This window comes from Streptomyces sp. NPDC060000 (assembly GCF_042737375.1).
Classification (GTDB): Bacteria; Actinomycetota; Actinomycetes; order Streptomycetales; family Streptomycetaceae; genus Streptomyces.
The window spans coordinates 1-115,343 of the sequence record NZ_JBHWUU010000008.1 but is presented as its reverse complement, the minus strand read 5'-3'; the positions used below and the strand labels follow the sequence as shown (position 1 = coordinate 115,343).

The window sequence follows — 115,343 nt, the reverse complement described above, 5'->3', positions numbered from 1 at the left end:
GGCCGATCTTCGAGGGCACGCTCGCCTTCCAGAGAGAGGCCGGGCTGCCCGTGGTCTTCGAGACGCTGGAGGACTTCGTCGAGCGCAGCTCCGCCCTGATCGGCAGCCCGCAGCAGATCATCGACAAGGTGTACCGCTACCACGAGCGGTTCGGCCACACGGTGCTGCATGTGCACGCCGACGCGAGCGGCCTCACCGACACCCGGCACCGCGACTCGCTGGAGCTGTTCCAGTCGGAGGTGGCGTCGGTGCTCCGCAAGGACATCCCGGACCCCCCGTTCGACTGGGGCCCGGTGCTTTTGACGCCGTCGACCACCGAGGAGCCGACCCGTGTCTGACATCCCCCTCGGCGTTCTCGACCTGGTCCCGATCTCCTCGGGATCGACGGCCGCGGACGCCCTGCGCAACTCCGTCGACCTGGCCCGGCACACCGAACGCCTCGGATACGCCCGCTACTGGTTCGCCGAGCACCACCTCAACCCCGGCGTCGCGGGCACGTCCCCGGCGGTCGTCCTGGCGCTGACCGCGGCCGCCACCTCCACCATCCGGCTCGGCTCCGGCGCCGTACAGCTCGGACACCGCACCGCCCTGTCCACGGTGGAGGAGTTCGGACTGATCGACGCGCTGCACCCCGGCCGCTTCGACCTGGGCCTGGGCCGCTCGGGCGGCCGTCAGCCCGGCGAGCGGGGGAGTCCGCCGCCCGTGGCCACCCCGGTCGTCGACGGCCGGGCCCCGAACGGTCTGCTGATCCCGCCCCGCTTCTCCTTCGAACGGCTCCTCGGCTCGCCCCGGATCGCCCTGCAACGCAGGCTGCTCCTCCTGCCGAACGCCGAGTCGCAGGACTACGCCGAGCAGATCGACGACATCCTCGCCCTGCTGGCCGGTACCTACCGCTCCCCGGAGGGCGTCGAGGCGCATGTCGTACCCGGCGAGGGCGCCGATGTCGACGTGTGGATCCTGGGCAGCAGCGGTGGCCAGAGCGCGGAGGTCGCGGGCGCCCGGGGCCTGCGCTTCGCCGCGAACTACCACGTCAGCCCGGCCACCGTCCTGGAGGCGGTGGACGGATACCGGGCCCGCTTCAAGCCCTCCGCGTCCCTCGACGCGCCCTATGTCAGCGTCTCCGCCGATGTCGTCGTGGCCGAGGACGACGCACGCGCCGCGAACTCGCCACCGGCTACGGCCTGTGGGTGCGCAGCATCCGCACCGCCGAGGGCGCGATCCAGTACCCGACACCGCAGGAAGCACGCGCCCACGTCTGGACCGACGAGGACCGGGTGCTCGTCCAGGACCGGATCGACACGCAGTTCGTCGGTTCCCCGGCCCGGGTCGCCGACCTCCTGGAGCAGCTGCGGGAAGCCACCGGCGCCGACGAACTGCTCGTCACCACCATCACCCACGACCACGCGGACCGCGTCCGCTCCTACGAACTCCTCGCCGAGGAGTGGCGCCGCAGAGGTCACTCGTCCCAGTCGAGTTGATGCACCGGCGTCCCCAAGGACCGCCCGTACGCGACCGCCTCGGCGCGGCCGGCCTCGTCGCCGCGCCGACGGCGGAACACCTTCCCGGCGACTTCGTGCTCCGGGACAACCAGGCCACCCGGCACTACGCCGTGGACGACTACGGCGACGGTGCCCGCGTCCACCGCAAGGTGCTCGCCGTGGAGCCCCTGCGCTCCGCCCCGGCCGCACAGGCCACGACGTCCAGCAGGCGTCGGCCGGCGTCGCCGGCGAACCACTCGGCGTGGCCGACGTAGTACTCGTAGGCCAGCCGCGTGTTCTCCGCCGACCGGGTGACGCCGTGGAAGTAGCCCAGCTCGGACAGCGCGAACTCGGCGTGCACCAGCGGCAGAAGCTCCGGGAGTGCCGCCGATTCGGCGGAGGTGAGCGGTCGTACGGACTGGTAGCCCTCGACGAGCGCCGTCACGTCCGCCTCGCGTACCGGGTAGCCGGGCCGCAGCCACTGCACGGTGTTGCGTTCGATCGCCGTGGCCAGATCGTGCACGGCGGTCGTGCGGTCGCTCATGCCGAAGTCCAGGACGGTGCGGACCTGTCCGTCCCCGCCCCACAGCAGGTTGGAGGCGTGCCAGTCGTTGTGAGTCCACAGGGGTTCCAGACCGGACAGATGCGGTGCGAGCCGTTCGTGCAGCGGCAGCAGCGCCCGCCGGGTGTCCTCGCGCCATGGGAAGCGCCTTATTCCTGAAGCGAGTTGTGGCCGCTCGTCCAGGTAGCGTTCCAGCGCCTCCCAGGGATCCCGGGCGGCGAACACCGTGAACGAGGCGACGAGCGGCTGCACCCGCCGCCGTGGCGCGTCGAACCCCCGCGCCGCCAGGTGCAGTCGGGCCAGCGCCGCACCCGCCGCCGTGGCGTGCGTGGCGGAGCGGAAGGGCGACCAGGACAGCGCGTCCCGGTACAGGTCCTCCCCGGCACCGGCCGAGTGCACCTCGTACGTCCACGGCCCGCGCCCCGCCGCGTCCAGGACCTCCACCACCGGCGCGCCGTGCTCCCGCAGATGGCGCAGGAAGGCGTGCTCCTCGGCCAGCCCTTCCGGTGAACGCACACCGACGTGGTGCCGCTTCACGAACAGCCGCCGTCCGTCCCGCTCGACGACGGCCGCCGCGGACAGCGGGCGAGGACTGCGCCAGACCACCCGGGCACCCGCCCCGACGACGTCCGTCACCTCGTCGTCGGTCAGCGGCGCCCAGTCGGGCTCCACCGGATCGGTGCCGAGACCGTGAGCCAGATGTGAACTCACGGTGTCTTCACCGCCGTTGTGCCGCGCAGCGCCTCCAGGAGCCGGCGCTCGGTGGCCGCGAACCCGGGCGCGGTGAAGTCCTCCGCCCCGCGCGGGCGGGCCAGCGGCACCTCCACGCGCTCGACGACGGTGGCCGGGCGCGAAGACAGGACGTGCACGGTGTCCGCGAGCAGGACCGCCTCGCGGATGTCGTGGGTGACCAGCAACACCGTCCACCGGTGGCGCTGCCACATCTGCGCCAGCCACAGCTGCATCTCGGTGCGGGTCAGCGAGTCCAGCGCCCCGAACGGCTCGTCGAGCAGCAGCACCGGACGCTCCAGGACGACCGTGCGCAGCAGCGCGGCCCGCTGCCGCATGCCTCCGCTGAGCTGCGAGGGGTACGCCTTCTGGAACCCGTCGAGCCCGAAGTCGGAGAACAGCGCGTCGGCCCGGGCCCGGGCCTCCCTCCTGCGCACGCCCTGCGCCTCCAGGCCGAGCGCGGTGTTGTCCAGCACGGTCCGCCAGGGGAACAGCAGGTCCTTCTGCGGCATGTAGGCGACCTTGCCGGACTCCACCCCGGCCGGTTCGCCCTCCACCAGCACCTGGCCCGCCGTCGGACGGTCGAGCCCGGAGACGAGGTTGAACAGCGTGCTCTTGCCACTGCCGCTCGGCCCGATGACGGCCGCGAACTCGCCCGGTTCCACCGACAGTTCGAGCCCTCGCAGGACCTCAAGCGAGCCGAAGGACTTTGCGACCCCGTCGATACGCAGACTGCTCATGACCTCTCCTCCCGCTGCGCCCGCTCCCACGGCAGCACCAGCCGTTGCAGCAGACAGGCCGCCCCGAACAGCGCGACGCTCAGGGCCGCCGTCACTCCCACCGCCGCGAACACCAGGTCCGTCCGGAACGCGCTCTTCTGCGCCTGCATGTAGATCCCGAGCCCGGCCTCCGCGCCCGCGTACTCCGCGAACACCGCGCCGACGACGGCGTAGGTGATGCTCACCCGCAGCCCGGCGAAGAAGTAGGGCATCGCGCTCGGCACCCGCACCAGCCGGAAGGTCCGCAGCCGTCCCGCGCCCAGCGAGCGCAGCAGCCGCATCGCCTCACGGTCGGTCGAGGCGAACCCGGCGGCCAGGTTCGCGGCCAGCGGGAAGAACGTCGTCAGCGTCACCACCAGCATCTTCGGCAGCAGCCCGAAACCGAACCAGATGATGAGCAGGGGAGCCACGGCCACGATCGGGATCGTCTGCGAGGCGACCAGGAGCGGGTACAGGCCCCGGCGGGCCGCCGCCGAGAAGTCCAGCACCACGGCGACCAGCCAGGCCGCCGTGAACGACAGCGCGAAACCGAGCAGGGTCTCCTGGAGCGTGGGCACGGTCTGCGTCCACAGGTCCGCGCGGCTGGCCCAGCCCTGCTCCAGCACCCGCGCCGGCGACGGCAGCATCGCCGGATCGACGCCCGCGCCCGTCACGTACAGCTGCCAGCCGCCTACCACGACGGCCAGCACCAGCAACGGCGGCCACAACGACCGCAGCAGCGAACTCACTTGGCGGCCCCGGTGCCGTCCGAGGCCGGCAGGTAGGCGTTGGTGAAGTAGGACGCGGCATCCGGGGCCTCGGTCAGCTTCCTGCCGTTCGCGTCGCTCAGCAGCCCCGCCCGGTACTCGAAGTCGGCGAAGGCCTGCCAGCGCTCCGCGCTCTGGACGCCGATCGTGCCGTCGGCGGCCCGGTAGTACTCCTTCGCGAGCAACTGCTCGCTCTTCTTCACGAGTCCGGTGTTGGTGAGCACGCTCTTGTTGGCGTCGACGAGGAGATCCGCGGCCTGGTCGGGGTGGTCGGCCGCGTACCGGTACCCCTTGTCGACGGCGGCCAGGAACTTCTTCGCGAGCTCCGGGTTCTTCTTCAGGAAGCGGTCGGAGGAGGCGAGGAGGGTCGAGTAGATCGCCGGGAAACCGTAATCGGACAGCTGGAAGTTCTTCAGCGGCTTACCGCTCAGCTCCGCCTCCAGCCCCTCCCAGGTCGGCATCGGCATCGCGAAGTCCGCCTTCCCCGCGTAGAGCGCCGCGTACGCCGAGGTGCTGAGGGTCACCTGCCTGAAGTCGCCCTTGCCGCCCGCGTTCTGGATCACCTTCTGCAGGAGCGGCTTCTCGTAGGGCGCGCCGAAACCGGCGTACGTCTCGCCGTCCAGGTCCTTCGGGGACGCGATGTCCGTACGGCCGGCGCGCACCGCGATGGTGACGTTCGTCTTCTGGGTGACCGCGTAGACGGAGGTGATGTCCTGCCCGGCGGCGCGCGCCGTGGTGACGCCCTCCTGGTAGGACACGCCGAAGTCGGCCTTGTGGCTCGCGATCAGCGTCTCGGGCGCGGTCGAACCGTAGGGCACGATCTTCAGATCGATGCCGGCGGCCTTGAACCAGCCCTTCTGGCGGGCGACGTAGATGCCGGTGTGGTTGGTGTTCGGCGTCCAGTCCAGGGCGAGGGTGACGGTCGTGGTGCCGTTTCCGGCGGTGGCGTCGGCCGAGGGGTCCGCCGAGCAGCCGGTGGCGGCGAGGACGGCCGACGCGGCTATGACGGACAGGGCGGTACGGCGGTGCATGAGGTTTCCTTGGGGGCGAGGGGAGTGGGAGCGGTGCCGGCACGGTCACACCCGGCGACACAGCGCGCTGTCCACCCGCTTGAAGTCGACGGCCAGTCGCCGGGTCAGCCCCCGCGCCTGGCAGGACAGGACACTCATGCGGCCACGGCCGGCAGCAGCGCGTTGGTGAAGGAGCGGTCCCAGTCCCGGTCGTGCGCGAGCGCGCCGTGTTCCGCGAGCCAGTGCGCGTAGGGGCCCGTCCGCCCCGGATCGATCACTCCCCAACGGCCTTCCGGATCCGTCCAGGTGGGCGCGATCAGGGCGAGGGACCGGGCTATCAGCGGGCGCGGGAAGTAGGGGATGACCCCCTCGAGCAGCTCCAGCGTGCGCTCGGGGTCCTGCGCGGCGGCCGCGTAGCCCCGTGCCGTGACGGCGAGGAAGTCCCGTACGAGAGACGGCCGTTCGGTGAGGAGGTGTTCGTTCGTGCCCAGCAGGTAGCTGTGGTAGCGGGGTGCGCCGATCTCGTCGACCGGCCAGGTCACGCGCTGCTCCTCGGGGAGGTCGCCGCGCAGCGCGTCCCAGGACCAGTAGGTGCCGAAGGTGGCGTCTGCCTCGCCCGCCTCGATGTCGTCCACGGTGAGCTCGCGCGTGCCGGCGTCGATCATGACCACCGCGTCCGGGTCGCCGCCGTCGGCCGCCACCAGATGGCGGACCATGGCCAGGCCGCGCGGGGTCGGGTTCAGGGCGACGCGGTGGCCCGCGAGTTCGCGGGGGCGGGTGATACCGGTGGACGCGGTGGTCTGGATCGCCTCCAGACCCCGGTGGTTGACGGCTGCCACGGCGATCAGCGGCTGGCCGTGCGCGGCACGCCGGGCCAGCAGCCGGTTGGGCGGGAAGACACCGAAGTCCACCTCGCCGCGTGCCAGGTACTCCAGGGTGTCACCCCGTCCCGGATCCTGGACCACGAGTTCCACGTCCAGCCCTGCCTCCGAGAACCAGCGGTGGGCACGGGCCACGTAGAAGCCGGAGGAATTGGGCCAGGGGTGGAAATAGTCGAGCATGACCCGGATGTGCGGCATGAGGGAACTCCGAAGGCGGCGCGTGAGGACACGGAAGGGTGGCGGAGGAGGGGGAGAAGCGGGGTGACGTGCGGCGGACGCCCGTCGGGTCAGACGGACCGGCGACAGCCGCACGTGCGACAGGGGCACGCGGTACAGGGCCACATGCGACAACAACAGGAGCTGCCCGCCGGGGTGGAGACCACCGGAGGCTTCGGCTCTACTGCTGCGGACACGTGTACTCCTACGCGGGGCGCCTGGGCGCGTTTCGTGCGGTCGGCGTCCCCATGGGGACCGCGTTCGACGAACGGATCCCAGACGCCCTCTCAGCCCGTCCGGGGAGGGGCTCCCGCGTAGATGGCCGAAACCATAACGGCAGTCGACGGTCCTTGCGCAACCTTGATCCGTAATGTGAGACGGTCCTGATCAATGGGTAAGACGCCCAGCTCGCGGGCGTACCATCGGCCGCCATGACCACCTCCCCGCTGCCCGGCCCCCTTGTCGACGACACCTGGCTGGCCGCCCGGCTCGACGACCCGCGGCTGGTCGTCCTCGACGCGACGGTGCTGCTTCCCTCACCCCGCCACGACGGTGACCACCGTTGCGCCGGCGGCCGCGAGGGGTGGCTCGAACGACGCCTCCCGGGTTCCCGGCACGCCGACCTGACCGGCGACTTCTCCGACCAGGAGGCGCCCTACCACTTCGCCGTGCCGAGCCCGCGGGCGCTGGCCGACGCGCTCGCCCGGGTCGGCGTGGGGGAGGGGAGCACGGTGGTCGCGTACGACACCGGGGGCGGTATCTGGGCGGCCCGGCTGTGGTGGATGCTGCGGGCGATCTCCGTGCCGGCGGCCGTGCTCGACGGGGGCCTGACGGCATGGGAGTCGGCGGGACGGCCGATCGCGTCCGGCGACGACGAGGTGCCGGTACCCGAGGTGACGCCCGTCACCCCCGTCCCACGTCCCGGACTGTGGACAGACGTCCACCAGGTGGGCGCCATCAGCCGGGGCGAACAGCCGGGCACCCTGGTCTGTGCGCTGCCCGCGGACGGCTTCGACGGGTCGGTCCCCACCCGGTACAGCCGACGCGGGCACATACCCGGGAGCCGCAGTCTTCCGGGTCGCGAACTCCTGGACGCCGAAGGGCGCGTGCTGCCTCCGGCCGATCTCGCCGCGCGCGTCGGCGCCGGTCTCGACGCCGCCGACACGCCGCTCGTCCTGTACTGCGGTGGCGGTGTCTCGGCCGCCGGGGTGGCCCTCGCCCTCACCCTGCTCGGGCGCGAGGACGTGTCCCTCTACGACGGTTCCCTGGAGGAGTGGTCGAAGGATCCGGCACGACCGCTGGAGCTGGGCGGCCCGGCCCGACCGCGGCCGGGTGGGGCGACCGGCCCGTGACGGGCGGCGGCGCCCGTTCGGCGTCACCGCGAAGCCGTCCGCGGCACGCCCTCCGCCACGGCCGAACTTCGAAGGTAGATCCCGGAGACCGCGCTGAGGCACACGGCCGCCGCGTTCCGTCGGGTCATCCGAAGGATGCCGCCCGCCACCCCGGCCGCCTCGGCAGGGACATGCTGCAGGACGCGCGCCCGGTTGGGGGAGACGGTCAGGCCGGACGCGGCCAGGCAGACCGTCAGTACCCGCCGGGCCGCGCGATCCTCTCCACCGGGCATGCCGTCCTGCTCACCCCGGCTGGACGCTCCTGTCCCCGTCCCGGCAGGCCTGTTCGCATGATCGAAACACGCCGGTCGGCCCCGCCCGCGAACGGCGAGCCGGTGTGGCCGGGGACACGCCTCCCTCCCCCGAAGGTGACGTGTCCCCGGCGCTTCCCCCGGCGCAGGACTGCGGTCTCTACGCGGCCCGTCGGCTCACCAGCACATGATCGCCGTCTCGCCGGAACCCCAGCCGGAGTACAGGCGTACGCGGACGAAGTAGCGGCGTCCCTTCACGAGCCGGGCCCGGATCGTGGCGTTGTGCGGAGTGCCTCCGTCGTCGTGCCCCGCCAGGAAGCGGGGCTCGCCGTCCCGCTCCTCGAAGACCACGGCCAGCGCGTCGCCCTCGCCGAAGGTGGCGACGGTGTACTCGCGGGTCTCACGGGGTTCGACGGTGAAGTCGACCTGCTCGCCAGGCCCCAGCGACAGCGCCACCGAACGGTACGGCACCAGCGCGGGCGGACGCGGCGCGTCGGGCGGTGGATACCAGCCGAGGACGAACTCCTTGTCCAGCGGGGACAGTCCGCCGGACGGATGCACACCTCCGCGGAACTGCTCCGGCTCCAGGATCAGACCGGCCGGGAAGGGATACTCCATGACGGACTGCGAGTCCCACACCGACCCGTTCACCTCGGCCGGGTCCAGCTTGCGCAGCACGTTGAAGTGGGTCCTGGCCCGGCTCCAGTAGTTGGGCGGGCCCGCCAGATCGGCGTACACGGCCTCGTCGTCCCAGTGGAGACCGGCGAACGGGCTCTGGTGCTCGTGCTGCATGCCGAGCGCGTGCCCGATCTCGTGCAGCGCCGTCGCACGCTCCCCGGGCGCGGCCAGATCCCAGCCGAAGTTCATGGTGCGCTCGTTGAGACCGGCTGACAGCGCGTCCCGGCCCACCGCCGACCAGGAGCCGTCACCCGCCTGGAAGCCGATGCGCAACTCCGCCTCCGAGCGGTCCGCGACCTCGGTGAAGACCACCCCGATGCCCAGGTCCCGCCACTCGCGGAAGCAGTCCCGCACGACCATCCGCTGGCTTTCGCCGCCGGCCCACGACACCCAGCGGGTCTCCCCGGTGCCCGGCACCGGAATGACCGACCCGTCTCCCTCGTCGTCGAAGAAGCAGTAGTGCAGCACGGTGCCGTTGACCCACATCCGCCGCCCGCCCATGAGCGCGCCGAGCCGCTCGGCGGCCAGCCCCGGGGGAAACGCGGGAGCCGACTGCTGGGCGAGCGAGCAGTAACGGGCGGTCATGGGCTCCAGGTTGCCGTGCGGGGCCACCGCCGGGCCTGAGTCGGGGGCTACTCAAGTCGCCCTGTATCAGGCGTGAGTATGCCGACTCCTGTTGAGGTGACGACGATCGAGAACCGAACCGGAACCCTGCGACTGCCGTGGCCGTTCACGGGCCGCGACGAGGAACTGGGGCTTGTCCGGAGCGCCTTGACGGTGGGCAGGCCCGGCATCGTGGTCACGGGGCCGGCGGGCTGCGGCCGCACCCGCCTGGCCATGGAGGCGGTCCGCGGTACCGACTGTGCCCGGGTGGCCGGCACCCCCGGAACCCGCGACCTGCCCTTCGCCGCCTTCGCCCATCTGCTCCCGGAAGGCGTCACGCTGCACCGCGCGCTGCAACTCCTCTCCGGGGTGCGGCTGTTGCTGGTCGATGACGCGCAACTGCTGGACGACGCCTCGGCCGCCCTGCTGCACCAACTGGCGGTCCGGGGCCGCACTCGGCTGCTGGTCCTCGTCACGGACGGTGTCCTGGCGCCCGGCGCGGTCTCCCGGCTGTGGACCGGCGGACTCCTGCCCCGCCTGGTCCTGGAACAGTTGCCCCGCGAGGCGACCGTCCCGCTCCTCACCGCCGGCGCGGGTGGTCCCCTTGAGCCCCTCACCGCCAACCGTCTGCACCGCCTGTGCGGGGGCGACCTGGGTCTCCTGCGGGACCTGCTGGACGCGTTGCGCGAGCAGGGCCTGCTCACCAGGGGCGCGGACACCGACGTGCGGACGTGGCGCGGCCGGGTCCCGGTGACCCCGGCCCTGCGGGAACGCACCGCCGCCGTCCTCGCCCGTTCCCGCCCCGACGAACGCGAGACCCTGGACCGTCTCGCCTTCGCGGAACCCCTGCCGCTGGCGGCGGACACCCTGGATCTGCGGATCCTCGAACACCTGGAGGCGGACGGCCTCCTCGACGTCGATGACGACGGCACGACCGTCCGCCTGGCCCACCCCCTGCACGGACCGGTCCTGCGCGCCGCGGCCGGCCGACTGCGGGCCAGGCGGCTCTCCGGCCGACGACACTCCACCGCCCCCGCCCTCGAGGCGGAGGCGGCCGGACTGACCCGCCGCATCGAGCGGGCCGACGTCCGTACGACGCCCACGCCCGTTGGGGAGTGGCTGGTCGCGGAGGGGAAACCGGTACCAGCGCGGTACGCCGCCGTCCGCGCGCGGTTCTCACGGCTGCGGGGAGAACTGCGCGAGGCGGCGGCCTGGGCGGGGGAGGGCCTGGCCGTCGCCCCGCAGGACCGCGCCTGCCGCACCGAACTCGCCCTGGCCGCCGCCCAGTCGGGAGAGACGGGCGCACCGATCGACCTTCTCGCCGAACACCCGGGCACTGCCGCCTGGCACCCGGCCGCCCGCGGAGACCTCGACACGGCCCTGAAGACACTCGAACAGTCGTCGGTCGACGTCGGCGCGGTGGGCGCCGCTATCGGAACCGGCGCGGTGGGCGCCGGCACCGGCACGAGGGGCTCCCGCAGTGCCGCCAGCACGGCCGGTGGCGGCACGGACGTCGCCACCGTCACGACCGGCACCGTCAAGACCAGCGCCGGCACGGGTGCCTGCACCGGCGCCGGCACCGGTATGGGTATCGACACGGCCTCCACCGGCACTGTCACGACCGGCATCGGCACCGGCACCGGCACCGGCACGACCGGCATCGGCACCGGCACCGGTATGGGTGTCGACACGGCCGACACCGGCACGATCATCGCCGGCACGGGTGCCTGCATCGGCGCCGGCGCTGGTGCAGACGCGGGCATCCGCGGCGCCCGCGCGATCCAGGTACTGCCCGCCGCAGGCCACGCACGGACCACCCACGACCCCGACGCTGTCGACGACCCCAGCGCGGTTCGCGGCCCCGACGCGGTTCAGGGTCCCCACGCGATTCACGGCCCCGACGCGATCCCCGCCCCTCACGCGGCACACGACCCTTACACCCTCTACGACGCCGTCCGCCTGGGCGTGCCCGAGCGGGCCGTCCCGCTACTCCCGTCCGACGGCCTCTTCGCCCGTCACGCCCGCGCGCTCGCCCGGGCTGACGGGCCCGCGCTGGACCTGGTGGCCGCCGAGTTGCAGGAGCGCGGTTTCCTCCTCTTCGCGGCCGAGGCGTATGCCCAGGCGGTACGGGTCCACCGGGACGCCGGCGCGGCCCGCACCGCCCGTACCCGCGCCGTCGCCCTGGCCCGGCGCTGTCAGGGCGCCCGTACCCCGGCCCTGTCCGGCCTGGTCCTCGGCGAACTCACCGCCCGCCAGCGGCAGATCGTCACCCTCGCCGCGGCCGGCCTCAGCAACCGGCAGATCGCCGAACGCCTCACCCTGTCCGTCCGGACCGTCGGCAACCACCTCTACAGCGCCTACACCCGGCTTGGCGCGGGCGACCGCGGCGCCCTTGCGTGGCTGGTGGAGCAGCCTGCGTGAACAGGCCGGGCCGGCGGACGGCTCACGCCGCGCCGAACGCCGTGAAGGCCCACCCCGTCGCCTGGTGCAGCGCGTCGTCCGGCAGGGCGGCCCGGGCGTCCCGCAGGGCCTCGGCCAGCGGGAGACCGGCGCTGATGCCCTTGTGCAGGGCCAGCATCAGCGGGACGACCGCCTCGTCGTTGACGGGCGCGCTGCTCGCCACCACGCCCGCCGTGCCCAGCGGCAGCAACGCCGCGACCAGGCCCAGGAGTTCGTCCGCGCCGACCGAGGCGAGCCGGGCGGTGTCGCAGCTGGAGAGGATGATCCGGTAGGGACTGCGGGCGAGCCGCTCGAAGTCGTGGACGATCAGCGGCCCGTCCGCCATCCCCAGCGAGGAGAACATCGGGCTGTCGGCGCGGAACGTGCCGTGCGCGGCGATGTGCGCGAGCGCCGCCCCGTCCAGTTCCTCCAGCACGCGCGGCACACGGGCGTCGTCCTGCTCCAGCACGACCGGCCTGCCGTACCGCCCGGCCACCTCCGGCACCTCCGCCCCGCAGGACGCCAGCCCCGGCCCCCGCACCAGGACGTGCCGGCCGCCGGGGGGCGGTTCGGTCTCCCGCGCGCGCAGCCAGCCGCCGGCCGACGGCGAGACGCTCACCACCCGCTCCCGCAACGACGGCAGCAGCGCCCACGGCACCCGGTGCAGCCGGGCCGGCGGCACCACCACGAGCGGCCCCTGGCCCAGCTGCCCCGCCGCGTCGCCCAGCAGCAGCTCCTCCAGCTTCCGCCCCGCCGCCTCCACCACCGGCAGCCGGCCCTCCGCACCGGGATGGGCAAGCCGCCGCAGCCCGGCCTGGACGTGTTCGGCCTCCCGCTCCGCCTCGGCCAGCAGCCCGCCCGCGAACCGGCGCACCCGCCCGCCCCCGCACAGCAGCACCTGAACCCGCCCGTCCAGTACGGCCAGTTCGACCAACCGCCCGTCCCCGAGCCGCTCCAGCAGCCGCCCCGCGTCGAACCGGTCCCCGCCGAACCGGTCGCCGCCCCAGGGCGTGATCCCCCGGATGTGCAGGGTCCGGGACCGGATCTCCCGCTCCAGGCGCCGCTGTTCACGCTCCAGCGTGGGCACCGGCCGGCCGTCCATCCGGGCGGCCTCCGCGCGGGCGGCGATCACCCGGAAGGCGGTCAGTCCGCTCAGCAGCGCCGGGTCGGCCGGCGGCCGGGTGGGCGGTGTCGACAGCGCCGTGGCCCGCCACCGCTCGCTCCACACCAGCAACTGCCGCGGCCCGCCCCGCTCCAGACTGACCTCCTGGGCCAGCGCGGCGAGTTCCGCGCCCTGCGCGGTGGCCCGGGCCCGCAGCTCCGAGGCGCCCAGCGTCGTGCGGTGGTCGTCGAGGACGTCGAGCCCGCGCCTGCAGGCCTCGAGAACGCCCCGGCCCGAGCCGGTGGCCCGTGCCCACAGCGCCTGCGCCGCCCAGCCCGTCATCCGGGCCAGCGGCGGCCCGCTGCGCCGGCTGCGCGCCGCGATCTGCAGATACCGTTCGGCGTCGGTCGTCCAGTTCAGGTCCAGCGCGATCCGGCCCGCCAGCAGCCAGGCCTCCGGCGCGGCCGGTGCCTGGAAGGCGGCCAGCCGCTCGGCGAGCCTGGCGGCGTCCGCGACCAGCCGCCCCGAGGCACGCCCGGTGGCGACCCGCGCCTCGATCAGCACCAGCCGGGCGTGCGCCTCCCACCAGGTGCGCCGCTGCGCCGCGAAGAGCCTCTCGGCCACCGCCGCGCGGGCGATGGCCGTCCCCGGATCGCCCGCCAGCCGTGCCGCTCTCGCGGCCGCGAGCAGCAGCTCCGCCTTGCGGGTGGACTGCCCGCCGATGCCGTCCAGCACCGCGATCGCCGCGTCCGCCTCGGCCAGCGCCTCCGGCGCGAGACCGGCCGCCATCAGGACCTCGCAGCGCCGGATGTTGAGCATGAACGTCGGGGTGCCGAGCTTGGCGTACCGCTCCTCCGCCTCGTCGAGGAGCCGCAGCGCGGCGGGGACGTCCCCGGAACGGAACGCGGCCAGCCCCCGGCTCTCGACCGCGTCCGCCTTGTCGTGTTCCTGGCCGGTGGTGTCCCACAGTGCCTCGGCCGCCGTGAAGTCCGCCTCGGCCCGGTCCACCGCCCCGAGGGCCAGGTGCACGGTGGCGCGCAGGGTGAGGGCGCGCGCCGTCCAGATGACGTCGTCGGCCTGACGCAGCACGGGAATCGTCCGGCGTAGGTCCTCCAGCGCCTCGCGATGATGGCCGAGGACCCACAGGGAGTAGGCCCGCCGGTACAGCACACGCGCGCGGGTGTGGCCGGTCCCGCGCTCCACGCCCCGCTCGAAGGCGGCCAGTCCCTGCCAGGTGCGGCCCGCGTGCACCAGCGCCACACCGAGCGTGCCGAGGACGTCCGCCTCCCGCTCGGCCGACTCCGAGCGCGCCGCGAGATCCCGGGCGCGCCGCAGATGGTCCAGGGCGAGGCGCATGTCACCCCAGTCCCGCTGCCAGATCCCGATCACCTGGTGGGCGACCGAGGCGTGCAACGGCGTCGGATCGGTGTCCAGCAGCCCTTCCGCCCGCGACAACGCGTCGCCCGGGGCGGCGAAGACCATCGGGAGCAGTTCGAGAACCGAGTCGTTTCCCGCTGTCACTCCACGGATGGTAGTGCTCCGGCCTGCACGCCACACCGGTCCGGCACCGTATCCACCAGTAACAATTGGACGTGGCGTCAACGGACTCGGCATCGCGAGGGGGGCGTGCGATCGCAACCGCACCACCCTCATCCGCCGTCGCACCACCTGTATCAGCCGACCGTCTCGCGGGTCTTGCTGACGACCACCGGCTGTAAGGGGAGGACACGCCATGGCACCACAGCGATTCCACGAGCAGTTCGATCACCTCCAACGCGTGCTGCCCGACGTCCCGTTGGCGATGGGACCGGACGACTCCGCCGAGTTCATCTACGAGAAGGGCGTCGTCCTCGCCCGCGACGGCGAGGAGGCCCGGGTCGTCGAGGACGCCGTCCGCTCGCACTTCACCGCGACCGATGGCCTGGACCCGGAGCACGTGCGCCGGGCCGGCCCGCAGAACAACCGCTCGGGCATCACCCGCATCCGGGTCGGCGACCCCGGCGAGGGCGGACGCGGCGCCGACCACACCGTGGCGGGAGCCCTGCGCGCGCTGCGGCAGACGGAGGGACGCGCGGGCCGCCGGCTGGTCAGCCGCAATCACCTCGTGTCGATCGCGGTCAACGCCTGCCCGGGCGACGAGCCGGTGCCCGCCCCGCGCAGCGCGCGGCCCAACCCCGCCGCGGTCCAGCCGGCGGAGGGCGCCGCCGCCGCCGACGCCGTCGGCGTGCTCGTCGTCGACACCGGCCTGACCCACGACTACCGCTCCTACCCGCTGCTGGCCCGCACCGAGGGCGACGCCCAGGTCAGGGAGACCGACGAGAACGGGATCCTCCAGCAGTACGTCGGCCACGGCACGTTCATCGCGGGGCTCGTCGCGGCCGTCGCGCCGCACAGCGACGTCACCGTGCGGGGGACCCTCGACGACGCCGGCGCGATCCTGGAGTCCGAGTTCGGCGAACGGCTCTTCGACGCCGTCCAGGACGGCTGGCCCGACATCATCAGCCTCTCCGCAGGCACCTCCAACGGCCGGGTCGACGGCCTGCTCGGTGTGGCCGCGTTCATGGAGGAACTCCAGACGCAGGGCACCCTGTTGGTGGCGGCGGCCGGCAACAACGGCAGCGCCTCGCCCTTCTGGCCCGCCGCCTACGCCTCGCTGCCCGAGTACGCCGACGCGGTGCTGTCGGTGGGCGCCCTGCGCGGCGACGGCGAGTTCGGCGCCTGCTTCAGCAACCACGGTGCCTGGGTGAAGGTGTACGCCCCCGGCGAGCGCCTCGTCAGCGCCCTCACCGGCTTCGACACCCCCGTCCCGTACGTCTACCAGCACTCCACCTACGAGACCTGCCGCTACGGCTTCACCTATGCCTGCACCTGCCGGTCCCCGCGCCACACCGGCGTGTTGAGCGAGGCGCAGCAGACCACCGCGAGCAAGCCGGACCAGGTGATGTTCGAGGGGCTCGCGTCCTGGAGCGGCACGTCCTTCGCGACTCCGGTGGTGGCCGGGCTCGTCGCGGCGTACATGACCGCGAACGGGGTGACCGATCCGCGGGCCGCCGCCCGCCGACTGCTCGCCGACCGATCCGAGTTCGCGGAGGTGCGGGGTACGCACGTACCGGCACTGCTTCCGCCCACCTGGCGGCCGGTCCCGGTCGGTCCGGTGTGAGGGCGGCATGACGTCCGAGAGGGGCCCCGCCACGGCGTACGATGACAGGCCGTACACGAGGGGTGGGGCCGTGGACCGTACTGATGTCGGCGCGCTCGTCCAGTCCGCCGTCGACGGTGACACGGCGGCCTGGAAAGCGCTTGTGGACGGGTTGAGCCCGCTGGTGTGGTCGGTGGTTCGCGCCCACCGGCTCTCGGACGCCGACGGGCACGAGGTGTACCAGACCGTGTGGTTCCGCTTCGCCCAGCACCTCGGGCGGATCCGCGAGCCGCACAAGGCGGGTTCGTGGCTCGCGAGCACCGCGCGCAACGAGTGCTTGAAAGTGATCAAGAGCTTGAGGCGGCTGACCCCGACCGACGATCCCCTGCTGCTCGACCGGGCCAGCGAGGACCTGACTCCTGAGCAGTCGGTCCTCGACTCGGAGGAGACGGCCGCGCAGAGCGAGCGGGTCCGTTTTCTGTGGCAGGAGTTCGAGGCGCTCGGCGAGCGCTGCCGGCAACTGCTGCGGGTGCTGATCGCCTCGCCGCCGCCCAGCTATCAGCAGGTGTCGGCCGCCCTGGGCATCGCCGTCGGCAGCATCGGACCGATGCGCCAGCGATGTCTGCGCCGCCTGCGCGCCCGACTCGACGCACGGGGAGCCCTGTGAACGGCATGAACGGAATGAATGGCATGAACGACGACGAGGGCGACGACATCTTCGGCGAAGTCCCCTTCGTCGACGAGGAGTTCGACCACGACCGGCTGGAGGAGGAACTCCGCCAGGCCGCCGCCGTCCTGGACCCGGTACCGGCCGAGCTGCGCCGGGCCGCCATCGAGGCCTACGCGCTGCACGACCTGGACGCGCGGATCGCCGAGCTGACCTTCGACTCGCTGGTCGACGCCATCCCGGTGCGGGGCGCGGTGGACGTGCCACGGATGCTGACCTTCCACTCGGGTGGGCTGACGGTCGACGTCGAGGTGACCGACGAGGGCCTGATGGGCCAGCTGCTGCCCCCTCAGTCGGCCTCGGTCGAGGTGCTGCACGGCCCGCGTGCGGGCGCCGCGCTCGCCGCGGACGACCTGGGCCGCTTCGCCTGCGACGCGCCGCCCAGCGGCCCGTTCGCCCTGCGGCTGCGGACCGGCGCGGAGGTGGTCGTGACGGAGTGGCTGCGCGCCTGAGTCCCGAGGCGCCGGGGCCGTCGCTGAGGCCCGGACCACGTCCCTCGCCCTCCTCCACGAGGCGACTGCCGACCGTGACCCGCGCGCCGGGCATAGCGCGCCGTGGTCCCGGCGGTCGGCAGCGTGTCCACCGGCGGGTCACCGGTGACCCGGACCCCGACCGGCCGGTGCGGCGGTCTCCTCGTTCGCCCCGCCGGCCGTCACCCGGCCCGGCAGACCGCCCTGTCCGGGTGGGCCGCACGGAGGGCAACCGGTGACCGCGTCGCCTGTCGCCGGGCAGCCGGTGCCGCGACCCTTGCGGGTGGCGCGGCCGGACGTCAGCCGGTGGCGGCGTCGACCAGGGTCGCCAGCGCTGTGGCGAGCCGGGTGAGGCCCGGGCCGGCCGGGCCGCCCGGCTCGGTCATGTACGTGTCCCGCCGGATCTCCACCATCAGCGCGCTCACCCGCGGTTCCTTCCCGTAGTGCGCCAGGGGCACGTACGCCCCGGAGAAGGGGCTGTCCAGCCCGACCTCCCCCACCTCCCCGAACCCCTTCCGAGCGGCGGCGAGCAGCTCGGGCGGGGTGTGGAAGGCGTCGGTGCCGAGACAGACCGGCGGGCGCGGCCCCTCGCCGTGCAGCTCGTAGGGCAGCGGCTCGGTGGGATAGGAGTGCACATCGATGACCACGGCCCGTCCGACGGCTGCCAGCCGGTCGGCGACCGCGTCGGTCATCGCCTGGGCGTACGGCCGGAAGTAGCGGGCGACGAGGGGCTCGGGGTCGGTCGCCTGCGGCCGCAGCTCCTCGCGGTGCGTGGTCCGCGTGTACACGGCCCCCATGCCGACGGCCCGCATCTCCTCGCGCTCGTCCGGGAACCGCTCCGGGTCGACGACCAGCCGCGACAGCCGGTTCACGAACCGCCAGGGAGCCGTGCCCGCCAGCCGCGCCGCCTCCTCGGCGATCTCCGCGGTGTGCGAGTCGGTGATGTGGTCCAGCTCCCGCTCCAGAGCCCCGTCGTCCAGCACGATGTCCGCCCGCACCCCAGCCGGTATGGCCCGCGATGAATGCGGCACATGGAGGATCACCGGTGAGCCGGCCGCACCGGGCAGGAAGGCGAAGGACGGTGCGGCAGAGGTCATGAGGCTGCTCCCGGGGCATGGTCAGTGGTGTGGTGCATGATCACGGTGCCACACCCCGAACCGCACCGGTCGCGCACGGTACCCGGCCCAGGTGTCACGAAAGCCGGTGCCCGAAGGGCCGCAGGACCGGGGGACCGGGGGACCGGGGCCGGGTGACCGGGGCCGGGTGGGCGCAACGTGCTGTCGACGACGAACACCTGGTCTGTGCGTGCACGTGACCGTCGTCCCGGATCCGGCCCCAACCGCCGCCCGCGTCCGCCGGCCCGTACCGCTGCCCGCGTCCGCTGGCCCGTACCGCTGCCCGCGTCCGCCGGCCCGTACCGCTGCCCGCGTCCGCCGGCCCCAACTGCCGCCCGCGTCCGCCGGCCCGATCGCCGCACGCCTCCGCCGGTCCGACCGCCGCACGCCTCCGTCGGCCCGGGGTGGACGCACCTCCGCCCCGGCCGGGCGGTGCCGGTCGGGGCGGAGGTGCGTGTTCCGGTGTTCCCGTGCGTCAGCTCAGGGACGCCAGGGTCTCGTTCCAGGTGGCCGACGGGCGCATGAACGCCGCCGCCTTCGCCGGGTCGGGCTGGTAGTAGCCGCCGATGTCGGCCGGCTTGCCCTGGACGGCGAGCAGCTCGTCGACGATGGTCTGCTCCTTCGTGGCGAGCGTCTCGGCGAGCGGGGCGAAGGCCTTCGCCAGGTCCGCGTCCTCGGTCTGCGCGGCCAGCTCCTGCGCCCAGTACAGGGACAGGTAGAAGTGGCTGCCGCGGTTGTCGATGCCGCCGACCCGACGGGTCGGGGACTTGTCCTCGTTCAGGAAGGTCGCCGTGGCGCGGTCGAGGGTGTCGGCGAGGACCTTGGCGCGGGTGTTGCCGGTGAAGTCGGCGTACTGCTCGAGGGAGGGCACGAGCGCGAAGAACTCGCCCAGCGAGTCCCAGCGCAGGTAGTTCTCCTTGACCAGCTGCTGGACGTGCTTCGGCGCGGAACCGCCGGCGCCCGTCTCGAACAGGCCGCCGCCCGCCATCAGCGGGACGACCGACAGCATCTTGGCGCTGGTGCCCAGCTCCAGGATGGGGAAGAGGTCGGTGAGGTAGTCACGCAGCACGTTGCCGGTCACCGAGATGGTGTTCTCACCGCGGCGGATGCGCTCCACCGACAGCTTCGTCGCGTCGACCGGCGCGAGGACACGGATGTCCAGGCCCTCGGTGTCGTGCTCCGACAGGTAGGCGTTGACCTTGGCGATCAGGTTGGCGTCGTGGGCGCGGGTCTCGTCCAGCCAGAAGACGGCCGGGTCGCCGCTGGCGCGGGCGCGGGTGACGGCCAGCTTCACCCAGTCCTTGATCGGCGCGTCCTTGGTCTGGCAGGCGCGGAAGATGTCGCCGGCGGAGACCGTCTGCTCGATCACCACGTTGCCGGCCTGGTCGACGAGGCGGACCGTGCCGGTGGTCGGGATCTCGAAGGTCTTGTCGTGGCTGCCGTACTCCTCGGCCTTCTGCGCCATGAGGCCGACGTTCGGGACGGAGCCCATGGTCGACGGGTCGTAGGCGCCGTTGGCGCGGCAGTCGTCGAGCACGGCCTGGTAGACGCCGGCGTACGAGGAGTCCGGGAGCACCGCGAGAGTGTCGGCCTCCTGGCCGTCCGGCCCCCACATGTGGCCGGAGGTGCGGATCATGGCCGGCATCGAGGCGTCGACGATCACGTCGGACGGCACGTGCAGGTTGGTGATGCCCTTGTCGGAGTCGACCATCGCCAGGGCCGGGCCCTCGGCGAGCTCGGCGTCGAAGGAGGCCTTGATCTCGGCGCCCTCCGGCAGGGACTCCAGGCCCTTGTAGATGCCGCCCAGACCGTCGTTCGGGGTCAGGCCGGCCGCGGCGAGCGTCTGGCCGTACTTCGCGAAGGTCTTCGGGAAGAAGGCGCGCACCACGTGACCGAAGATGATCGGGTCGGAGACCTTCATCATCGTGGCCTTGAGGTGCACGGAGAACAGCACGTCCTCGGCCTTGGCGCGGGCGATCTGCGCGGTGAGGAACTCGCGCAGCGGCGCGACGTGCAGGACGGAGGCGTCGACGACCTCCCCCTCGAGGACCGGTACCGACTCGCGCAGCACCTTGGTCGAGCCGTCGTCGCCGACCAGCTCGATCTTCAGGGTGCCGGCCTCGGAGATCACGACCGACTTCTCGGTGGAGCGGAAGTCGTTCTCGCCCATGGTGGCGACGTTGGTCTTCGACTCCGACGACCAGGCGCCCATGCGGTGCGGGTGGGTCTTCGCGTAGTTCTTGACCGACGCGGGGGCGCGGCGGTCGGAGTTGCCCTCGCGCAGGACCGGGTTCACGGCGGAACCCTTGACCTTGTCGTAGCGGGCCTGGATGTCCCGCTCCTCGTCGGTCTTCGGGTCGTCCGGGTAGGCCGGCAGCGCGTAGCCCTGGGCCTGCAGCTCGGCGACCGCGGCCTTGAGCTGCGGGATCGACGCCGAGATGTTCGGCAGCTTGATGATGTTGGCCTCGGGCGTCTTGGCCAGCTCGCCGAGCTCGGTCAGCGCGTCCGGGATCCGCTGGTCCTCGGTCAGGTACTCCGGGAACACGGCGATGATGCGCCCGGCCAGCGAGATGTCCCGCGTCTGGACCGCGACACCCGCCTGCGAGGCGTACGCCTGGACCACCGGCAGGAAGGAATACGTCGCCAGGGCCGGGGCCTCGTCAGTGTGCGTATAGATGATGGTCGAGTCAGTCACCGGGTGCTCCGCTCCACGTCTGCAACATTGCTCGACATCAAGATATCTCGTGACCGGGATCGGCTCGACAGGGGTCTCCTCACACTTCGGCATGTCCATGTTCTCTCTCGGGGCAACCGAAGCGCCGGTTTTCGTAGTCCCTCAGGTGAATCCACGACCTGATCCGACGGCCGGACCGACCACCCGGCCGCCCGAGCGAAAGCGGACCATGAGATATCGCAGCAGAGTGACGGCCCCGGTGGCCGCCCTGATCGGCACCGCAGCAGTCCTGGCCGGGGGAAACACGGCGTACGCGGACCCGAAGCCCGATGAGGCCCCCGCCCCCGCCCCCGAGACCCTCGGCGACCCCGTCTTCCCGGCCCTGGGCAACGACGGCTACCGCGCCGACGCCTACCACCTCGACCTCTCCTACGACCCCACGACCACGCTCGTCGACGGCACGGCGACCCTCGAGCTGCGCACCACCCAGGCCCTCGACCGTCTCTCGCTCGACGCCCTGGGTCTGGACATCCGCACGGTCCGGGTCGACGGCCGCACCGCCACCTTCGAGCAGGTGGACGAGAAGCTGCGGATCACCCCCGCCAGGGCGCTGCCGGCCCGGGCCCGCGTCACCGTGTGCGTGACCTACTCGGCGGACCCGCGCCGCAAGCTCGCGCACACCGCGTGGGTCCCCACGGCGGACGGATTCGCGATCTGCCCCCAGCCGGACTCGGCGCACACCGTCTTCCCCTGCAACGACCACCCGTCGGACAAGGCGGACTTCACCTTCCGCATCACCGTCCCCTCCGCCCTGCGGGCCGTCGCGAACGGCTCGCTGGTGTGCACCGAGGACCTGGCCGGCGACCGGACCGCGTACACCTACCGCTCCCGCTCACCGATCGCCACCGAGCTGGTGCAGATCACGGTCGGCGACTACGTCGTCAAGCAGCGCCAGGGCCCGCACGGCCTGCCGCTGCGCGATGTCGTCCCGGCCGCGCGGGCCGAGGCCCTGGAACCCGCCCTCGCGCTCACCCCGGGCCTGGTCGAGTGGCTCGAGGAGCGGCTCGGCGCCTACCCCTTCGAGACGTACGGGCTGCTGCCCTGCAACTCCGACGACCCGAACGCCTTCGACTTCACCGGCCTGGAGACCCAGACCCTCACCCTCTACAAGCCGAACTTCCTGCTCCAGGCGGAGCCGAAGATCGGCTCGCACATGATGCACGAGCTGGTCCACTCCTACTTCGGCAACAGCGTCAGCCCCGCCACCTGGGCCGACCTCTGGCTCAACGAGGGCCACGCCGACTTCTACGGGCTGCTGTACCGCTACGAGCGGGGCTGGGCGGACTCCCTGGGCCTGACCACCTTCGAGGCCCGGATGAAGGACACCTACGCGCGCGGCGACCAGTGGCGGAAGACCTCCGGGCCGGTCGCCGCGCCGAACGCGGTCAATCTCTTCGACAGCCAGCGCTACCTGGGCGGCGTCCTCGTCCTGTATGCACTGCGGCAACTCATCGGCGAGGACGCCTTCCACGCGGTCGAGCGGACCTTCCTGGCCCGCCACCGCAACTCCTCGGCGTCGACGGAGGACTACATAGCCGTCGCCTCGCACACCAGCGGGCAGGACGTGTCCGGCTTCCTGCGGGACTGGCTGTACGGCACGACGACACCGAGGATGCCCGGCCATCCGGACTGGACGGTCACCCCGGTGACGCCGTCCCTCACCGCCCCGCGCCGCCTGACGGCCGCGCGCTGGCACGAGAACTCGGCCACGCTCTGAGCCGAGTGGCCGCCGTCAGTCGTGCAGGGCGTGCATCCCGCCCTGCACGACCTCGTCGCCGGTCCGCTGCTGCGGGATGACGACGGTGCCCGACTGCAACGCCACCGTGCGGGCCGGCGCCGGGATCCGGATGCCCTCCTCGCGGTAGCGGCGGTGCAGGCGCTTGATGAACTCGTGCTTGATCCGGTACTGGTCGCTGAACTCGCCGACGCCCAGGATCACCGTGAACCCGATCCGGGAGTCGCCGAAGGTGTGGAAGCGGATGGCGGGTTCGTGGTCCGGGAGGGCGCCGTCGACACCCGTCATGACCTCCGCGATGACCTCCGAGGTCACCCGCTCCACCTGCTCCAGGTCGCTGTCGTAGGCCACGCCCACCTGCACCAGGATCGTCAACTGCTGCTCGGGACGCATGTAGTTGGTCATGTTCGTCTTGGCGAGCTGCCCGTTGGGGATGACCACGAGGTTGTTGGAGAGCGCGCGCACGGTCGTCTGACGCCAGTTGATGTCCTCGACGTAGCCCTCCTCACCGCTGCTCAGCTTGATGTAGTCACCGGGCTGGACGGTCTTGGAGGCGAGGATGTGGATGCCGGCGAAGAGGTTGGCGAGGGTGTCCTGGAGGGCCAGCGCGACGGCCAGACCTCCGACGCCCAGGGCGGTCAGCATCGGGGCTATGGAGATGCCGAGCGTCTGCAGCACCACCAGGAAGCCGATCGCCAGGACCAGGATCCGGGTGATGTTCACGAAGATCGTGGCCGACCCGGCGACACCGGAGCGGGAGGAGGTCACCGACTGCACCAGCCCGGCGACGACCCGCGCCGCCGACACGGTCACCACGAAGATCAGCAGCACGGTCAGGCACTGGTTGACGGTGTGCTGCACGGTCTTCGTCAGCGGCAGCACCGCGGCGGCGGCCGCCGTGCCACCGGCGATCATCGCCCACGGCACCACGGTGCGCAGCGCGTCCACGACGACGTCGTCGCCGCTCCACTTCGTGCGCTTGGCGTGTTTCCCCAGCCAGCGCAGCAGCGTGCGCGAAAGGAAGGCGGCCAACAGGCCGGTGGCCAGGGCGATTCCGGCGATGACTCCGTCGTCCAGGGTCAGGGCGCGGTTCACCGGTCACCTCCGGGAAGTCGATCCGCGGCACACGGAGCCGCCGACGGCCGGATGTGAAGTCTCGTCACGATGTCACCTGTTCGTTCCGGGATGTGCGGTCGCGCCCCGTCCGCAGAAGTGGCGCGACCGACCATCCTGCCGTATCCGGCACGGGAGTTCGTACCCGAGGATCCGGCCGCGGGTGGCGGGATCCGCAGCTCGGGCAATGCATCCGGCCAGTTGCGGACGTCCGCCGCGGATACGGGGGACGCGGTCGCGGGACGGTTCCGCAGTGCCGTTCGTGCTGAACCGCCCCACCGGGGCGCGGACGAGCGCGGCGGCGCGTCCCGTACCCAGGGGTGGTGCGGAATTGCCGTACGGGGGTGAGAGGGCGAGCGCGGCGGCGCGTCCCGTACGAGGGGGTGCCGGAGTCGCCGTACCGGGGCGAGCGCGAGCGCGGCGGCGCGTTCTGTGCGGGCCCGTACGGGGAGTGGTGCGGGGATCGCGTACCGGGGCGGCAGTGAGCGGGGTGGTGCGGGCTCGGGCGGCCGGAAAAGGCTGCGGCGCTCTGACGCGGCGGAGCCGGGACGGCGTACGCGGGCGGCCTCCGGCGCCGGCGGCCGCCTCAGATGACCTTCATCCGTACCAGCGCCCCGAGCGTCAGCGCCCCCGGCACCAGGGGCAGCCACACGGTGATGATCCGGTAGCCGAGGACCACGGCCGTGGCGATCGCCACCGGGCCACCCGCCGCCACCAGCGCCACGATCAGCGCCGCCTCCACCGAGCCGATCCCGCCGGGCGTCGGGACCAGCGCGACCGCCACGGTCGCCGCCAGGTACGCGACCGCCATGTGCGCCACCGGCACCGGCAGCCCCAACGCCTGCCCCACCGCGGCCAGACCGGCCCCCTGGAGCACCGGGAACGCCAGCGAGCCGCCCCACAGGGCCAGCGCCCGGGCGGGGCGCGAGTGCACCGAGCGGGCCTCGCCGAGCGCGGTGCGCAGGAAGGAGCAGACCGCCGACCGCAGCCGTCGTACGAGGGCGAGCGCGCCCGCCACCACCAGCACGACCGCCCCGAGGGCGCCCAGGAGCGGGCCGAGCGCCCCGCCCGGCAGCAGGGAGCCGAGCCGCAGCGCGTCCGGGAAGACGAGCAGCAGCACGCTCAGCAGGCCCACCCGGGCCACGCCCTCCGCCAGCAGATACAGCGCGAGGGCCGCGGAGGAACGGGCCAGCGGCACTCCGCACACGGTCATGAACCGCAGGTTGACCGCGCTCGCGCCCAGTCCCGTCGGCAGCAGATGGTTGGCCGCGCCCGCGGCGAACTGCGCGGCCAGCAGCCGCCGCCCGGGCAGCCGCTCCACCACCGCGCCCTGCCGGGTGACGGCCGCCGCCACCCACGTCAGGCAGGTCGTCCCGACCGCGGCCAGCAGCCAGGGCCACTGCGCGCCCCGCAACTGCGTGAAGCCCTCGACGAGAACGGACCGGTGCCGCACGGCGACCACGGTGACGAGCAGGAGCGGAAGCAGACACAGGATCCGGCGCACCAGCACGCGGCGGGCCGGCCCGTCAGGGGGAAGAGGAACGGGAACCGCTGTCACACTCGGAGAGGTTCGCCGCCCGGCGCCAACTGCGGGTTGCGGAAACGGGGACGGAACATTACGTACGGTCATCGGGTCCCTCGTCTGATCCTCTGGCCGGTACCTCGTCCGGTACCTCGTCTGGTCCTTCGTCACCGATGAGATCTTCACCGAGCTTGTGGGGCGAAGGTTGACCTCAAGGTTGCTTGAGGTCTTACGGTCGTCCCCATGAGCATGGAGAGCACCGCCTGGACGCAGCTGTACAGCGTCATGAACGCCCGGCAGGAACGCCGCCCCTTCGACCCCGCCACACTGCGCCGCATCGGCGCGTTCGCCCGCCCGCACCGCCGCCGTATCGCGCAGTTCATCCTGCTGGGGGTGCTGACCGCGCTGCTGGCCGTCGCCACCCCCGTCCTCGCCGGGCGGGTCGTCGACGCGATCGTGTCGCACGGCGACGCCGACGCGGTCGTCCGGCTGTCCCTGCTGATCGCGTTCATCGCGGTCCTGGAGGCGGCGCTCGGCATCCTGGGCAGGAGGCTCTCGGCGACGCTCGGGGAGGGGCTCATCCTCGATCTGCGCACGGCTGTGTTCGATCATGTGCAGCGGATGCCGGTCGCGTTCTTCACACGTACCCGTACGGGCGCGCTCGTCTCCCGACTCAACAACGACGTGATCGGCGCCCAGCGCGCCTTCAGCAACACCCTTTCCGGTGTGGTCTCCAACCTGGTCACCCTGGTGCTCACGCTCGCCGTGATGCTCACCCTGTCCTGGCAGGTCACCCTGCTCGCGCTCGCCCTGCTGCCGGTGTTCGTGCTGCCGGCCCGGCGGATGGGCAGCCGGATGGCCGGGATGCAGCGCGAGGCGGCCGCGCTCAACGCGGCGATGGGCACCCGGATGACCGAGCGCTTCTCCGCGCCCGGCGCCACGCTGGTCAAGCTGTTCGGCCGGCCCGAGGAGGAGTCGGCGGAGTTCGCGGCCCGGGCCGCCCACGTCCGGGACATCGGCGTCCGTACGGCCACCGCCCAGTCGGTCTTCATCACGGCCCTGACCCTCGTCTCCGCCCTGGCCCTCGCCCTCGTCTACGGCCTCGGCGGCCGTCTCGCCCTCAACGGCACCCTGGAACCGGGCGCCGTCGTCGCCCTCGCCCTGCTCCTGACCCGCCTGTACGCCCCGCTCACCTCCCTCGCCGGGGCCCGGGTCGAGGTGATGAGCGCCCTGGTCAGCTTCGAGCGGGTCTTCGAGGTGCTCGACCTCAAGCCGCTCATCGAGGAGAAACCGGACGCCCGTGAGGTGCCCACGGGCCCGGTCTCCGTCGAGTTCGACGACGTCCGCTTCGGCTACCCGTCCGCCGACAAGGTCTCCCTGGCCTCCCTGGAGGAGGTCGCCTCCCTCGACACCCGCGGCGGCGCCGAGGTCCTGCACGGCGTGTCCTTCCGCGCCGAACCCGGGCAGACCGTCGCCCTCGTCGGCTCCTCCGGCGCCGGCAAGTCGACCATCGCCCAGCTCCTGCCGCGCCTGTACGACGTCGACGCGGGCGCCGTCCGTATCGGCGGGGTCGACGTCCGTGACCTGAGCGCGGGCTCCCTGCGGGCCACCCTCGGCATGGTCACCCAGGACGGCCACCTCTTCCACGACAGCGTCCGCGCGAACCTCCTGCTCGCCGCCCCCGGGGCCGGCGAGGACGAACTGTGGGACGCCCTGCGCCGCTCCCGCCTCGACGATCTCGTCCGCTCCCTCCCCGACGGCCTCGACACGGTCGTAGGCGAACGCGGCTACCGGCTCTCCGGCGGTGAACGCCAGCGCATGACCATCGCCCGGCTGCTGCTGGCCCGTCAGCGCGTCGTCATCCTCGACGAGGCCACCGCCCATCTCGACAACACCTCCGAGGCGGCCGTCCAGGAAGCCCTCGCCGAGGCCCTCGCGGACCGTACGGCGATCGTCATCGCCCACCGCCTGTCGACCGTGCGCGCCGCCGACCTGATCCTCGTCGTCGAGTCCGGCCGGGTCGTGGAGCGCGGCACGCACGAGGAACTCCTGGCGACCGGCGGACGGTACGCGGAACTGCACCGGACGCAGTTCGACCAGCCGGGGATGACCGGGGCGACCGTGCTCTGACGAGCCGGGCCGGGGCGTCCCCGGCCCGGGCGGCCCAGGAGCGGTGTTCCTTCCTGGTGTTTCGAGGAACCGCCCGCCCCGGACGCTCGGCGAACGGCTCGGCCGGGACGGTCGGCGCTCGGCGAGCAGATCGATCCTGGATCCGGAAGGGTTCGGTTCCCTGGCGGCGGGCGGCCTGCCGCAGCCCGCCCGCACCACGCCGTCGCATGACCGTCGCGCCGACTGCGGGGCCCACCATCTCGCCCCCGACCCGCTGCCTGCGGAGTGCTACGGCACGCGCGACGGCTTCCCCGTGTGCTCATGTCCACCGGCTCTCCCTCGAATCCACGCCCGCACGCCCCGCGCCGAGCCGCTTGTTGTTCGACTCGTCGACGGTGACAGGCCCGGGGCGGGCGGTATCTCAGGAATCCGAGGGGCGGATGATCTGCCACTCCTGGTCGTCGGAGTTGGAGCAGGTGAAGAGCGTGAGGTGTTCTCCGTTGCCGCCGGTGCTGTATCCGGCGACGTCCAGGCATGCGTTGTTACTGGCGTAGTTACGGATCCAGTAGGTGCCGTTGTCCTGTTTGTCGAGCCACCACAGCTGGTTGTCGGCGGTCGTTCCTGCGCAGGTGTACTCGAGGATCGGCGACCTGATGGGCTTGGCGCCGTAGTCCGGCAGATCCACGCACAACTGGTCCTCGACGTTGCGGATCTGGAAGAGTGCCGAGCCGCCGGGGCCCAGCTTCGGGTACCTCACCTCCAGGTTCCACCGCTGGCTGCCGGCGGGTTTCTCGTCGCAGGTGGCCTGTACCACCCGGCCCGCCGAGTCGGCGTCGTCGCGAGCGGGGAGGTCGGCGCACATCTTGGTGGTCGGGTTGCGCAGCATGATGTCGGACGCGGGCAGCACGCTCGGGGTCTTCTTCTTGGCCGGCGGGGACGCCGCGCCTCCGCCGGCGCCGTTCTGCGCCGGGGCCGACGCGACAGGTGTGGCCGACTCGGCGGGCGGGGCCGACACGGCAGGTGCCGAAGGCGGCGCCTGCGGCGCTGACGGGGAGGGCGCCAGGGTGCTGACGGCGGCCTCCTGCAACTCCCGGGCGGTGCTGGTGACCCTGGGCTTGTAGGCGATCCACAGCATCACGAAGGCGATCGAGAGCGCCAGGAGGATCCCGAACAGCCCGGTGAGCCAGCCGGGCAGGAAACTGCGCTGCACATAGGTGCCCTCGACAGTCAGTGGCGTCACCCCCGACCGTTTCACCGCGAGGGTGTACGGCCGCTCAGTCCTGGACCCGAACCAGATGATCTGTCGAGGCTTCAGCGTGGCCTTCACGAACACGGCACGGCCGGGATCGATCTGGAAGTTGCTCGGGTGGATCTCGTACGACAGTTGGTCGCCGTTGTCGCTGCCGCTCAGCGACCCGGTCACCTTCGTGTTGCCGAGGTTGTCGACGGCCAGCTTCGGCCGTCCCCGGAAACGGCCCTTCACCGTCGCGGGGACGAGCTCGACCCGCACCTCCGTGAAGGGGGCGATCGTCAGATTCCCCTCGGGAACGGTTGTCGACTCCGGATGCTCGGTCGGGGTGATCCGAATAGCGTACGGGTTCGGGCCGGCCGTCGCGTCGGGGGTGCGCGGCGGTGCGAAGGCCAGCTCCACCGTCCCCGTCGTCCCCGGGTACAGCCGCAGGGAAGCAGGCTCCACCATGGTCCAGGGCGCGATGTCACCGATGGGCTCGAAGCGGTACTCGTCGACCACGTCACCGGTGTTGCGCAGCCGTAGCCGCACGGTCGTACTGCCACCGGGCTCCACCGTGGCCGAGGAAGGTTCGAGGGAAGTCCAAATACTCACTGCTCGACGCTACGGGGGCAGACGGCATCCGTCAGGAGCCGTCGGGGCAAGCCGAGTTGCCCCGACGGGCACCAGCAGTCCCGGAAGCACCCAGGTGAGGGCGGTGTTCGAGCTGGCGGACGGTGTCGAAGCCGCCGTCAAGGCGGCCGTCGACCTCCCGCGCAGCCTCTCCGGGCTGCGCACCCGTGAGCAGTCCGAGCAACTCCGCGACGTCCTCCAGCGCCGTACCGAGGACGCCCGCCGCGCCGACCCGCCGCTGGCTGTGCGGCCGCCTGCGCGCCGCCCTGGACTACCGCGGCTGGTTCGCCTTCACCACCGGGTGGTGAACGACGCGGCACCGGGCAACAGCCGTAGACTCTCCGGCCGGACGGGCCCGGGCCAGGGCGAACAACGAGTCCTCTCCTACCTGGTCCTCTTCGCCGCGGCGGCGGCGCACTTCACCAGTCTCGCCGACGCCGCCCCGCACACACCCCGCCTCATCCTCCTCGACGACGCGTTCGCCAAGGTGGACGAGCCCACGCACGCCCGCCTCGGCCGCATTCTGGTCGACCTGGACCTCGACTTCGTCCTCACCAGTGAGCGACTGATCGGCAACTGGCCCGACGTACCGTCCCTCCACATCTACGAGTGCCTGCGCGACCCCCACGTAAGGGGAGTGGCCACGCTCCACTACACGTGGAACGGGCGGCAGCGGAGGCTGACGTCGGTATGACCGGAACCGAACGAGCCCACGAACATCCCCCGGACGCAGAAGCCCTCGCGTTTCTCACCCGACCGGGCCTCACGCGCCTCTGGACGGCCGCACGGATCCGTCTCGAACGCAACGGCCTCCAACCCAGCCGGGACCATCAGACTCGAGCGCCTGGACGCACAGGAGCGCGAGGCGCTGTCCCTCCTCCTGGCCAGACCGATCACCGGCCTCACCGCCACGATCCGCCTGCCGGACCCGGACACCCGCCTGCGCGCCAGCGCGGTCGGACGGGGATTGGCCTCGACGCCGGAGGAACTGGGCCCACCGCCGACCGACGGGCGGGCGGTCCGCGACGCGGCGGCGGCCGAACGGGCCCGTGCGTGGTCGACGGCGCAGGCCGAGCTGGAAGCCACGTCGCTGTCGGCTCAGCCCTGGACGGCACAGTGGCTGGAGGAGATACGACGCGGCGGCACACTCGCCCGCCAGGACGCGCACACCGCGACCACCGTCATCACCCAGGCCGTCCGGATCCTGGCAATGCTCTTCCCCGGCACGGACCCACGCCTCACCCCGGCCTCCTGGGGCCGCGGCGAACTGGCCCACCCGCGCCACCGGCTCGGCCCACGGCACCCTGCTGTCCCGGCTGGTACAGCGCGGCATCGCGCTGGCGCACGGGGTCGAGCCCCCCGTGGGACGGCAGTTGGATGAGAGCGAGCCCTTCGTGGCCGGCAGCAACCGCCGGCGGCGGCAGGCGGAGCGACGGCTCCGAGGACGATCAGGGGCAGCGCGACGAGGGCGGCGCCGAGGGCCTGTTGCGTAGCCGGGACACGGCGGCGCAGACCTTTCTGGTGCGGTGAGGCCCTGGCCGTGAGCAGACCGCCGCCCTGCCTGCCCCGTCCCCGTGCCGACAGACGGAAGGAAGCAGGGCAGAACGGGCGGCGGTGGAGGCGGGGGGCGTGCCGACCGGCGGGCCGCCAGGGCCCCCTACGGTGTGGTCACTTGGCCGGCGGGGTGGGCAGCTTGCTGTCCTGGAAGTCCGGCGCGTCGGCCTCGGCGCGCATCGCGCTGAGCGAAGAGGTCTGCTGGACCTGGTAGATGCGGGTCTGGTTGTCGGAGGTGCGGAAGGTGTAGGCCCAGGTCGGGCCGGTGGGGTTGGTGTAGGTGAAGGCGGTCGGCTCGGTGGCCGATGTTTCGAAGCTCACCTGTTGCCAGGTGCGCCAGGCGCCGCTGCCCTGGGTGGTCTCGCCGGTGTTGTGGATGTAGCCGTCGGTGCCGCGGACGACGACCTCGGTGAGGCCGGTCAGCGGGGAGACCACGGCGCTGGGGGAGCCCTGTGCGGTGACGCCGGCGGCGGTCTGCCAGGTCCCGTAGGCTCCGCCCTCTGCGGACTGGGCGGTGGTGACCACGTTGCCGCCCGTGTCCGTGGCGAAGACGCGCATCCGGTAGCCGGGGTAGACGATGACCGAAGGGGTGCCCGTGATGGCCTGGGTGCCGATGGCGGCCCATGCCGAGAGCGTGCCTGCCTCCTTGAAGAGGGCGGTGGAGAGGGTGCCGTCGGCCTTTCTGCCGAAGAGCTGGATGCCGTCGCGCACGGTGACGGCGGTGAGGGGGCCGGTGAAGCCGGTGCCGGACAGCGGCATCCAGCCCATGAAGTCGACGTTGGCGCGCTGCTGGATGCGGTACCAGGGCTTGCCGCTCGCGTCGAGGGCGAACTGGGTCATGAGACCGGTGGGGGTCTTGCCGGTGACGGCGTGCTGCTGCACGGCGCCGGCCAGATCGATCCAGTTGCCCCAGTCGGCGCTGCTCACGGCGGTCTGATTGCGCTGCCAGACACTGCCGGAGGTGTTGTGGGCGGTGACGACGACACGGCCGTCGGTGTGCGCGGAGAGCGAGGGCCGGCCGGTGAAGGCCTCCTGGCCGGAGATCACCGTCCACTGGGCGCCGTTGATGTCGGCCGGGTCGGTGCGGCCGTGGACCAGGCGGCCGATGTTGTCGGTGTAGGCGAGCTCCAGCTTGCCGTCCGACGCCTGCATGACGGAGTTGGGGGTGTACGACTCCAGGGGCACCGGCGTGGCCGCGGGCGTGTGGTTCACGTTGAGCTTGCAGATGTCGGGCGCCGCCGAGACCGAGACGTAGCCGGCCCAGCCGGACGCCTCCACCTGTTTGTTGTAGACCGGCCAGTCGCGGATGTCCTCGTCGAAGCGGTAGTACGCGACCGCGCCGCTGCCCTTGACGCGGAACACCGTGTCACCGCCGTACGACGGCATGAACTTGGTGTCGCTCCAGTCGGCGGCGGACTCCAGCACATGGCGTTCGATCCAGCGCTGGCTGGTGTAGTCGTAGCGCGAGCGGTACAGCTTGCCGTCGGTCGCGTCCCGGCCGTAGATGACGCCGCGGTCGCCCGCGTAGATGGCGTCGTAGTTCCAGCCCATGTCGACGATCTTGCCGCTGCCCTCGACGAACTCGTCGGCGGTCGCGTCGTAGCGGTACCAGCGCAGGTCGTTGGTGGTGCCGGAGAGCGTCCATATGTAGCCGCCGCGGTCGATGGTGATGTCGTCGATCCGGTCGGCGGCCCTGAACTGGGTGAAGCTGGAGCTGATCTTCCGGTGGTGGACGTCCCAGGTGCTGCTGGAGCTCACCCGGTGGCTGTAGTACAGCCCGTCCGACTTGATGCCGTAGAAGGTCGCTCCGGGACCGGCGAGCATATGGCCGTAGCCGGTCCAGGTGGTGTCGATGGTGCTGCCGGCGGGCAGGGCATTGCCGACTGCCGGGTCCGGCATGTCGGTTCTGTTGAGCTTGCCGGCGGAGTCGAGGGTGTATGTGGCCCCGTTGGCGCCGCAGGTCAGCGACACGGCGGCCGCCGCGGTGGCCGAGGGCAGCGCGCCGGCGAGCGGAAGGGCGGTCGCCAGGGCCGTGGCCAGAGCAGTGGCGGAGATCAGTGCGCGAGGTGAAATCCGGTTCATGACATGGACATTAAGCGTCCGACGGTGAACGCTGCCGTTTCAACCAGGTGAACAATGATCTCCCATAACGGATCTTGAAAGTGAACGGTGCAATCAACCGGCCGTAATTCATGCCTAGTTGACGGAATATCAACTTGACTGCCAGGTGCGGGTAGGGCGACTTGCCCGCAGGCACGCCGTACGGGCCGCATGGTCACCGCTCGACCAGCGTTCGGGTAGCGGGCGGCCTTCCGCCCCTGACACGGGTGCCAGGTGAACGGGAGGTGGGCGCGTCCGGGGAGGTGGGATGCCCCTCCCCGGACGCGGTGATCACCTGCGGGGTGCGGGGCGGTGTCAGTCAGCCATGGGCAGGTCGCGTCCGGTGAAGTCCGGGGCCTCCTGTGCGGCCTTCATGGTGGAGAGGGACGCGGTTTGCTGGACCGCGTAGAACCGGGTCTGGTTGTCCGCGGTGCGGAAGGAGTACGCCCAGGTCGGGCCGTTGGCGTTGGTGTAGGTGACGGCCGTGGGCTCGGTGGCGGAGGTCTCGAAGCTGGTCTGCTGCCAGGTGCGCCACACTCCGCTGCCCTGGGTGGTCTCGCCGGTGTTGTGGATGTAGCCGTCGGTGCCGCGGACGACGACCTCGGTGAGGCCGGTCAGCGGGGAGATCACGGCGCTGGGGGAGCCCTGCGCGGTGAGCCCGGCGAGCTGCCTCCAGTCGCCGTACGCTCCGCCTTCGGCGGACTGGGAGGCGGTGATGACGTTGCCGTTCCCGTCGGTCGCGAAGAGGCGGATGCGGTAACCGGGGTAGACCACGGCGGACGGGGTGCCGGAGACGGCCTGCGCGCCGAGCGAAGCCCAGGCGGAAAGTGTGCCGTCCGCCTTGAACAGCGCGGTGCTCAGGACGCCTGAGGCGTTCTTGCCGAACAGTTGGAGGCCGTCCCGCACCGTCACGGCCGTGAAGGGGCCGGAGAAGCCGGTTCCGGACAGCGGCAGCCAGCCCAGGAAGTCGCCGTTGGCCGCGGCCTGCAGGCGGTACCAGGGTGCGCCGTTCGCGTCGGCCGCGAACTGCACCAGCTGCCCGGAGGGCAGTTTCGCGGTGGTGGCATGCTGCTGCATGGCTCCGGCCTGGTCGTTCCAGGCCGCCCAGTCCGCACTGGACTTGGCGACCTGGTTGCGCTGCCAGACGCTGCCCGAGGTGTTGTGCGCGGTGACCGAGACCCTTCCGTCCGCCTGCTCGACGAGCGACGGCTGACCGGTGAAGGCCTCGTTGCCGGAGACGGTGGTCCACTGCACGCCATTGACGTCGGACGGGTCGGCCATGCGTCCGTGTACGAGCCGGCCGATGTTGTCGGTGTAGGCGAACTCGATGGACCCGGTGGAGGACTGCATCACCGAGCTCCGGCTGTACGACTCGAGTGGGAGGGCGGGGGACGCGGGCGTATGGCTTGCGACGATGCCACAGTTGTCCGGAGCGCCCGAGACGCTGAGCAGGTTCTGCCAGCCGGCGGTGCCGATCTCGACCCGGTTCACCGGCCAGGTCCTGGTGTTCTCGTCGAAGCGGTAGTAGAAGAGCTGGCCGGTGGAGCTCTGGACACCCATCAGGGTGTCGCCGCCGTTGGACGTGATGCTCTTGAACTGGCGCCAGTCGCTGGAGCTGACCAGCACGTGGCGCTCGATCCAGCGCTGGCTCGTGGTGTCGAAGCGGGAGCGGTAGAGCTTGCCGTCCGACGCGGCACGGCCGTAGATCACACCGTCGTCCGCGGCGGTGATCAGGTCGTAGCGGTTCCAGCCCGTGTCATGGAGGGAACTCGTGTCGGCCGGCGTCCAGGCGCCGCCCGAGCCGTCGTACTTGTACGAGTACAGGCTGCCGTTGTCGAGCAGCACCCACATGCGGCCGGAGCGGTCCACGGTCACCTGGTTGCGGTCCGCGGCATCGGCGAGCCAGCCGAACGCGGTCGTGATCTTCCGAGGACTCACTGCCCAGGTGCCGGTGCTGACGTCACGTCGGCCGTACCAGGTGCCGTCCGACTTGAGCAGGTAGAACTTACCGTCCGGGCCGGAGATGACCAGCGGATAGTTGTTCCAGCTGGAGCCGATCGTGGTGGGGCTGGCGTATCCGCCTGCGCCGTTGACGGGCGACTTGAGCTTGTACTCCAGCAGGGAGCCGGCGCTGTTCACGCCGTACGTCGGGCCGTTGGTCCTGCAGGTCGCGGCATCGGCGGCGTGCGCCGTGCCCGGCGCGGCGATGAGCAGCGGCAGTGCGGCCGCCGCGGCGGCCGCCATGGCTGTGAGGCGAGTGGCTCCGCCGTGCGAGAAGAAGGTCATGGCCGGTCCTTTCAGAGGGGGTGTCAGCGGGCGGCGGGCAGGCTGCGCGCAGCGCGGGCCAGGGCCCCGTCGTCGGCGCGCAGGGCGCTGGGCGCGAGGTCGGTGCCAATGTGCCGGGGGGTACGTCCCGCGGATCCCGTGCGGTGCGCCCAGCAGGTGCCGTCAGTCGTGAACCGTCCGGGCCGGCGAGCACGTTTCCGTACGGCCCTCGGCCCGTGCCCACCCTCTGGGCAGGGGGAGAAGGCCGAACCGGTCAGCGAATCGGCCCTCGTGCGCTGAAGAAGCTCACCGGCCGCTGTCACTGAGATCGGTCGGCCGTCTCTGTGGTAGGGAGTTAATGCCATGTGGATTCGTTGTGTCCTTCCGTCGAACAAAGCGCCCCGGGGCAGCCCGTTTCGTGGCTTCCGGCGGAAGCCCCCGTGAGCCCGATCCGTAAGTGGCGGTCAGGAAGCCTACGTTCGGGGCCGAAGGGAGATGATCACGATGGGATAACGCTCAGATGAATGGACTGGGCAAAGAGTCGACAAAGGCTCCGACGACCCGTCAGGCTCCCCTCTGATCGTTTTTTCGTCCTGGGGGGGCCGTGCCGACGTACCGGATACTCGCGCGCAAGTTCGTGGTGTCAAGACTCCTGCGTTCACGTTGGGGCAAGGCCGTCGCACTCGCCGTGACAGCGGTGATCGCCGTCTGTTCGCTCGCCGTGGCGGGCGCGGGGATCCCTCTTTTCCCGGGTGAGCCGGCCGCCGCCGAGGGTCCCGGCCAGCGCTGGGGCAGTGCCGAGGGCCTCAGCCACTTAGCGGGGGGCAAGCGCAACGACGACGCGCCGCGGTCTCTGCGAGCCAAGTACCCGCTGAAGAGTCCCTCCGCCGCCCGGCCCACGGTCCGCAAGAACGCGGTTGAAGTCACCACGCCGGCCCCCGCGCAGGTCAAGGGCTTCGACCGCAGCACGAGCAAGGAGATCGTCTCGGAGCGGGACGCCCGCAGCCGTACGTACGCGAACCAGGACGGCACCCGCACCAGCGAGATCTCCACCGATCCGATCAACTACCGGGACGAGCACGGGGTCTGGCGGCCCATCGACAGCGAACTGGTCGAGCAGGGAGGCGGCTGGGTGAACGCCGCCGACTCCGTGGACCTGCGCTTGGCCGAGCAGGCCGACGCCGGAGAGCTCGCCTCCGTCACCCTGCCGTCCGGTGAGTCCTTCGGCTACGGGCTGAGCGGCGCCGCCTCTGTGGCGGGCACCGCGGACGGTGCCCGCGTCGCTTACGAGCAGGTGCTCCCCGGGACCGACCTCTGGCTCGACTCGCAAGCCGGCGGGGTCAAGGAGACCCTCGTCCTGAAGTCCGCCACCGCCCCGAACAGCTTCGTCTTCCCCCTCCACCTCGAGGGCCTCACCGCCCAGGCCGACGGCGGATCGATTCTGCTGACCGACGCCAAGGGCCGCACCCGCGCCGTCATTCCGGCCGGGTTCATGGAGGACACCGCCCACGCCGTCTCGCACGCCGTGACGTACGAACTCGTCCAGCGGCAGGGCGGCGGCCAGGCGCTGAAGGTGACCGCCGACCGGGACTGGCTCGCCGACCCGGCCCGTGCCTACCCCGTCCGCATCGACCCCTCCGTCGACACCACGTCCGCCTCCACCTCCATGACGGTCCGCAGCGGCGGTTCCGTCGTCGGCTCCAGCGAACTGCAGGTCGGCAAGGGCCCGGACGGTGCCTCCGCCGCCTACCTCGGCTTCCCCGGCCTCGACGAGGAGCTCAGGTACCACCAGATCTTCGGTGTGCAGCTCCAGGTCGTGAACTTCGACTCGGCCTCCTGCAAGCCGCGTTCCGTCTCCGTCCACCCCGTGACCGGGCCGTGGACCGCCGGCACCGGCACCGCCTACCCCGGCCCCTCGGTCGGCGGCGCCCTCGCGTCGAAGTCCTTCGCCTACGGCTATATAGGCTTCGGCCAGTCGCAGTCCGCCTGCCCCACCGCCGGTGAGCTCTTCGACCTCGGCAAGGGCGGCCGTGACCTGGTTCAGCGCTGGGTCAACGGCACCCAGGCCAACTACGGCCTGTCCCTGCGGGCCTCGGCCACCGACTCGCTCGCGTTCAAGAAGTTCACCGGCCATGCCACGGCCAACCCGCCCAAGCTGTACGTCACGCACTCCCCGTACAACGCGTCCTACAGCTTCCCCAAGCCGGTCCCCGACCCGCCGGTGCTGCAGAACCAGGCCGGGAAGGTCAAGGTCGCCGTCACCAACAAGGGCGCCGAGACCTGGACGCCGTCCACCTACTACCTCGCCTACCGCGCCTATGACAAGAAGGGCAAGCTGGTCACGCAGCAGCGTGCGGGCAGCCTCACCGGCAACGTGGCCCACGGTGCCAAGGCGACGGTCGACGCCACCATCAAGGCACTCCCGCCGGGCGTCTACATGCTCGACTTCACGATGGTGCGCCAGGGCGGCAAGGTCTTCACGGACGAGCAGGTGCCGCCGGGCCGCCTGACCATCCAGGTCTTCGACATCGCGCCGGTGGTCAAGGAGCAGTCCCCGCCCAACGGCTACCAGGCCCAGACCCTGACCCCGCAGCTGTGGGCGGCCGGCACCGACATCGACGCGCCCCCCGGCTCCACGCTCCAGTACAAGTTCGAGATCTGCGAGTCCGACAAGGCCGGCAAGCCGACCGCCTGCACCACCTCCGCCTATCAGACGAGCTCTGCGTACCCGGTGCCCTCCGGCCGGCTGAAGTGGGGCAAGACCTATCTGTGGCGTGGCTTCGTCAAGGACGCGTCCAACGAGGTGCCCACCCAGCAAGTGGCGCTGGTCGCCACCGTTCCGCAGCCCGAGATCACCTCGCGGCTCTCCGGTGCGCAGGGCAAGGAGTTCGACCCCAACGTCGGCAACTTCACCTCCAGCGCGACCGACGCGTCCCTCGCCGGCGTCGGTCCCGACCTGACGGTGATCCGCACGTACAACAGCCTCGATCCCCGGCGTGACCTCGCCTTCGGCGCAGGCTGGACGACCCGCTTCGACATGCGGCTCACGCCGGACGACGACGGCAGCGGCAACGTCGTCATCCGCTACCCCGACGGGCAGGACGTCCGCTTCGGCAAGAACGCGGACGGGACGTACGCCCCACCGCCCGGCCGCTTCGCCAAGCTGACCTTCGACTCCACGGCCGGCACCTACACGCTGCAGGACAAGTCGGGTACGACGTACGACTTCAGCACGACCGGTCTCCTGGCCAGGATCACCGACGCGTACTCCAACTCGGTCACCTACACCTACAGCGCGGGCAAGCTGGCGACCGCGACGAACAACCGCACCTCCCGCTCACTGACCTTCACCTGGACCGGCGCGCATGTCACCAGGGTTCAGACGACCGCCGTCGACGGCGCCCCGCTGGCCTGGGCGTACAGCTACACCGGCGATCTGCTGGACAAGGTCTGCGACCCGCTCAACGGCTGCACCCAGTACGGCTACGGTACCGGCAGCCACTACGCCACCACCGTGCTCGACTCCCGCCCCGAGTCCTACTGGCGCCTGGGTGAGGAGGAGGGCACCGCGGCCAACAGCGCCAACGAGGCCAACCTCGGCAAGGACCGCGGAACCTACCAGAACGTCACCCTGAAGGCCGCCGGCGCGATCACCGGCGACCCCGGCACCGCCGCGTCCTTCGACGGCGCCACCTCACGCGTCGACCTGCCCGCCGGCACACTGAAGAAGAGCCGTGACGAAGCGGTGGAGGTGTGGTTCAAGACGATCGCCGGCGGCGTCGGCGGCCCGCTCGCCGGCTACCAGGACAAGGCCTGGGGCACCACACCCGGCACCGGTGTCCCGATGCTTTACGTGGGCACCGACGGCAAGCTCCGCGGCCAGTTCTGGACCGGCACGGCTGGGCCGATCACCGACATCACCAAGAACGTCAACGACGGCCAGTGGCACCACGCGGTGCTGTCGATGTCCGGCTCCACCCAGAGCCTCTATCTGGACGGCAAGCTCTCCGGGACCCTCGCGGGCAAGCAGCCGCTGCAGACCAACCTCACCTACAACCAGATCGGCGCCGCCTACGCCACCGGGCCCGCCTCCTGGCCGGGCTGGGGCTCCGCCGCCGCCAAGTCCTTCGCGGGCACCGTCGACGACGTCGCCGTCTACCACCACCCGCTGGGAACGGCGGCCGTCGCCGCCCACTACCGCGAGGGCGGCCGCACCGCCGACGTCCTGACGAAGACGACACTGCCCAGCGGCCGCATCGCCTCCGAGGTCCAGTACGACACCACCCGCGACCGCGTCCAGGAGTACACCGACCGCAACGGCGGCACCTGGGAGATCGGCACGCCCGCGGTCTTCGGCAACGACAGGGACCTGCGCCGCACCGTCGAGGTGCGCGACCCGATGGACGCCCCGTACTTCTACGAGTACGACGGGCTGTCGTCGCGGCAGCTGCGCTACGGCGAGCCGATGGCGCTGGGCGCCCGGGAGTCCGTCACCGCGGCCCCGTCCCCGTCGCCGACCGACCCCGGCCAGGTCTGCACCCAGCCCGACCCGGGCGACCCGGCCTTCTGCACCAATCCGCCCGGTCACGGCGGCGACGGGCCGGACTTCATCCGGTACCCGGTCGACGGTGTCGCCATCCGCTCCTTCACCTACGACGACAACGGCTTCCAGACCGGGATCACCAGCGAGAACGGTGAGAAGGTCACCCTCGGCTACGACGACCGCGGCAACGTGACCAGCCGGACGACCTGCCGTTCGGCCGGCGACTGCCAGACCTCGTACACCACCTACCCGACGCCGGCCGGCGACTTCGACCTGCGGGGCGACCAGCCGTCCGAGACCCGCGACGGCCGTTCGACCGGCCCCACCGACAACCGCTTCCTCACCAAGTACACGTACAACACCAGTGGCGCGCTGCTCACCCAGACGGCGCCCGACAGCGGCACGGCCAGGAACACCTACACGACCGGCGCCGAGCCGGCCATCGGCGGCGGCAACACGCCCACCGGCCTGCCGCTGACCACCGCCGACCCGCGCGGCAAGATCACCCGCTACCAGTACTACAAGAACGGCGACCTGGCCTGGGTGACCGATCCGTCCGGCGGCGTCACCAAGTACACGTACGACGCGCTGGGCCGCAAGATCGCCGAGACCGTCGTCACGGACGCCCAGCCGGCCGGCACGACGTCCACCTTCACCTACGACAAGCTCTCCCGGGTCCACACCCTCACCGACCCGGCGGCGACCAACGCCGTCACCTCCGGCAAGCACCAGCAGCGGACCACCACGGACTACGACGCCGACGGCAACGTGGTGCGCACCGAGATCAGCGACCTGCTGGGCGGCGACGCCACGCGCGTGATGACCTTCGACCTCGACGACCACGGCCGCCCGGAGCGGGTCACCGACGCCGAGGGCGACGAGACCTCGTACGCCTACGACGTCTTCGGCAACAAGACGTCGATGGTGGACGCGGGCGGCAACCAGTTCGACTACGTCTACACCGCGCGCAACATGATGGCCGAGACCCGGCTGCGCGACTGGGACGACGACGGCGGCGACGACAGCTACACCGTCCTGCAGTCGTACGCCTACGACATGGGCGGCCGGCTGGTCCGGCACACGGACTCGATGGGCCGCTCGCTGATGTACCAGTACTACGGGGACGACCTGGTCAAGTCGATCACGCTCAAGGACTTCCACAACCCCGACGGCACCAAGCGCGACATCGTCGTGGAGTCCAACACCTACGACGGCGCGGGCAACGTCCTGACCGAGACGAGCGGCAACGGCAAGCTCGTCACCGCGTACACGTACGACCCGGTCGGCCGGGTGAAGTCCGAGGTCATGGACCCCGACGGACTCGCGCGGCGCACGACGTACACCTACGACCTCGCCGGCAACGTGCTGACGACGGCCTCCAGCGGTTCCCCCTCCAACGTCCCCTGGCCGGTGAGCGTCAGCGGCGACTCCGTCCGCTACGAGTACGACGACTCGGGCAACGTCCTGACCGAGACGGTCGAGAACGGCACCGACTCGCGCACCACCGGCTACACCTACGACGACCGCGGGCTCACCACCTCCAAGACGGACCCGGCGGGCAACAAGACCGAGTACGGATACGACGAGCTGGGCCAGGCGGTATCCGTCACCGCGCCCGCCGTCCGGACCGAGTCCGGCGGCAGCACGCCCGCCACCACCCGGCCGACCACCTTCACCGGTCACGACACCTTCGGTGCGGTCACGGAGTCGGTCGACGCGCTGGGGAACGTCAACCGCACCGCCTACGACCGGCTGGGCCGCGCGGTCACGGGGACCGCGCCCTCCTACACGGCGCCGGGCTCCACCGAGACCGTCGCCCCGACGGTCACCAACAAGTACGACGCGCTCGGCAACGTCACCGAGAGCACCGACCCGCTCGGCCGCGTGACGAAGTTCCAGTACGACCGCCAGAACCGGCTCACCGTGAAGGACGTGCCCGTCGGCACGGGCGACGAGCGGGGCCAGTGGAAGTACACGTACACCCGTACCGGCGAGGTGCTGTCCGTCACGGACCCGAACGGCGCCCGCGCCGAGACGACCTACGACGACCTGGACCGCCCGGTCACCACCACCCAGATCGAGCGCAAGCCGCGGCCGGGCGCCTTCACCACCCGCAACGAGTACGACGACGCGGGCAACGTGGTGAAGCAGACCTCGCCGAGCGGCGCCGCTGGCCAGTTCACGTACGACAGCCTCAGCCAGCTGACCAGGCTGCAGGAGCCGAGCGGCGTCATCACCCAGCTCGGCTACGACGCCTCGGGCCGCGAGGTGCGCCGCACCGACGGTATGGGCCGTGCCTCGGCGAAGATCTACGACCAGCTCGGCCAGCTCGTCCAGGACCAGGACCTGGACCCGTTCAACAGCCAGCTGCGCAAGGTCAGTTACACCTATGACAAGGCGGGCAACCTGGTCACGTCGACCAACCCGCTGAACCGTACGACGACGTACGCGTACGACGCCCTCAACCGGCTGACCAGCCAGACCGAGCCGGTCTCGGACACCAAGTCCATCACCACGTCCTTCGGCTACGACGCGCTCGGCAACCGCACCCGCTACACGGACGGCCGCGGGAACTCGACGATCTACACCGTCAACACGCTCGGCCTCGCCGAGTCGGTGATCGAGCCGGTGACCGCCCGCGACCCGTCCGCGGCAGCCCGTACCTGGACGACCGCGTACGACGCCGACGGCGAGCCCGTGAAGCTCACCGCGCCGGGCAACGTGGTGCGCGAGCGCGAGTACGACAAGGCGGGGCAGCGAATCCGTGAGACCGGTACGGGCGCCGCTGTGACGACCCCCGAGAAGCGGTTCCGGTACGACCCGGCGGGCCGGCTGGTCGGGGCCTCCTCCCCGAAGGGCGACGACACCTACGAGTACGACGACCGGGGCTCACTGCTGAAGGCGACCGGCCCGTCCGGCGACGCGACGTACACCTACGACAGCGACGGCCTGCTCACCAGCCGCACCGACGCGGCCGGCACCGCCGGCTTCAGCTACGCCAGGCAGCAGCTGACCTCGGCGACCGACCCGCTGACCGGTGTGCGGCAGAGCTACACCTACGACGGCGCGGGCGCGATCAAGAAGGTCGACTACGGCGCGGGCCAGTCCCGCGGCTTCACCTACGACGACCTGGGCCGGCTCGACACCGACACGCTGAAGAACAGCGCCGGCCAGACCATGGCCTCGACCGACTACGGCTACGACACCGACGACCGGCTGGCCTCCAAGACCACGGTCGGCACCGCCAAGGCCGGGACCAACACCTACGGTTACGACCAGGCCGGCCGCCTCACCTCCTGGACGGCCGACGGCACGACGACGGCGTACGGCTGGGACGACAGCGGCAACCGGGTGAAGAACGGCAGCAAGAGCGCCACCTTCGACGAGCGCAACCGGCTCCTGTCCGACGGCGACTACACCTACGACTACACGTCACGCGGAACGCTCGCGTCGCGCACCAGTTCCGGTCTGAAGGAGGACTTCACCTTCGACGCCTTCGACCGGCTGGTGAAGGCGGGCGAGTCCGCAACGCAGTACACGTACGACTCGCTGGACCGCATAGCGGACCGCAACGGCGCGGACTTCTCCTACGCGGGCTTCGCACCTGACCCGGTCAAGGACCAGAACTCCACATACGGCCGCGGCGCGGCGGACGAGCTCCTGTCGATCGCCGGGAACGGCGGCGCGGCTCAGCTGACGCTGGAGGACAAGCACGGCGACGTCGTCGGCAGCATGTCCGCGGCGAACGGCGCGGCGTCCGCCCTGGACGAGTCGACGGCCTTCGACCCGTTCGGCAAGGTGCTCGGCACGGCCGACATGCACGGCAACGTGGGTTACCAGGGCGACTGGACCGACCCGGACACCGACCAGGTCGACATGCAGTCCCGCTGGTACGACCCGGGGACCGGCACCTTCGACTCCCAGGACTCGTACATCTACAGCTCCGGCGCCTCGATCCTGGCCAACCGCTACACCTACGGCGCCGGCGCCCCGCTGGACTACACCGACCCGGACGGCCACTGGCCGAGCTGCGGCTGGTGCAAGAAGGCCGTGAGCTGGACGGGCAAGAAGCTCCACCAGGGCATGAGCTACGTCTCCAAGACCGCCCAGTCGGTCTGGCACGGTGTGCAGTGGGCGTGGAACAACCCGGGGGCAGCGTTCAAGCTGGCTCTGAGCTACGTCGGCAAGGCCGCCAACTGGGTCTACCGGAAGTCGGGTCTGAAGACGGTCGTCGACGCCACCGTCAACGCCGTCAAGTGGGCCGGTCAGAAGACGGGCGTCACCGAATGGGCCCGCGAGAAGGCGAGACAGGCCGCCAGAGCGGCTTACCAGGCCAAGGTCTACGTCACGAAGAAGGCCAGACAGGCGGCCTCGTTCGCGGCGCAGCACAACCCGATCCCGGCGGTCCTCGCGGCCACCAAGCCCCTGATCGCCGTCGGCAGGGCGATCGTCACGGCCGACCCGAACCTTCCGGCGATCGTCGTCGGAGCGGCCGTCCAGGTGGTCGCCGATGCCGCCAGGGCCGCGGACGCCATCCGCGACGAGGTCGTCAAGCAGGCCGGCAGCGTCGTGGAGACCGTCTCGGACGCGGTCGACTGGGGCGAGGTCTGGGACGACGTCAAGACGGTCGGCAACGTCGTCGGTGACGTCACCGGCTTCAACGACATCAAGAACTGCGTCACCACGGGCGACATGGAGTCCTGCGCCTGGGCGGCGGCGACGGTGGGCGGCATCGTCCTGGGCGGCGCCGGCGCGGCGGCGGTCCGGGCGGCGAAGGCCGGCCGGATGGCGGCGAAGGCGGCGAAGTACGCGGACGAGATCGCGAAGGCGGCGAAGAAGGGGAAGAAGGTCCTCGAAGAGGCCGAGTCGGTGGGGGAGTGCGTCTCCACCGCCCGGGACGTGGCCTCTCTCGCCAGCGCCAACAGCTTCGTACCCGGTACCGAAGTCGTGATGGCCGACGGCAGTCGCAAACCGATCGAGAAGGTCGAGGAGGGCGACGAGGTCCTCGCCACCGACCCGACGACCGGCAGGACGTCCAAGCAGAAGGTCACCGACACGATCGAGGGCAAGGGCGAGAAGCACCTCGTCAAGCTCACCATCGACACGGACGGTGACAAGGGCGACGCCACCGACACGATCACCGCGACCGAGGGCCACCCCTTCTGGGTGCCGGACCTGAAGAAGTGGCTGAAGGCCGGCGAACTCAAGCCCGGCCAGTGGCTCCAGACCGGCTCCGGTACCTGGGTCCAGGTCGACGCGGTCAGCGCCTGGACGCAGCAGGCAGCGGTCTACAACCTGACGGTCGACACGGCACACACGTACTACGTGGCGGCGGGCGCGACCTCGACGCTCGTTCACAATTGTAAGCTCAGCTACGGCGAAGCCTCAGAGAAGGCAAACCGGGCACTGGCCGCCAAGCTCGACGAGATGCATTCGACAATGTCTCGCTCCAAAATTCGGGAATTCGCCATGGGGTCTGCCGCTGTCGACCGGAAAACCGGGAACGTAGCAGTGGGCATGAAGAGGACGGGAGACGGGGCTTTCTGTGCGGAAGATATCTGCCGAGCCGATCTTGTCGCAAGAGGTGCGAACCCGGAAGACATCGTCTATAGCGTGCCGCTTCGCCCGTTGAAGCGAACCCCTGCCCCTGTGTGCCAGCGCTGCGAGAGTCGGACCACTCGCGATCAGTTCGCGCCTGGAACTGAATGGGAGAGCGATCTGGAGTGAAAATATCCGAAGACTGGGATTGGGAATCCCTTACCACCCTGAGTGTTCCCTCGAGTCAACTTCGACAGCACCTCGGGCGACTGCTCGGGAGAGATGCAGAGGAGCGCAAACGTGCAGGCGGGCTGCTCTACTGCGAGGTTGCCAATCAGGGGCATCTGTATAGCGCGGCTGCTCCGTGTGTCGACGTCATCGCGGAGCACGTAGAGTCCGGAGGGGGTTTTAGTCCCGACTCCCTCGCCTTGCTTGAGTCGATCCTCAACGCCAGGTCTCCGGGACTCCAAGTAATCGTCGGTGGAGTCCTGGTGGACGTTGCCGAGTACTGCAGGAAAAGAATTCTTGATCTCCTCCCGGAGATTCTCCGGGAGGCCGACGGGGAGGACGTCGAGCTTTTCCGTGAGGTCTGCTTCATGATTCCTCAGTTGGCCGACTCGTCGCAGGAAGTGATTGAGTTCCTCGATCTTTCGATCTCGCGATTCGAAGGCGAATTGCGGCGCGTCTCCAGCGAGGCCCTGGAAGAGGCCCAGGAAGTTCTACGCGACGGGCATATGCCCTGATACTCCAGCAGCGTCTCGCTGTCTGGCCCGGTCGGAGGCATCGTCGGGGAGTGCAGCGGGCTGATGGCGTGTCAGGGGCGGTCTTCCCGGACCGCCCCTCCGACGAGTGGCATCGAGAACTGTCCGAGCTGTGATGAGGGCAGCCTCCCCGCGTGATCGACGACCTTGCCGACGCGACCTGGGACCGTCAGAGCGACCGGGGCACGCTGGCGCGGTGGGAGTTTGCGCCGTTCTCTTGGGGTTCCCCGGCTGTGGTGTGACGTCGTACGGAGTTCTCTCGTTGGGGAGGTTGCGACGGTTCTCAGGGGGTGCGGCTCTGCGGTGGATCGTTGCGATCGACTTGTGGAGTAGGGGTACCAGTGCGTGCATTCCCTGCACAGCTGCCGTCAGGCACCCGGTACTGGACCGTGGTGGACGACGAGTTGGAAGTGGTGGAGGAAGCCGACTGCTTCCTGCGGGAGCTGAGGTTGGCCCGGGGACGGGCGGAGACGACGACGAAGGCGTACGCCGAGGCCGTGGTGCTGTTCCTGGCGTGGTGCGCGACCACCAAGGGGGAGTGGCGGACCGCCGCCCGGGACATTGGGCTGTTCATGCTCTGGCTGAAGTGGACCCCGGGAAACGGCGGTCAGCGGCGGGTTGGTGGTGCCCGGCCCGGGCACGAAGCCGGTCCGGGGCGAGAGCCGGATCAACAAGGTGCTCACTGCCGTCCGCATGTTCCTGGTGCATGCCGTCGTGAACAAGGCCGCTCCGACATGGGTGTTGGAGCAGATCTACGAGCTCGCCGACGACCGCGACCTGCCCCAGGAGGCTCGCGGCGAGAGCGGCGCCATGCGTTACCGGATGCGGGCTCGCCACCGGCTCCAAGAGCCCGAGACCGCCATCGACCGGGCTAGCGACGACGAGATCGTCGCCATGTTCTTGCAGGGCCGCTCCGCCCGCGACCGGCTTATCCTGCTGCTGCTGTCACGGGTCGGACTACGCCCCGGGCAGGTTGCGGGCCTGCGCCGCTGTGATCCGCATCTGCTGATGGACTCCCGCACGCTGGGCTGCGACGTAGAGGGCGCCCACGTGCACGTCATCCGGCGTGAGAACGAGAACCGCGCCTGGTCCAAGTCGAAGAAGTCCTGGGCCATGCCGGTCGACTTCCTCGTAGTCCAGGCATTCGACCAGTACGCGCTGGAACGCCACGAGCGCCTGGGCGCCGGCGGCAGCGACTTCCTGCTGGTCAACCTGTTCCGGCCGCCCTACGGGGCGCCGATGACGACCGACGCGATCGGCGAACTGTGTGAGTCGTTGTCCCGGCGGGCCGGGCTGGGCCGGAAGATCGGCCCCCGGATGTGTCGGCATGCGATGGCCAGCAATGTCGCCGATGCCGGCGGCAAACTGGACGAGGTCCAGGCACTGCTCGGGCAGAAGAGCGCGGAATCGCCGGGACCCTACCTGCATCCCAAACCATCGCGTCTTCGAGAGGCCGTTGAGCGGGTGCCTCTTCCGCGTGTGAACGCCAAGGAGGGCGATCGATGACGAGCGCTCTGGTCGAGAACCTGCCAGCAGAGCTGGACGACGTCACCGGTGCTCTCATGGGGGCAGTGACCACAGAGTTCCAGCAGCTCATGAGCTGGGATGGGGAGGGGCGCCAGTTGGTCTTCCCCCGTGATCATCCTCTGCTCGGCGGCCCGGAGTGTCTGGTGACGGGCTGCGACAAGGTCGTTTCCACACGAAGGACCATGGGCTCTGTGTGGGTTGCGCGAAGCGTTTGAAGGCCAGCGGGCAGGGCTTCGAGGAGTTCGTGTCCACCGTCAAACGGCACTGGCGCTCGATCGGCGTCAGCAACTGCCGGGTCTCGGAGTGCGGGCGCCCGTCAAAGACATCACGCGTCGGGTTGTGCGGTCGTGTCCCTTGACGTGGTGTAGGGCGATCAATCGTCGGTCGTGTTGGTGGTGTTGGGTAGCGCGGGGGCGCTTTCGGGGCGCTCGGCGGGGTAGAGCTGATCCATGCTTCCCTCGGGCAGGTAGCGGCGGGGGAAGGCGATCCACTCGTCGTGCAGTTCGAAGAGCACGGCGGTGGCCAGCCGCAGGAGTGCGTCGTCGTTGGGGAAGACCTGGACGACGTCGGTGCGGCGCTTGACCTCGCGGTTGATCCGCTCCAGCGGGTTGGTGGACTGGATCTTCTTCCAATGCCGCTCGGGGAAGGCGGCGAAGGCGGTCAGGTCGTCCTTCGTCTCCAGCAGCATGTCTTTGACCTTGGGGAACTGTGTGCCGAGCATGTCGGCGACGGTGTCGAGCTGGGTGCGGACGACATCCGCGGTGGGCTGGGCGAAGATCGTGCGGATCGTGGCGGCGGCCATCTCGGCGGCTTCCTTGTTGATCACGCTGAACACGTTGCGCAGGAAGTGAACCCTGCAGCGCCGGTACGCGCCCCCGAGCATGACCTTGCGGATGGCTTTGACCAGCCCCAAGTGGTGGTCGCCGATGACGAGCCGGACCCCGGTCAGACCGCGTTCGCGCAGGTGACGCAGGAACTCGGTCCAGAACACCTCGGTCTCGCTGTCGCCGACCATCACGCCCAGCACCTCCCGGCCGCCGTCCTCGGTGATCCCGGTGGCGATCACCACGGCCCGGGACACGATCTGGTGCTCGCCCCGGGCCTTGCAGTAGGTCGCGTCCAGATAGACGTACGGGAAGCGGACGTGGTCCAGGGGCCGGGAACGGAACGCGGGGCGAAGTCCCGTACCTACACGGCGGCGGTGCACAAGAAGACGGGGGACATCGCGGTGGGTTGCTCGGGCAACGGCAGTTGCGCCGAGCCGAACATCCTCGACCACACAGGCTGGGATGCGGACGACGTCGTCTTCACGAGGGCGATCCGACGGGAGGACTTCGGCGATGGGAACGGCAAGATTCTCCAGGAGAAGGAGATCTGCACGACCTGCCAGGGCAACTATCCCGCCGACAACTTCGTCCACAGCGTCATTTACGACCCCGAAGGACCCTGGATGATTGGGCAGTGATGAGGGCATCGATCCTGGAACTGCGACGCCACGACTGGTCCGCGCTGCGCTGCAGCTGCGGGCAGTCGGGTGCGCATCTGACGGAGTCGTTCAGGAGGCTGCTGGACGCCCGGAGTGCGCAGGAGACGATCGGGCACACGCTGGAGAACCACCTCGAGGTGCAGAGCATGCTCTTCGAGGTGGCCCCGCACGCCGTGCCGGTGATACTCACGGCGCTGGGGGAGCAGCTGCACGACTCCGTCAGGGGGCACTTCCTGGGGATGCTGGAGTACCTCGTGGCCGGGGAATCGCATCGAAGCGAGATCGAGGCCGGTCGCCCCGTCCTGGAGGAGGAGTGCGTCGCCGCGGTGCACGAGGGCATCTCGGTGCTGTACGCCCAGGCCGTGTCAGGCCACGCCGAGGCCGCGTTCGACATTCTGGAGTTCGTGGACGAGGACGACGAACGACTGGAGTACTACCGGTCCGCCCTTGCCACGGGCCTTGGCGAGGGGTGAGGAAGGCCTTGGCCGCCGGGAGGCCCTCGTGCAGTGCCGCAGCAACGCGGGTGCCGGAGGCTGGTCTCCTGCCCACGGGCTGTGAAGTGACCGCACCCGTACACGATTCGGTTCCGGGACGCTCTCGGCAAGCAACGTGAAGAAGCCGGCTACGACACGCAGGACGACGCTATCGAGCGTCTCACGCAGATCTGCGGAAAGAAGACAACGGCGGCGCGTGGGCGGCTCTCCGGCCGGTATCAGTGCCCGCTCGGCGCGAGGCCCAGGCCCTGTGCGCCGGTGGGCCATCGCGCCGTCGTCACGGCTTCCCTCTGCTCTCTGCGATGCCGTCCGTCCCGCCGGTGCGAGTGCCCAGCCGGCTGACGGACCGCGGGCCGCCCGACCGGCCGGGGCGCGTTTGGCAGGGGGCCGCCCCGGAGGGGTGGATGCAGGCAGCCAGGGCGGTGGCCAGCGCTTGCCAGACGTGGGCGGCGAGGCCGACGTGCCTGGACTGCGTGGCCTGTCGTGCGAGCTGTTGGAGCGCGGCGACGCCCTCCTCGACCCGGCCCGCGTGGATCGCCAGCCGGCCGTCTAGGACCGACAGCCGTACCCGGTCACGGTAGGGGAGACGCAGGTCCTCCTCGGACAGCACGGTCCGACTGAGCAGGGCGGCGTCCTCCAACCGGCCCTGTGCGAAGGCGAGATGAGCCTGGAGGGCGTGCAGTTCCTGGAGCTGCGCAGGCGTGCCGGTCAGATCGAGGACGGAGGCGGCCTCTGTCAGCCACTCCTCCGCGGCGGCCACCCGGGGCGGTGACATCTGCAGGGCCGCAGCGGCGGCGGCGGTCCGCAGCCGGGCCCACGCGGTCAGGTCCTCCCGGCCGTCCTCGAGTAGACCCAGGGCCTTGTTCAGCCGGGCCATGGCGGCCGCGTCGTCGCCCTTACGGCTGCTGACCACAGCGGCCGTCCACAGGGCCTCGGCTGCCTGTAGGGCAGAGGCCCGGGGCAGCAGATCGCGGTCCAACTCGTCGACGTGCTGCGAGGCCGCCTCCCACCGGCCGAGTTCCGTCTCACTGTTGATCAGCTCCAGCAGGGCGGCCAGGGTGTCGGGCACGCACAGGCGCGCGGTGCGGGCGAGGGAGAGCGCCTCCGTCGCCGCCGATTCTGCCGTGTGCAGGTCGCCGATGGCCCGTGTGCAGCGCGCGTAGCGGACGAGCGAGCGGGTGTGGAGGTCGGGGGCGTCCAACGAGCGGCTCAGCGCCAGGAGTTCCAGCAGCCGTGTGCGCTCCGATTGGTGGTCGCCGTCGCGATCGGCGGCTTGGCTGAGCAGCCACAGGGCCTGCCAACGGGCGGCGGGGTCCTCGCCGGGGTCGTCCTCGACCGCGCGGCTGAGCGCCGCGGTGCTGTCCGTCCCGGGCGGCGCCGAGGCCACGGCGGCCAGCACTCCGCTCAGGGACCTGCCGTCCTGCGGGCCGGTCAGGGCCGAAGCGTCGACGCCGAGTCGCTGGGCGAGGTAGGCCACGGTGCGCTCGGTGGGTCGCCGGTCGCCGGACTCCAGGCGTGACAGGTGTCCCGTCGACATGCCGTCGCCGACGACGTCGGCCTGGCTCAGGCCGCGTGCGGTCCGGAGTCTTTTGAGCCGACGGCCGAACTGCGGCTGGTCGAGCATCTCCCTCCTCGGGTTCGGTGGCCCGGTCGGCACGGTATCCGTGGTTCCGCTTGCCCGATCGGGCATGTGAGTTGTCAGCACTTTAAGGAGCGCGGCAAGGGGCGACAAGCCGTTTGGCGTGGCGGGTAAGCGCATTCCAGTGGGCAGCGTCCCGGGCCGTCGGGATTGTTGGTGCCGGGGTTCGCGGGGCCCGGATTCGGCCCGTTCGCACAAGAGTTGACGCGTTGCCGAGGTCACCTGGCAAACTCTTGTCTCAAGGGTTGTCTCCCTTTAATCTCGAAGGCGGCTTCCCCCAAACGATCCTCTCTTCGTCTCGTGGAGGTTTTCGTGCTCCCAACTGCCCGAACGGGCTTCTCGTCTCGGCAGGGCTTACGTGTCGCCCGCCCGGCCCTTGGGCGGCCCGTCGACGGGACCGCACCTCGGGCTCGAACAGCAGTGACGACAACGTTGCCCAGCAGACCCGGATGACGGTCGCCTCGGCACCGCTCCCTCCGCTCACCTGACCCGATCCCGGTTCCGGGGCCCGCCGCCGGCCGGGAACGACGCGGAACTCCGGCCCCGGCCACCGACGAGGTGGCGCGTGCCGTCACCGGGCGCTCGTCGACACCCAGGTACAGCGCATCGGTCCGCTCCGCGTCCGTGACACCCTTCCCAGCCCCCCACGTGCAGGAAGAAGGACGGTACGTCCGTGGCGACCACGAGTTTCCCCGACGCCTCGCCCAGCAAGAAGAAGACCGCAGCCACAGCTGTTCCCGCCCGCCGCGACCTGATCGCCGCGCAGGACCACGTGACCCCGGCGGCCACCTGTACGGCCCACCTCTCCCCGCGGGACCTCGCGGTCACGGCCGCGGAACCCGAATTCGCCCGCCAATTCGGCCTGAGCGCCGACGAGATCTGCGGACGCGGACTCCTCGAACTGGTCCGTTCCCCGGCCCCGGGCCATTTGCGGGAACAATTTGCCGTGCTTTCCTCGGGGCGTAGCCAGAGATTCAAGCAGAAGGTGACAGGCCGGGACGGCGACGGCCGCAGTTTCCATGCCGATATCACCGTCATCGCCGTCAGGCAGCCCTCGGGGGGGATGGTCGGTGTCGTCGTCCTCCTGCGCCGGACGGCGGAAGCGGTCACCGGCGGGCCCGTGCTCAGCGCCCTCGACGCGCAGGTTCTGGAGGGTGTGGCGAGTGGCGAATCCACGGTGCAGTTGGCCTCCCGTCTGTATCTGAGCCGCCAGGGCATCGAGTACCGCGTCGGACAGATGCTGCGTCGTTTCGACGCGCCCAACCGGCCCGCCCTCGTGGCGCGGGCACACGCCCTCGGGATGTTCGCCGCGGGGCAGTGGCCCCCGCGTGTCCTCCCGGAACGCGTGCTGTAGTGCGGAACGGGGCCTACCGGGCCCCGCACGGCGGCCGTGGCGGAAACACCGCCACGGCCGCGTCGTAACGGCCCGGCCCCCGCAGGGGCCGGACCGGCCTCACGCCGCCGAGGGCTGCCAGGCTTCCTTGAACCGGCGGCGGGCACGGAAGAGACGGGAACGGACGGTGCCCACGGGCAGGGCGAGCACCTCGGCCATCTCCTCCTCGTTGAGCCCGTAGGCACGCAGGGTGAGGACCTGCCGGTGCGCCTGCGACAGGCGTTCCAGCACGTCGCTGATGTACACCGCGTCCATGGGATTGGTCTCCTGCTGAGCCTCCACCTCGGAGCAGCAGCTCTCCGCGCCGTAGCGCTTGGCGGTGCGGACGGCCTCCCGGACCGACACGGAGCGCACCCAGCCGTAGAACGCCGCCGGTTCGCGCAGGGATTCCAGGCCGCGGTAGACGGCGAGCAGTGCCTCCTGCGTGGCGTCGGCGCCGTCGTCATGGGTGATGGACCGGCAGATACGCGCGACGTAGGGCGTGATGGCGGTCAGCAGGTGGTTCATCGCGTGCTCGTCGCCCGCCTGGGCTCGGGGGAGCAGCGTGAGGGGGGAGGGGAGTTCGCTGACGGTCGTCATGACGGACAGAGGTTCCTTACGGCCGGGCGGGCGGGGTCGGGAGGGGCGAACGGGCGGTCGTACTCAGCCGGTGGCGGCCAGGGCGTGCCCGGGCTCGGCCGCATCCGTGAAGGCCAGGAGTCCGGCGCGCACGTCGTCGCGGAACGCCCTCATGAAGTCAGGGCTGTAGCAGGCGGTGGAGTGCGGGAACTCGATACTGAGCCGGCCCTCGAAGGAGACGGCGCAGGCCATGACGGGGCTGCGACCGGCCTGCGGGAAGTAGTGCTCGCGGCCCGGGACCAGCCGTACGTCGACGGCCCGCAGCCCGCCCGGCAGGCGCGGGCCCGGGACCACGCCCATGTTGGTGGCGATCACCGTGGCCAGTTGCAGGGCGGGGTTGCGGGGGATCTCCGGCGTGATGCGCATCTCGTGCACGTGGTCGCCTCGGGAGAGGAAGTCGCTGAGGCGGGCGTGCACGGCACGGGCCACCCCCAACGGCTCGCAGCTTGCGGACACCTGAAGGGTCTGCAGGTGGGTGGTGACCGCGGGGACCAGGGCGGTGGCGGGCAGCGGCGGGGACAGCCGCGAGCGCAGGTCGACGGGGGAGAGACAGCCGAGCGTGCGGGCTCCGTCGTCCCCCGGCAGCCGCCGTCTCGCCGTCACCAGAAGGGTCGCGGAGATCAGAGCGTGCACCGAGACGCCCGAGGCGCGCGCCGTCCGGCGCAGCCGTGAGGTGAGGTCCGCGTCCAGGGTCATCCTGCGGACCTCGATGTGCTCGCCGGCGTCGGCCCCCTCGCCGGGGGCGGCGTCGTAGGGGACCAGTGCGACCGGGTGGCGCCGTATCTCCTCCAGGCGGCCGTCCAGGTACTTCGCCGTGTCGGCGTCGTCGAGTGCAGGCAGCAGCCGGCTCACCGGCTCCGGCCAGCGGGGGCCTTCCGGATCGGTGCTCTCGCCGGTGCCCCCCTCGACCAACTGCCGGTAGCGGTCCCACAGGGCGTTGTGCAGCGCGATGCTGCTGTGGCCGTCGGTGATGGTGTGGTCGATCACCAGCAGGAAGAGGTGGCTGTCCCCGCCCGGTGCGCTGACCAGGACGGCGCGGCTGAGGGGGCCTCCGAGCGGCAGTGGCCTGTTCAGCTCCGCCGCGTAGGCCTCGGCCTCGTCGCCGGTCCGGGTGATCATCCGGGGCCGCTCGTCGGCATCGAGGACGCGCAACACGTGCCCCGCCCCGTCCTGTTCGATGCGGGAGCGCAGCGGCGGGTTCGCCTCGGTCGTGGCGTCGAACGCGGCCGACAGTGCCGCGACGTCCACCGGTCCACGCAGGGTGCAGGACAGCACGGCCCTGCTTCTCTGGCCCACGTAGAGCGTCTCGACCGGACACAGCGCACGGTGCATGCCGTCAGCCTTCTTTCCGTCGTTCGTTCCGGAAGTCCAGGGCCCCGGGACGGGTCTGCCGCCGCGGTGGTCCGCGGGGAGGTCGGGGGCTTTTCGAGGGTGCACGGCGGAGCGCGGCGGAATCCAGCCCAGAGGCCCCCCGGGCGGGTAAGTCGCGTGATTTCCCTAGAAGTTGAGCAGCGGTCCGCACTCCCTGGTCCGGCGGATTTCAGGGAAATCCCTGAATCGCCGGCCGGCGGGCCGGTTCGCCTTGACCCGGCCGGTGCGGGTGCCTCAACGTGCTGTGCCGTGAAACCGGGGCAGACGGCGTGATCGCCCTGACCCCGGTGTGCGGCCTTTGTATCCCCCCGTGGGCCGCGCCCGGTGTGCGGCCGTACGCCGCGCGCGGGCGGCACGGGGGTGGCCGCACCCGTCCGATCCGGCCGGGCCTCGCCGTCCGGGACATCTTCGGCTTGCCACGTGAGGTTTGCGCTATGTCACTCCAGGAGGACGCACGTCGACCGCTGTCCGGAGCCCAGGAGGGCCTCTGGTACGCCGGACGGCTCGCACCGGACAGCGCCGCGTACAACACCGCGGAGGCCGTGGAGATCCACGGACCCCTCGACAGCACCCTGTTCGAGACCGCGTTGCGGCGCGTCGTCGCCGAGGCCAACACCTTCGCCCTGCGGTTCGCCGACACCGACGAGGGTCCGCGCTGCCACCCGGCTCCGGACGCGGACGACTGGAGTCTGAACCGGGCCGACGTCAGCGGCGCCGCCGATCCGGAGGCCACCGCATGGGAGTACGTCCGCGCCGACCTCGCGACCCCGGTGGACCCGGAGAAGGGCCCCCTGTTCGCGCACACCCTGCTCACCCTCGCCGAGGACCGGCACCTGTGGCTGCTGAGGGCCCATCACCTGCTCCTGGACGGCTACAGCTACAAGCTCCTCGGGCGCCGCCTGGCCGAGACGTACAACGCGCTGGCCGAGGACCGCGAACCGGAGCCGTGCGCCTTCGCGCCGGTGCGCCGGCTCCAGGAGGAGGAGGCGGCCTACCTCGCCTCCGAGCGCTTTGCCCGCGACCGTGACCACTGGGCGCAGCGTCTGGCCGGCCTGCCCGAACCCGCCCGGCTCACTGCCCGCACGGCGCCGCCCACCGCGCCCTTCCTGCGCCGAACCGCCGAACTGACGCCCGCCGAGACCGATGCCCTGGACACCGCGGCCGCCCGCCTCGGTGTCCGGCGCACCGACCTGCTGACCGCCGCGACCGCCGTCTACCTGCACCGGATGACCGGCGCCCACGACCTGGTCCTGGGCATGGCCACGATGAGCCGGCTGGGCAGCGCCGCCCTGCGCACCCCCGGCACCGCCTCGGACGTCCTGCCGCTGCGCGTGGCCGCCGCCCCCGCGACGAGCGTCGCGGAGCTGGCCCGGGCCGTCGCCGACGAACTGCAGGCCCTGCGCCGCCACCAGCGCTACCGCGGCGAGTTCCTCCGCCGCGACCTGGGCCTGCTGGGCACCGGACGCCGACTGTACGGGCCGGTGCTGAACATCGTCCCGTTCGACGAGTCCCCGGTCTTCGGCGGTCACCCCACCACCTGGCACCACCTGTCCGGCGGAGCCGTCGACGACTTGCAGATCTCGGTGCGTCCCGGACAGCGCGGCGGCGGACTGTGGCTGGCCCTCGACGCCAACCCCGCCCTGTACGACGAGGATGAACTCGCGCTGCACCGCGACCGGTTCTGCACGCTGCTGCGCCTGCTGGCCGAGGCCGACCCGGCGACGCCGCTGGGTGATCTGGACATCCTGCTGCCGGGCGAACACCCCCGCGACACACCCGCGCACACGTATCCGGTCGGGCGGACCCTGACGGAGCTGTTCGAGGAGCGGGCCGCGGCCGGGCCCGAGCGCACGGCCGTCAGCCACGGGGACGAGCGGCTCACCTACGCCGGTCTCAACGCCGAGGCCAACCGGATCGCCCGGCTGCTGACCGAGCACGGCGCGGGCCCCGGCCGGGTCGTGGCGCTCGCCCTTGAGCGCGGCATCCGGCTGCTGCCCGCCCTGCTGGCCGTCCTGAAGATCGGCGCCGCCTACCTGCCCCTGGACCCGGGGCAGCCGGCCGGGCGGCTGCGGCTGGTCGTCGAGGACGCGGCCCCCGTCGTCCTCGTCACCGAACACGCCCACGCCCACCTCGCCCAGGACGCCGTCCCCACCCTGCTGCTGGACGACCCCCAGGTGGTCGCGGATCTCGCCCGCCGCTCCGGCACCGACCTGACCGACACCGAACGGCACGGCCCGCTCGGCCCGTCCGACACCGCGTACATCATCCACACCTCCGGCTCCACCGGCCGCCCCAAGGGCGTACCCGTGCCGCACGCCAACGTCGTACGCCTCTTCGCCGCCGCGGCCGAGCACTTCGACTTCCGGGCCGACGACGTGTGGACGCTGTTCCACTCCTACGCCTTCGACTTCTCCGTGTGGGAGATCTGGGGCGCCCTGCTGCACGGTGGCCGGATCGTCGTCGTGCCCTACGCCGTCAGCCGCTCGCCGCGCGACTTCCTCGACCTGCTGCACCGCGAGGGCGTGACCGTCCTCAACCAGACGCCGTCCGCGTTCGAGCAACTCATCGACGCCGACCTCGAACACGGCCGCGGCAGTGGGGCGTTGCGCTACGTCGTCTTCGGCGGGGAGGCCCTGCGCCCGGCGCGGCTGCGCCCCTGGGCCGACCGGCACGGCCTCGACCGACCGGCGCTGGTGAACATGTACGGCATCACCGAGACCACCGTGCACGTCACCCACCACCGCCTCACCGAAGCCGACCTGGACGACCCGCGCCGCGTCAGCGTCATCGGCCGACCGCTCGCCGACCTGCGGGTGCACCTGCTGGACCCCGAGAGACGGCCGGTACCGCCCGGCGCGACAGGGGAGATGTACGTCTCCGGCGCCGGCGTCGCCCCCGGCTACCTCAACCGCCCCGAGCAGACCGCGGAACGTTTCCTCGACGACCCCTACGGCCCGCCCGGCACCCGCATGTACCGCTCGGGCGACCTGGCCCGGCGCCGCCCCGACGGCACCCTCGACTACATCGGCCGCGCCGACGCCCAGATACAGCTGCGCGGCTTCCGCGTCGAGCCCGGCGAGATCGAGGCCGTCCTCACCGCCCACCCGGGCGTCGCCCGCGCCGCCGTCGTGCCCCGCCGCACCGGCAACGGCGCCCTGCGCCTCATCGCCTATACCGTCCCCTCCGGTGACACCCCTGCGGACCCCGCCGACCTGCGCACCCACGCGGCCGCGCACCTGCCCGAGCACATGGTCCCGGCCGCCTGCGTCCCCGTGGACGCCCTGCCGCTGACCGCGAACGGCAAACTCGACGTGCAGACCCTGCCCGATCCCGACTTCGCCACCGCCGCGTCCGGCACCCGGCCGGCGACTGGGCACCAGCGCCTGGTATGCGCCCTGTTCGAGGACGTGCTGGACCTGCCGCGCGAGTCCGTGGGCGTGGACGCCCGCTTCTTCGACCTGGGCGGCGACTCCCTGCTCGCCACCCGGCTGCTGGCCCGGCTGCGGCAGCGGACCGGTGCGGAGATCCCCATCACCGCCCTGTTCGAGGCGCCGAACCCGGCGGCGCTCGCCGAACGGCTCGCCGCGGGCACGCGGGGCACCCCGCCCCGGCCCGTCCTCGGCGCCGCCGCTCGCCCGCAGCGGGTGCCGCTGTCCTTCGCCCAGGAACGCATGTGGTTCCTGAACCGGCTCGACGAGGGCGCGGCCACCTACCACATCCCGCTCCGGATTCCCGTCGGATCCGGCCTGGACACCGGGGCGCTCCAGGCCGCGCTCGGGGACCTGGCCGACCGGCACGAGAGCCTGCGCACGGTCATCGCCGAACAGGACGGGACGGCCTCCCAGCGCATCCTGGCGCCCGGAGAGCTGCGCCCGGTGCTGCGGCGCGTCGACTGCCCCGCCGCGGAGATCGCCGCCCACGTCCACGCCGCCTCGCGGCGCCCCTTCGACCTGACGGCGGAAAGCCCCCTGGCGGCCTGGCTGTTGGGCACCGGCAGCGACCGGGTCCTGCTGTTCGTACTGCACCACAGCGCCGCCGACGGCTGGTCGCTCGCCCCCTTCGCCGCCGACCTGTCCGCCGCCTACGCCGCCCGCCGGGCGGGCCGGACACCGGAGTGGCCCCCGCCGACGGTGCAGTACGCCGACTACGCGCTGTGGCAGCGCGCCCTGCTCGCGCCCGGTCCCGACGGCCCCGGCCGCCTGGAGCGGCTCACCACCCACTGGCGCGGCGCGCTGGACGGCCTGCCCGAGGAGTGCACCCTGCCCGGCGACCGGCCTCGGCCCACCGCACCGCGGGGCGCGGGCGCGCACGTCCAAGTCGCCGTCGACGCCGACCTGCACCGTGCGCTGCTGCGTCTGGCCGACCGCGAGGGCGCCAGCCTGTTCATGGTGCTGCACGCCGCCGTCAGCGCCCTGCTCACCCGCTGCGGCGCCGGCGAGGACATCATCCTCGGCACCCCCGTCGCCGGTCGCACCGAACCCGGCCTCGACCCCCTGATCGGCCTGATCACCAACACCCTGGTGCTGCGCGCCGACACCTCCGGCGACCCCGCCTTCCTCGACCTCCTCGCCCGGCTGCGCACCGCCGACCTGGCTGCCCTGGACCACCAGGACCTGCCCTTCGACCGGCTGGTGGAGGACCTCAACCCGCCCCGCACGCCCGGCCGGCACCCCCTGTTCCAGGTGATGCTGGCCCTGCAGAACAACGCACCCGCCGTCCTCGAACTCGACGGCACCCGCACCCGGTTGCGGCCCACCGCCACCGGCACCGCCAAGTTCGACCTGTTCGTCGACGTCCTTCAGCGCCACGATGCCGCGGGCGCCCCCGACGGCCTGACCCTGCACGTCGAGTACGCCACCGACCTCTACGACGCCCGGACCGCCGAGGCGTTCGTCCGCGCCCTGCACGACGTCCTGCGCACGGTGAGCACCGACCCCGCCGTCCGCCTCGGGCAGCTGCCCGCGCTTCCCGAGCGCACCGCCGTCCCGGCCACGACCGACACGGCCGAGCTCGCGGACGCGGCCCGGTCCGTGCCCGGCATCCGCGAGGCCCACGTGCTGCCCGGCCACGGCGACGCCCCGGCCCGCCTGTACGTGGTGCCCGGGCGGTCCGACGCCGCCGAACGCGTCGAGGAGCTCCTGACCCGCGCGGGCAACGGCACGGTCCGTGTCACGGCGGTGAACGCCCTGCCCCGAACCGAGGACGGCGGCGTCGACAGCGCGGCACTGCGGGCCCTGCACGCCGTCGACACGACCGCGGCCAGGACCTGGCGGCAGCGGCTGGCCGAGCTGCCCGGCGTCACAGCCGTCGACGTGGCGGTGGAGAACGCCCCCGAGGAACTGGAACGCCGCCACACCGGCCTGCCCGACCACCCCGCCCAGGCCGCCCCCACCACCCGCCCCGAGCCGGCCCGCGCCGTCCCCGCCGTCAGCGAGGGCCCCGCCCTGACCGAACCGTCCGTGCCGAGCTGGGCCGAGGCCCTGCGCCGCGCCGCCGCACGCGAGAAGGGCGACATCGTCCACGTCCACGACGACGGCAGCGAGCACCGGCGCACCTACGCATCCCTGATCCCCGAGGCATCCCGCGTCCTGGCCGGGCTGCGCCGGGCCGGCCTGCGCCCGGGCGACCGGGTCATCCTCCAGTGCGACGTCACCGAGGACTTCCTCGCCGTGCTGTGGGGCTGCGTCCTCGGCGGCTTCGTCGCCGTCCCGCTGACCGTCCCCGCCTCCTACGACACCCCCTCCGCGGCGCTGACCAAGCTGGAGGGCATCTGGCGGATGCTCGGCCGGCCCTGGATCGTCTGCTCCGCCGGGCGCGAGGCCGGGCTGCGCGCGGTCGCCGCCCGGCAGGACGGGCCCGGGCCGCGCATCACCACGGCCGACGCCCTGCGCGCCGCGCCCGAGGACCACGACTGGTACTCCGCCCGGCCCGACGACCTGATGCTGATGCTGATGACATCCGGCAGCACCGGCCTGCCCAAGGCGGTACGGCTCACCCACCGCAACGTGCTGACCCGCTCGGCCGCCACCGAGCAGCTCAACGGCCTCGGCGCCGACGACGTCTCCCTGAACTGGATCCCGCTCGACCACGTCACCGGCGTGGTCATGTTCCACCTGCGCGACGTGTACCTGGGCTGCCGCCAGATCCACGCCCCCACCCCCTGGATCCTGCAGGACCCGCTGCGCTGGATGGACCTCGCCGACCGGCACCGGGTCACCGTCACCTGGGCGCCCAACTTCGCCTTCGGGCTCCTGGCCGAACAGTCCCACCGCTTCACCGGCCGTGACTGGGACCTGTCGCCGATGCGGCTGGTGATGAACGCCGGCGAGGTCGTCGTCGCGTCCGCGGCCCGAGGCTTCCTGCACGCGCTGAGGCCCTTCGGCCTGCCGCAGGACGTGATGCACCCCGGTTGGGGCATGTCCGAGACCTGCTCGGTGGTCACCGACGCCGTCCTGCCCGCCGAACCGGTCCTGGGCGAGGGCACGTTCGTGAGCTGCGGCCGCCCCTACCCGGGCTTCGCCATGCGGGTCGTCGACGAACAGGGCACTGTCCTGCCCGAGGGCGAGGCGGGCCGCTTCCAGGTCCGCGGCACCTCGGTGACCGGCGGCTACCACGACAATCCGGCCGCCAACGCAGAGGCGTTCTCAGACGACGGCTGGTTCGACACCGGCGACCTGGCGTTCCTGCGCGACGGCGAGCTCTACATCACCGGCCGCGCCAAGGACGTCATCATCGTCAACGGCGTCAACCACTACAGCCACGAGATCGAAGCCTGCGTAGAGGAACTCCCTTACGCGGAGCGGAGTTTCACCGCCGCGGTCGCGGTGCGCACCGACCCCGCCTCGCCCACCGACGAACTCGCCCTGTTCCTGCACCTCACCCCCGAGGCCGGCGCCGACCCGGCCCGCGCCCTGCGTGAGATCGCCGGCAAGGTCACCCGGGAGATCGGCGTCAGCCCGGCCTTCCTCATCCCGGTGGCGCGGGACGCCGTCCCCAAGACGGAGATCGGCAAGATCCAGCGCACCAAGCTGCGCAAGAGCTTCGAGGCGGGCGACTTCGACGACGAGGTGCGCCGCACCCAGGTGCTGCTGGGCACCGCGGCCACCGTCCCCGACTGGTTCCTGCGCCCGGTGTGGCAGCGGACGCAGCGCCCCGACGCCCCCGCCGTGGCGCCGGGCCGGCACACCCTCGTCCTGGCGGGCGGCGACCCTCGGGTCGGCTCACTCGCCAAGCGGCTCGCCGACGCGCTGCGCTCGGCGGGCGGCCTGTGCACGGTTGTCGAGGAGGCAGCCGCGTTCGAGCGGGTGGACGCCGCCCACTACCGGGTCCGGCCCTTGAAGACCGCCGACTACGCCGCATTGCTGGGCCAGTTGGCGGACGACGAGCGGCCCGTCGACGCCGTCCTGTACCTCGACGGGCTCCGCGGCACAGGAGAGCCGCCGGTGGCGCCGGACGACACGACGGGCGTGGAGCGGCTGCTGGCGTTCGCCCGGGCCCTCGCCGGCCGGTCCGGCCCGCAGCGTCCCGTGGACCTGGTGTACGTCTCGGCGGGCGCCCAGGCCGTGCGCCCCGGCGACCGGCCCTCACCGGCGCACGCCATGGCCGCGGCCCTGCTGAAGTCGCTGGCCGAGGAGTCCGCCGCGCTGCGGGCCCGCCACCTCGACCTGCCCGCCGACGACACCGCGGACCCGTTGACCGTCCTCGCGGCCGAGGCGGCACACACCGACGACGGCGCGGACGTCGCCCACCGCGACGGACACCGCTACGTACGCCGCCTCGCCCCCCTGCCCGAAACCCCCTCCCGCGCCGAACCCCCCGCGCACGGCGGCTTCACCCTGATCACCGGCGGCCTCGGTGGTGTCGGGGCCGAGATCACCGCCCACCTGCTGCGCACCCCCGGCACCCGGCTGCTCGTCCTCGGCCGCACCCCTGAAGACGAGGCCCGCGCCCTGCCGGGGCTGCGTGAGCGGGGAGAGGTCCGCTACGCCCGCGCCGACGTCACCGACGAACACCAGGTGCGGGCCGCCGTCGAGGCCGCCGCCGAGACCTGGGGCGTGCCCTTGACGTCAGTGCTGCATCTGGCCGGCACGCTCGTGGAACGCCCCGTGGGCGACCTGGACACCACCACCTGGCGCCGGGCGCTGGAGGCGAAGGTGCGCGGCGCGTGGACGCTGCACCGGCTCACCGCCGACCACCCGCACGTCTTGTTCGTCACCTTCTCCACGGTCAACGGCTTCTTCGGCGGCGCCATGAACGCCGCCTACGCCGCCGCCAACGCCTACCTGGACGCCCTCGCCGAGTACCGCCGCAGCCTCGGCCTGCCCGCGCAGTCGCTGGCCTGGAGCATGTGGCGCGACCGCGGCCTGAGCCGCGGGTACGGTCTCACCGCCCTCACCGAGGCCCGGGGCTACCGGCTGCTCGACCCGCCCGCCGCGCTGCGCTCGTTCGACTTCGCCCGCACCCTGGACGAACCGCACCTGCTGATCGGCGCCGACCGCACCGCCCCCTGGGTGGGCAGCCACGTCGTGGCACCCGTGCGCCAGACCCGGCGCCTGGCCGCCCGCGTCGGCCTGGAGGACGGCACCGACCTGGGAGCCCTGTACCGCGCCGCGGCAGCCGGCGCGCAGGCGGCCGGCCTGTCCGACGACGCGTGGACGCTGCGCTCGGCGGGCACCGGCACCCGCCCGGACGAGCCCGAGACGGAAGAAGACCTGCGGCGCCTGGAGGGCCGGCTGGCCCAGGTGTGGCGCGAGGTCCTGGACCGCGACCGGGTGGGCCTGGACGACAACTTCTTCGACCTGGGCGGCAACTCGCTGCTCCTGGTCACCGCGCAGAGCGCCGTCAACCGTGCCTTCGGCAGCGAGCTGTCCGTCGTCGACCTCTTCGCGCACCCCACCGTCCGGGACCTGGCCCGCCACCTGTCGGCCACCGGTGCGGGCCCGGTGGCCGACGTCGAAGCGGCCTCCCGGCCGGAGAGCGGCGACGGCCTGGACCGAGCCAGGGAACAGGCCCGCCGGCAACGCGCGGCCCGCGCCCGCCGCTCCGCCCGCCAGGGCAAGGACCGCGGCCATGTCTGAGCGGACCGACCGCACTGCGTACACCACCGAACCGGGAGAGGACGAGGCACAGGCCGTGCACAACACCACCGCACCCCACGACGACGACCTGCCCGCCGTCGCCGTCATCGGCATGGCGGGCCGCTTCCCCGGCGCCGACGATCTCGACGCCTTCTGGGACAACCTCGCGGCCGGCCGGGAGTCCGTACGGCTCGTCACCGACGAGGAGTTCCTCGCCGCCGGCGGCGACCCGCGAGACCTCGACGACCCGGCCCTGATCCGCATGGCGTCGGTGGTCGAGGGCATCGACCGCTTCGACTCCGGCTTCTTCGGCTACAGCCCCGCCGAGGCCGCCGTCGTCGACCCCCAGCAGCGGCTGCTGCTGGAGACGGCCTACCACGCCCTGGAGGACGCCGACTGCCTCGGCGGCGACCGTGCGGGGGAGGCGTTCGGCGTGTACGCGGGGGCCGGCGACAGCCGCTACTACCCCGCCCACGTCCACCCCCGCTACGCCGGACAGCCCGGCTCGGTGGCGCTCGTCCACGCCGCCACCGCCAACTCCCTCGGCACGCTCGCCACCCGCGTCTCCTACGAACTGGGCCTCACCGGGCCCAGCGTGTCCCTGCAGACCGCCTGCTCCACCGCGCTGGTCGCCGTGCACACCGCCTGCCAGGACCTGCTCGACCACCGCTGCGACACCGCGCTCGCCGCCGCCGTCTCCCTCAACCCCTCCGCAGTACTGGGCTACCGCCACGTACCCGACGGGCCCTTCTCGCCCGACGGGCACTGCCGCGCCTTCGCCGCGGACGCCGCCGGCACCTCCTCCGGCGACGGCGTGGGCGCCGTCGTACTCAAGCGGCTCGAGGACGCCCTCGCCGACGGCGACCGCATCCGCGCCGTCATCCGCGGCAGCGCCGTCAACAACGACGGCCGGCGCAAGGTCGGCTTCAGCGCGCCCAGCGCCGCCGGACAGACCGAGGTCATCCTCGCCGCGCAGGCCCAGGCCGAGGTCGACACCGCCACCATCGGCCTGATCGAGGCGCACGGCACCGCCACCAAACTCGGCGACCCCATCGAGGTGTCCGCCCTGACGGAAGCCTTCCGGCACAGCACGGATCGCACCGGGTTCTGCGCGCTCGGCTCGGTCAAGACCAACATCGGCCACCTCGGAGCCGCCGCCGGCATCGCCGGACTCATCAAGGCGGTCCTGGCCCTGGAGCACCGGCAGATCCCGCCGAGCCTGCACTTCGACCGGCCCAACCCGCTCATCGACTTCGACGCGAGCCCCTTCCGCGTGCCGACCGCACTGGAGGAGTGGCCCGAGGGCGACCACCCCCGCCGGGCGGCCGTCAGCGCCTTCGGCATCGGCGGCACCAACGCCCACGTCATCCTGGAGGAAGCCCCCCGCACGCCCCCCGCCCCGCCCCGCCCGCCCCACGACGGCCGCCGCCTGGTGCTGCCGCTGTCGGCGCGCACCGCCGGCGCCCTGCGCGGCCAGGCCACCGCACTCGCCCGGCACCTCGAACGCCGGCCCGACCTGCGCCTGGACGACGTGGCCCACTCCCTGCGCACCGACCGGCCCGCACTGCGCCACCGGCTCACCGTCACGGCGGCCACCCGCGAGGAGGCCCTGGACACACTGCGCTCCGCGACCCCGGCCACCCCTCCGCTCGCCGACGACCCGGCCCGCGTGGCGTTCCTGCTGCCCGGCGGCGGCACCCAGTACCCGGGCATGGGCAAGGAGCTGTACCGCGACCAGGCCGTCTACCGCGACACCGTCGACGAGTGCGCCCGCATCCTGCGGCCCGTCCTCGACGCCGACCTGCGCACCGCCCTCTTCGAGGAGCAACGGCCCGACGACACCTCCGCCTTCCTCGGGCTCGTCGTCACCGAGTACGCCCTGGCCCGTACGCTCATGGAGTCGGGCGTGCGCCCCGAGGCGCTGATCGGCCACTCGCTCGGCGAGTACACGGCCGCCTGCCTGGCCGGCGTCATCGACCTCGCCGACATGCTGCCCCTGGTCACCGAACGCATCCGGCTCATCAGCTCCGCCGGCGGAGCCACCGTCGGCGTCGCCGCCCCGGCCGAACAGATCCGGCCGCTGCTCGACGCCGACCTGTCCCTCGCCGCCGTCAACGGCCCCACCGCCTGCACCGTCGCCGGACACCTCGGCGCCGTTACCCGCTTCGAGGCCGAACTCACCCGGCGCGGCATCCCGTTCCGCCGCCTGCGCATCCCCGTCGCGGCCCACTCGCACGTCCTGGACCCGGTCCTGCCGGCCTACGAGACCCACCTGCGCCAGGTCACCCTGCGCCCGCCGCGCATCCCGTACGTCACCAACGTCACCGGCACCTGGGTCACCGACGCCCAGGCCACCTCCGTCCAGCACTGGCTCGCCCACACCCGCGACACCGTGCGGTTCGCCGACGGCATCACCGCCCTGTGGGACCGGCTGCACCCCGTCCTCGTGGAGATCGGGCCGGGCGACACCTTGAGCAAGCTCGCCGCCGGCCGCCTCACCGACCGGACGCCGGTGACGGTGACCACCATGCGCCACGCCAAGGCCGAGGCGTCCGACGGCTTCGTCCTCGCCGAAGCGCTGGGACGGCTGTGGAGCGCGGGCGTGGACCGCGCGCTGCCCCCGGTGCCGGGCGCGCCCCGGCGGGTGCCGCTGCCCCCGTACGCCTTCGAGCGCCACCGTCACTGGATCGACGCGCCCGGCGCCCGGACGGAGCCCGCCCCCTCCGAGGACACCACGACAGCGGCAGGCCCCGGCCTCGCCCCCCGGCCCCGGCTGACGACCGAACACGTACCGCCCCGCGACGACCGCGAACGGGAGGTCACCCGGCTCTGGGAGGAGACCCTCGGCATCGGCGGCATCGGGGTGCACGACAACTTCTTCGACCTCGGTGGCGACTCGATGCGCGCCGTGCTGCTGGCGGGACGGCTGCGCCAGACCGGCGTCCTCGACGTCCCGGCGGCGACCCTGCTGGCCGCGCCCACCGTGGCCGGAGTCCTCGCCGCGGCCGGCCGGCCGGACGGGCAGACCCCGGAGGTCACCTCCTCCGCGCTCGGCCCGCTGCTGCCGCTGCGTGCCGAGGGCAGCGCCGCCCCCCTGTTCTGCGTCCACCCCGGCGCGGGCGTCGCCTGGCGCTACACGGGCCTGCTGCCCCACCTCGGCGGCGATCAGCCCGTCTACGGCATTCAGGCCGCCGGTCTCGACGGCACCCGGCCGCCCGCCCCGGACGCCGCCGCCATGGTCGCCCACTACCTCGACCTGGTACGCCAGGTGCAACCCCGCGGCCCCTACCGGCTGCTGGGCTGGTCCTACGGCGGATTCGTCGCCCACGCCATGGCCTGCGCCCTGCAACGCGACGGCGAGCAGGTCGAGCTCCTCGCCATGCTCGACGCGCCCCAGCCGCACGGCACGGCACACGACGCCGACGCCACAGAACGTCAGGTCGCCGCCCTGCTGTCCAGGGTGGCCGGCCTCCCCGTCGACGCACAGGCCCCCGTGGAGGCGGTCCTGGACCAGATCGACGCCCGCGTCGCGGCCGACCCGGCGAGCGTCCCCGTCACCCGCGCCGAGGCCGGCGCCATCGCCGCCGTCATGCGCAACAACCTGCGCATCGCGCCCCAGTTCACCCCTGGCACCTACCGCGGTGACGTGCTGTTCTTCAGCGCCGCCGAGGAGCAGCACACCGAACACCCGGCGGATTTGGCGGTGTTGCCCGGCAAGGCCGACAGCTGGCGGCCGCACGTCGACGGAACCCTCCACGACCACCGCGTGCCCTGCGGCCACTACGAGATGACCGAACCCGAACCCATCGCCCGCATCGGCGAAGCGGTCGCGAAGGCACTGCGCGCCCTCGGCGACCGCGCCTGCACACCCCCTTCCCCGTGAAACCTGCGACGAGGAGAACCAGCGTGCAAGCGACCCAGGACCTCTACGAACTCGGTGGCGCCCCCGAGATCGGCACCGCCCCGAAGAAGATGTACGCCTCGCTCATCCGCCGTGAGCGCTACGGACAGCCCGTCGACGCCTTCCGTACCGAGGTGGTCGCCGTGCCGCCCGTGGGGCGCGGCCAGGTCCTGCTGAAGGTGATGGCGGCCGGCATCAACTACAACAACGTCTGGGCGGCGCTCGGTTCGCCGCTCGACGTGATCGCCGCACGGCAGAAGGCGGGCGCCACCGAGGACTTCCACATCGGCGGCTCCGACCTGTCCGGGATCGTGTGGGCGGTCGGCGAGGACGTACGCGGGGTGGAGCTCGGCGACGAGGTCGTCGTCCTCGCCAACCGCTGGGACGAGAAGGCCGAGGACATCCGTCTCGGCGGCGACCCCACGTGGTCCGCCGGCCAGCGGGTGTGGGGCTACGAGGAGAACTACGGCTCGTTCGCCCAGTTCGCCGTCGTCGACGACTACATGTGCCACCCCAGGCCCGCGCGGCTGTCCTGGGCGGAGGCCGCCTGCTACATGGCGACCGCCGCCACCGCCTACCGCCAGCTCTTCGGCTGGCCGCCGCACACGGTCCGCCCCGGCGACCCGGTACTGATCTGGGGTGGCGCGGGCGGACTGGGCTGCATCGCCATCCAGCTCGTCCGGCACGTCGGCGGCATCCCCGTCGCGGTCGTCTCCAGCGAGGAACGAGGCGAGTTCTGCCTCAAGCTGGGCGCCGAGGGCTTCATCGACCGGCGGAGGTTCGACCACTGGGGGAGGCTCCCGGACACCTCCGACGAAGCGGCGATGGCACGCTGGCTGTCGGGAGCCAGGGCCTTCGGACGGGCCTTCTGGGAGGTGCTGGGCGAGCGCCGCAGCCCGCGCATCGTGCTGGAACACTCCGGCGCCGACACCATCCCCACCTCCCTGTACCTGTGCGACAACGGCGGCATGGTCGTGCTGTGCGGCGGCACCACCGGCTACAACGGCGACGTCGACCTGCGGTTCCTGTGGATGCGGCAGAAGCGGCTGCAGGGCTCGCACGTCGCCACGGCACGGGAAGCACGTGAGGTCACCCGGCTGATCGACCAGGGGATCATCGATCCGTGCCTGTCCCAGACCTTCGACTTCGACGAGATCGGCCTCGCCCACCAGCTCATCCACGACAACCGGCACCCGGCGGGCAACATGGCGGCCCGGGTGGGCGACCTGGGGTGATTCGCCCGCGGCCTGAGGGGTACCTGCGGCGGGGTACGACGCACGCGCACCTCTTGGAGGTACCCCCATGGGCAAGCTGGGCGACATGATGAACAAGGCCAAGGAGATGGCCAAGGGCCACCCCGACCAGGCGGACAAGGGCGTCTCGGGCGCCGAACGCATGGCCGACGAGCGCACGGGCAACAAGTACGACGCCCAGACCGACAAGGCGGCCGACGCGGTGCGGCGTTCCTACCGGGACGGCGGCACGACGCCGGAGCGCTGACCCGTCGCCCCGCCCGTCCCCGGCGCACCCGCGGACGGGCGGCTTCCGTCAGCCGGGGATGGCATCCCGGCCGGTCACGTAGCTGAAGACGCCCGCCGCCCCGACGTGCACGACCCGCACCCGCACGGCACGCGCGGGATCCACGCGAAGGCAGACACGCAGTTCGTCCCCGCAGGACGAGGCCCGCAAGTCCCGCAGGCCCCCGTCCGCCACGACGAGGGCCTTCCAGGCAGATTCCTTGGCGGAGAACAATGCGGTCACCGACCAGACCGCGAGCAGCGGCTCCTCGTCCGTACGCAGCACCAGACGGGCCGCTGCGCGGGGGAGGGGCCGCAGCTCCAGGTCACAGCCGAGAGGCAATTCCCCGTCGGCACCGCGCGCCACGGCGACGGCGATCCCCGCACTGTGCGAGATCGACGCGACCCGGCCCGGCGGGAACACCGGCAGGCGCCCCGACCGGGGGATCTCACCGCAGTCCAGCCCCACCGCCCACAGGGCCCGGCGGGCGGCCCGCCGGCCGGCCAGGAACTCCCGCCGCCGCTGCTCCGGCATCGAGGCCGCGGCAGCCGCCTCGGCGGGCCCGGCCGGTTCCGCACCCGGTTCGGATACGGCCGCGACACCGAGCCCGAGCCCGGCGGCGAGAAGGAGCGGACGCAGCGCGGCCAGGTCATCGCGCACCCACGGCAACGGCTTGCCACGGTGCGGCCCCTCTTCAGCCCGGCCCGACCACAGGGGTCTCCCGCAGCCCTGAACCGCCGGCACAAGCTCCGCACCAACTCGGGCCGGCCACGGCGTCCGCGTCGTGGCCGGCCCGGTGCGCGTCGGGCGTTCGCTCATCGCCGTCCGCCCTCGCGCGCCCTCATACCCGCAACAGCTTCTTGATGATCTTGCCGGCGGGATTGCGCGGCACCTGCTCGATGAACTCCACCCGTCGCGGCCGCTTGTACGGCGCGAGCAGCCCCGTCACGTGTGCGAGCAACTCCGCGGTGCTCGGCTCCGCGCCCGCCTCCAGGGCAACGTAGGCCAGCGGCACCTCGCCGTAGTCCTCGTCGGGCATGCCGACGACCGCCGCGTCCCGGACCGCCGGGTGGGTCATCAGGGCGCGCTCGATCTCGGAGGGGTAGACGTTCTGACCCGCGCGGATGATCACGTCCTTGGTGCGGTCCACCAGGCTGATGCGGCCCTCGTCGTCCATGAAGCCGAGGTCACCTGTCCTGATCCAGCCGTCGCGGGTGATCTCGTGGGTGGCCTCCGGGTCGTTCCAGTAGCCCTGCATGACGCCCGGCCCGCGCACCACGATCTCGCCGATCTCGCCGGGCGGCAGTTCCCGGCCTGCCTCGTCGACGGCGCGGGCGGACATGCCCGGCACGACCCGTCCGCACGGGATGCGGGCAGTCACGTCCCCGGGCGCGGGGTGCTCGTCGGGACCGAGCGTGACGAACGGGCCCCCCACCTCGGTCATGCCGTACACCTGCCGGAAGCCGCACCCGAGCCGTTCGACCGCGTCGGCGTAGACGTCGAGCGGCATGGGGGCGGCCCCGTACAGCACCTCCCGCAGGGAGGACAGGTCGGTGTGCCCGGACGCCTTCGCCTGGAGCATGAAGCGCAGCATCTGAGGCACCAGCCACGTGTGCGTGGCGCGGTGCCGCTCCACCGCCGACAGCGCCCGCTGCGGAGTGAATCCGGGCATCAGCACGATCGTCGCTCCGGCCGCCAGGTAGGTGAGGGACACGACCATGCTGCCGTGGTACAGCGGGCAGCAGTTGACCATGACGATGTCGTCGGTGGGGCGGGCCATCACCAGCCAGCCGAGGGCGATCGCGCGGAAGGACGCGCTGTCCACCGTGACCCCCTTGGCCTGCCCGGTGGTCGCCGAGGTGTGCAGTACGGCGATGGGGTCGGTGTCGGCGACGTCCGGCAGCTCCCGCTCTTCGGCCAGGGTGCCCAGCGCCGCGAAGGCGGGCTTGTCGAAGGCGACCCGGAGACGCACCGACTTCGGCAGTTCGGCGTGGCGGTCGAGCAGTTCGGACTCGCCGAGGATGGCCACCGCGCCGACCCGCTCGACGATCCCGGCGACCTCGGGCTCGGCCAGGCTGTGATTGAGCGGCATGAACAGCGCACCGAGGCGGGCCAGCGCGAAGTAGCTCTCCAGGACCTCGATCCGGTCCTTGGAGAGCACGGCCACCCGGTCACCCCGCCCGATGCCCAACTCTGCTAGGCCGTAGGCCAGTTGCCGCGTACGGTTGTGCAGCTCGGCCCAGGTGACGCTGCGTTCGTCGTCCACCAGCGCGATCCGGCCGGGCCGGCACTGGCGGTTGCGCTCCAGCAGCTGCGTCAGCCACATCACGCACCGCCGCTCGCGCCGGCGCCCGCGCGCTGGGCCACGAAACGCTCGTAGTCACCGATCGTGCGCAGCTCCTCCATGTCCTCGGCGGTGATCTCGACCCCCAGCCGCTGCTCGACCAGCAGGACCAGACGCACCAGGTCCCCGGAGTCGATGCCGCTGGCGGCCAGGTCGGCGTCGTCGCCGATCCGGTCGGCGTACTCGACGGTGCCGGTGAGTTCGACCAGCAACTCCCTGATGGTGCTCATGGTTTCCCCTTTCGCCTCGGCGTGCCGGCCGCCGCGGTCTACGACTGTCACCTCCTCAAGAGGCCGCCGCGCCCGGCCGCACTCCCCGGACCGCCCCGTGAGCTTTGTCACGCAACCGAACCTCGCGGGCCGGGGATAGCCGGGCCGCGCGCCCGGCCTCTTACCGCAACGAAGCAACCCGCTCCGCCCGGCACCCCGCGCGGGCGGTCGTCGAACCGAAGGAGTGATGTGCGTGCCCAGGCAGCCGGTACGGGTCCGGTCCCCGCGACGGTGCCCGCAGCACGACACCGCCGCGACGGTCACCGCACGCCCGGGCGGTGACCGGGAGCACAGCACCGTGACGATGGCCGCCGCACGTCCGGCGGATGTCCGGGAGCACGGCACCGCCGCGACGGTCGCCGCACGTCCGGGCGGTGTCCGGTGACCGCGTCGACCACCGCCACCACCACGGCCTCCGCCACCGCGGACGAGGACGACCTGCTCGCCCACTTCGACGCGCTCATCGCCGACGGCGAGACGATCGAACCGCGCGACTGGATGCCCGACGGCTACCGCCGCATGCTGGTCCGTCAAATCGCCCAGCACGCCCACTCCGAGATCATCGGCATGCAGCCCGAGGGCGCCTGGCTCACCCGAGCCCCGTCCCTGCATCGCAAGTCGGTCCTGCTCGCCAAGGTGCAGGACGAGGCGGGCCACGGCCTGTACCTGTACTCCGCGGCCGAGACACTCGGCGTGGACCGCGCCGACCTGCTGGACGCCCTGCACCACGGTCGGCAGCGCGCCTCGGCCACCTTCAACCATCCCGCGCTGACCTGGGCGGACACCGGCGCCATCGCCTGGCTGACGGACGGCGCCGCCGTCATCAACCAGGCACCCCTGTGCCGTACGTCCTACGGGCCCTATGCCCGGGCGATGCGCCGCGTCTGCCAGGAGGAGGCCTTCCACGTGCGTCAGGGCTACGACCTGATGCGCGCCCTGTGCGAGGGGACCCCGGAGCAGAAGGAGATGGCGCAGGACGCGGTGAACCGCTGGTGGCTGCCGGCGGTGGCGCTGATGTTCGGACCGCCCGACACGGAGGCGGGCGGCGCCGACGCGCGGACCGCCGCGCTGGGGGCCGCGGTCTCCCGCCGCGCGATGGCCTGGGGCATCAAGCGCCACACCAACGACGAGCTGCGCCAGCGTTTCGTCGACACCTGCGTCCCGCAGGCCGAGCGCCTCGGCCTGACGCTGCCCGACCCGGCGATCCGCTGGAACGAGGAGCGCGGGCACTACGACTTCACGCCCGTCGACTGGTACACCTACCGCACGGCCCTGGGCGACGACACCCACTGGGCGCGGCAGCGCATCGCGAGCCGCCTGGCCGCGCACGAGGACGGCGCCTGGGTCAGGGAGGCCGCCGTCGCGTACGCCGCGAGGACGGACGAGCCGCGGGGAGCGGCCGCATGAGCGCGGCACGACAGGGCGCGCCGGCGTCCTGGGAGGTGTTCCTACGCGCCCGCAGGGGCCTGGCGCACCAGCACGTGGGGTCGGTGCGTGCCGCCGGCCCGGACGCGGCACTGGCCGCCGCCCGCGACCTGTACACGCGCCGGGGCGAGCCCCTGTCGCTGTGGGTGGTCCGCTCCGACGCCGTGCACACGGCCTCGCCGGACGAACGCGACCCGTACTTCGCGGGCGCCCGCCACAAGCCGTACCGCTACCCCGAGCACTACGCGCCGCTGACCGAGAAAGGCCCCGAAGGTGAGCACGACGAGTGACGTTGTGGCAGTGCGCCCCGGCACCCTGCCGGCCGTGCCGCCGTCCGCTGCCGACCCCGATCTGGCCCGGTACGTGACGCGCCTCGGCGACGACGCGCTCATCCTCGGGCAGCGGCTGTGCCAGTGGATCACCCGTGCGCCGACCATCGACGAGGACCTGGCCCTGTCCAACATCGCCCTCGACCTGATCGGCCACGCCCGCGCGCTGCTCACCCGCGCCGGCCGCCTCGACGGAACCGGCCGCACCGAGGACGACTTCGCCTACACCCGCTCGGAGCGCGAGTTCACCAACGCCCTGCTGACCGAGCTGCCCAACGGCGACTTCGCCGTGACCGTGGCCCGGCAACTCGCCTACACCCACTACGCCGTCCTCCACTACGGGAGCCTCGCGCACTGCACCGACCCCGAGCTCGCCGCGTTCGGGGCCCGGGCCGCCAAGGAGGTCGCCTTCCACCGGCTGCACGCCGACCGCTGGACGGTGACGCTGGGACGTGGCACCGCCGAGAGCGCGCGCCGCATGCGACACGCCCTGGAGCGGGTGTGGCCCTACACCGGCGAACTCTTCGAGGAGGACGACCTCCTGCGCCGCCTGGCCGCGTCCGGCACCGTGCCCTCCCCGGCACCCCTGCGTGACACGTGGCTCGGGCGGGTCACCGGCGTCGTCACCGAGGCGGGCCTCGCCGTGCCCGCTCCCACCTGGTCGGCCACCGGCGGCCGCGCGGGCCTGCACACCGAGGAGTTCGGGCCGCTGATCGCCGAACTGCAGTCCGTGCGGCGGCAGTTCCCCGGAGGTACGTGGTGAACGCACCCACCCCCGCACCGGTCACAGCCCGCCGCTCCGCCCAGGAGGTGCGCGAGCGGGTGGCCGCGCTCCCGGACCCGGAACTGCCGGTGATCGGCCTCGGCGACCTCGGCGTGGTGGGCCGTGTCGCCCCCGGCGCCGACGGCGTGCTGGAGGTGGAGATCACACCCACCTACCTCGGCTGCCCCGCGCTGCCCGAGATCACCGCCGCCGTGCGGGAGGTCCTGACCTCCTGCGGCCACCCGGACGGCCGCGTCCGGCACGTCCTGACGCCCCCCTGGACGACGGACCGCATCACCCCCGAGGGGCGGCGCGCCCTCGCCGCGCACGGCATCGCGCCACCCGTGACCCCGGCACCCGACAGTCCGGTCCCCGTCGCGCTGGGCGCCGTGCCCTGCCCGCACTGCGGCTCAAGGGCCACCCGGCCGCACAGCGACTTCGGCCCGGCCCGCTGTCAGTCGGTGCTGTGGTGCACCGCGTGCCGCGAGCCCTTCCCCCACCTGACCGCGCTGTGAGGCACACCGTGAACACCGCCCCGCCCGCCCTCCTCGACGAGGCACCGGCCGGCCTGCCCCGCCGCTTCGGCTGGCATCCGCTGGACGTTCGCGAGGTCCGTCACCTGAGCGCCGACACGGTCGCCGTCACCCTGCACGTGCCCACCAACCTGCGCGATGTCTTCGACCACCACCCCGGCCGGCACGTCGTCGTCCGGCACCGGCAGGCATCCGGCACCGAACTGCGCCGCAGTTACTCGATCTGCCCACCACCGCACGCCCCCTCGGCGCTCCGCCTGGTGATCAAACGTTCCGGCCCGGGCGGCTTCGGCGAGTACGCCACCACCCGGCTCGTACCGGGCGCGCGTCTGGAACTCTCCGCGCCCACCGGCGCCTTCGCCCTGCCGCGGCTGCCGGGCGCCCATCATGTGCTCCTCGCGGGCGGCACCGGCATCACCCCCCTGGCCCCGATGGCCGCCCACGCGCTGCGCCGGGACCCGACCTGCCGCGTCAGTCTGGTCCACTCGGTGCGCACCTCCGCCGACGCCGTGCTGGCCGATGAACTGGCGGAGGTCAAGGACGAGTTCGTCGACCGATTCACCGTCCTGTACGTGCTGACGCGGGAGGACCGGGGGAGCGGGGGCGGTCCGCTCGCACGGCGGCTGGACGCGTCCGGAGTGCGCCGGCTGCTGGCCGCCGTGGACGCCCGGCCGGGCCCGGACACCACGTTCGCCCTGTGCGGACCGCCCGGCCTCGTCGCCACCGCCCGGCACGCGCTGGCAGGCCTCGGCGCGGATCCCTCGCTCGTCCGCTGGGAGCTGTTCACCGCCGAGGGCAGGCAGCCGCCGGAGCCGGAGCCGGCCGGGCAGGCGCCGAGGGCGGGGGAGTACCGGGTCACCGCCCTGCTCGACGGGCGCCGCCGTGCCGCCACCGTCCTGCCGGACGACCCGGTCCTGCTCGACGCACTGCTGCGCAGCCACCCCGACGTGCCCCACGCCTGCCGGGAGGGCGTCTGCGGCAGCTGCCGCGCGAAGGTCGTATCCGGACAGGTGACGGCGGACGGCCAGCACGCCCTGGACGAACGCGACCGCGCCGCCGGCTACACGCTCGTCTGCCGCGCCAGGCCCCGCACTCCCGAGATCACCCTCGACTTCGACGCCTGATCGGCAATCCCGAGCACGTTCGACTTCGACGCCTGATCCGTCAGCGCCACGCCACCCCTCAGCGAAGGAGACCCACGATGACCGCCACCGCCCGCCACACGGGGAAGACCGCCCTGGTCACCGGAGGCAGCCGGGGCATCGGCAGAGCCATCAGTCACCGCCTCGCCCGCGAAGGCGCCCTCGTCGCGGTCCACTACGGCCACGACCTGGCGGCAGCCGAGCGGACCGTCAAGGAGATCCAGGCCGACGGCGGCCGCGCCTTCCCCGTCCACGCCGAACTCGGCGTCCCCGGCGACGCCGACACCCTGTGGTCCGCCTTCGACGACGCCCTGGCGCAGCAGGACGCCCCGGCGGACCTGGACATCCTCGTCAACAACGCGGGCATCACCGTCCCCCGCCCCATCGCCCAGGTGACGGAGGCCGACTACGACCGCGTCTTCGCCATCAACGTCAAGGCGCCGTTCTTCATCATCCAGCGCGGATTGGACCGCCTGCGGGACGGCGGCAGGATCGTCAACATCTCCTCCGTCGCGACCCGCGTCGCCTTCCCGGCGATCGTCTCCTACACCATGACCAAGGCCGCCCTCGACTACCTCACCCTCTCCCTGGCCCAGGAGCTCGGCCCGCGGGGCATCACCGTCAACGCCGTCGCACCCGGTTACACCGAGACGGAGATCAACCCCACCCTCGCCGTCCCGGAGATCCGCCGCCGCTACTCCGAGGCCTCCGCGTTCGGCCGGCTCGGCGACCCGGTGGACATCGCGGACGTCGTCTCCTTCGTCGCGAGCGACGATGCCCGCTGGGTGACCGGTCAGTGGATTGACGCCTCCGGCGGCGCCCACCTCGGTGTGTGACCCCTACGCACTCCTGGGAGATGTGATGAAGGACCGCACGACCACCCGCGACTCACCGGCCACCGACTCCACCCTGACCTGCCCCTTCGAGGGCGCCAGCCCCTACGACACGTATGTGCACGCCTCGGTCCTCAACACGCTGCAGCACCCGCTCACCGAGGCCCCGGACGAGATGGGCTTCCTCGTCACCACCCAGGTGATGGAGCTGTGGTTCACCCTGATCGTGCACGAGTGGCGCACCGCCAAGGTCGCCTTCGCCAAGGACGACCTGCCCGCCGCCATGGACGCGCTGGTGCGCAGCCGCCGCGCGCTGACCGCTCTGAGCGGCGCCTGGGAGCCCATCGCCGCCCTGACGCCTGCCCAGTTCAACGGCTTCAGGGCCGCGTTCGGCCGGGCCTCGGGCTTCCAGTCGGCGATGTACCGGCACATGGAGTTCCTCCTCGGCGACAAGTCCGCCGGGCTGCTGCGCGCCCACCGCGGCGACCCGGCCGTCCACGAGGCGCTCGCCGAGACCTACCGCGAACCGTCCCTGTACGACGACGTGCTGGCCTACCTCCACCGCCAGGGCCTGCCGGTCCCGGCCCACGTCCGCGAACGCGACGTGACTCGCCCCTACGACGGAGACCCCGGCGTGGTGGAGGCGTGGAGGCACGTCTACGCCGGTCCGCAGCACCACCCCCACCTCGCCCTGGGCGAACTGCTCACCGACATCGCCGAACTCGTCACCCGCTGGCGGTTCGACCACGTCCTGGTGGTCCGCCGCGCCATGGGAGCCAAACCGGGCAGCGCCGGATCCGCCGGGCTCGCCTGGCTCGAACAGCGCGCGGCCCGGCCGGTCTTCCCCGAACTGTGGGAGGTGCGCGGTGACGTCTAGGCCGATCTCCGCCTTCGCGGCCGAGGAGGAGCGACGGGTCCTGAGCCTGAAGCCGGTCCTGGCCCCGGTGCACGGCCGCTACGGCGACCACCCCCACCAGTCCTACGACGCCTGGCCGTCCGAGGACCCGAACGCCCCGCTGGTGATCCTCCTGCACGGCGGCTACTGGCGCTACGACCGGATGCACCTGACCCCCTTCGCGGACTGGCTGTCCACGCAGGGGTTCAATGTGCTGCTCCCGGGCTTCAGACGGTCCGGCGGTGCGGGCGGCTACCCCGAGACCTTCGACGACATCGCCCGCATCGTCGACACGCTACCCGAAGGCCGCCCCTACGTCCTGGCAGGCCACTGCTCCGGCGGCCACCTGGCCCTGTGGTGCGCCGCCCGCGGCCTGCTGCCGCCCGCCTCCCGCTGGCACACCCGCACCCTGCCGACGAGCGTGCTCGCCCTCGCCCCGATCACCGACCTCACCGCCACCCGCCGCGACCGCCTCAGCGATGACGCCGCCCTGCAACTCCTCGGCGGCGAGGAGCGCTTCACGGCCCGCTTGCCCGAGGCCGACCCCCTCACCCTGCTGCGCGGGACAGGGACCACGGGCGTGCCCACCGTGCTCCTGCACGGCGCCGTGGACGAGGAGGTCCCCCTCACGCAGTTCAGCGATTACGCGGCCGTGCACCAGGACCTCAGGACGGTCGTCCTGCCCGGCACCGGCCACTACACCCTCATCGAACCCGGGGCACCCGGCGCCCGCGCGGTCGCCGACACCCTCCGGGACATGGCGGCCGCCCACTTCCCGGCGGACGCCGGCCGCGCGGACGAGGAGGCCGCACACCGATGACCACCGCACTCTCCGCAACCGCCACCCTGCACGAGCGGGCCGCACGGCTGGACGCCGACGACACCCTGGCCGACCTCCGGTCCCGCTTCCTGCTCCCGCAGGACGTCGTGTACCTCGACGGCAACTCCCTGGGCCCGCTGCCCGCCGCCGTGCCGGCGGCCCTGGACGACGTCGTACGGCGCCAGTGGGCGACCGGACTCATCGGCTCCTGGAACGCGACCGGCTGGTGGGAGGCGCCGCTGCGCGTCGGCAACGCCGTCGGAAGGCTCATCGGGGCGGCGCCGGGGCAGACGATCGCAGGCGACTCCACCAGCGTGCAGCTGTTCACCGCCCTCGACGCCGCCGCCGCCCTCCGCCCGGACCGCCCGCTGCTGGTCACCGACCCCGGGCACTTCCCGACCGACCGCTACCTCGCCGACGCGGTCGCCCGCCGCCGCGACCGGGAGGTCCGGCACGTGCGCCCGGGGGACCTTCCGGACTTCCTCGCCGCCGAGGGCGAACGGGTCGCCGTCGTCAGCTACTCGCCCGTCGACTACCGCACCGGCGAGCTGTACGACATGCGGACGCTGACCCGGGCCGCGCACGACGCCGGGGCCCTGGCGCTGTGGGATCTGTGCCACGCCGCCGGCGCCCTACCCCTGGACGTCGACGGCCTGGGCGTGGACCTGGCGGTCGGCTGCGGCTACAAGTTCCTCTCCGGCGGCCCCGGCGCTCCCGCCTTCCTCTACGTCGCCCGACGCCACCACACCACGCTGGAAACCCCGTTGCCGGGCTGGACCGGCCACGCCGATCCCTTCGCCCTGGCCGACTCCTACACGCCTGCCCCCGGCATCGCCCGCGCCCGCATCGGCACCCCGCCGATCCTCTCCCTGCTCGCCCTGGAAGCGGCCCTCACCGCCTTCGACGGCGTCGACCTGGCCCGGCTCCATACCAAGAGCCTGTCGCTGACGGGCTTCTTCCTGCGCTGCGCGGACGAACTCCTGACCCCTCTGGGCTTCACCCCCGTCACCCCGGCCGAACCCGGCCGCCGAGGCAGCCAGGTCACCCTCCGCCACGCCCACGCCCGCGGTCTGGCCGTCGCCCTCGCGGAGGTCGGGGTCATCGCGGACATGCGCGCGCCCGACCTGCTCCGCTTCGGCGTCAACGCCCTCTACACCAGCCACCGGGACATGCTCACCGCCGCAACGCGCCTGCGCGACCTCACCGAAAAGGCCGCCTACGATCCGGCACCGCCCACCACGGGCCCGGTGACCTGAACGGGGCGGACCGGACGTGTGGCCAACACCCTCAGCGTCGGCCGCGCAGGAGCGATCCCAGTGCCAGACCGGCGCCCGGACCGACCAGGGCGCCGACCGACGTCCGCCAGGCGGGCGCTGCTCCCGCCACGGGGACGTCAGGTGGACGAGGTGCGACGGCCGACGGCGTCGGTGGTCCGGCCGCGACGGCGCGAACGTGCTCCTCACCCACGATGGCCAGGAACCGACGACCGACACGGCTCCCGGACGAGCCGGCGGTCCACGAGACCCGGGCCCTGCTCCAGTAGAGCCGCCCAGCCTCCCCGGTGAACATCCCGGCCAGCATGTCCCGCAGGAGCGGCTCGCGAATGGTTCCGATCTCGAAGCCCATCCACGCGTAGTCCATCATGAGATCGGCGTAGACATGCCGCTTGCGCTCATGAGGATCGGCGATGTCCGTGGTCCCCCAGACAGGCTGGTAGAGCGCCATGTCATCAAGTTCCGGGCGGACCAGTTCAAGGTAGTAGCCGCGGATTGAAGCTTCCCCTTGATGTTGGACACCTGGAGACTGGGACATGAGGTTCCAGAGGAAGACCGTCACCGAAGTGGCCCGGGAGATCGGGGTCAGCGCCGAGGGCCTGCGGAACTGGGTCAAGCAGGACACGATCGACCGCGGGCAGGGGGTGCCGGGCGAGCTCACAAGCGCGGAGCGGGAGGAACTGCGTCGGCTGCGGCGGCAGAACCGTGAGCAGGCCGAGACGATCGAGGTGCTGCGAAAAGCGGCGGTCTTCTTCGCGAAGGAGAGCGATCGATGAACGACGTGTATGCGTTCATCGAGGCGGAGAAGACCACCCACCATGTTGCTCTGTTGTGCCGGCTGCTGAAGGTGGCCCGCTCCTCCTTCTACGTCTGGATGGCCGGCGAGCAGGCCCGCGCCGCCCGCCGGGCCGCCGACGACGCCCTGGCCCACGAAATCACCGTCTTGCACATCGCCTCCCGGTGCACCTACGGGGTGCCGCGCATCCATGCCGAACTGCGCAGGCTGGACCGGCGGGTCAACCGCAAGCGAGTGGAGCGGATCACGCGTGAGCGCGACATCACCGGGGTCACCCCGGCGCAAGCGCCGGTCGCTGACCCGTCCGGCGAAGAAGGCGGTGCCTGCTCACGACCTGATCGGCCGCGACTTCACGGCCGCCGCCCCGGGGCAGAAACTGGTCGGTGACATCACCTACATCCCCACCGGCGAGGGCTGGCTGTATCTGGCGACCTGGCCGGACCTGGCGACCCGCGAGATCGTCGGCTACTCGATGGCCGACCACCACCGCGCATCCCTGGTGGTCGACGCACTGACGATGACCGCCGGCCGCAGCGACCTCCGTTCCTCCGGTCGCATCGAGCAGGCTTGTTGGGACGACGTGGGCGGCCCAGTCATCACTGCGAACCGTCGAGTGGACCACTCCACCGTCGCGCGGTTCGCCACCATACGCCCGAGGATCGCTCTTGACCCTCATCGGGCAGGAGCCGGGCGACAGCCTCGCCAGGTGAGGGCGGAGGTGTCGGAACCCGCGCCGAACGCGAGCCGGGGTGAGAGCGACGCCGGGCGGGTGGATTTCTCCCAGGGCTTGCGCTGGCCGGTGGCGAGTGGGGCGGCGAGGCGGAGCTGGGTGTGCGCGATGATCACCAGCCAGGTCCAGCGGTCCGCCGCCTCTGGTTCACGCATGCTCCCGTGCTCGTTCGGGTCAGGCCCAGGCGCGGGGCGCACGATGCTTTCCAAGTCTTGATCGATGGGGCATGGCGGGGCAGGCGCTCGGGGGTGGCCACGGATATCGCCGACTGTTATGAGGAGATTCCGCATGAGAAGTCTGCGACCGGCCGGCCTTCAAACCTCCGCGCGCAATGCTACGGGCAGGGGTGACGGAGGACGGGCAGGTCCGGCGATGGCCGAACTCGGCCCGTCAGCAAGCTGACGGCTCCTCATAAAGGATCGAAGTCAGTAGTCTGACGATCGGTCGGTCGAAGCAGCATGTCTGAGACGGGCCAAGGCTCCGCCGACTTGCTTGTCCTGACGACGGAAACGGGAGGCATCGTGGTTGCGTCTGGTCAGACAGCTTCGAAGGCTGGGGGGTCCGGCGCCACTCCGGTGAGACCGACTGCAGGGGACGCGACCCCCGTTGACAGCAGGAAATCAAGCCACGACTCTCATCTTGGCCTGGAGGTTTCGGCTGAGAGGACCAGGCTTCAGATCCCGCAAGATCTCTCCCTGGAGGCATGGTGCCGCCTCGGCGAAAGGATCCTCACGGTGTGCGATTCGTCGGCCTGGTGGATCGGTGATTGGTTGGTGTTCGGGCAGAACCAGTATGGTGACCGATACCGCCGGGCGATGGAGAAGACTAAGCTTGACTACCAGACGCTGCGAAATTACGCCTGGGTGGCGAGAAAATTCGAGCCGTCCCGCCGGCGAGACAGACTCACGTTCCAACATCACATGGAAGTGGCATCTCTCTCGCAAGCCGAACAGGATCACTGGCTCGACTTCGCAGTTCGACTGAACTGGTCGAGGAACCAGCTGCGCAAACAGATCCGAGCCAGCATATCGGGCGAAGAAGATGATCTGCGGCGCCATGTTCAGCTCAGCCTTCAATTAGACGAGTTACGTCTCGAACGGTGGAGGGAGGCGGCGCGGTGGAGCAATCTGACTCTGACGGACTGGATCTTATTCGTCGTCGACGAGGCCATTTGACCGGATGCGCTCATGCGATATCGGTGCCTGACGGCTCTGCTGCGTGGCGGCCCCGAAGGGATTGCGGGAGATCAATGCGCACGGCCGTGATAATTGGGGCCGGAATGATCGGTACGTCCATCGGTCTGGCGCTGCGGAAGCAAGGCGTCGACACCTGCCTCATGGACGCCGGTCCCGTCGCACTGTGCATTGCCGAAGCAGTCGGTTCCGGGACGGCCGAGGGACCGTCGGGAGCGGTGGACCTGGCGGTGGTCGCCGTGTCACCGGCCCAAGTGACACCGGTGGTCGCGTCTCACCGGTCAAGGGGAACCGCTCGCTTCTCCGTCGGCGTGGCGGGAGTGAAGGTCTCGCGCTGGCGTGAACTGGAAGTACTGGGTTGTGACCTTGCCACTGTGGTGGGTGGTCATCCTTTGGTGGGACGGCCGGGAGCCGGTCCCCTGACGGCGCAGGATGACCTGTTCGGCGGACGGCCGCGGGCGCTCGTGCCCGCAGTAGAAACAGATGCTGCCGCACTGAACTGCGCTCCTGAACTGGTCGCCGCGTGTGCGGGGCGATACCGGTCGTCCTGGATGCCCAGGCGCGCGACAGGGTGATCGCCCTCGGCACGCTTGTCCCCCGACCGGCCGGCCGAGCCGGCCCGCCCCTTCAGCGACGTGGCCGGCGCCGGGGTGGTGATGCACGGCAGCAACATCTCGCAGCGGCTGGACAGCCTCGACCTTAGGGTCACCATTCCGGTCACTCCGCGCAACGCCGAGGACCTCCTGCACGAACTCGTAGGAAGTGGCCGGCGGACGCCTGACATCGGGGAGGGCGGTCAACTCGAACGAACTCCTCGAATCCGGCCTTCCGTTCACCATGCGGCACGCCCCTCTCGGTGAGCACTCGCACAACACCGGCGCTCACGGTCCGGCACGGATGCCCAGGACGAAACCGCCGCCGGCTATCCGACGAGGGCGTCGCCGGGCGCACCGGCGCGCGAAGAACTCGACATGCACGGCGCCGATGACCTCCAGGGCGCCGATGGCGGTGGCTTAGAATCGAAGGGGGGCAGTCGGCGATGGGCTCACCGTCAACCACTCACAGGCCGCGCCGGGTAGAGCCGATGATTCCGCACACCGTGCGAATGTGCATACGTCAGGCATGGCCGTGATCGATCTGGACGCGGACCGAATTGAGTCATTCGGGCAATCGTTGTAATGAGCGATGAACGTGATTTGATGCTGCAGAGCCTGGCCAAGACCTGCGTCTGGTCACCCATGTCCTACACGCGCTGATCCAACCAGATCATTATGTCCTAGGGGGGTCATATGAGTAACAGCGGTGATGAGGAGATGACGTCGATTCTACCTAAAGCAATCGGAAAAGGGGAACGGGTTCCGATCGGTTCGTTATTTCCGTCGCAACAACTACTGCGGTCCGGTGAAAGTACTGAACACATTCGTGCACTGGTCGAAACAGAAGAGGTCCTGCCGCCGATTGTCGTGCACCGTGAGACACGGCGGGTCATCGACGGAATGCACAGACTGCAGGCAGCTCGTTTTCGTGGCGACGAATGGATCGAGGTCGTTTTCATCGATGGTGCCTCAGCCGATGTGTTTGTCCTCGCGGTTGAGTTGAATCGTGCGCACGGCCTGCCGTTGACGATGGCTGAGCGCAAATCTGCCGCCGCGCGGATCATGGATTCGCACCCGCACTGGTCCGACCGCAAGATCGCACGGACCACTGGATTGGCGGCCAGCACTGTCGCGTCTTTGAGATCGCCATCCATCGCTGGCACGCTCGAGCGTAGAACCGGGCAGGATGGCCGGACTCGACCCAAGGACGGGACGGAAGGACGCCGGCGTGCGAGCGATCTGCTGGCCCAGAACCCGAACGCGTCGGTTCGCGAAGTAGCCAAAGCAGCGCGGATCTCGGTGGGCACCGCCAGCAATGTGCGCGCCAGATTGCGGCGAGGCGAGCCGGCAATAACCGCCCTACAGCAGGCAGCCCTGACACCACGCCCGGTCTCGGCGACGCAGCGAACCGGTCCGGACTACAGCCGCGTGCTGCAGAGCCTACGCAACAACCCATCGCTGCGGTTCAACGACGTCGGCCGACACTTGCTCCGCTTGCTTGGCGGCGCCGCCCCGGGCAGCGTCGAGCAGATTGCCCAGATCGCGGACAGTGTGCCGGAACACTGTCGGGTCATGGTGATCGACATGGCCCGCGAGTGCGCCGCCGCATGGCAACATCTGGCCGACCGGCTCGCGGGCCGAGACACCGCCTGACGGAGACATACTGTCCGATCCGGTGGCTGCGGGACGTTCAACTGCTCGAACCATACGGTTGAACGCCACCACACAGTCGAACGTCGACGGTCGGCATCATGGTCACCAGGTCGGGCCTGGAATCTTGAACGGCCCCGGTGCGATGAAGACGATGGAGAGATGGCTCGGTCTTCTCCGCAACACGTTTTCGAGGCCGCGGCAGTCCGATACACCTGCCTGCAGGACCGACAGGTCGGTTCTCCAGCGATGAGATCTACGGAGGCGCATGTAATGGCGACGAACCCGTTCGATGACGAGAACGGCGTCTATCTGCTCCTGGTCAATGACGAGGGGCAGCATTCTCTGTGGCCTTCGTTCGCTGCTCTTCCCAAGGGGTGGACCGTCATTCTCAATGAGGCGTCGCGGCAAGAGTGCCTCGATTACGTCAATGAGCATTGGACAGACATGCGACCGTTGAGCCTGCAGCCGGCGATGGGTGACGAGTAGAAACCGCTCGTTCAAAAGTCGAAACCGCGACCGCCGGTCGTGCTCGGCCGGGCCCTCCGGCCAGGTCTCGTTCGCAGACTCGGAACTGCTCGTCGGACGACAACGGTGCGACGCAGGTCCCTTGGTCCAACGCTTCGCAACCGCTCCTGCATCCCCGGGCACAGGGCCTGAACGCACTGCTTGGCGGATGTCTCACCCGCCAAGTGAACCGCAATCAGCGATCAACAACGTCAAGCCCACCGACAGCACCAATTCAACCTCTGTGGCTGTCCAAGATGTTCAAGGAGCCAGGCGCTTCACGGCAGAGCCAGGGCGTGATTCAATCACGCGAAGCGTTCGATGCATGACTTCCCAGCGCTTGGAGTGTCGTCGAGATTGATATCGAGCAAGCCATCTCGGAAGTCACCTGTTCGTGCAGCATTTCTTTTCGGCTATCTGGGGAGTATGTTCCGATGGCATGGAGACTTAACGGCGGTACAACGATGCTGATATTCAACAGGGGGCGGTTTGTTCTCCAAGGGTCTGAACAAGGCTTCTGATCGGTCGGCGACAACCAGGACGGCATCGGCCACGCTGGCCGAACTGTGGGAGCGGACGGTACGCAGTCGGCCAAGCAGTCCGGCGATTGTCTCGAACAGCGAGACCCTGTCCTACGACGAGGTGAACGCCAGGGCAAACCAGCTGGCCCGACTGCTGCTCAGCGAGGGGGCGGGCCCAGGCCGTGTGGTGGCACTGGCGCTGCCCCGATCCAGTCGAATGGTGATCAGCGTGCTTGCCGTGGCCAAGGCCGGGGCGGCGTTCCTGCCGGTGGACGTCAACTACCCGGAGCAGCGGATCACCTACGTGCTCGCTGATGCCGAGCCCGCATTGCTGTGCACCATCCGGACCGCAGTCCCGAAGCTGCCTGCTGACATCGGGGTGCCGCAGCTGGTGCTGGACTCGGCCGAACAGACTGCCACGCTCGACGCACTGCCCGACACCGACGTGACTGAGGACGAACGGGGTGGTTCACTCGCCGCGACAAACCTGGCTTACGTGATTTACACCTCGGGCTCGACAGGTCGACCGAAAGGTGTCGCTCTGACCGGTGCCGGGTTGCCCGCCTTGGCCGCGGCCAAGGTCGCCACGATGCAGGTCACTGAGGACAGTCGGGTGCTCCAGTTCGCCTCGCCGAGCTTCGACGCCTATTTGACCGAGCTGCTGGCCACTTTTACCTCCGGTGCCACTTTGGTGGTGCCAGGGTCGGACACACTGGTCGGCGACCCGCTGGCAAAGGCCCTACGGGAAGGCCGGGTCAGCCACGCGGTGCTGCCGCCTGCCGCAGTCGCGACCATGTCCCCGGACGCGGCGCCGGACCTACGCGTGCTGGTGGTGGCCGGCGAGGCGTGCCCGGCCGGCCTGGTGGAACAGTGGTCACAGGGACGCCTTTTGGTCAACGCCTACGGTCCGACCGAGTGCACCGTGTGCGCGACCATGACCGGCCCGCTGACCCCGACGGACGAGGTCACTATTGGCCGGCCGATTCCGGGCGTGTCTGTGCACATCCTCGACGACGAATTACTACCAGTCGCGGCCGGAGAAATAGGCGAGTTGTACCTCAGCGGTGCCGGGCTTGCGCGCGGCTACCTCAATCGCCCTGATTTGACCGCGCATGTGTTCGTGGCCAATCCCTTCGCCGCCGACGGCGAACGGATGTACCGCACCGGTGATCTGGCCTCCATGCGGGCCGACGGCGACATCCTGTTCCACGGCCGGATTGACGACCAGGTCGAACTGCGCGGATTCCGAATCGAGCTCGGAGAGGTGGAGTCCGTGCTCAGCCAACATCCGGACGTGGTGCAGGCGGTGGCCGTGCTGCGGGCCGGCGAAGACGACGGGCCGCAGCTGCTGGCCTACGTGGTGCCGACGCACGGCAGCACGCCCGCGGCAGACGAACTGCGTGAGCACGCCAGCCGCTACCTGCCCGACTACATGGTGCCGTCGATCTATGCGACCATCGACGCCATTCCTGTGACTCCCGGCGGAAAGACAGACCGAGCCGCGCTGCCGCCGATCAAGACCACCCGGCCCGCCGGTCAGAAACCGCGCACATCTGCCGAGAAGATCCTTTTCGATATCTTCCGAGACCTGTTCGGCCTTGGCGAGATCGACGTGCGCAGTAACTTTTTCGAACTGGGCGGGAACAGCATCCTGGCTGTCGACCTCATTCAGCGAGCGCAAGAAGCCGGCTTGGTGCTCCTGCCGAGGACCGTGATCGACCACCCGACCATCGAGCAGCTGGCCGCGATAGCGAACCTCGGGGAGTGAGAGATGAGCACCCGTCCCATGGTGTCCGCCGACGAACTCGAGGAGATCGACCTGGCCTCGCCCATTCTGCACGCCGAGTACGAGCTCGATGCGGTCTTCCGTCATCTGCGGGCCAATCGGCCGATGTACTGGCAGCAGCCACGGGGTGAGCAGCCCGGCTTCTGGGTGATCAGCCGGTATGCCGACGTGAACGAGGTGTACAAGGACAAGGCGCACTTCACCACGGAGAACGGTAACGCGCTGGCCACCTTGCTCACCGGCGGTGACTCGGCCTCGGGTGCCATGCTCGCGGTCACCGACGGTGTGCGCCACCACCAGATGCGCAACCTGTTGTCCAAGGGCTTTTCGCCGCAGATGCTCGAACTGATCTCCAACTCGCTGCGGGAAACCGTTGACGGGCTGCTGCTGGCCGCGCTGGATCGAGCCGAATGCGATGCCGCACGGGACATCTCGGCGAAAGTGCCGCTGGGCGCCATCTGTGACCTGTTGGAAATTCCCCAGACCGACCGGGAATACTTGCTCGGCTTGACTGCGCACGCGTGGAGCACGGACTACGCGGACGAACCTCCTGAGGAGAGCTGGGTCGCCAAGAACGAGATCCTCCTGTATTTCAGTAAACTGCTCAAGGAGCGTCGTGGTGGTGACCGGGACGACATGGTCAGCCTGTTGGCGAATTGCCGGATCGACGGTCATCCGCTCAATGCAGCCGAGCAGATAGCCAACTGCTACGGGCTGATGATCGGCGGCGACGAGACCGGCAGACACGCCATCACCGGCACGGTCCTCGCGTTGATCGAGAATCCCGACCAATGGCGAGCCCTGAAGAGTGGCGATGTCGATCTGAAGACGGCGACCGAGGAGGCACTGCGGTGGACCGTGCCCTCGCTGCACGGTGGTCGGAAGGCAACCGGAGACGTTGTGATCAACGGCCAGCAGATCAAGGCCGGCGAGGTGGTCAGCGTGTGGATCTCCTCAGCCAACCGGGATGAGACCGTCTTCGACGCGGCGGACGAGTTCAAGCTCGCCCGTACCCCGAACAAGCACTTCACCTTCGCCTACGGCTCGCACTACTGCCTCGGCCACCACCTCGGCCGGATGGAGGTCTACGCCGTGCTCGACGGCTTACGCCGGCTGGTGGGCGACTTGGAGCAGATCGGCGAAGAGCGGTGGATCTACTCCAGCATCTTGCACGGCATGAGCTCACTGCCCATCAAGATCACGGCCTGAAGCCCCCCGGGGGGACGTGAACATGATGAGCACCGTCAACGCGGCCAACGCATTCGAGGACGGGCAAGGCACCGAGTTCTGCTCAGATCGCCCGGCAGCCTGCCCTTGCGTACATCGAGCGGAATGGGACGGGGCGCCGACCGCGGAGCCCGACCCGATGATGACTGAGCCCGCCGCATCAGCGGTGGCTTGCGAGCCGGTCGCGATGGTCACCGGAGCCGGCCGGGGCATCGGCGCGGCCACGGCCGAGCGCCTTGCCTCGGAGGGCATGGCGGTGATCGTCGTGGACCGCGTGGAACAGGACACCACAGCCACGGTCTCGGCCATCCGTGCGGCCGGCGGACGGGCCAGCGGGCTCGGCTGTGACGTCACCGTAGCCCAGGCGGTGACGGCCACCGTCGCCTCGGCCGTCGAGGAGTTCGGACACCTCGACGTGCTGGTGAACTGCGCCGGGATCACCCAGGATCGGCTGCTGCTCACCATGAGCGACCAGGAGTGGGACAGGGTCCTGGACGTCAACCTCGGCGGCAGCATGCGATGTTCGTTCGCGGTCGGGAGGCACATGCGCCGGCAGGGGCACGGCCGGATCATCAACTTCAGTTCTGTTGCCGCGCGCGGCAACGCCGGTCAGACCAACTATGCGACAGCGAAGGGTGCGATCGCCGGGTTCACCCGCACGCTCGCGGCCGAATTGGGTCCTCACGGCGTGACGGTCAACTCGATCGCACCGGGCTTCGTGGCCACGCCGATGGTGGAAGAGCTGACCGAACGGCTCGGCGTGGATCGGGACACCGTCCTGCTGGAGGCGGCGATGTCCTCGGCCGTGGGCCGGATCGGGACGCCCGAGGAAATCGCCGCGGTGGTGGCATTTGTCACCCGGCCGGAATCGGGCTACCTCACCGGGGAGACCATCCACGTCGAAGGTGGTCGGCGATGACAGGAGTCGCGGTCGTGGCCGGCGGCGGCGAGCACACGGGGCCCGCGGTCGCGGTCAGGTTGGCGGCGCGGGGCTTCGACGTCGCCCTGCTGGACACCGAGTTCACGGCGGCCGACAAAACTGTCAGGCAAATCGAGGAGTCCGGCAGGCGGTGCGTCACGGTGGAGGCCGAGTTGACCGACACCAGGTCGGTCGGTGTCGCTTTCGGCCAGGTGCGTACCGCGCTGAGCAGCCCCGTCGTGCTGGTCACCTGCGTCGGACCGGGGCCGGTGCCGGACGGGTCACCCGAGGACGAACTCGCGGACGAACAGCGCTATGGCGTGGTCCGACGGGCGCTGCGCTCGGCGTTCGTATGTTGCCAGGCTGGGGCCGGCCAACTACTGCAGCACCGGTGGGGACGGATCATCATCGTCACCGAGCCGGTCGACGTGGGCGAAAACGCCTGGCGCACCTCCCAGCCCGTGCTGGCCGGGTTGATCGGTTTCACCCGGTCCGCGGCGTTGGAGCTGGCGAGGTCCGGTATCACCGTGAACCTCATCGCGCCGGCCGACAGCGCGGTCGACGGCCGGGCCCCGGCGCACCAACCGGCGGTCAACGCCAGCGCGGACTCCTATGCGGAGGGGGTCGCGCACGTGACGGAGTTTCTGATCGACGAGCAGGCTGTCGGAATCACCGGGCAGGCGATATACCTCGCCGCTGCCCAAGCGGGAGTACCTCTACTTCGCGAAAGGTAGTCACTGGTGGCGAACAGGGACCACGGACCGGAGCACTACGTCACCCGCATCCTCGATGAGGCGGCCCGGGACGGCGCGCGACCGGTTGTCCGATGGCGGGACACGGTGATCACGGGCACAGAGCTCCACCGATCGGTACGGCGGGTCGCGACGGCACTGCGCGAGGCAGGTGTGGCACGCGACCACGCGGTGGCCATCCTGACCCAGGTGAACAGTCCATGGATGCTGGTCGTCCGCTATGCCGCACACCTGCTGGGCGCATCGGTCGTGTACATAACCGGCGCCAACCACGGCACCGTGACCCACGACCTGCCGGTCACCACCCGGGTCCGGATGATGCGTGAAGCAGGTGCATCTGTACTGGTGTTCGATGAGCGCAACGCTCGGCTCGCCGAGACCATCCACGCGACGGTTCCGGACAAACTCGTGCTGTGCGGCCTCGGTCATCCGGCGTCCGGCACGGTGACCGCCGACGGCCGGCCGGTCGAGGACGCGGCGGTGGAATTCCCGGCCGAGACACCTGAGCTGGCAATGGTGCTCTATACCAGCGGCACCACCGGTCAACCCAAGGGTGTGTGCAAACCGTTCGGGGCGTGGAACGCGACCGTGGCCGGCCTGGCCGGGCAACCCCGGCCGCGGCAGACCTATATGGCAATGACCGCGGTGAGCCACACAGTGGGAATGGTCGTCGACATAGCGCTGGCCGCCGGCGGCAGCGTGCTGCTGCGTGAGAAGTTCGATCCCACCGACTTCCTGCGAGATGTCGTGACGCACAGGGTCACCGACACGTTCATGGGTGTGCCGCAGCTCTACGCGATCCTCAACCATCCCGATGTTCGCACCACGGACCTGTCCTCGTTGCAACACCTGGTGTACGTCGGCTGTCCCGCATCGCCGGAACGCCTGCGGGAGGCGGTCACCGTGTTTCCCGGTGTGCTGTGGCAGTCCTACGGTTCCACCGAGACCGGCCGGATCGCGATGCTCCGTGAGGACGACCACGACCATCCTGAACTGCTGGCCACCGTGGGCCGGCCGATGCCGGGGGTCACCATCGCGATCCGCGACCCGGAAACAGGACGAGACCTGCCGGTCAACGAGATCGGCGAGGTGGTGGTGCACAGTCCGAACAATATGGCCGGCTACATCGGCGATCCCGAGGGCACCACGCGGGTGGTCCGAGACGGCTGGGTGCATACCGGCGACATGGGCTCCGTCGACGAACGCGGGTACGTGCGGCTGTTCGGCCGGATGCACGAGATGGTCAAAGTGCAGGACACGCGAGTCAGCCCGACCGAGGTGGAGAAGGTGCTCGTCGGTTGTCCCGGCGTGGTGGACGCGTGCGTGTACGGCCACCGCAGGCCGGACCTGATCGAGGAACTGCACGCCGCCGTCGTGCTCAGTACCGAGGACGCCCCGAGTTTCGCCGCTCTGCGCGACCACGTCGCGCGGACCATGACCCCGACGCACGCTCCGGTCCGGTTCGTGCGCTGGCGGCAGTTCCCGATCAACAACACCGGGAAAATGGATCGGCTGCGGATCCGCGAGGTCAGCGCCGAGGCTCGCGGTGAGGGCCCGGACGTGCTGGTGGACAGGTGAGGTGAGTCATTCGATGAGAGTGCTGTTCACGAGCCTGCCCGGTATCGGCCACCTGTTTCCCATGGTGCCGCTCGCCTGGGCGCTACAGGCGGCAGGGCACACCGTGCTGGTCGCCACCGACCGTGAGTTCCTCCCGGTGGTGACCGGAGCCGGACTGCCTGCCGCGGCCGTGCGGGACCCTGTCGACCCGGTCGAGCTGTTCAAACCGGTCGGCCTGTCCGGCCTGTCCGGCCCGTCCGGTCTGTCCGGCTTGTTCGGCGGTCCGGTGAGCCCGGCTGAGAGGACCGGCCACCGGTGTGCCGAGATCGGTGTCCGAGCGCTGCCCGCCGTCCGTGCGCTCGTCGACGCGTGGCACCCGGACCTGGTGATTGCCGAACCCATGGAGCTGGCCGGGCCTGCCGCGGCGACGATCGCGGGCGTGCCCTGGGTGCGGCACTCCTACGGCCTGATCCCACCGGAGCGACTGCTGAGCGCCGCGGCCGCGGCCCTGGACTCAGAACTGGCAGTACGCGGGCTGTCCCCGTGGGCAGAGCCGGCCGGCACGATCGACGTGTGCCCCGACAGCCTCCAGCCTTCGGATGCGGTGGCGACCATGCCCATGCCCATGCGGTATGTGCCCTACAACGGCCCGGCCGTCGTGCCCGACTGGCTACTGGCCGGGCCGTCGCCACGGCCCCGGGTATGCCTGACCTTGGGCACGTCCCTGCCTCGGCGCAATCCGCGGGTCGCACCGCTGTGGCGGCTGCTGCTGGACGAACTGGTGGCGCTGGGCCAAGAGGTGGTCATCGCCATCGACGAGAGCCACCGGTCGCTGCTGGGTCACTTGCCTGGCGGCGTGCGTGCGGCGAGGATCCCGCTGTGTGACTTGCTGCCGACCTGTACCGCGATCGTGCACCACGGTGGCTCCGGGAGCACCATGGCGGCGGCGGCGTTCGGCGTGCCGCAACTGGTCATCCCGCACTTCGCCGACCACTTCGCCAATGCGGAGCGGATCATCGCGGTCGGCGCGGGCACGAGCCTGCCGCACGACACCGATGACCTGGCGCGGATCACAGCAGCCTGCGCGCTGATCATCGATGACGGCCCGCACCGGGCGATCTCAGCACAACTCGCCGAAGAGAACGCGAGCCGACCGAAACCGACCGAGGTGGCCCAGGACCTGGTGGCCCTGGTCCTCGAGCACAGCCAGGATGTCCTGCGACCGCAGCACGCGTCGCAGGGTCGACAGTAGCCAGAACTGCTGTGGATTTCGTGCTCGCACTGTCTTGCGACTCTTCTCCGCGGCAACACAATCGACGGGAACTACGCGACATGGTCACTGGACGCACCGAGCTCGAGCACGTCCTTACTCGCCTGGAAATGCTGCTGAACGACGTCTGGGACCAGCGGCCGGCGGGTGTGGCGGTGTCTGCCACCGAACCGCTGGTGAGCCTCGGGGTGGACTCGCTCACGCTCGCGCTGCTCCTCGACAATGTGGGCAGGGAATTCCACATCGACTGGACGGCCGGCACCCGTCTGGGCGGAGCGATCTCGCTACGTTCCATCGCGGATCTCGTCCTGCGACGGGACGGCGGCGCCGCCGCCGCTGCCGAGGCATAGGGCCCGGCACATGCGGACATCGGGTACGTACATGGCCGGGATCGGAGTCTTCCGGCCCAAGACAAAAAGCGTCGATGCCGCGGTGCGGCAGGGGCTCGTCTCGAAGGAATCTGCTGACGCCTCTGGAATCACCGGCGTGTCCGTCGCCGGTGACGTCTCTCCTGCCGAAATCGCGTTGATCGCCGCACACCAAGCCCTCGACAGCAGTGGACTGAGCGCCGATGACATCGGACTGCTGCTCCACACCGGGGTTTGGCACCAGGGACCCGACGGATGGGGGCCGCAGTACTATCTCCAGCGGCACCTGCTCGGTGACGATCTGCTCGCCGTGGAACTCAGGCATGGCTGCAACGGGACTTTCAGCGCAATGGAGTTGGCCGTCCCCTACGTGAAATGCGCACCTCATGCCGGCGGGGTGCTGATCACCGCCAGTGACAACTTCGGCACCCCGCTGATCGACAGATGGAACCCCGGCGAAGGGCTGGCCTACCTGGGTGACGGCGCGGGCGCGGTGGTGCTGGGCTCTTCCCCGGGGTTCGCGGAGCTGTTGTCCATATGCACCACCACGTTTTCCGGGATGGAGGAGGTTCACCGGGCCGGCGAGCCGCTCTTTCCGCCCGGCGCCACCACCGGTACTTTTCTGGACTACGGTGCCAGAGCCGCACGATTCCAGCAGAGGGCGACCGATGACGGCACTTGGGTGCAGTTCCTCCTGGGCCACCAGAAGCACAACGTGGAGTGCGTGGGCCAGGCGCTCCACGAGGCCGGTGTGGACGCCCGCGACATCAAGACCGTCCTGATCCACAGCATGCCGCGTCAGGCGGCCGCCTCCTACCTGAAGATCCTCGGTTTCTCGCTGGAACGCTCGACCTGGGAGTTCAGCCGGACAACCGGTCACCTCGGGGCCGGCGACCATCTCGCCGCCCTCTACCACCTGTTGTCGACGGGTGAGGTCGGCCCCGGCGACAACCTGCTGCTGTGCGGTTCCTCACCTGGCGTCACGTACAAGGCGGCCGTCATCCGAATCCTCGATACCGCCGCCCTTCGGAACCAGGAGGCTCGGCCCGATGGACTTTGACCTCAGCCCACAGCAGCAACAGCGCGTCGACCACATTCGCGCAGGCGCCTGCAAGCTGCCGGCCATGGAACCCAACGGAATGGCTGGAAAGGACAGTTGGCTGGCCGCGGCCGAACTCGGCATGACTGGCCTGTGTCTGCCCACGGATCATGGCGGCGGCGGGCTCGGTGCTCTGGACACGGCGCTGTGCCTCGAGGCGTTCTGCGCCGGTGGCGCGGACACCGGCCTCGCCTTCGGCATCGCGGCACATCTGCTTGCCTGCGGGACCGTCCTGGCCGATCACGCGGGCGAACCGGTGCGGGCCGAGCTGCTACAGGGACTGGCCTCGGGAACTGTTATCGCGGCGAACGCGATGACGGAGGACGATGCGGGATCTGACCTGAGCAGACTCACCACGACAGCCGTGGCCGACGGAGACAGCTACGTCCTGAACGGAAAGAAATCCTTCGTCAGCAACGCCCCGCTGGCCGACGTCTTCATCACCTACGTGGCCACCGCACCGAGCGCCGGTTATCTGGGGATGTCGGCGTTCGCGGTCCCGCGAACCCTGCCCGGCCTGCGGGTCGATTCCCTGCTGGCCAAGATGGGGTTGAACGGCTGTGCCGCCGCGCAGGTCAAGTTCACTGACTGCAAGGTTCCTGGCCGCTATCTGCTGGGCCCGGAGAATCAGGGGAACAGCGTCTTCCAACGCTCCATGACCTGGGAACGCGCCTGTCTGCCCGCGATCTACCTGGGTGCGATGGAGGGTCAACTGGCTCAGTGCGTGGACCATGCCAGGAGCCGCAAGCAGTTCGGCCGCAGCATCGGGAACTTCCAGGCGATCTCCCACCGGCTCGCCACCATGAAACTGAGGCTGGAAACCAGCCGCCTGCTTCTGTACCGCGCGTGCTGGTACCTCGACCAAGGCCGGCCGGCCGTGGAGGCGGCCGCATTGGCCAAGACGGCAGTCGCCGAGGCCGCCGTAGCCAACGCGCTGGACGCGGTGCAGGTGTTCGGCGCGCGGGGGTATCTGGCAGCAGACGGAATCGGCCAGCAGCTGCAGAACGCCATACCGCTGAACATCTTCTCAGGGACGACGGAGATGCAACGGGAGGTTGTCGCGAAGAGCATGGGGTTATGAGCGGTCGGTCGAGAACTGGTTCAGCAAATGATCTCTGACGCCTGGACCAGAGCCTTTCGTGCCGTCAGGCGTTCCACATGACCAACCAACCTTTTCTACTGCACCCAGGAGCCGAAGCATGAGTGAAAGGCGCGGCCTCCACGACCTGCTGTCCGCCTCCGCAGCTCGCACGCCGGACGCTCCTGCCGTTGTCGGACCCGCCGGTTCGATGAGTTACGGGGAACTCGACGAACGAGCCGACGCCCTGGCCGGCAGGCTGTCCGGCCAAGGAATCAGGAAGGGGGATCGAGTGCTGATCTGGTCCCCGAAGTCCGCCAACGCGATCGCCGCCATGCAGGCGGTCCTGCGCCTCGGTGCGATCTACATCCCGGTCGATCCCCTCACTCCCCCCGAGCGGTTCCTGGTGATCGCGCGCGAGTCCGGGGCGCTCGCCCTGTGCGCTCCGGAGGACCTGTCCGCGCGGGTGCCAAGCCCGCTTCACGACTGCCTCGCGTGTGTCGACCTCGACGCCGCGCCGGTGCCCGACGCTCTCCCGCGTACACCGGTGAGCACGTGCGTTGAACCAGACGATCTCGCCTACATCCTCTACACCTCGGGTTCGACCGGGACGCCGAAGGGCGTCTGCATCAGCCACCGCAGCGCCCTGGCCTTCATCGATTGGGCCGTTGCAGAACTCGCCCCCGGCCCGCAGGACCGCTTTGCCAACCATTCGGGGCTCTCGTTCGACCTGTCCGTCCTCGACCTCTATGCCGCCTTCACCGTGGGGGCGGCGGTGTGTCTGATACAACCCGAATTCGCCTACGTCCCGGAAGGGCTGGTCGAGTTCCTGCATCGCGAGCGCATCAGTGTGTGGTATTCCGTGCCTTCCGCGCTGATCCTCATGCTGCGTGACGGCGGTCTGCTCGACCGGCCCGCGCCCGAGACGCTCCGCGCGCTGCTGTTCGCCGGCGAGCCGTTTCCGATCGGCCATCTTCGAGCCCTCGCCGCCTGGTCCGACGCCCGGCTGCTCAATCTGTACGGACCTACCGAGACCAACGTGTGCACCTATCACGAAGTCCGCCCCGCGGACCTTGCCCGCGACCTGCCGGTCCCGATCGGTAAGCCGTGCAGCGGCGACCGGGTCTGGGCTCGCCGCGCCGACGGTTCGGAAGCCGAACCCGGTGAGGAGGGCGAGCTGGTCGTCAGCGGGCCGACAGTCTTCGCTGGTTACTGGGGCCGGCAGCCGCAGGAGGGCCCTTACGCGACCGGCGACCGAGTCAAGGTCCGGCCAGATGGTTCGTTCGATTACCTCGGGCGCCGCGACGGCATGGTGAAAATCCGCGGACACCGGATCGAACTCGGAGACGTCGTCGCGGCGCTGTACTCCCATCAGGGGGTCGCCGAGGCCGCTGTCATCGCGGTGGGCGACGGGTTGGACCGGGTCCTGGCCGCGTTCGTGGTCCGAAGCCAGGGAAGCGCTTTCGGGAACGTCGCGCTGCGTCGACACCTGGCCGACAGACTCGCACCCCACATGATCCCCGGTGACATCCGCTTCGTCGACCGGCTGCCCCACAACGATCGAGGGAAGCTCGACCTCGCGGCTCTGCAGATACCACTCCACGGCCCACAGAAAGCTCAAGGGTGAGAAATGGCAACCCAGACCCGAGAAGACATTTCGTCCGAGCTCCTCACCTTCATCCGTGAGAGCTTCCTGGCCGGGGATCCTGAGGGTGAGCTCGACGCGGATACCCCGTTGCTCGAGCTCGGGATACTCAACTCCCTGAACACTGCCATTCTGGTCGCGCATCTCGGGGAGGATTATGGCGTCCACGTGCCATTGATCGACGTCACCGCCACTACCTTCAAGTCCGTGCGGACCCTGAGTGAGCTTGTGCATGAGAGCCTGTCGCGAAAGTAAATACCGTCGTCCCCGCCAACTAATAGTCTGGATGTCCCATTGAAATTAAACGCGGACATGTTCCTGCTGCATGCGCCCAGCGTGTACGACTTCCGGGACCGTGACGACATCCTGTTCGCCTACCTGAGTGACAGCGACAGCGTCAACGTCACGTCCGTCTACGAGATGTACCCCATCGGCTGGTTCTCGATCAAGCAACAGCTCGCCGACCACGACTTCGACTGTCAAATCGTCAACATCGCCTCCCTGATGTTGACGCACCCGAATCTCGATGTGGAGCGCCTGATCGGGCGGTTGGAAGCGCCGGTCTTCGGTTTCGACCTGCACTGGATGACCCAGTGCAACGGTGCAATCGAGCTGGCCAAGGCGGTAAAGCGGATTCATCCCGAGTCGCTGATCGTCTTCGGTGGCATCTCGGCCACGTACTTTGCCCGGGAACTCATCCGGTACCCGCAAGTGGACGTCGTTGTTCAGGGCTATGACACGCTCGCCCCCATCACCCAACTGGTAGAGGCTGTGGTGCGGGGCGGCCGAGACTTCCGCTCGATACCCAACCTCCTCTACAAGGGCAATGACCGGGTGGAGACCACAGGATTCAGCCACAAACCCACCTCGGACTACAACAACGTCAGGAACGACTGGTCCTACTACCAGAACACGCCTGTGACGCCGCTTTCCAGCAAGCTGATCATGACGCTGCCGAACACCGGGTGCGCCCACGACTGCGGCTGGTGCGGCGGCTCCCGCTTCGCCTATCGCAACATCATGGAGGTGGACAGAACCCTCGTACAAAAGGACCACGACCTGATCGTCGAGGAGCTCAAGACGATGGGGGAGGCGGCCAGACACACCTCCATCTACGCCCTCCAGTGCTACTCGGAAGGCAAGACGAGGATGCACGCATACCTCGACGCCGTGCGCGACCTCGGGTACCGGAGTGTTTTCTTCGAGCAGTTCAACCTGACGCCCGACGACACGCTGAAGAAAATGGGAACTTCCACGGACTCGTACATCATGCTTTCCCCCGAGTCGCACGACCCGAAGATCAGCAAGGCTGCCGGCCGCGGCACTTACACGATGGCCGAGATGGAGGAATGGATTCCACGCGCGTTGGACGCCGGGGTCAAGGGCGTCATGATTTGGTTTTTCATCGGCATGCCGTATCAGGACAGGCAGTCCGTGCGCGACACGGTTGCCTACTCGGAGCGCCTGATCAGCAAATTCGCGGGATCGTCGGTCCTTCCGCTCATCTGTCCCATGGTGCCCTTCCTGGACCCTGGCTGCCGATTCTTCGAGGAGCCGGAAAAGTACGGCTACCGAATCCATCACCGTACGCTGGAGCAACACCGGCAGGCCATGGTCGAACCGCTCTGGTACCGTCGGCTGAACTACGAGACCGAGTGGCTGAGCCGACGCGAAATTCAGGATGTCTCCTACGAGGCGATCGAGCGACTGGTGAGCATCAAGGGCGAGTACGGTGTTTTGTCCAGCGTGTTCTGCGAAGCGGTGCTGAAGACAATTGACCAGACGAAACGGCTCCTCGCGGAGATGGATCACGCTCTCTCCCTGGACGGCCGGCTTCCCGCAACCCTGCGGGACGAAATGCGCGCTTACAACCGCAAGATCCTCGCTTATTCCAGCGACCAGATTCTGCCGATACCCCGCCCCTTTGGCGGACGCTGGTTCGATGACGTCACGGTGCCGGAAGAAATGATCCGCGAGCTCTCCATGACCCCGTGACACCACGGAGACAGCACACTTCTCAACAGCAGGAAGGACCAACTGAGCATGGCGAATCACGGACCGGTGGTGTATGGCCTGGGAGTGCCTGGCGCGCGCCTGCACTACGAGATCCAAGGAGCAGGTCCCCTGCTCGTTGTGGTCGGTTTACCCATGGGCTGTAAAGGGTTCGCGCCGATCTCGCGGCCGCTGGCCGAGCACTTCAGGGTCGTGACCTTTGACCCCCGTGGGGTCCACAGCAGCCCTGCGGATGACCCGAACCAGGACGCATTCCCCGAGGTGATGGCCGACGACGTGCACCGGCTCATTTCGGCGCTCGACGCCGGGCCGGCGTACTTGTTCGCCAGCAGCGGAGGCGGTGTGACCGCGCTCGCGCTGGCTGCCCAGCACCCTGACCAGGTCAGGACGCTGGTCGCCCACGAGCCCCCGTTGCTCGAGCTGTTGACCGACCGCGTACAGTTGCGCGCCGCCATTGATGAGATCTGCGACATGTACCGTGAGGACCGCCCCGCGGCGTTGCAGAAGTACCTCGCCCTTGCCGACATCCGCCTGCACCGGCCAACCCCGGACCCGCCCGGACCGAATTCGTTCACCGCCCCGTGGGACGTGTGGACCATCCTCGACCGGCTCTTCCATTTCACCCTTCGCCCAACTACCCGCTACCGGCCTGACATCGACGCGCTGCGACCCATGGCCGACCGAATCGTCATCGCCGGCGGATCCAAGGCCCAGGGCTCGCTCTTCCACCGCACCGCGGTCGCACTCGCCGATCAACTCGGCACCGAACTCGTCGACTTTCCCGGCGACCACACCGGCTTCCTGACCGATTCGGAGCCTTTCGCCCAGTTGCTGTTCGAGGTGTTCACGAAAGCGCGCTCGCACAACGGTCCTTAAAATCCGGAACCGACCAGCATCACGCCCACGGAATCCGCGCCATCGACGCCATTCATCGCGCACTCATCGGTGACCCCTGGCTCTTTACCGCCGTCACAACCCGACGCCACCACGCGGCTCACCACCTGAATGACGCTTGGCTGTGTGTATTTCCGTTGCACGGAGGATCGCAAGTGGTCGCAGATCGCCGAAGTGGCATGTAGGCTCATTTGAAGATTTTGCTCGCCAACGAGGGCAAGAAGTTCCCGTCCTCGAAGCTGCGAACCTTCCACACCATCGCATCGGCGAGGCCTCGGCGGGCGGGCCTTGTGGAAGAGAACTCCCTACCGCGGACCCCGCGACCCAGCCTGCATTCGCACGTCATCGGCGCATCGGGGCCGCTCACCCCGCCCATCGTTGAGATCAGTTCACTGACGCAGCACCAGGGGGGATCGAGATGAAGATTGAACCGATTACGGGATCCGAGGCCGAAGCCTTTCACCGGATGGGCTCCCGGGCGTTCGAAAGGTACAACGAGTTCGTGGACCTGCTGGTCGGCGCCGGCATCGCCGATGGCCAGACCGTGGTCGACCTGTGTTGTGGTTCGGGGGAGCTGGAGATCATCCTCACCTCCCGGTTCCCATCGCTGAACCTGGTCGGTGTCGACCTCTCGGAGGACATGGTCCGAATTGCCCGGGACTATGCCGCCGAGCAGGGCAAGGAGCTGGAGTTCCGTCACGGGGACGCGCAGTCCCCGGCCGGCATGGAGGATCTGCTCGGGAAAGCGGATCTGGTGGTCTCGCGACACGCGTTCCACCGGCTCACCCGGCTCCCGGCGGGGTTCGACACCATGTTGCGCCTGGTCAAGCCAGGGGGAGCCATCCTCAACGTCTCCTTCCTGCATCTCAGCGACTTCGACGAGCCCGGGTTCCGGACGTGGGTTCGGTTTCTGAAGGAGCGGCCTTGGGCCCCGGAGATGCAGCTCGCCTGGGCGCTGGCTCACTACTACGCGCCCCGGCTCCAGGACTACCGCGACGCCCTGGCCCAGGCGGCCGATGAGACGCCGGTGTCCGAGCAGAGAATCTGGGTCGATGACCGGGGCTACGGCGTTCCCACGGTCAAGTGTTTTGCCCGTCGGGCCGCTGCCTGACCGGCGGTTCGGTCCTGCTGCTCAGGACCCTGGCGGACGTTTCGCCCGTAACTCGCGCGAGTTGACGCCCGCCACCCAGATCGCGCGGTGCTGCCCTACGACCCGCACACGGCACGGTCGTGGATCGCCCGCCACGACGTCGAAGGCGTCATCGGGCTGCCGGGGCCTGCCTCACAGCGGCCGGCCCCGGCTGGGCATTCCCGGCTGGGCAGTCCCGCCGGGCGAACGGATTCGTGCCCTGCTCGCCTCGCTGAAGGCGTGGACCGCCCGCCCGAGAAGATTGGCGTCCGGGAAGAACTCGAAGGCGGCGGCTGCATAGAGAGTTATGGCATCGAGTCGTCAGCTACGGATTCATCGGACTCACGGCGTTAGTGCAGTAGGTGGAAACTTCTGAGTCTCGGCACCTGGACCCGAATGGAGGTGGCACCTATCGTAGGCAGGGTGGCACACAAACTTCGATCTCAGCCCGAAGAAACCAACCAAGGCACAGGCAGCGACTCATCGCTGTATCTGGATCTTATGATCAAGGTGTTAGCCGGGACGGTGTATGAGGATCCTGCGCACCGGGAAAACTTCTCCCATCGCGACTCAACGTACCGGGAAGAGGTCCGCAGCGAGGGACGCGACTGGCCGGCGAACGCGCACACGATGATCGGAATCAAACGCCTCGAAAACATTCGGCAATGTGTCGAGGATGTTATTGGCAACAATGTCCCCGGTGACCTCGTGGAAACTGGGGTGTGGCGTGGGGGAGCGTGCATCTTCATGCGCGGAATTCTGCGCGCTCACGACGTGCGCGACCGGACTGTGTGGGTCGCTGACTCCTTCCAGGGCATTCCTGACGTCGGTGAGGACGGCCATGCCGGCGACCGGAAGATGGCGCTGCATCGGCGTAATGCGGTGCTCGCGGTGTCCGAGGACGAGGTCCGGCGCAACTTCCGCAACTACGACCTGCTCGACGAGCAGGTCCGGTTCCTCCCCGGCTGGTTCAAGGACACGCTGCCCACCGCGCCGATCGACGCGCTCGCCGTACTGCGGATGGACGGGGACCTGTATGAATCCACCTGGGATACCCTGACCCACCTCTACCCGAAGGTGTCCGTCGGTGGCTACGTCATCGTGGACGACTACCTGATGTGCCCGCCGTGCAAAGACGCGGTGGATGAATACCGTGCGCGGTTCGACATCGCCGACGAGCTGATCAGGATCGACCGCGACGGTGTCTACTGGCAGCGCACCGAGTAGGTTCACAACGACTCGACGCCTCGGGTATGTGGACCCCCCGGGCGGAGGCACAAGAACACTAATCGCGGACCCGGATCAGAATGCGGTGACCCGTAATGTGTACTCACTCAGAACATCGGTCCGTGCAGGGCTCGTCAGCCACGGGGGTATTGCACCGAGTTCCTAATTCTCTCAGCTTCTATTATCAGCATCTGCTCGTGGCCAGTGAGCGGATCGATACCACCTGGGCCAGTACCGATTCCTGGTTCGAACCGAGCTGGCAACTTCCCAAACTCGGCCCAGAGCTGGACGAGTTCTTTTCGGTCAGCGGGATTTCCGCCGGCGAACTTGGCGAATACCAGGGACGTCGGCTTCACTTCCTCAACCTGACCGAGAACCCGGGCACATATACCACGAAAACGTTCGGCTCCTCAGTGATCGTGGCCCGCGCGGTACGGCATACCGAACTGACCGGCGAGCCGGTGCTGCTGGTGACCCCGTCGGCGGCCAACAAGGCGGTGGCGCTGCGTAACGCGGTGCTACGCGCCTACCAGGTCGGCCTGTCGGACCCGAGCAAGCTGCGCGTGGTCACCGTGGTGCCGGCCAGTTCACTGCCCAAACTGTGGGCCTCCGACCTCGATGTCGATCCGGCGCTGCGCGCGGCCAACCCGATGGGCGTCTACTCCGGCCCCGAGCGTGAACACGTCAAGGAGATCACGACGGCCGCCGTAGGCGATCTGGCCGCCAACGATCCTGTCCTGCGTGGATTTCGAGTCTGGTACACGCTGAACCCGAAGAACTACATGGTGGCCGACTTCATTCGGACACTGTTCGAGTATGAGTACTTCCCGCCTGTCGGTGAGCGGTGGCACACCCACGCCGTCTCCAGCGCCTACGGTTTTCTCGGACACGACCTGGGCCGGCAGATGGCGGCCGAGGACGGTGTCCGGTTCGACGTGCCGCAGCGCTACTTGCTGGTGCAGCATTTGGAGACGCCGGATCTCGTCAGCGCCGTTACCGGCATTGACGTCGAGACCGTGGTCCGGGATCTCTACCGGGCCACCGGTGACGGCTTGCTGACCAGGCCGGCGGACGCCGATCCCCGGCTGCCCGAGTACTGCTATTCAACCGGTGAGCGCCTGGAACGGACCTTCTACACGCGCAATCCGCCGACGACGAAAGCGGTCCGGCAACTGGTGGCCGACCATGGTGGCAATGGGATCGTGGTTTCCCTGCCGGAGTGCGTCAACCGATATGCCTTCGTCCGAGATCTGTTGCGCGGCGCCGACTTCCACCGGCTGCCAGAGGACCCCCGCCGGCTGCGCGAGTGGGCCATGGTGATGTCCGCCGTCGGCTGCCTCAACGCGATCGACCGTGACTTGATCCCCGTCGGCGCCGACGTGGTCATCCATGGCTCGGGCGCGTATTCCGAAGGTGAGTTCCACCAGATCGACCGGAGTCGGCTGATCGAGGTGAACACCCCGGACGAGGTACGCGCGCTCATCAGCGGTGCGATTCAGGCGGACGGCGAGCGTGGTTGATGAGTACATCGGTTGTCAAGCCTGCTGAGGACGTGGCCGGTCGGCTCGCACGGATCCTGACGACCGGTCGGTCCGGTCCGTTCCTGGGCACCCCATGCGGCGTGCTCGCCCAGCTGTACCGCGAGATCGACGCCGCGTGCGGGATGCGCACCATCGCGCGGGAGGACTCCGCGGTCGGGGTCGCGGCCGGCGCGGCACTGGCCGGCCGGCAGCCGGTGGTCTTGATGCAGAACTCCGGGTTCGGCCAGTCGGTCAACGCCTTCGCGTCGTTGATCATGCCCTGCCGGCTCGATGTGGTCACGGTCATCAGCGTCCGGGGCATGGCCCCGGACAACACTGAGGAGAACAGCGCCATGGGCACGCTCACTCCGACGATCCTGGCCGGTCTGAACGCGGACGTCCGCTGGCTCGCCGACGGCGCCGACCTGACCGAGGCCACAGCCAACTGGCTCACCACCGAGGTGGACGAACCACGGTTCCTGCTCATCGCCCCTGGACTTTTCGGCTGGCGCCCGTGACGATCCGCACGATGACGCACTCGCCGCAGAACAAGGCGGCAGCCATCGCCGAGATCATCGGCGCGTCGGAGGACACGCCGATCGTGTTCACCACCGGCTATGCCTGCCGTATCGCCAACGACATCCAGGACAAGCCCGGGCACTTCTACATGCTCGGCTCCATGGGGCTGGCCGGCTGTGTCGCCGTGGGCGTCGCGGCCGGGCTGTCCCGACCGGTGATCGTCGTCGACGGGGACGGCTCGTTGGCGATGAATCCCGGCGCGCTGTTGCTGGCCGCCGAGTTCACCGCGTTGCCGCTGATCCACATCGTGTTGGATGACCGCGCGTACAGTTCCACAGGCGCCCAGCCCACCCCGCCGGTCGGGAACATCGAGTCCTGGGCGGCCTCGCTCGGCTATCTGGTGTTGTCCCCACCACCGGCCGACGGCGTCGGCTCCGTGGTGGCCGGCCTCCTCGCCGGCGAGCTCACCCGACCACATCTGTTGCGCCTCCCGGTCGCGCCGGACGGGCGGAACGTCCCCGGCCGGATCGAGGGCCGCCTGTCCGGATACGCGGCTCGGTTCCGCACGCACTGCCGAGGCTTGCGGGCCGGCTCCGAACTGCCCGTCGTGTAAACGGTTGGCGGCCGTCGAGAACTGGAAGGTCAATGCAACCTGTTGAGAGCGGACGCGGACGAGCAGTCGGTACCTGCGGCGAGCTCGTTCAAGGCACGGTTGACGGCCGCGAGCTGATGGTGACCTTTCCTGTCGACTGGTACAGCGACGTGGTCGTGCGTGGCTCCTACTTGCCCGGCGTCCGGGTGTGGCCACGGTCGAAGGTCAAGGTCCGCCGGATGTGCGATTTGTTGCTCAACCGGCTGGTCGGAGCCAGTTCCGCCGATGTCGGGCTGGACGTGCTGGTCAGCTCGATGATCCCGGAGGGCCGCGGACACGCGAGCAGCTCCGCCGACCTGACGGCGTTGTGCCGGGCGATGGCGCAGTGGCTCGGCGTGCCGCTCGCTGACGACGACATCATGCGGCTGTGCTGCGAGCTGGAGCCGTCCGATGCGGTGTGCCGTCCGGTCCCCACACTGTTCGACTTCATCCGCGGCGAGGTGCTGTTGTGCTACGACGACCCGCCGCCGATGGCTGCGCTGGTGCTGGACGAGGGTGGGGCGGTGGACACCGTGACCATGCGGCGGCTGCCCTGTACCGAGGCCGAGAGCGAGCGGTTGGCCTTGGCGTTCGACTTGGTGGACCGGGGATTCCGGCTGGGTGATCTCGCGTTGATCGGCCGGGCCGCGATGATCAGCGCCGAGGTCAACCAGCGGCGGGTGTACAAGCGGAACTTCGAGGTTGCCAGGGAAGTGGCGGATGCCTGTGGCAGTTACGGAGTTTCGGTCGCACACAGCGGGACCACGCTGGCACTGCTGTTCGATCAGCACGAGGTGGAGGGCATCCGCGCGGCCAACGCGGCGCTGAGAACAGTCGCCGCCGACTGCGAACTGTTTCTGCTCAATGCGGTGGTCCCGACGCGGCGGCCGGCACCCGATCTGACTGAACTGCCCACTCGCTGACGGCGAACGAGTGAGTTGATTCCCTTTTGGTCGGTTAATTCCTCGGGGGTGTCAGTGGGTGCAATCAGATTCGCTCTGCCGAAGCAGGGCCGGCCGATCAGCGTTGCCGGGTACCGAACGGCCGCCCGCCGGGTCCTGCCCGACCTGGTGTGGGCGTACGTGGAGAACGGCGCAGACGATTCCGTCACGTTGGCGGCCAACCGGTCTGCGTTCGCCCGCTGGTCCCTGCGTCAACGAGTGCTGCGCAGTTCCGCCGGGCGGAAAATGGCTACCCGGTTCGGAGACACCGAGCTGGCGATTCCGGTGATGATTGCGCCAACCGGGATCAACGGACTGGTGCACTGGCGCGGCGAGTTGGCCACCGCATGCGGTGCGGCCGCAGCCGGTAGCAGGATCGTGTTGAGCACGGCAGCGTCTTATTCTGTCGAAGAGGTCGCCGAGGCGAGCCCGGTCGGACACTGGCTCCAGGTCTATCCGTGGCGCGATCGAGAACTCATGGACTGGCTGCTCGAGCGCGGCCGACGATCGGATTGCCCAACGCTGGTGGTCACGGTTGACACACCGGTGTTCGGAAACCGCGAACCGGAACGGCTGCAGGGCATGAGCATCCCGCCCGTGCTCACCCCCAGGCACGTGTTGGACGCCGCGCTGCACCCTCGATGGGCGTACAAAGTCCTGCGCCACCAGCGGGTGTTCACGGGCAACCTGGTCGGGATGAGCGGCGTGAGGGCCGGTGCGCTCGCAGCGAAAGTGCGCCGGGAACGGATGATGGCCGGCGAACTCGACTGGGACGACTTCGCCAGGGTCCGCGCGCAGTGGCAGGGACTCTGTTACGTCAAGGGAATCCTGGACGCAGATGACGCAGAACGCGCTGTCTCGCTTGGTGCGGACGGGATCATCGTGTCCAATCATGGCGGCCGACAGCTGGACGGCGCCCCGGCCACACTGGACGCGCTGCCCGTGATCGCCGACCGGCTGGCCCACCGGGCCACGGTGCTCATCGACGGCGGGATCCGCAGAGGCACCGACGTGGTGAAGGCTCTGTGCCTCGGTGCGGACGGCTGCCTGATCGGTCGCCCGGCGCTCTACGGACTTGCCGTGGGCGGCGAGTCCGGGGTCGAACACGTGCTCAACATCCTGCGCGAGGAAATCGACCGCACCCTGGCGCTCATGGGCTGCTCGGACATCGCCGAACTCGGCCGGGACTGGCTCATCCCCGGGTAGCACCGCCGGCGCCACCGGGGACGGTGTCCCGCCGAACGGGTGCCGGACATGGGTCAGTTGGGCTCGTCGCCGTCGGTGGCCGGGGTGCCGGGCTGCTTGGACGGTCGCCGATCTCGCGTGGCCAACAGGGCGATGACGGTGATCAGCAGTGTGATCGTGATCGCCACGGTGGAGCCGAGGAGCCCGTCGGTGGCGGCGCGGAGATGGTCGCCGGGGTGGGCGGTCAGGGACCCGAAGTACAGCGCTCCGATGACAGCTACCCCGATCGTCGATCCGATGCGCTGCCCTGTTTGCAGGACGGCGCCGGCGGCACTTCCCTCGGTCAGGGGCACCGTTTGCAGAGCCAGCGTCAGGTTCGGTCCGATGACCAGCCCGCTTCCCGCGCCGGCGAGCAGCAGCGGACCGGCCACGAGCAGCCACACAAGGCCGCCCGCGCGGTGGCCGATCAGGGCGATCAGCCCGGCGGATCCCAGCGCGACGGCGGCCAGTCCGATGACGACCAACCGGCGTCCGACCCGGTGGACCGCGCGGCCGGCCAGCGGGGCGCTGATCGCCGCGCCGAGCGCAGTGGGGGTCCCGACGGCGCCGGCGGCCAGTGCCGAGTAACCCAGCCCCAGTTGGAAATACAGCGACACCATGAACGGGATGCCGACAAAGCCGACGAAGTAGCCCATGCCGACGAACGCGCTGATCGCATAGTCGCGCTGGCGCAGCATCGCGAGGTTGACCAGCCGTGGTCGGCCGGAGCGCGTGCAGTGCTGCTGCCAGGCGATGAAACACGCCAGCAGCAGGGCCGACAGCCCGAGCAGGTACCAGGGCACCGACGGCTGTCGCTGCTCGGCCGCGATCAGCGGCAGGATCAATGTGGCGACACCGGATCCGAGCAGTGCTATCCCGAGCAGGTCGAGTCGCACTCCTCGTATCTGCTGCCGATCGCGGGGGAGCCACCGCAGGCCCAAGGGGAGTGACAGCGCCGCGATGGGCACGTTCACCAAGAACACCCACCGCCATCCGTTGGCAGGGCCGCCGGCCTGGATCAGCAGACCGCCGACCAGCGGGCCGATGGCCGTAGTCGCGGCGATCATCCCGCTGTACGCCCCGCCTGCCTTGCCCAGTTCCGGGCCCCGTGCGAACAGCTGCCGCATCAGCCCGACCACCTGCGGCGTCACCACCCCTGCGGCGAGGCCCTGCACCAGCCTGGCGGCCACGAGCCACCACCCGGAGGCCGCCAGCCCACAGGCCAGGCTGCCGAACGCGAAGAAGGCCAGCCCCACCAGCAGCGTGCGCCGTCTGCCGAGCTGATCGCCCAGCGCCCCGGCGGGCACCAGCACCACCCCGAAGGTCAGTGTGTAGCCGAACGCAGCCCACAACACCTGCCCGGCCGACAAGTGCAGCCCGGCCTGCATCGAGGGGACCGCGACGTTGATGACACTCACGTCCAGCAGCGTCACGAATCCCGCCAGCAGGCACACCGAGTACGCTGCCCAGCGCCCTGCCTGCATTGGTTCGGCCACGTCGGTCTCTGTCATTCCGGCCCTTCCGCCTTGGCTGATCACGTCTACTCGCTGACTTCACTTCAGCCGGTCTCACCAGAGCCGATCAATGACCAACATGGTCATGGAACAATCACCGGAAGGAATCGATCGAGGTGCGGAGGGCGGTAGTGATGGAGGTTCGGCAGTTGCGCTACTTCGTCGCCGTCGCCGAGTGCGAACACTTCGGCCGGGCGGCCGAGACCCTGCACATCGTTCAAGCCGCGGTGAGCAAGCAAGTCGCGCGGCTGGAACGCGAACTCGGACTCACGTTGTTCGACCGGTCCCACCGCCGGGTCCGACTCACCCCGGACGGCCAGGCCTTCCTGGCCCACGCACGCCGCGCGCTACGCGGCATCGACCGCGCCGCCGCCGCGGCAGCCGACCTGGCCGCCGGTGACACAGGCTTGCTGCGGATCGGTAGCAGCATTGGACTCGGCCCCCGCGTCGACGCCGCACTCGCGGCCGTCCGCAGCGCGTACCCCGGCATCACGCTCCAGGTGACGACCTCTGCCTCGACAACCGGTCATCTCGCCGCCGTCGCCGACTACGATCTCGACGCCGCCTTTGTGGCCGCACCACAGGCCACCCCGGGCGTGCAGGTTCACCACCTCTGGGACGAACCGTTGCTCCTGGCCGTCCCCGCTGCACACGCCGGCTCCGCCGGCGACCTCGCCACCCTCGCTGAACTCCCTCTGGCCCGATACGCTCGCGCGGACAGCCCCGGTACCGACGACCTGATCACCGCTGCCTGCCAGGCGGCCGGGTTCACCCCCCGGAAGGGCCCCACTCTCACCCGAGCCCAAGACCTCCTCACCGGACCCGTTTCCGCCGGAGACTGCTGGGCCGTACTCGCCGCAGACCTCCTCCACCACGTCCCCGCCGCTGTCGCCCTCGTCCCGCCCGTTCCACCGGTCCTCGTGCCCACCGCACTCGCGCTACCCGATCCCGTACGCCGTGCGGCCGTGCTCAACCTGCTCACCGTCGCACAGGCCGGGACCGGCTGACGACCGGTGTTCCCGGCCCGGCACGCCGGGTCCATCCCGTGATCGGTGTTCTCGGTGTTGGCCGCAGGCGCCACGAATGAACGCCATATCTGATCTTACCCATGTGATCTTGGCGCAGAATATCGCACGTCGACCTGGAGTGCCGAAGCTTTCCGGGGTGGGTCAACCGGTCCACTGGCCGGCCTACGACCACTCAATAACCGCCTACCGACTCATTCGCCTTGACAAATATGGCGACTGGGCTGGAAGCTCACATGATGAATCGGTGGTTAGTTACTGGTGCGGGAGGAATGCTCGGCAGGGATTTGGTGCGGGTTTTGGGGGCGCTGAACGAACCAGTGCTGGCTGCCACTCGGAAGGATCTCGACATCACCGACCGATTTTCGATCCGAGCCGTTGTCTCCAGGTATCAACCGACGGCGATCGTCAATTGCGCAGCATGGACGAGATTTCATGAAGCGGAGACCAGTGAAGCGGAGGCCCATCTTGTCAATGGAAGAGGGGCAGGAGAGCTGGCTACGATATGCAGCGATCGATCGATTCGGTTGGTCCATCTCTCCACCGATTACGTTTTCGACGGCGCGAGTCGCCGGCCCTATGCCGAAAGTGCGACCACCAGTCCGATCAACGCTTACGGCCGGACAAAGCTGGCCGGCGAGCAAGCTGTGCTCGAGTTGCTGCCGGACGACGGGACGATCGTAAGAACCGCCTGGCTGTACGGTCGACACGGCACGAACTTCATTCGCAAGATGGTCCGGTTGGAGCAGACGCACAAGACGGTGGACGTGGTAGACGATCAGTGGGGCCAGCCAACATGGACTGTGGATTTGGCACAACAGATCGTGGCACTCGTTCGGCACGGTGCGTCCGGCGTGTTCCACGGGACAAGCTCAGGCGAGACCACGTGGTACGACTTCGCCCGGATGATCTTCCGGTTGCTCGGTGCGGATCCCGGACGAATCCGCCCGGTGCGCAGCGACCAGGTCGCCGGCGGCGAACTGCGTCCCCGGTACACGGTGTTGGGGCATGCCGCCTGGCGCGAGGCCGGGCTGACGCCGATTCGGCACTGGTCTGCCGCTCTGGAGCAGTCGTTTCCCCTTCTGGCTGACGAGGAATAGTAATCCTCCTCGAGTAAGAGAAAGGAGGTTCCGCGGATGCGACTTCTGGTGACGGGCGGTGCCGGCTTCATTGGCTCGGAATTCGTCCGGGCTACCTTACGTGGCGTTCTGCCGGGCTCATCAGGAACCCACATCACCGTTCTGGACAAATTGACATATTCTGGCAACGAGCTCAACTTGGCGCCGATCGCGGACCTACAGACTTACCGGTTCGTGCAAGGTGACATCTGTGATCGGGGTCTGGTGGACGACGTGGTCGCCGGACACGACGCGATCGTGCACTTCGCTGCCGAGACGCATGTGGATCGCTCGATCGAAGGTGCCGCCTCGTTTGTCCGTACGAACGCACTGGGTACGCAGGTGCTGCTGGAAGCGGCCTCCCGTCACCGACTGGGACGGTTCGTCCACATCTCGACCGACGAGGTGTATGGATCGATCTCCGAGGGCGCCTGGACCGAGGAGTCCCCAGTGGCCCCGAACGCACCGTACGCGGCAGCCAAGGCGGCGGGAGACCTGCTGGCGCTGGCCTGGCACCGGACCCGGAAGCTCGACGTCGTGGTCACCAGATGCACCAACAACTATGGGCCGTACCAGTATCCGGAAAAGCTGATCCCGCTGTTCACGACCAATCTCCTGGACGGGCAGCAGGTTCCGGTGTATGGGGACGGCCACAACCGCCGACAGTGGCTGCACGTGTCGGACCACTGTCGCGCCATCCAGTGCGTGCTCCTTGGTGGTCGGCCCGGGGAGGTTTACCACATTGGCGGTGGCACCGAGTTGACCAACCTGGAACTGACCGAACACATCCTCGAGGCCTGTGGTGCCAGTTGGGACATGGTGCGGCATGTTCCGGACAGGTTGGGACATGATCTCCGCTATTCGCTGGACACCACCAAAATTCGTACGGAACTCGGTTATTCGCCTCGTGTGGCGTTCGCGGACGGGCTGGCGGAGACAGTGGAGTGGTACCGCACTCACCGTGGTTGGTGGGAACCGCTTAAAAATCCTGACAAAGCGACGGGTTCACCAACCGACGCCGGCAGATGATGGCGCAACCAGGCGGAGGGACGCCTCGTGGATGTCGTCACTGATCTCCCAGCGGTTCCGCCCTCGACCAGTCCAACGCCACGGCACCGGTGAGCTCGGCGAGCAGTTGCCGTGCAGGCGTTGCCGGACACCGGTGTCGTTCCAGGCCCGCAGCCGCCGCCGGCAGAACAATGGTTCGATCCGCATCCACAACTCGTCGGACATTCCCGTGAGGGGGAGGAAGAGATGCAGGACATTGTGCGTCCCATCAACGAGTGCCGGGTGTGCGGGCACAACGATTGGCTTGATGTGGTCTCGTTCGGATCGACACCATTGGCCGGAAACCTGCTCGGCACGGAAGATGACCCAAGGGATGAGACTCTGTTCCCGCTGGATGTCGGCGTGTGCCGGAAATGCTGGCTGATGACACTGCGACATGTCATCGAACCGAATGCCCTTTTCGGGCACTACCGTTACGTCGCCTCGGACGCAGGATCGATCATCCAGCACATGCGGCAGCTCGTCGAACTGTGTATCCGATGGGTCGGCCTGACCGACAGAGATCTCGTCGTGGAGTTCGGCAGTAACACAGGTGCTCACCTGGAGCTGTTCCAGCAGGCCGGCATGCGGGTGGTCGGCGTTGATCCCGCGCGCAATCTCGCCGACATCGCCAATGACCGTGGCGTCAAAACGATTCCTGCCGGCTTCACCACCGAAGTCGGCCAGGAGATCGCGACTGGACATGGTCCGGCGCGACTGGTGTTCGGTCGCCAATGTTTCGCCCACATCCACGACATCCACGAAGTCCTTGACGGAGTCTCTGCCCTGCTGGCGCCTGATGGCCTGTTCTTCGTGGAAGTTCCCTATCTGGCGGAACTGCTCGCAAACAATCAGTTCGACACCATCTTTCACGAACATCTCTCCTACTTTTCGCTCGGCGCGCTGTGCAGGCTGTTCGAGTCGCACGGGCTTCGCGTCGTGGACGTACATACAGTTGACGTGCACGGCGGCTCGATCGTGGTCTTCGCCGCCCCGGCCGCCGCCGGCTATGAGGTGCGGCCCGCTGTTGCCGAGATGCTCGCGGAAGAACGCAGCCAGGGCATCGCAGAGGAGAGTACATACCAGAAATTCGCCGAGCGTACGGAACGGGTGCGCGCACAGATCCGGGAACTGGTGCGCAGCTTGGTGGCAGAGGGCAAGACAGTGGCTGGATACGGCGCACCGACCAAAGGCAGCGCACTGCTGGCCGCATGCGGGCTGGGGCATCAGGAGATCCGGTTTTGTAGCGACACAACAGCCCTGAAGCAGGGAAAACTCCTACCGGGCTCCAGAGTTCCGATCTGGTCGCCGGAACAAGCAAGCGACCACGTACCGGACTACTACCTGCTGTTGGCCTGGAACTACGCTTCGGAGATCATCAACAAGGAGAAGTCGTTCCTGGAAGGGGGCGGCCGTTTCATTGTTCCCATACCCGAACCGCGCGTGATATCGGCGGAGTCGGCGTGGTGACGTCGAAGGCTGCACCAACGATGATCAGGCGTTGTCAGGTTGCTGATGGGGTGGCTGGTTGAGGGGAATCCTTCTTGCGGGCGGTACCGGCTCCAGGCTGTGGCCGGTCACCCGGGCTGTTTCCAAGCAGTTGATACCGGTCTTCGACAAGCCGATGATCTACTACCCGCTGACCACGCTGATGATGGCCGGCATACGGGAGATACTGGTGATCACGCGCCCCGAGGACCAGCGCCAGTTCCGTCACCTCCTCGGCGACGGCTCGCAACTGGGCCTGTGTCTTGAGTACGCCGTCCAAGAGAAGCCCGAGGGTATCGCGCAGGCGTTTGTCCTGGGTGCCGAGTTCATCGGCGACCAGTCGGTGGCCTTGGTCCTCGGGGACAACATCTTCCATGGCGCGGGCCTGGGAACCAGGCTGCGTCAGTACAGCGATCCCGCCGGGGGACGGATCTTCGCCTACGTCGTAGCCGACCCCAGGGCCTACGCGGTAGTGGAGTTCGACGAGGCCGGTACGGCAGTCTCCATAGAGGAGAAGCCGGCCAGTCCCAAGTCGCGGTACGCCGTGCCGGGGTTGTACTTCTACGACAACCGGGTGTTGGAGGTCGCTCGCGGCCTGATGCCTAGTCAGCGTGGCGAACTGGAGATCACCGCCGTCAACGAAACCTATCTGAAGTGGGGCGAGTTGCGGGTCACCACGCTCGACCGGGGCGCCGCCTGGCTGGACACGGGAACGTTCACCTCCTTGGTCCAGGCATCGGAGTACGTGCGTGTGGTGGAAGAACGGCAGGGCCTCAAGATCGGCTGTGTGGAAGAGGTCGCCTGGCGCTGCGGCCTCATCGGGAACGACCAGTTGCGGGAACTCAGCCGCCCGCTGCTCAAGAGCGGCTATGGCCGGTATCTCCTCGACCTGCTCGCCGATCAGGAGTTGAAGGAGTTGAAGTCGTCGTGAAACTTCGCCCGCTCGGCATGGAGGGTGCCTGGGAGATCACCCCCAAGCAGCACGCCGATCCGCGCGGGGTCTTCCTGGACTGGTACAGCGTCGACCAGTTCGCCGCAGAGGTCGGCCGCCCACTGCGGCTGGCCCAGGCCAACCTGTCGGTATCCGTTCGCGGCGTGGTGCGCGGCATCCACTTCGCCGATGTGCCGCCGGGGCAGGCCAAGTACGTGACGTGTGTGCGCGGCGCGGTGTTCGATGTGGTGGTGGACCTGCGGGTCGGCTCGCCGACTTACGGGCGCTGGGAAGGCACCCGACTCGACGATGTCAGCCGTCGTGCCGTCTACCTCTCGGAAGGCATCGGGCACGGCTTCTGCGCGATCTCGGACGAGGCCACGCTGTGCTATCTGTCTTCGCAGACCTACAACCCGGCGTCCGAGCACGGTGTGCACCCGCTCGATCCAGAATTGGCCATCAATTGGCCCGTCGAGACCCCGCTGCTCTCCGCGCGTGACCAGGACGCGCTCCTGCTCGCCGAAGCCCGGGACGGGGGCCTGCTGCCCAGTTATGCGGCCTGTCAGGCGCTCACGGCGTTGACGAGTCAATGACGGTCCGTGGCGGGGGGGGGGGGGGGGGGGCCC

88 protein-coding genes and 4 pseudogenes (1 of these 92 running past the window's edge) are annotated in these 115,343 nt (G+C 70.1%); 66 read left to right on the top strand and 26 right to left on the bottom strand.

The annotated features are described in order from the left end of the window. Both ACFWBB_RS07090 and ACFWBB_RS07085 read left to right on the top strand, forming a co-directional pair. Positions 1-338, top strand: the final stretch of a protein-coding gene (locus ACFWBB_RS07090; RefSeq protein ID WP_385267954.1) for an LLM class flavin-dependent oxidoreductase. It extends 754 nt beyond the left edge of the window; only the last 338 of its 1,092 coding nucleotides appear in the window; the start codon falls outside the window, past its left edge; it ends in the stop codon at positions 336-338. Further along, positions 331-1,478 (top strand): annotated as a pseudogene (locus ACFWBB_RS07085) (LLM class flavin-dependent oxidoreductase). The gene ACFWBB_RS07090 and the pseudogene ACFWBB_RS07085 overlap by 8 nt, the downstream one beginning before the upstream one ends. Here the strand turns inward: ACFWBB_RS07085 and ACFWBB_RS07080 are convergent. From ACFWBB_RS07080 to ACFWBB_RS07055, 6 genes are all read right to left on the bottom strand, one after another. After that, on the bottom strand, positions 1,457-1,642 hold the full coding sequence (locus tag ACFWBB_RS07080) for a hypothetical protein (RefSeq protein WP_385267952.1): 186 nt from the start codon (positions 1,640-1,642) through the stop codon (positions 1,457-1,459). The pseudogene ACFWBB_RS07085 and the gene ACFWBB_RS07080 overlap by 22 nt on opposite strands. Further along, positions 1,618-2,751 (bottom strand): phosphotransferase enzyme family protein, encoded by a 1,134-nt coding sequence (locus ACFWBB_RS07075; protein ID WP_385267950.1) that lies wholly within the window; start codon positions 2,749-2,751, stop codon positions 1,618-1,620. Before ACFWBB_RS07075 ends, ACFWBB_RS07080 begins: the two co-directional genes overlap by 25 nt. After that, positions 2,748-3,509 (bottom strand): ABC transporter ATP-binding protein, encoded by a 762-nt coding sequence (locus ACFWBB_RS07070; RefSeq protein ID WP_385267948.1) that lies wholly within the window; start codon positions 3,507-3,509, stop codon positions 2,748-2,750. Before ACFWBB_RS07070 ends, ACFWBB_RS07075 begins: the two co-directional genes overlap by 4 nt. Next, entirely contained in the window at positions 3,506-4,276 is a 771-nt protein-coding gene (locus ACFWBB_RS07065; RefSeq protein WP_385267946.1) for an ABC transporter permease, read from the bottom strand. Before ACFWBB_RS07065 ends, ACFWBB_RS07070 begins: the two co-directional genes overlap by 4 nt. Further along, a complete protein-coding gene (locus tag ACFWBB_RS07060; RefSeq protein ID WP_385267944.1) occupies positions 4,273-5,325 on the bottom strand; it encodes an ABC transporter substrate-binding protein in 1,053 nt (350 codons plus the stop codon). Before ACFWBB_RS07060 ends, ACFWBB_RS07065 begins: the two co-directional genes overlap by 4 nt. Positions 5,326-5,459: 134 nt before the next feature. Beyond that, positions 5,460-6,383 carry an ABC transporter substrate-binding protein gene (locus ACFWBB_RS07055; RefSeq protein WP_385267942.1) on the bottom strand — a complete coding sequence of 308 codons (924 nt, stop codon included), beginning with the start codon at positions 6,381-6,383 and terminating at the stop codon, positions 5,460-5,462. Positions 6,384-6,832: 449 nt separating this feature from the next. Between ACFWBB_RS07055 and ACFWBB_RS07050 the strand changes: the two genes are divergently transcribed. Then, positions 6,833-7,753 (top strand): sulfurtransferase, encoded by a 921-nt coding sequence (locus ACFWBB_RS07050; protein WP_385267940.1) that lies wholly within the window; start codon positions 6,833-6,835, stop codon positions 7,751-7,753. Positions 7,754-7,776: 23 nt separating this feature from the next. Here ACFWBB_RS07050 and ACFWBB_RS07045 read toward each other — a convergent pair whose 3' ends face one another. Continuing rightward, a complete protein-coding gene (locus ACFWBB_RS07045) occupies positions 7,777-8,025 on the bottom strand; it encodes a hypothetical protein (RefSeq protein WP_385267938.1) in 249 nt (82 codons plus the stop codon). A gap of 195 nt (positions 8,026-8,220) precedes the next feature. Beyond that, positions 8,221-9,306: a M12 family metallopeptidase gene (locus tag ACFWBB_RS07040; RefSeq protein ID WP_385267936.1), complete on the bottom strand. Its 1,086-nt coding sequence runs from the start codon at positions 9,304-9,306 to the stop codon at positions 8,221-8,223. 78 nt (positions 9,307-9,384) lie between these two features. On the opposite strand from ACFWBB_RS07040, the gene ACFWBB_RS07035 reads away from it, so the two are divergent. Next, the gene (locus ACFWBB_RS07035) at positions 9,385-11,745 is read left to right on the top strand and encodes a LuxR C-terminal-related transcriptional regulator (RefSeq protein ID WP_385267934.1); all 2,361 of its coding nucleotides are present in this window, start codon (positions 9,385-9,387) and stop codon (positions 11,743-11,745) included. Between the two features lie 22 nt (positions 11,746-11,767). Here ACFWBB_RS07035 and ACFWBB_RS07030 read toward each other — a convergent pair whose 3' ends face one another. Next, on the bottom strand, positions 11,768-14,347 hold the full coding sequence (locus ACFWBB_RS07030; RefSeq protein WP_385268031.1) for a CHAT domain-containing protein: 2,580 nt from the start codon (positions 14,345-14,347) through the stop codon (positions 11,768-11,770). A gap of 250 nt (positions 14,348-14,597) precedes the next feature. On the opposite strand from ACFWBB_RS07030, the gene ACFWBB_RS07025 reads away from it, so the two are divergent. From ACFWBB_RS07025 to ACFWBB_RS07015, 3 genes are all read left to right on the top strand, one after another. Continuing rightward, positions 14,598-16,025 (top strand): S8/S53 family peptidase, encoded by a 1,428-nt coding sequence (locus tag ACFWBB_RS07025; RefSeq protein WP_385267932.1) that lies wholly within the window; start codon positions 14,598-14,600, stop codon positions 16,023-16,025. Positions 16,026-16,095: 70 nt separating this feature from the next. Further along, positions 16,096-16,671 (top strand): RNA polymerase sigma factor, encoded by a 576-nt coding sequence (locus tag ACFWBB_RS07020; protein WP_385267930.1) that lies wholly within the window; start codon positions 16,096-16,098, stop codon positions 16,669-16,671. Between the two features lie 23 nt (positions 16,672-16,694). After that, a complete protein-coding gene (locus ACFWBB_RS07015; protein WP_385267928.1) occupies positions 16,695-17,183 on the top strand; it encodes a hypothetical protein in 489 nt (162 codons plus the stop codon). Positions 17,184-17,500: 317 nt separating this feature from the next. Here the strand turns inward: ACFWBB_RS07015 and ACFWBB_RS07010 are convergent, their stop codons facing one another. After that, complete coding sequence (locus ACFWBB_RS07010; RefSeq protein WP_385267926.1) at positions 17,501-18,298, bottom strand: N-formylglutamate amidohydrolase; 798 nt, start codon at positions 18,296-18,298, stop codon at positions 17,501-17,503. 493 nt (positions 18,299-18,791) lie between these two features. Then, entirely contained in the window at positions 18,792-21,011 is a 2,220-nt protein-coding gene (locus tag ACFWBB_RS07005) for an NADP-dependent isocitrate dehydrogenase (RefSeq protein ID WP_385267924.1), read from the bottom strand. 208 nt (positions 21,012-21,219) lie between these two features. Between ACFWBB_RS07005 and ACFWBB_RS07000 the strand changes: the two genes are divergently transcribed. Further along, positions 21,220-22,767, top strand: a complete 1,548-nt coding sequence (locus ACFWBB_RS07000) for a M1 family metallopeptidase (protein WP_385267922.1) — start codon at positions 21,220-21,222, stop codon at positions 22,765-22,767. 15 nt (positions 22,768-22,782) lie between these two features. Here the strand turns inward: ACFWBB_RS07000 and ACFWBB_RS06995 are convergent, their stop codons facing one another. Next, positions 22,783-23,880 carry a mechanosensitive ion channel family protein gene (locus ACFWBB_RS06995; protein ID WP_385267920.1) on the bottom strand — a complete coding sequence of 366 codons (1,098 nt, stop codon included), beginning with the start codon at positions 23,878-23,880 and terminating at the stop codon, positions 22,783-22,785. A gap of 604 nt (positions 23,881-24,484) precedes the next feature. Next, positions 24,485-25,456, bottom strand: a complete 972-nt coding sequence (locus ACFWBB_RS06990; RefSeq protein WP_385267918.1) for a YbhN family protein — start codon at positions 25,454-25,456, stop codon at positions 24,485-24,487. Positions 25,457-25,663: 207 nt separating this feature from the next. Here ACFWBB_RS06990 and ACFWBB_RS06985 point away from each other — a divergent pair, with 207 nt between their 5' ends. Continuing rightward, positions 25,664-27,550, top strand: coding sequence for an ABC transporter ATP-binding protein (locus tag ACFWBB_RS06985; protein WP_385267916.1), 1,887 nt, complete (start codon positions 25,664-25,666; stop codon positions 27,548-27,550). Between the two features lie 400 nt (positions 27,551-27,950). Here the strand turns inward: ACFWBB_RS06985 and ACFWBB_RS06980 are convergent, their stop codons facing one another. Continuing rightward, on the bottom strand, positions 27,951-29,372 hold the full coding sequence (locus ACFWBB_RS06980; RefSeq protein WP_385267914.1) for an RICIN domain-containing protein: 1,422 nt from the start codon (positions 29,370-29,372) through the stop codon (positions 27,951-27,953). 103 nt (positions 29,373-29,475) lie between these two features. Between ACFWBB_RS06980 and ACFWBB_RS06975 the strand changes: the two genes are divergently transcribed. The 3 genes from ACFWBB_RS06975 to ACFWBB_RS06965 are packed head-to-tail and all read left to right on the top strand — an operon-like array spanning position 29,476 to position 30,920. Continuing rightward, positions 29,476-30,084 (top strand): SbcC/MukB-like Walker B domain-containing protein, encoded by a 609-nt coding sequence (locus tag ACFWBB_RS06975; RefSeq protein ID WP_385267912.1) that lies wholly within the window; start codon positions 29,476-29,478, stop codon positions 30,082-30,084. 24 nt (positions 30,085-30,108) lie between these two features. Next, positions 30,109-30,771 (top strand): TIGR02679 domain-containing protein, encoded by a 663-nt coding sequence (locus ACFWBB_RS06970; RefSeq protein ID WP_385268029.1) that lies wholly within the window; start codon positions 30,109-30,111, stop codon positions 30,769-30,771. After that, positions 30,768-30,920, top strand: a complete 153-nt coding sequence (locus ACFWBB_RS06965) for a hypothetical protein (protein ID WP_385267910.1) — start codon at positions 30,768-30,770, stop codon at positions 30,918-30,920. The genes ACFWBB_RS06970 and ACFWBB_RS06965 overlap by 4 nt, the downstream gene beginning before the upstream one ends. 138 nt (positions 30,921-31,058) lie before the next feature. On the opposite strand, the gene ACFWBB_RS06960 is transcribed toward ACFWBB_RS06965, so the two are convergent. Both ACFWBB_RS06960 and ACFWBB_RS06955 read right to left on the bottom strand, forming a co-directional pair. Continuing rightward, complete coding sequence (locus ACFWBB_RS06960; protein ID WP_385267908.1) at positions 31,059-33,026, bottom strand: tachylectin-related carbohydrate-binding protein; 1,968 nt, start codon at positions 33,024-33,026, stop codon at positions 31,059-31,061. Positions 33,027-33,359: 333 nt separating this feature from the next. Then, a complete protein-coding gene (locus tag ACFWBB_RS06955) occupies positions 33,360-35,330 on the bottom strand; it encodes a tachylectin-related carbohydrate-binding protein (RefSeq protein ID WP_385267906.1) in 1,971 nt (656 codons plus the stop codon). Between the two features lie 667 nt (positions 35,331-35,997). Here ACFWBB_RS06955 and ACFWBB_RS06950 point away from each other — a divergent pair. From ACFWBB_RS06950 to ACFWBB_RS06935, 4 genes are all read left to right on the top strand, one after another. Then, complete coding sequence (locus ACFWBB_RS06950; protein ID WP_385267904.1) at positions 35,998-45,579, top strand: polymorphic toxin-type HINT domain-containing protein; 9,582 nt, start codon at positions 35,998-36,000, stop codon at positions 45,577-45,579. Further along, positions 45,576-46,133 (top strand): hypothetical protein, encoded by a 558-nt coding sequence (locus tag ACFWBB_RS06945; protein WP_385267902.1) that lies wholly within the window; start codon positions 45,576-45,578, stop codon positions 46,131-46,133. The genes ACFWBB_RS06950 and ACFWBB_RS06945 overlap by 4 nt, the downstream gene beginning before the upstream one ends. A gap of 693 nt (positions 46,134-46,826) precedes the next feature. After that, on the top strand, positions 46,827-47,657 hold the full coding sequence (locus ACFWBB_RS06940; protein WP_385267900.1) for a tyrosine-type recombinase/integrase: 831 nt from the start codon (positions 46,827-46,829) through the stop codon (positions 47,655-47,657). Beyond that, on the top strand, positions 47,654-47,893 hold the full coding sequence (locus tag ACFWBB_RS06935; protein ID WP_385267898.1) for a hypothetical protein: 240 nt from the start codon (positions 47,654-47,656) through the stop codon (positions 47,891-47,893). Before ACFWBB_RS06940 ends, ACFWBB_RS06935 begins: the two co-directional genes overlap by 4 nt. 158 nt (positions 47,894-48,051) lie before the next feature. On the opposite strand, the pseudogene ACFWBB_RS06930 reads toward ACFWBB_RS06935, so the two are convergent. Further along, positions 48,052-48,849, bottom strand: a pseudogene (locus ACFWBB_RS06930) (IS256 family transposase); the annotation flags it as partial. Positions 48,850-48,879: 30 nt separating this feature from the next. Here ACFWBB_RS06930 and ACFWBB_RS06925 point away from each other — a divergent pair. Then, complete coding sequence (locus ACFWBB_RS06925; RefSeq protein ID WP_385267896.1) at positions 48,880-49,143, top strand: hypothetical protein; 264 nt, start codon at positions 48,880-48,882, stop codon at positions 49,141-49,143. Then, complete coding sequence (locus tag ACFWBB_RS06920) at positions 49,143-49,637, top strand: hypothetical protein (protein ID WP_385267894.1); 495 nt, start codon at positions 49,143-49,145, stop codon at positions 49,635-49,637. Before ACFWBB_RS06925 ends, ACFWBB_RS06920 begins: the two co-directional genes overlap by 1 nt. A gap of 298 nt (positions 49,638-49,935) precedes the next feature. Here ACFWBB_RS06920 and ACFWBB_RS06915 read toward each other — a convergent pair whose 3' ends face one another. Further along, positions 49,936-51,282, bottom strand: a complete 1,347-nt coding sequence (locus tag ACFWBB_RS06915; protein WP_385267892.1) for a helix-turn-helix domain-containing protein — start codon at positions 51,280-51,282, stop codon at positions 49,936-49,938. Positions 51,283-51,970: 688 nt separating this feature from the next. On the opposite strand from ACFWBB_RS06915, the gene ACFWBB_RS06910 reads away from it, so the two are divergent. Continuing rightward, the gene (locus ACFWBB_RS06910; RefSeq protein ID WP_385267890.1) at positions 51,971-52,651 is read left to right on the top strand and encodes a PAS domain-containing protein; all 681 of its coding nucleotides are present in this window, start codon (positions 51,971-51,973) and stop codon (positions 52,649-52,651) included. A 99-nt stretch (positions 52,652-52,750) separates the two neighbouring features. On the opposite strand, the gene ACFWBB_RS06905 is transcribed toward ACFWBB_RS06910, so the two are convergent. Together ACFWBB_RS06905 and ACFWBB_RS06900 are read right to left on the bottom strand one after the other, a co-directional pair. Then, a complete protein-coding gene (locus ACFWBB_RS06905) occupies positions 52,751-53,269 on the bottom strand; it encodes an RNA polymerase sigma factor (RefSeq protein WP_385267888.1) in 519 nt (172 codons plus the stop codon). 63 nt (positions 53,270-53,332) lie between these two features. Beyond that, complete coding sequence (locus ACFWBB_RS06900) at positions 53,333-54,640, bottom strand: condensation domain-containing protein (protein WP_385267886.1); 1,308 nt, start codon at positions 54,638-54,640, stop codon at positions 53,333-53,335. Positions 54,641-55,113: 473 nt separating this feature from the next. On the opposite strand from ACFWBB_RS06900, the gene ACFWBB_RS06895 reads away from it, so the two are divergent. From ACFWBB_RS06895 to ACFWBB_RS06880, 4 genes are all read left to right on the top strand, one after another. Further along, entirely contained in the window at positions 55,114-63,756 is an 8,643-nt protein-coding gene (locus tag ACFWBB_RS06895) for an amino acid adenylation domain-containing protein (protein ID WP_385267884.1), read from the top strand. After that, on the top strand, positions 63,749-67,639 hold the full coding sequence (locus tag ACFWBB_RS06890; RefSeq protein WP_385267882.1) for a type I polyketide synthase: 3,891 nt from the start codon (positions 63,749-63,751) through the stop codon (positions 67,637-67,639). The genes ACFWBB_RS06895 and ACFWBB_RS06890 overlap by 8 nt, the downstream gene beginning before the upstream one ends. 23 nt (positions 67,640-67,662) lie before the next feature. After that, positions 67,663-68,892, top strand: coding sequence for a crotonyl-CoA carboxylase/reductase (ccrA, locus tag ACFWBB_RS06885; protein WP_385267880.1), 1,230 nt, complete (start codon positions 67,663-67,665; stop codon positions 68,890-68,892). Positions 68,893-68,959: 67 nt separating this feature from the next. Then, positions 68,960-69,157, top strand: coding sequence for an antitoxin (locus ACFWBB_RS06880; protein WP_385267878.1), 198 nt, complete (start codon positions 68,960-68,962; stop codon positions 69,155-69,157). Between the two features lie 48 nt (positions 69,158-69,205). Here ACFWBB_RS06880 and ACFWBB_RS06875 read toward each other — a convergent pair whose 3' ends face one another. The 3 genes from ACFWBB_RS06875 to ACFWBB_RS06865 form a co-directional block, all read right to left on the bottom strand. Further along, the gene (locus ACFWBB_RS06875; RefSeq protein ID WP_385267876.1) at positions 69,206-69,835 is read right to left on the bottom strand and encodes an enterobactin synthetase; all 630 of its coding nucleotides are present in this window, start codon (positions 69,833-69,835) and stop codon (positions 69,206-69,208) included. Between the two features lie 181 nt (positions 69,836-70,016). Next, positions 70,017-71,501: a class I adenylate-forming enzyme family protein gene (locus ACFWBB_RS06870; RefSeq protein WP_385267874.1), complete on the bottom strand. Its 1,485-nt coding sequence runs from the start codon at positions 71,499-71,501 to the stop codon at positions 70,017-70,019. After that, on the bottom strand, positions 71,501-71,749 hold the full coding sequence (locus tag ACFWBB_RS06865; protein WP_062193727.1) for an acyl carrier protein: 249 nt from the start codon (positions 71,747-71,749) through the stop codon (positions 71,501-71,503). Before ACFWBB_RS06865 ends, ACFWBB_RS06870 begins: the two co-directional genes overlap by 1 nt. A gap of 232 nt (positions 71,750-71,981) precedes the next feature. Between ACFWBB_RS06865 and ACFWBB_RS06860 the strand changes: the two genes are divergently transcribed. The 10 genes from ACFWBB_RS06860 (at position 71,982) to ACFWBB_RS06815 (ending at position 79,784) form a co-directional block, all read left to right on the top strand. Beyond that, on the top strand, positions 71,982-72,173 hold the full coding sequence (locus ACFWBB_RS06860; protein ID WP_385267871.1) for a hypothetical protein: 192 nt from the start codon (positions 71,982-71,984) through the stop codon (positions 72,171-72,173). Further along, positions 72,170-73,195: a 1,2-phenylacetyl-CoA epoxidase subunit PaaA gene (gene paaA, locus ACFWBB_RS06855; RefSeq protein ID WP_385267869.1), complete on the top strand. Its 1,026-nt coding sequence runs from the start codon at positions 72,170-72,172 to the stop codon at positions 73,193-73,195. Before ACFWBB_RS06860 ends, paaA begins: the two co-directional genes overlap by 4 nt. Then, on the top strand, positions 73,192-73,503 hold the full coding sequence (paaB, locus tag ACFWBB_RS06850; protein WP_125188764.1) for a 1,2-phenylacetyl-CoA epoxidase subunit PaaB: 312 nt from the start codon (positions 73,192-73,194) through the stop codon (positions 73,501-73,503). The genes paaA and paaB overlap by 4 nt, the downstream gene beginning before the upstream one ends. Before the next feature lie 10 nt (positions 73,504-73,513). Further along, positions 73,514-74,305: a 1,2-phenylacetyl-CoA epoxidase subunit PaaC gene (gene paaC / locus ACFWBB_RS06845; protein WP_385268027.1), complete on the top strand. Its 792-nt coding sequence runs from the start codon at positions 73,514-73,516 to the stop codon at positions 74,303-74,305. Next, the gene (gene paaD, locus ACFWBB_RS06840; RefSeq protein WP_385267866.1) at positions 74,299-74,820 is read left to right on the top strand and encodes a 1,2-phenylacetyl-CoA epoxidase subunit PaaD; all 522 of its coding nucleotides are present in this window, start codon (positions 74,299-74,301) and stop codon (positions 74,818-74,820) included. The genes paaC and paaD overlap by 7 nt, the downstream gene beginning before the upstream one ends. A gap of 8 nt (positions 74,821-74,828) precedes the next feature. Further along, entirely contained in the window at positions 74,829-75,962 is a 1,134-nt protein-coding gene (locus tag ACFWBB_RS06835) for a 2Fe-2S iron-sulfur cluster-binding protein (RefSeq protein ID WP_385267864.1), read from the top strand. Positions 75,963-76,039: 77 nt separating this feature from the next. Then, positions 76,040-76,816: an SDR family oxidoreductase gene (locus ACFWBB_RS06830; protein WP_385267862.1), complete on the top strand. Its 777-nt coding sequence runs from the start codon at positions 76,040-76,042 to the stop codon at positions 76,814-76,816. 25 nt (positions 76,817-76,841) lie between these two features. Continuing rightward, positions 76,842-77,690, top strand: a complete 849-nt coding sequence (locus ACFWBB_RS06825; protein WP_385267860.1) for a tryptophan 2,3-dioxygenase — start codon at positions 76,842-76,844, stop codon at positions 77,688-77,690. Continuing rightward, the gene (locus ACFWBB_RS06820) at positions 77,680-78,528 is read left to right on the top strand and encodes an alpha/beta hydrolase family protein (RefSeq protein ID WP_385267858.1); all 849 of its coding nucleotides are present in this window, start codon (positions 77,680-77,682) and stop codon (positions 78,526-78,528) included. The genes ACFWBB_RS06825 and ACFWBB_RS06820 overlap by 11 nt, the downstream gene beginning before the upstream one ends. Next, complete coding sequence (locus ACFWBB_RS06815) at positions 78,525-79,784, top strand: kynureninase (RefSeq protein WP_385267856.1); 1,260 nt, start codon at positions 78,525-78,527, stop codon at positions 79,782-79,784. The genes ACFWBB_RS06820 and ACFWBB_RS06815 overlap by 4 nt, the downstream gene beginning before the upstream one ends. Positions 79,785-79,815: 31 nt before the next feature. On the opposite strand, the gene ACFWBB_RS06810 is transcribed toward ACFWBB_RS06815, so the two are convergent. After that, on the bottom strand, positions 79,816-80,340 hold the full coding sequence (locus tag ACFWBB_RS06810) for a DUF6082 family protein (RefSeq protein WP_385267854.1): 525 nt from the start codon (positions 80,338-80,340) through the stop codon (positions 79,816-79,818). On the opposite strand from ACFWBB_RS06810, the gene ACFWBB_RS06805 reads away from it, so the two are divergent. The 3 genes and pseudogenes from ACFWBB_RS06805 to ACFWBB_RS06795 form a co-directional block, all read left to right on the top strand. Continuing rightward, positions 80,339-80,578 carry a transposase gene (locus tag ACFWBB_RS06805; RefSeq protein WP_385267852.1) on the top strand — a complete coding sequence of 80 codons (240 nt, stop codon included), beginning with the start codon at positions 80,339-80,341 and terminating at the stop codon, positions 80,576-80,578. The genes ACFWBB_RS06810 and ACFWBB_RS06805 overlap by 2 nt on opposite strands. Beyond that, the gene (locus ACFWBB_RS06800; RefSeq protein ID WP_385267850.1) at positions 80,575-80,985 is read left to right on the top strand and encodes an IS3 family transposase; all 411 of its coding nucleotides are present in this window, start codon (positions 80,575-80,577) and stop codon (positions 80,983-80,985) included. The genes ACFWBB_RS06805 and ACFWBB_RS06800 overlap by 4 nt, the downstream gene beginning before the upstream one ends. After that, positions 80,918-81,061 (top strand): annotated as a pseudogene (locus ACFWBB_RS06795) (IS3 family transposase); the annotation flags it as partial. The gene ACFWBB_RS06800 and the pseudogene ACFWBB_RS06795, both read left to right, overlap by 68 nt. Positions 81,062-81,232: 171 nt before the next feature. Here ACFWBB_RS06795 and ACFWBB_RS06790 read toward each other — a convergent pair. Then, positions 81,233-81,483, bottom strand: a pseudogene (locus tag ACFWBB_RS06790) (transposase); the annotation flags it as partial. Positions 81,484-81,849: 366 nt separating this feature from the next. Between ACFWBB_RS06790 and couE the strand changes: the two are divergent. The 24 genes from couE (at position 81,850) to ACFWBB_RS06670 (ending at position 107,576) form a co-directional block, all read left to right on the top strand. Next, the gene (gene couE / locus ACFWBB_RS06785; protein ID WP_385268024.1) at positions 81,850-82,503 is read left to right on the top strand and encodes a coumermycin A1 biosynthesis transcriptional regulator CouE; all 654 of its coding nucleotides are present in this window, start codon (positions 81,850-81,852) and stop codon (positions 82,501-82,503) included. Between the two features lie 74 nt (positions 82,504-82,577). Next, complete coding sequence (locus tag ACFWBB_RS06780; RefSeq protein WP_385267848.1) at positions 82,578-83,096, top strand: prephenate dehydrogenase/arogenate dehydrogenase family protein; 519 nt, start codon at positions 82,578-82,580, stop codon at positions 83,094-83,096. 714 nt (positions 83,097-83,810) lie between these two features. Further along, a complete protein-coding gene (locus ACFWBB_RS06775; protein ID WP_385267846.1) occupies positions 83,811-84,770 on the top strand; it encodes a ParB N-terminal domain-containing protein in 960 nt (319 codons plus the stop codon). A 270-nt stretch (positions 84,771-85,040) separates the two neighbouring features. Further along, on the top strand, positions 85,041-85,256 hold the full coding sequence (locus ACFWBB_RS06770) for an MbtH family protein (RefSeq protein ID WP_385267844.1): 216 nt from the start codon (positions 85,041-85,043) through the stop codon (positions 85,254-85,256). A 507-nt stretch (positions 85,257-85,763) separates the two neighbouring features. After that, the gene (locus tag ACFWBB_RS06765; protein WP_385267842.1) at positions 85,764-87,563 is read left to right on the top strand and encodes an amino acid adenylation domain-containing protein; all 1,800 of its coding nucleotides are present in this window, start codon (positions 85,764-85,766) and stop codon (positions 87,561-87,563) included. Between the two features lie 3 nt (positions 87,564-87,566). Then, positions 87,567-88,790: a cytochrome P450 gene (locus ACFWBB_RS06760; protein WP_385267840.1), complete on the top strand. Its 1,224-nt coding sequence runs from the start codon at positions 87,567-87,569 to the stop codon at positions 88,788-88,790. Between the two features lie 157 nt (positions 88,791-88,947). Next, complete coding sequence (gene fabG, locus ACFWBB_RS06755) at positions 88,948-89,727, top strand: 3-oxoacyl-ACP reductase FabG (RefSeq protein ID WP_385268022.1); 780 nt, start codon at positions 88,948-88,950, stop codon at positions 89,725-89,727. Between the two features lie 14 nt (positions 89,728-89,741). Continuing rightward, positions 89,742-90,461, top strand: a complete 720-nt coding sequence (locus ACFWBB_RS06750) for an SDR family NAD(P)-dependent oxidoreductase (RefSeq protein ID WP_385267838.1) — start codon at positions 89,742-89,744, stop codon at positions 90,459-90,461. Positions 90,462-90,467: 6 nt separating this feature from the next. After that, positions 90,468-92,057, top strand: a complete 1,590-nt coding sequence (locus tag ACFWBB_RS06745; protein WP_385267836.1) for a class I adenylate-forming enzyme family protein — start codon at positions 90,468-90,470, stop codon at positions 92,055-92,057. A gap of 13 nt (positions 92,058-92,070) precedes the next feature. Next, on the top strand, positions 92,071-93,288 hold the full coding sequence (locus ACFWBB_RS06740; RefSeq protein ID WP_385267834.1) for a nucleotide disphospho-sugar-binding domain-containing protein: 1,218 nt from the start codon (positions 92,071-92,073) through the stop codon (positions 93,286-93,288). An 80-nt stretch (positions 93,289-93,368) separates the two neighbouring features. Next, positions 93,369-93,656 (top strand): phosphopantetheine-binding protein, encoded by a 288-nt coding sequence (locus ACFWBB_RS06735; RefSeq protein WP_385267832.1) that lies wholly within the window; start codon positions 93,369-93,371, stop codon positions 93,654-93,656. A 31-nt stretch (positions 93,657-93,687) separates the two neighbouring features. Next, positions 93,688-94,734: a ketoacyl-ACP synthase III family protein gene (locus ACFWBB_RS06730; RefSeq protein WP_385267830.1), complete on the top strand. Its 1,047-nt coding sequence runs from the start codon at positions 93,688-93,690 to the stop codon at positions 94,732-94,734. Beyond that, positions 94,724-95,854 (top strand): acyl-CoA dehydrogenase family protein, encoded by a 1,131-nt coding sequence (locus ACFWBB_RS06725; RefSeq protein WP_385267828.1) that lies wholly within the window; start codon positions 94,724-94,726, stop codon positions 95,852-95,854. Before ACFWBB_RS06730 ends, ACFWBB_RS06725 begins: the two co-directional genes overlap by 11 nt. A 118-nt stretch (positions 95,855-95,972) precedes the next feature. After that, complete coding sequence (locus ACFWBB_RS06720) at positions 95,973-97,478, top strand: amino acid adenylation domain-containing protein (RefSeq protein ID WP_385267826.1); 1,506 nt, start codon at positions 95,973-95,975, stop codon at positions 97,476-97,478. 3 nt (positions 97,479-97,481) lie between these two features. Beyond that, positions 97,482-97,751 carry an acyl carrier protein gene (locus ACFWBB_RS06715; protein ID WP_385267824.1) on the top strand — a complete coding sequence of 90 codons (270 nt, stop codon included), beginning with the start codon at positions 97,482-97,484 and terminating at the stop codon, positions 97,749-97,751. 57 nt (positions 97,752-97,808) lie between these two features. After that, positions 97,809-99,491 (top strand): cobalamin-dependent protein, encoded by a 1,683-nt coding sequence (locus ACFWBB_RS06710; protein WP_385267822.1) that lies wholly within the window; start codon positions 97,809-97,811, stop codon positions 99,489-99,491. Positions 99,492-99,539: 48 nt separating this feature from the next. After that, positions 99,540-100,385, top strand: coding sequence for an alpha/beta fold hydrolase (locus ACFWBB_RS06705; protein ID WP_385267820.1), 846 nt, complete (start codon positions 99,540-99,542; stop codon positions 100,383-100,385). Between the two features lie 436 nt (positions 100,386-100,821). After that, positions 100,822-101,514 carry a class I SAM-dependent methyltransferase gene (locus ACFWBB_RS06700; RefSeq protein ID WP_385267818.1) on the top strand — a complete coding sequence of 231 codons (693 nt, stop codon included), beginning with the start codon at positions 100,822-100,824 and terminating at the stop codon, positions 101,512-101,514. Positions 101,515-102,033: 519 nt separating this feature from the next. Beyond that, the gene (gene novP, locus ACFWBB_RS06695) at positions 102,034-102,759 is read left to right on the top strand and encodes a demethyldecarbamoylnovobiocin O-methyltransferase (RefSeq protein ID WP_385268020.1); all 726 of its coding nucleotides are present in this window, start codon (positions 102,034-102,036) and stop codon (positions 102,757-102,759) included. A gap of 95 nt (positions 102,760-102,854) precedes the next feature. After that, positions 102,855-104,279: a DUF6002 family protein gene (locus ACFWBB_RS06690; protein ID WP_385267816.1), complete on the top strand. Its 1,425-nt coding sequence runs from the start codon at positions 102,855-102,857 to the stop codon at positions 104,277-104,279. A 101-nt stretch (positions 104,280-104,380) separates the two neighbouring features. Then, positions 104,381-104,797: a hypothetical protein gene (locus tag ACFWBB_RS06685; protein ID WP_385267814.1), complete on the top strand. Its 417-nt coding sequence runs from the start codon at positions 104,381-104,383 to the stop codon at positions 104,795-104,797. Positions 104,798-104,808: 11 nt separating this feature from the next. Next, positions 104,809-105,411 carry a thiamine pyrophosphate-dependent enzyme gene (locus ACFWBB_RS06680; RefSeq protein WP_385267812.1) on the top strand — a complete coding sequence of 201 codons (603 nt, stop codon included), beginning with the start codon at positions 104,809-104,811 and terminating at the stop codon, positions 105,409-105,411. Between the two features lie 32 nt (positions 105,412-105,443). Next, complete coding sequence (locus ACFWBB_RS06675) at positions 105,444-106,352, top strand: hypothetical protein (RefSeq protein WP_385267810.1); 909 nt, start codon at positions 105,444-105,446, stop codon at positions 106,350-106,352. Between the two features lie 54 nt (positions 106,353-106,406). Next, positions 106,407-107,576, top strand: a complete 1,170-nt coding sequence (locus tag ACFWBB_RS06670; RefSeq protein ID WP_385267808.1) for an alpha-hydroxy acid oxidase — start codon at positions 106,407-106,409, stop codon at positions 107,574-107,576. Positions 107,577-107,629: 53 nt separating this feature from the next. On the opposite strand, the gene ACFWBB_RS06665 is transcribed toward ACFWBB_RS06670, so the two are convergent. After that, positions 107,630-109,105 carry an MFS transporter gene (locus ACFWBB_RS06665; protein WP_385267806.1) on the bottom strand — a complete coding sequence of 492 codons (1,476 nt, stop codon included), beginning with the start codon at positions 109,103-109,105 and terminating at the stop codon, positions 107,630-107,632. A 137-nt stretch (positions 109,106-109,242) separates the two neighbouring features. Between ACFWBB_RS06665 and ACFWBB_RS06660 the strand changes: the two genes are divergently transcribed. The 6 genes from ACFWBB_RS06660 (at position 109,243) to rfbC (ending at position 115,310) form a co-directional block, all read left to right on the top strand. Then, a complete protein-coding gene (locus ACFWBB_RS06660) occupies positions 109,243-110,115 on the top strand; it encodes a LysR family transcriptional regulator (protein WP_385267805.1) in 873 nt (290 codons plus the stop codon). A gap of 230 nt (positions 110,116-110,345) precedes the next feature. Next, positions 110,346-111,233 (top strand): dTDP-4-dehydrorhamnose reductase, encoded by an 888-nt coding sequence (rfbD, locus tag ACFWBB_RS06655; protein WP_385267803.1) that lies wholly within the window; start codon positions 110,346-110,348, stop codon positions 111,231-111,233. Between the two features lie 36 nt (positions 111,234-111,269). Further along, the gene (gene rfbB / locus ACFWBB_RS06650) at positions 111,270-112,280 is read left to right on the top strand and encodes a dTDP-glucose 4,6-dehydratase (protein ID WP_385267801.1); all 1,011 of its coding nucleotides are present in this window, start codon (positions 111,270-111,272) and stop codon (positions 112,278-112,280) included. 225 nt (positions 112,281-112,505) lie between these two features. Beyond that, positions 112,506-113,768, top strand: coding sequence for a class I SAM-dependent methyltransferase (locus ACFWBB_RS06645; RefSeq protein ID WP_385268018.1), 1,263 nt, complete (start codon positions 112,506-112,508; stop codon positions 113,766-113,768). 58 nt (positions 113,769-113,826) lie between these two features. Beyond that, on the top strand, positions 113,827-114,717 hold the full coding sequence (rfbA, locus tag ACFWBB_RS06640; protein ID WP_385267798.1) for a glucose-1-phosphate thymidylyltransferase RfbA: 891 nt from the start codon (positions 113,827-113,829) through the stop codon (positions 114,715-114,717). Beyond that, entirely contained in the window at positions 114,714-115,310 is a 597-nt protein-coding gene (rfbC, locus tag ACFWBB_RS06635; RefSeq protein ID WP_385267796.1) for a dTDP-4-dehydrorhamnose 3,5-epimerase, read from the top strand. Before rfbA ends, rfbC begins: the two co-directional genes overlap by 4 nt. Positions 115,311-115,343: the final 33 nt, after the last annotated feature.

What these genes read in the sequence shown, in the direction of transcription:
- ACFWBB_RS07015 (WP_385267928.1), top strand. Translation starts at nt 16,695, where the DNA reads ATGAACGACGACGAGGGCGACGACATCTTCGGCGAAGTCCCCTTCGTC.
- novP (WP_385268020.1), top strand. Translation starts at nt 102,034, where the DNA reads ATGATCAAGGTGTTAGCCGGGACGGTGTATGAGGATCCTGCGCACCGG.
- ACFWBB_RS06920 (WP_385267894.1), top strand. Translation starts at nt 49,143, where the DNA reads ATGAGGGCATCGATCCTGGAACTGCGACGCCACGACTGGTCCGCGCTG.
- ACFWBB_RS06900 (WP_385267886.1), bottom strand. Translation starts at nt 54,640, where the DNA reads ATGCACCGTGCGCTGTGTCCGGTCGAGACGCTCTACGTGGGCCAGAGA.
- ACFWBB_RS07040 (WP_385267936.1), bottom strand. Translation starts at nt 9,306, where the DNA reads ATGACCGCCCGTTACTGCTCGCTCGCCCAGCAGTCGGCTCCCGCGTTT.
- ACFWBB_RS06780 (WP_385267848.1), top strand. Translation starts at nt 82,578, where the DNA reads ATGCGCACGGCCGTGATAATTGGGGCCGGAATGATCGGTACGTCCATC.
- ACFWBB_RS06730 (WP_385267830.1), top strand. Translation starts at nt 93,688, where the DNA reads ATGGCCGGGATCGGAGTCTTCCGGCCCAAGACAAAAAGCGTCGATGCC.
- ACFWBB_RS06680 (WP_385267812.1), top strand. Translation starts at nt 104,809, where the DNA reads ATGACGCACTCGCCGCAGAACAAGGCGGCAGCCATCGCCGAGATCATC.
- ACFWBB_RS06675 (WP_385267810.1), top strand. Translation starts at nt 105,444, where the DNA reads ATGCAACCTGTTGAGAGCGGACGCGGACGAGCAGTCGGTACCTGCGGC.
- rfbB (WP_385267801.1), top strand. Translation starts at nt 111,270, where the DNA reads ATGCGACTTCTGGTGACGGGCGGTGCCGGCTTCATTGGCTCGGAATTC.
- ACFWBB_RS06805 (WP_385267852.1), top strand. Translation starts at nt 80,339, where the DNA reads ATGAGGTTCCAGAGGAAGACCGTCACCGAAGTGGCCCGGGAGATCGGG.
- ACFWBB_RS06715 (WP_385267824.1), top strand. Translation starts at nt 97,482, where the DNA reads ATGGCAACCCAGACCCGAGAAGACATTTCGTCCGAGCTCCTCACCTTC.
- ACFWBB_RS06810 (WP_385267854.1), bottom strand. Translation starts at nt 80,340, where the DNA reads ATGTCCCAGTCTCCAGGTGTCCAACATCAAGGGGAAGCTTCAATCCGC.
- ACFWBB_RS07070 (WP_385267948.1), bottom strand. Translation starts at nt 3,509, where the DNA reads ATGAGCAGTCTGCGTATCGACGGGGTCGCAAAGTCCTTCGGCTCGCTT.
- ACFWBB_RS06645 (WP_385268018.1), top strand. Translation starts at nt 112,506, where the DNA reads ATGCAGGACATTGTGCGTCCCATCAACGAGTGCCGGGTGTGCGGGCAC.
- ACFWBB_RS06880 (WP_385267878.1), top strand. Translation starts at nt 68,960, where the DNA reads ATGGGCAAGCTGGGCGACATGATGAACAAGGCCAAGGAGATGGCCAAG.
- ACFWBB_RS06665 (WP_385267806.1), bottom strand. Translation starts at nt 109,105, where the DNA reads ATGACAGAGACCGACGTGGCCGAACCAATGCAGGCAGGGCGCTGGGCA.
- ACFWBB_RS06830 (WP_385267862.1), top strand. Translation starts at nt 76,040, where the DNA reads ATGACCGCCACCGCCCGCCACACGGGGAAGACCGCCCTGGTCACCGGA.
- ACFWBB_RS06735 (WP_385267832.1), top strand. Translation starts at nt 93,369, where the DNA reads ATGGTCACTGGACGCACCGAGCTCGAGCACGTCCTTACTCGCCTGGAA.
- fabG (WP_385268022.1), top strand. Translation starts at nt 88,948, where the DNA reads ATGATGACTGAGCCCGCCGCATCAGCGGTGGCTTGCGAGCCGGTCGCG.
- ACFWBB_RS07030 (WP_385268031.1), bottom strand. Translation starts at nt 14,347, where the DNA reads ATGGTCTTCGCCGCCCCGGGCGACGCGTTGTCGCGGGCGGAAGGGCTG.
- ACFWBB_RS06965 (WP_385267910.1), top strand. Translation starts at nt 30,768, where the DNA reads ATGAGAGCGAGCCCTTCGTGGCCGGCAGCAACCGCCGGCGGCGGCAGG.
- ACFWBB_RS06955 (WP_385267906.1), bottom strand. Translation starts at nt 35,330, where the DNA reads ATGACCTTCTTCTCGCACGGCGGAGCCACTCGCCTCACAGCCATGGCG.
- ACFWBB_RS07035 (WP_385267934.1), top strand. Translation starts at nt 9,385, where the DNA reads ATGCCGACTCCTGTTGAGGTGACGACGATCGAGAACCGAACCGGAACC.
- ACFWBB_RS07045 (WP_385267938.1), bottom strand. Translation starts at nt 8,025, where the DNA reads ATGCCCGGTGGAGAGGATCGCGCGGCCCGGCGGGTACTGACGGTCTGC.
- ACFWBB_RS06760 (WP_385267840.1), top strand. Translation starts at nt 87,567, where the DNA reads ATGAGCACCCGTCCCATGGTGTCCGCCGACGAACTCGAGGAGATCGAC.
- ACFWBB_RS06960 (WP_385267908.1), bottom strand. Translation starts at nt 33,026, where the DNA reads ATGAACCGGATTTCACCTCGCGCACTGATCTCCGCCACTGCTCTGGCC.
- ACFWBB_RS06710 (WP_385267822.1), top strand. Translation starts at nt 97,809, where the DNA reads ATGTTCCTGCTGCATGCGCCCAGCGTGTACGACTTCCGGGACCGTGAC.
- ACFWBB_RS06660 (WP_385267805.1), top strand. Translation starts at nt 109,243, where the DNA reads ATGGAGGTTCGGCAGTTGCGCTACTTCGTCGCCGTCGCCGAGTGCGAA.
- ACFWBB_RS06890 (WP_385267882.1), top strand. Translation starts at nt 63,749, where the DNA reads ATGTCTGAGCGGACCGACCGCACTGCGTACACCACCGAACCGGGAGAG.
- ACFWBB_RS07055 (WP_385267942.1), bottom strand. Translation starts at nt 6,383, where the DNA reads ATGCCGCACATCCGGGTCATGCTCGACTATTTCCACCCCTGGCCCAAT.
- ACFWBB_RS06865 (WP_062193727.1), bottom strand. Translation starts at nt 71,749, where the DNA reads ATGAGCACCATCAGGGAGTTGCTGGTCGAACTCACCGGCACCGTCGAG.
- ACFWBB_RS06770 (WP_385267844.1), top strand. Translation starts at nt 85,041, where the DNA reads ATGGCGACGAACCCGTTCGATGACGAGAACGGCGTCTATCTGCTCCTG.
- ACFWBB_RS07025 (WP_385267932.1), top strand. Translation starts at nt 14,598, where the DNA reads ATGGCACCACAGCGATTCCACGAGCAGTTCGATCACCTCCAACGCGTG.
- ACFWBB_RS06725 (WP_385267828.1), top strand. Translation starts at nt 94,724, where the DNA reads ATGGACTTTGACCTCAGCCCACAGCAGCAACAGCGCGTCGACCACATT.
- ACFWBB_RS07010 (WP_385267926.1), bottom strand. Translation starts at nt 18,298, where the DNA reads ATGACCTCTGCCGCACCGTCCTTCGCCTTCCTGCCCGGTGCGGCCGGC.
- ACFWBB_RS06705 (WP_385267820.1), top strand. Translation starts at nt 99,540, where the DNA reads ATGGCGAATCACGGACCGGTGGTGTATGGCCTGGGAGTGCCTGGCGCG.
- ACFWBB_RS06775 (WP_385267846.1), top strand. Translation starts at nt 83,811, where the DNA reads ATGAGTAACAGCGGTGATGAGGAGATGACGTCGATTCTACCTAAAGCA.
- rfbD (WP_385267803.1), top strand. Translation starts at nt 110,346, where the DNA reads ATGGCGACTGGGCTGGAAGCTCACATGATGAATCGGTGGTTAGTTACT.
- ACFWBB_RS06895 (WP_385267884.1), top strand. Translation starts at nt 55,114, where the DNA reads ATGTCACTCCAGGAGGACGCACGTCGACCGCTGTCCGGAGCCCAGGAG.
- ACFWBB_RS07050 (WP_385267940.1), top strand. Translation starts at nt 6,833, where the DNA reads ATGACCACCTCCCCGCTGCCCGGCCCCCTTGTCGACGACACCTGGCTG.
- ACFWBB_RS06870 (WP_385267874.1), bottom strand. Translation starts at nt 71,501, where the DNA reads ATGTGGCTGACGCAGCTGCTGGAGCGCAACCGCCAGTGCCGGCCCGGC.
- ACFWBB_RS06800 (WP_385267850.1), top strand. Translation starts at nt 80,575, where the DNA reads ATGAACGACGTGTATGCGTTCATCGAGGCGGAGAAGACCACCCACCAT.
- ACFWBB_RS07060 (WP_385267944.1), bottom strand. Translation starts at nt 5,325, where the DNA reads ATGCACCGCCGTACCGCCCTGTCCGTCATAGCCGCGTCGGCCGTCCTC.
- ACFWBB_RS06905 (WP_385267888.1), bottom strand. Translation starts at nt 53,269, where the DNA reads ATGACGACCGTCAGCGAACTCCCCTCCCCCCTCACGCTGCTCCCCCGA.
- ACFWBB_RS06915 (WP_385267892.1), bottom strand. Translation starts at nt 51,282, where the DNA reads ATGCTCGACCAGCCGCAGTTCGGCCGTCGGCTCAAAAGACTCCGGACC.
- ACFWBB_RS06740 (WP_385267834.1), top strand. Translation starts at nt 92,071, where the DNA reads ATGAGAGTGCTGTTCACGAGCCTGCCCGGTATCGGCCACCTGTTTCCC.
- ACFWBB_RS06935 (WP_385267898.1), top strand. Translation starts at nt 47,654, where the DNA reads ATGACGAGCGCTCTGGTCGAGAACCTGCCAGCAGAGCTGGACGACGTC.
- ACFWBB_RS06690 (WP_385267816.1), top strand. Translation starts at nt 102,855, where the DNA reads ATGTGTACTCACTCAGAACATCGGTCCGTGCAGGGCTCGTCAGCCACG.
- ACFWBB_RS06700 (WP_385267818.1), top strand. Translation starts at nt 100,822, where the DNA reads ATGAAGATTGAACCGATTACGGGATCCGAGGCCGAAGCCTTTCACCGG.
- ACFWBB_RS06985 (WP_385267916.1), top strand. Translation starts at nt 25,664, where the DNA reads ATGAGCATGGAGAGCACCGCCTGGACGCAGCTGTACAGCGTCATGAAC.
- ACFWBB_RS06720 (WP_385267826.1), top strand. Translation starts at nt 95,973, where the DNA reads ATGAGTGAAAGGCGCGGCCTCCACGACCTGCTGTCCGCCTCCGCAGCT.
- ACFWBB_RS07000 (WP_385267922.1), top strand. Translation starts at nt 21,220, where the DNA reads ATGAGATATCGCAGCAGAGTGACGGCCCCGGTGGCCGCCCTGATCGGC.
- ACFWBB_RS06825 (WP_385267860.1), top strand. Translation starts at nt 76,842, where the DNA reads ATGAAGGACCGCACGACCACCCGCGACTCACCGGCCACCGACTCCACC.
- paaB (WP_125188764.1), top strand. Translation starts at nt 73,192, where the DNA reads ATGAGCGCGGCACGACAGGGCGCGCCGGCGTCCTGGGAGGTGTTCCTA.
- ACFWBB_RS06815 (WP_385267856.1), top strand. Translation starts at nt 78,525, where the DNA reads ATGACCACCGCACTCTCCGCAACCGCCACCCTGCACGAGCGGGCCGCA.